The sequence below is a fragment of the Pontibacter pamirensis genome, from assembly GCF_010015475.1.
GTDB classification, from domain to species: Bacteria; Bacteroidota; Bacteroidia; order Cytophagales; family Hymenobacteraceae; genus Pontibacter; species Pontibacter pamirensis.
This window is the reverse complement of record NZ_SSNI01000012.1, coordinates 57,672-173,014: the sequence shown is the minus strand read 5'-3', so window position 1 is coordinate 173,014 and position 115,343 is coordinate 57,672. Positions and strand designations below refer to the sequence as shown.

The following is a 115,343-nucleotide window of genomic DNA, read 5'->3' as shown; positions in this document are numbered from 1 at the left end:
CTTCTTTTTCTCTGAGAAGGCTGGAATGTTCTTTTCATCGTATGCCAATGGTTTTATTATGGCCTGCAAAATTAGGCAACCTTTTGTAAATTAGCAATGTCAGTGGCCAACATTCTTCATAAAACTCTACCGAAATGCACTAAAACGGCGTTAAAGCAGCAACAGAGGATGTTTTTTTTAATGCACGACTACTTTTAAACATGATAAACTACCACATTTCGTACACAAATCCGCTCACGCACTTCGTCGACATCACCCTGACCATACCCCAGAACCGGCAACAGGAACTTTACCTGCAACTGCCTGCTTGGCGTCCCGGCCGTTATGAACTGCAGCATTTTGCTCAGAAACTTAGGGGTATCAGCGCCAGCGCCAACGGAGAACCTATACCTATAGGTAAAACAACAAGAGACCGCTGGCTGGTAAAAGCTGCCGGAACTGAAACAATAGAGATAAAGTACAGCTTCTTTGCGCGGCAAATGGATGCCGGCGGGTCGTGGCTGGATGAGGAGCAGCTGTACCTGAACCCTATCAATTGCCTGATGGCGGTGGAGGCGCGTGAGCAGGAGCCTTGTCAACTGCAACTCAGCATACCCACCGATTGGCAGATTGCCTGCGGCTTACCCGAGAAAGAAAAGCACATGCTGGAAGCTGCCAACTTCGACGCTCTTGTCGACAGCCCCTTGATAGCCAGCGGCAGCCTGAAGAAGGAAACTTTCGAGGTGAATAATATTCCCTTTTATATATGGGTACAAGGCGATTGCAAGCCGGGTTGGGAGAAGATAAAGCAGAACTTTGCCGCCTTCACAAAAGAGCAACTGGAGGTGTTCGGTGAATTTCCGGTGCCGGAATACCATTACCTGAACGAGATACTGCCCTATCGCTTCTACCACGGCGTGGAACACAGCCACTCCACCGTTATCACGCTAGGTCCGGGAGAGCTGCTGATGCAGCCGAGCCTGTACAAAGAGTTTATTGGGGTGAGTTCGCATGAGCTGTTTCATACCTGGAACATTAAGAAAATACGCCCTAAAGAGATGCTGCCTTACAACTTTGCACAAGAAAACTACTTTAGAGCGGGTTATGTGGCGGAAGGCATCACCACGTACTACGGCGACTATATGCTGGCACGTTCGGGTGTATTCACGGCAGCACAGTATTTCGAGGAGTTGAATACTACGCTGCAGCGCTACTTTGCAGACTACGGCCGCCACCACCTCTCCGTCGCCGACTCCTCCTTTGATTTGTGGCTGGATGGCTATAAACCTGGCATCCCCGACCGCAAAGTATCCATCTATATAAAAGGAGCGCTCACTGCCCTGCTGCTGGACCTGCAACTGCGCCAGGCAACACGCAGCACCGCCTCTCTTGACACGGTAATGCGCAAAATGTGGGAGAACTTCGGAAGAAGAGACGTGGGCTATACCGAGCAAGACTATGCGCAACTGGTGGATGAGGTAGCGGGTCAATCGTTCCGGTCTTATTTTGATGAGTACATAAATGGCACAGCGCCGCTTGAACCTGCTCTGGATGAAGCGCTTCGATTTGTTGGCTGCATGCTAAAAGAACAGGAAAACCCGCTGCTGCATGAAGGCAGGTATGGCTTCAAGGTATCCTCAGACCAAGTGGTGAAAGTAACGGCCGTTGCACCGGATGCTTCTGCCAGCAAGGTGCTCAGTATAGAGGATGAGCTGATAGCACTGAATGGTCGGAAGCTGGAGAACAACCTGCAGCAACTACTGTCACTAAAGCCTGTGGGGGTAGAATTGACCTTGTTTAGGGAGAAGCAACTGCGGGTAGTGCAGCTACAGCAAGATGAGAAAAGCTACTACAGCAAATTCACTATTGAAAAGCGCGCAGACGCCACTGCGGAGCAGAAGCAGCACTTTAAGCTGTGGCTGAAGCAGGACTTTTAGGAGAGAATTTGAACAGAGGATACAAGACAAAGACATATGTAGGAGAATGCAAAGAACTTGCTGAATCTACATCCTCATTACTGTCATCTCGACGATAGGAGAGATCTGTTTATGTTGTTGAGGTTTAGAAGGAGGATGAGACACAAAAACATCCATGCCATTTAATAAGCTAGGTGTGCTCTATTAGCATACAATGAAGATCTCTCCTATCGTCGAGATGACAAAAGAATGAAATGTCAGAAAAAGATATCCTTTGTCTTTTTGTTTAAAGGTTCTTTGTCTAATTAAACAGCAGCTTTAGGTAAAACGATGGCTGCTTGAGGCGCTCGCGCAGGTCGAGGTCGTTGAACATGCAGGAGATGGTTTCGGCTAAGGCTTTGTTTTTGGAGGCTTTGGCCGCTACCTGGTTGAAGAGCCAGGGGTAATGAAGCAACTGCTGCATCTTCCGGCTTAGTTTCAGCTCTTTCCAGAGGCGGTTGTATACGGCTGCGTCATACGCTTTCAAGAATGCGGCAGAGAAGTTTTGCTCCTGCAGGCATTGTGCCGCCTGCTCAGCTGCCCATCTTCCGCTGATCATGGCGTTACTAATGCCCTCGCCCGTAAATGGGTCAATGAGAGCGCCGGCATCACCCACCAGCATGTAATTATCGCCGGAGATGTTTCTTTTCTTTGACCCCAGTGGCAGGCCGTATCCTTTAATGTTGCCAATGAGTTGGGCGTTGACAAAACGCTTTTGCAGCTCCGGGTGCTCCTTTATCATGCGGAGCATTTCTTTTTTCAGGTTCACTTTCTTTTTGCTCACGGCACTGCTCAGCATGCCCACCCCTACGTTGGCGTGGCCGTTTGGCAGCGGGAAAATCCAGAAATAACCCGGCAGAAAATCTTTGAAGAAGTGAAGTTCGATAAAATTATCTTTATCCAGCGCTGCCACATCCTGGTAATAAGCACGCAAACCGGCACAGAAATGCTCCGGCTCCTGCTGCAGTTGGGCCACATGCCGCGCAAACCCCGACTGCGCTCCATTGGCAGCAATCAGCAGCTTTGCCTGTACCAGCGGCTGCCCGTCTTTGCCTGAAAGTATAAAGCTGCCATCCGGCTGCCGTTCATACTGCGTCAGTTCCACGCCCTCCCACAGTTGCACCTCCGGGCGCTGCCTTACCTGCTCAATCAGAAAGTTATCGAAATGGATACGCTTGGCTATATAACCTGCAGGAGAATCCTGCGCCTTGTTGTAATTATACTTAAACGGCACACTCAGTTGCTGCCCCCCAGGTGAGATAAAATGTATACCCCAGGATGGCAATTGCTCCTGCTGCTGGCTGAACAAAGCGGGCAGCTCCAGAGAAATGCGCCGCAGCTCATTTACTACTTTGCCACTCAGGGCGTCGCCGCAGACTTTATCGCGAGGGAAAGTGGCCTTGTCGACCAGGAGAGATGGGATGCCTTTGTTAGCTAAGTGCAGCGCTGCCGTTGCGCCTCCCGGGCCAGCCCCCAAAATACAGATATCAGTTTGGTACATGCAATATGGTATGAACAAAACGAAAGATAGAGATTTAAGGCCTGAGCTGCACACCCGGAAGCACAAAAAAAGAGGATAACCGCTTAGGCTATCCTCCTTCTATGTTTTCATAGTTGTTATTTTGCGCTTAATGCCTTACTTTTTGTCGTATGGCATGTTGTTACCGCCTTGTGCTAAGTTGCGGTTAGGATTCTGTACTTTAGAATCGTCAGTTTGTTGTATTTTCTTAGCAGGGTCAATGGCTACGTTTTCTGTATACCCTTCCTGCTGTCGTTTGTTTTCAATTTTCGAAGTAACGTTTTCTTCTGACTGTTTCTGCAGTCTCTCTTTATTATTATTTTTATCTTCGCTCATAGTCCTATCTCCTTGTGTTGTATACTTATTTATACGCCTTCTGCATACATTTCGTTACATTTTAGTAGAATTAACCTTCGTAGACCAACTTCATAAAATGCAAAAAGGGAGATAAAACCTCCCTTTCCCATACATATAAGCACTGCTAAACTACTGCAGCACAGTATCAAACTGCACCAGGTTCACAAACTGCTGCACACGGGCGTCAATCTCCTCCTGCGTCAGGTTTTTCAGGCGCTCTGTACCAAACTTTTCTACACAGAACGAAGCCAAAGCCGAACCATAGATAACCGCGCGCTTCATGTTATTAAAGCTGATATCGCCGGTGCTGGCAATATACCCAATGAAGCCTCCTGCAAAAGTATCGCCGGCTCCGGTTGGGTCGAACACTTCCTCTAAAGGCAGGGCTGGCGCAAAGAAAACTTTGTCTTCGTTGAACAACAGAGCACCGTGCTCGCCTTTTTTGATGATAAGGAACTTAGGCCCCATCGCCATGATAACTTTAGCTGCTTTTACTAAAGAGTACTCTCCGCTCAGTTGGCGTGCCTCTTCATCATTGATAGAAAGTACATCCACCAGTGCGATGGTTTCTTTCAGCGCATCCAGGGCAATGTCCATCCAGAAGTTCATGGTATCCATTACCACCAGTTTCGGGCGCTTGTTAAGACGCTCGATTACAGTTCGCTGCACCTGCGGGGCGAGGTTACCCAACATCAGGTACTCGCAGCCTTGGTAGCTCTCTGGAATAATCGGGTCGAAATCGCCCAGCACGTTCAGCTCTGTTACCAGCGTTTCGCGGCTGTTCATGTCGTTAAAATAGCGGCCAGACCAAAAGAATGACTTCTCGTTCTCCTTTACCTGCACGCCTTCGGTGCTGATGTTGCGCTGGTGCATCAACTGAATGTGGTCCTGGTCAAAATCACCGCCCACTACGGATACCACGTTCACAGGCTCCACGAAATAAGAAGCCGACAAAGAAATATATGTGGCTGCACCACCTACAATTTTATCTGTTTTCCCGAAGGGTGTCTCCAGCGCATCAAACGCCATCGAACCTACTACTACTAAGCTCATATTTTTTAATTGTTGGATTGTTGATTGTCTAATTGTTGAATGGCCTTGTTAATTCATACTTGAACTCAACAATTTAACCATGAAGCAATATAACCATTGAAATAAAAAAAGCCCTTGAAGTTAGCTTCAAGGGCTTGGGGTGGAAGATGGGGCTCGAACCCACGACCCCCAGAATCACAATCTGGTGCTCTAACCGACTGAGCTACAACCACCGTGTCTCGTTTGAGTGTGCAAATATACAGAGGAAATCATACAAAGCAATAACCTGACGCACTTTTTTATCCCTAAAATCAGCACAAAAGGCTAAGATACTACAGATCAGAAATATATTTTCCCTGAATATTTACCTGCTTTCCTGCCGCAGTTTCTATCTGTCGAACAGCAAACGCTCCCCTCTCCTGCTCTCATCAAAAGCGCCGTTGGCAAAAGCCAAATGCCCCGACACAAAGGTATGGGTAATGGTGCTTTGGAAGGTATGGTTCTCGAACGGTGACCAGTTACACTGATAATGGATGTTGTCTTTACTAACGGTGTAGGGCTTATTTAAATCTGCCAGCACCAGGTCGGCCCAGTATCCTTCTCTGATATAGCCGCGCTCCCGCACATTGAACAATATGGCTGGGGCATGGCACATTTTCTCGACTACTTTCTCCAGCGTCAGCTTGCCCTCCCGCACAAACTCCAGCATCATCTGCAGTGAGTGCTGCACCAAAGGCACACCCGATGGCGCTTTCTTGTATGTGCCCTGCTTCTCCTCCCAGGTATGCGGTGCATGGTCTGTGGCAATAATGTCTAACTTATCATCCAGCAGCCCCTGGAGCAGCGCTTTCTTGTGCCGTGCCTCTTTTATGGCAGGGTTACATTTGATTTGTGTACCGAACTCATCATAATCTTCTTTGTCGAACCACATGTGGTGCACGCATAGCTCTGCTGTGATGCGTTTCTGCTCCAGCGGAATATCGTTGCGGAACAGCTTTAGTTCTTCTTCGGTGGAGATGTGCAGAATGTGCAGGCGCGTGTTGTGCTTCTCGGCAAGCTTCACGGCCATAAAAGAAGATTTAAAGCAAGCCGCCTCATTTCTGATTTCCGGGTGGCACTTTACAGGTATATCGTCCCCATACTTCTCTTCATAAAGCGCCATGTTATCGCGAATAATCTGCTCGTCTTCGCAATGCACCGCTATAGGCAGTTTGGCTTTAGAAAAGATCTGCTCCAGCGTCTCCACGTTATCTACTAACATGTTGCCTGTAGAGGATCCCATAAATATCTTGATGCCGCACACCGTGTTCGGGTTTGTCAGCAGTACCTCCGACAGGTTATCGTTGGTGGCACCCATAAAAAAGGAATAGTTAGCCAGTGAGGTTTCAGCGGCTATGTTGTATTTGTCCTCCAGCAGTTCCTGCGTTACGGCATTGGGAACAGTATTCGGCATCTCCATGAACGAGGTCACGCCGCCTGCCACAGCCGCTCTCGCTTCAGACCCTATGGTTGCCTTGTGGGTGAGGCCCGGCTCCCGGAAGTGCACCTGGTCATCTATAATGCCAGGCAGCAAATGCAGCCCGGTGGCATCAATTATTTCATCGGCTTCGGCTGTTATGTTCTGGCCTATCTGCGCAATGCGTCCGTCTTTGATCAATACATCGGAAATGGTTGTACTTCCTTCGTTTACAAGCTGTGCGTTCTTTATAAGCGTACTTTTCATGAAGCTAAGATACGGGATGCTACCCGTAATCAACAAAATAAAAGCAAATAAACAGAACGCTGCCTTCACTGAAGGGCTATAACAGCAGCAACCAACACACGCTCCGAAACAGATAAACCAAAGCTATAGTAAACAAGCGGAAGCTAATTTGTATAAAATCAAAAATGAACCGACGCTTTTCCCTCCGGCAATTTAACCAGGTGCTGCTGGCGCTACTACTATTTTTTGGAATTCTCTATTTAGCCAGGGATTTTATGGTGCCGGTTGCGATAGGTGGGTTGTTCGCCATGCTGCTTTCCCCAGCCTGCCGGAAGCTAGAGAAATGGGGCATTCCTCGTATGGTGGCAGCAATAGTCTGTGTGCTGGCCGTAGTTGTCCTGCTCGTCTTATTGATAATCGTACTGATTGATCAACTGACGGCACTGGCATATGACCTGCCACGGCTCGACTACAAGCTCACGGAACTACTCGACGAGGCACACAGGTATGTAAAAGAGACCTTTGATGTTTCGCGAAAAAAACAAAACGAGTACATACAGCAAAGCTTTAGGAGTTCACTGCAGTATGCTGGCGTCTACCTCAGGAGCTTATTTCTTTTTGCAAGTTCCCTGGTGGTAAGCTTTATCATTGTGATGAGTTACACCTTGCTGTTTTTACTCTATCGGGGAAGGTTAAAAGCTTTTATCGCGCGCCTTACCGCCAACTACGATGCAAACGCTCGTGAAATTGTAAGCAAAATCACAACTGTCGCCAGCTCCTATATATCGGGTGTTTTCCTGGTCGTCCTGATCCTGACAGCCATCAACACAGCCGGGCTGATGGTGATTGGCATCGACCATGCCCTGCTATTTGGGCTCGTAGCCGGCCTCCTGAACATCATCCCGTACCTCGGCTCTCTTGTAGGCAGCCTTATACCTGTTCTGTTCGCACTGCTAACCAAAGACTCGCTCTGGACGCCGCTCGTTGTAGCTATTTTCTTTCTGGTGGTGCAGCAAATAGAAAGCTACATTCTCACACCCAACATTACGGGTGCCAAGGTAAAGCTCAACCCGATGGCCACACTCATGGTCCTGCTGCTCGGAAGTGCCATATGGGGTATAGTGGGTATGATTCTGTTTGTGCCTTACCTGGGCATTGCGAAGGTTATTTTTGACAACATAAACCGGCTAAGGCCTTTTGGTTTTGTGCTCGGCAAAGATGGAGACGAGGAATACAGCTGATCGATTCTGAACCTTCCTTGCCTTTCAGCCATTTAATTACCGTAACTTTGTAGATAAAGCAAAAAGTAATTGGCACAACCATGGCAGAAGAAGCAGAAAAAGAAATAACCACATTCGAAGATTTTAAGCTGAACAAACAACTGTTGAATGCCATTGAAGAAGCTGGTTACGAAAAGCCAACCCCCATACAGCAGCAGGCGATTCCGCTTATTATGGCGGGTCAGGATATTTTAGGCATTGCCCAGACGGGCACAGGAAAAACCGCTGCCTACCTCCTGCCCCTCCTCATGAAGGTGAAGTATGCACAGGGTATGAACCCAAGGGCGGTTATTATAGCTCCTACCCGTGAACTGGCCATGCAGATAGAAGAAAGTATCGGGCTGCTGGCCAAGTACACTGACCTGCGCTACACCGCCATCTATGGCGGGCTGGGACCCAAAACGCAGATTGAAATCATAAACCAGGGGCTCGATATTGTTGTAGCCACACCAAAGCGCCTGATGGAGCTTTACCTTAGAGGGGAGCTGATTCTGAAAGAGATGAAGACGCTGATACTGGATGAGGCTGATAAAATAATGGACATGGGCTTTATGCCGCAGATCCGCCAGATACTGGAGGTGATCCCGCGCAAGCGGCAGAACCTTTTGTTCTCGGCCACCATGCCAGATAAAGTAGTAGAGCTCTCAGAGGAGTTCCTGGAATACCCGACACGTGTGGAGGTGACACCACAAGCGACCCCAGTAGAAACCGTGACGCAGGTGCTGTATCAGGTCCCGAACCTGCGTACTAAAATTGCTTTACTCGAGCACCTGATTCAGGATACAGAAAAGCTGAACCGCGTCATTATCTTTACTAGGAGCAAGAAGAACGCTGAAAGCGTGTCCAGGTTTATTGAGCACCGGAACTATGGTGAGGTGCGAGCCATACATGGTAACAAGGGGCAGAACACCCGCATCAACTCGATGGAGGCGTTTAAAGGCGGTGATGTACGCTTTTTAGTAGCTACTGATGTGGCAGCACGGGGAATTGATGTGACCATGGTAAGCCACGTAATCAATTTCGATGTGCCGTTTGTGTACGAGGATTACGTACATCGCATTGGTCGCACGGGCCGCGCAGAAAATGCCGGTGCCGCGATTACGTTTGCCAACGAAGCAGAGATGTACCACATCCGTAAGATTGAGAAACTGATACGGATGCAGATTCCGCAGCTGCCTATACCGGCAGAAGTAGAAGTGTTCGAAACGCCTTTTGAAGAGCAGCAGGAAATAGCAAAATCCATTGACCACCTGAAGCGCCAGGAGAACCCAGATTTCAAGGGTGCTTTCCATGAGAAAAAAGGAATCCCGAAGGGCAAGCCGAAGCAAAGTAAAGGAGACCCAAAGGCATCGTTCTGGAAAAAGACGAAGAAGAAAGGCAGTAAGAAGCGGTAAGTAAACTAAAGGTACTTCGCCAATACATCCCCAAACTCAAACACCATTAAGTTTAAGGTAACGCTCCAGAAAACAGCGCTCCAGAACATATGAATGAAGATGAGTTTGCGTGGAGCCCCCAGTAAGGCGGCTACAATGGTCCCGAAAATAGGTGTAAACAGGAGTGGTGTAAGAAAAGCGACGCCAGATACTCCAAAGCGCGTCCATACCTGCACAATGCGGCGGTTCTTTTTAGTAAAGCGGGGCTTCTGCTTGGCTCGCTGGCGTTTAGAATACCATTCTGACACAGCTTTGCCTACAAAAGAGAACACCAGGACACTCGTCATCATACCTGCCACTGTCAGCAGTACCGTCTCAAGGTAAGACAAACCAAGGGATATACCTGTTAATGGCCCCCAAAGGAACTTCACCATACTCAACAGGTATACAGACAGGTATTTTAACAGCTCCATTAACACATTCTAAGGCTAAAATTGTATTCTGAATCAACTATCACTTTAAGACATCCTTTATACGCATCATCCAAAAGACATTCGCATAACAATTCCAATAATCTGTTAAGATAATCGCTTATATCAGAATACTTTATGTTGGTTGTAAATAACAGCCGGGTACTGGCAAAGGTTCAGGCTATATTTTAGGCCCAAAAGCCAGATCTCCGGCATCGCCGAGGCCGGGCACGATGTAGGAACGTTCGTTCAGGTGATCGTCCAGAGCGCCTAACCAAAGTATGGCCTCTGGCATTTCCTGTTGTACATAGGCTACTCCCTCCGGCGAGGCAATGGCTGCGGCAATATGCACCTGCTTTGGTTTGCCATGGCGCAGCATTCCTTTATAGGCCTTCACCAATGAACGGCCTGTCGCCAGCATGGGATCTGCCAGAATCAGAACTTTATCGTGCAGGTTGGTGGAAGCCAGGTACTCCATCATAATCTGCAATTCTGTATTTTCTTCCTCTACACGGTAAGCACCTACAAACGTACTGTATGCCCTGTCAAAATAGTTCAGCATGCCATTGTACAGCGGCAGGCCAGCCCGGAGAATAGTAGCCAGCACCGGTTGCTCCGCCAGCAGCATTGTCTGGGTATCAGCCAGCGGTGTGGTAAGTGTTGCAGGTTTATATTGCATCTTTTTAGAGATTTCATAAGCCAGCAACTCTCCCAAGCGCTCCAGGTTGCGCCGAAAGCGCATGCTGTCTCCGTGCACTTTTACATCGCGCAACTCGGCTATAAAATGATTTGCTAACGAAGGTGTTTGCGTCAGAATATGAATATTGCTTTTTTCCATGAGAAGTACCGGGGCGTGTGTTGTTCGTTTAAAGATACGTAAGGTACAGGCGTTCCACCAAGATTGGAGTATAATTTCACGGCTTGCCTGTTTCCTCTTGTGAGCGGGTAGCGCAGCAGGAGGCGCTTTTCAGGAATAAACATTTCTGCCAACGTATAATTCAGGTCGTTTACCAGAAAAATTAAGTACAAAACAGTACATTCGCATATCTTTTAACTGATTTTCCCTAATCGCTTTATGTTCATGAAACGTGTACTTTGTGCTTTGGGCCTAACGATTGCCGCTTGGTCTGCAGCACAGGCGCAGGATGTGTATGTACCTTATAACCGGGACGTGTACCACTGGATAGACCGGTACCAGATAAAGTATGGCGACCAGGTGCCACAACTACAAACAGCAGCCCGGCCATACGGACGAGCGGATGTAGCAGACCTGGCCGAGGTAAGCGCCCGCAATGCCACCACTGCCGTTGACCAGTTTAACACCCGCTACCTGCTGAACGATAACTGGAACTATACCGAGCTGGACAGCAACGACAGCAGAAGGCCTATCCTTAACTATTTCTACCGGAACAAGACGGACCTGTACCATTTCCAGAACGAGCATTTTACGGTGCGCGTAAACCCGGTGCTGCACCTGGAGGTGGGGCTGGACAACCAGACAGATGGTGTGCGTTATATAAACACGCGTGGGGTGCAGGTAGAAGGCACCATTGATGAAAAGTTCGGATACTATGCTTTTATAGGAGAAACTCAGGCCCGTTTTCCGGGTTATGTGATGGACCGCATTCAACGCGATAACGTAGTGCCGCATGAAACGCTTTGGAAAGACTTTAAAGAAGACGCCTACGACTTTGGCACAGCCCGTGGCTACATCAACTACGCCCTAAGCAAACATGTAGAGATACTCCTGGGGCATGACCGTCAGTTTATCGGCGATGGCTATCGTTCTTTAATTTACTCCGATTACGCTCCTCCCTCTTTTTTCCTGAAACTGAACACCCGCGTCTGGAAGATCCATTATATGAACCTGTTCCAGGAACTGACCGCTGAGTACCGCCGTAAGGACCGTGACCTGCTGTTCCCTAAAAAGTACATGGCGTTGCACCGCCTGGGAATTAACGTAACTGATAATTTAAACATAGGGGTATTTGAACAGATCATCTTTGCCCGTGGCAAAGGGCGGTTCGAACTGCAGTACCTGAACCCCATCATCTTTTACAGAAGCGTTGAACTGGCATTGGGTAGTGAGGACAATGCCTTGCTAGGCGCAGACTTCCGCTGGAATGTACAGAACCGTGTGCAGCTTTACGGGCAACTGTTGCTGGATGAGTTTCTGCTGGCAAAGGTTAAGGAACGAGAAGGCTGGTGGGCTAATAAATTTGCCGGGCAGATTGGCGCAAAGTACATTGATGCGTTTGGGATAAACAACCTGGACCTGCAGGGCGAGCTCAATGTTATTCGCCCCTACACTTATCAGCACGAGGACCAGTTCTCAAATTACCAGCACTATAACCAGCCCCTGGCGCACCCTATCGGTGCTAACCTGTACGAGGTGATAGGAACAGCATATTACCAGCCTCTACCTCGCCTGATGCTTACAGGAAAGGCCATTGCAACCCGCTACGGCCAGGATATTGTGACAGCCACTGACACCCTGAACTACGGTAACAATGTGCTCCTCTCTTACCTCAATCGTATAGATAACTACGGCAATGAGATTGGCCAGGGCATTAGGACTGACCAACTGTATCTTGATATGACGGCCACTTATCAGCTAAAGTACAACTTATTCCTGGACCTGAAGCAGGTTGTCCGCCGCTCTGATGCGGAAGTAGACGCTTTGGATCAGAATACCTTCTTCACCTCGTTCGCCCTCCGTTGGAATATTGCCCAGCGGCTGCATGAGTTTTAGGAGCACACTGATACCTATATACATACAAAAGGCAGAGAGGAGACTTTCTGCCTTTTGTATGTATACTCTTTCTATCTATTAATAAGTATCTTTGCGGCGGCGAGGGAAGTAAACACCAGCCTTTGCCAATGTATAAGTATCATAAAACCAAAGTTTAACACCAGCAGGTGTTACTACATAAGTTGCCCGCCTGCAGGAAAGACGTTGTGCAGAAGCCGTGGCAGGCGACATCCCATACCAGCATGAAGACTTACCTACGCATACTTGAGTTTGCCAAACCCTATAGCCGGTTTGTGCCGCTTTACTCCCTTTATACCGTATTAGGCATCATCTTCGGCATTTTCAACTTTGTGCTGATTATCCCCTTGCTGAACGTTTTGTTCGCCCAGGTTGGCACCGAAGATGCAGCGAGTATGGTGACGCAAAGGCCGGAGTTCAGGTTGAGCATCGACTTCTTTTCTGAATTCTTTAACTATTACTTCGGGCAGGTCATTCTGGAGGAAGGCCGCGAAGGGGCGCTGCTGTTTGTGTGCGTTGTCGTCGTGGTTTCTATCTTCCTGGCTAACCTGTTCCGCTACCTCGCCTTCCGGATAGTAGGGGCGCTGCGGGCGCATGTGGTAAAGAAAATGCGCCACGCGATATACCAGCGCGTAACAGAACTACACTTAGGCTATTTCTCGAATGAGCGCAAAGGTGACCTGATGACCCGTCTGACAGTGGACATACAGGAGGTGGAGAACTCGGTGGTGAATACCTTAACAGTGGTCATCAGAGAGCCTATCTCCATTATCGCATACTTTGCAGTGCTTTTTACCATGTCGGTGAAACTGACGCTGTTTACGCTGATTCTGCTGCCTTTGTCTGGTGGTGTGATTGCGGGTATTTCTAAACGGCTGAGGCGAAAAGCCCAGGAAGGCCAAAGCTCCCTCAGCTTTATTCTAACCATTATAGATGAGACGTTGAGCGGCATGCGCGTGGTGAAAGCCTTTAACGCGGAGCCTTTTATACTCGACAAGTTCCATGACCAGAATAACCGCTATGCCCGCATCCAGCGCTCCATCGCTAATAAACGCGACCTTGCTTCGCCGCTTTCTGAGTTTTTGGGGGTAACAGTGGTGGCGGGGCTGCTATACTATGGCGGGAACCTGGTGCTGAACCAGCAATCAGAGCTGCAGCCGGCAGAGTTCATCGCCTACATCATTCTTTTCTCGCAGGTACTAGTGCCTGCGAAAGCCATGTCGGCAGCATTCAGCAACATACAACGCGGTCTTGTTTCAGGTGAAAGGGTGCTGCAGGTAATAGACACCAAACCGCAAATCGTGAACAAGCCAAATGCGAAGGTACTGCCAGAATTTGAGCACCAGATTGAATTTCAACGGGTAAGCTTTGGCTATGGCGACAAGCATGTGCTGCAGGATATTAGCTTCACCATCGAGAAAGGGAAAACAGTAGCGCTGGTAGGTCCTTCGGGTGGCGGCAAGTCTACCCTCGCCGACCTGATACCGCGCTTTTACGACCCTACAGCAGGAGCCATTTACATTGATGGCCACGATATCCGGGATTATACCATGGAATCGGTAAGAGATAAGATTGGGGTGGTTACGCAGGAGTCTATCCTCTTCAACGATACCATTTACAACAACATCGCTTTCAACAAAGTAGATGCCACAGAGGAAGAGGTAATAGCCGCCGCTAAGATTGCCAATGCCCATGAGTTTATCATCAATACGGAGCAGGGCTACAATACAGTTATCGGAGACCGTGGCGGCAAGCTTTCAGGCGGGCAGCGGCAGCGCCTGAGCATCGCCAGGGCCATACTGAAGAACCCGCCTATTCTTATTTTAGATGAGGCTACCTCCGCACTCGACACAGAGTCAGAGAAACTCGTACAGGAGGCGCTTACAAATTTAATGCGGAACAGGACCTCTATTGTGATTGCACACCGCCTGAGCACGATACAACACGCGGATGAAATACTGGTGCTGCAGCAGGGCAGAATAGTAGAGCGCGGCACCCATAATGAGCTTCAGCAGCATAGGGGTTTATACTCGAAACTGACACAGATGCAGCTAACAGCATAAGGCTACTGACCTCCTGCATTAGCCATTATTAAAGAAAAACGCCAGCAGGCAATTTCCAAATAACTGCGCTGTACTCCACCCTTAGGAAGGGTGCAAGGAATTCAGCAGCAATAGGCTTGAGGCGAATAAAAAATATTAAACAGAGAAGCGATACATAAAGATGACATCCAATACAATACTGGCAGAGCTGACGCAGGCACAGGAAGTGCTCACTGCTTTTCTGTCTGACACAAGCAACATTGCCTCTATTGAAGAAGCAGCAAACACCATGGCTGAAGCAGTGCGCAACGGCGGCAAGATACTAAGCTGCGGCAACGGCGGCTCTATGTGCGATGCCATGCACTTTGCCGAAGAGCTGACAGGCCGCTACCGCAACGACCGCCGCGCCCTGCCCGCCATCGCCATCGCAGACCAGAGCCACATGAGCTGCGTAAGCAACGACTACGGTTATGATGCCGTGTTCTCCCGCTATCTTGAGGCATTAGGAAACACCGGAGACGTGTTACTGGCTATCAGCACCAGCGGCAACTCCGGCAACATTGTTAAGGCAGCGGAGGCAGCCAAAGCCAAAGGCATGCAGGTAGTGGGCCTGACAGGCAAAGACGGCGGCAAGCTAGCCCCTCTCTGCGATGTGGAGGTGCGCGTACCGCATTCCGGCTACGCTGACCGGGTGCAGGAAATCCATATTAAAGTAATCCATATCCTGATCTTGCTTCTGGAGCAGAAACTGACATAGTTCATACCTTCTCAACAGCTTTATAGCTGTATGAAGTTATGTGCACCAAAGGCCACAGGCAATTATAGCCGTGGCCTTTTTACATTCCGCTGCACCCTAGGTTGTGCTGTGAAGTACTGTGCTTAAAATATCTCCTGACTACGGGAAGGTAGTGAGCTGTTTTTATTCTTTTGAAGCTGATTCGGAATCTATTGAACCTACCTGATGTTCCGCCACGTAGTATTCATAAAATCATATACAATAAAGCGGAAATACATGCTCATTAAGACCTACGGAAGCGCCGTTCAGGGCGTTAATGCCTATACCATCACCATAGAAGTAAATGTTAGCGCCGGCACAAAGTATTTTCTTGTAGGGCTACCTGATAACGCAGTAAAAGAAGGCGAGCAACGTATTGAGTCTGCGCTAAAGCAGTTCAACTACAAAATCCCTCGGCAGAAGGTGGTTATCAACATGGCCCCTGCCGATATCCGCAAAGAAGGCGCTGCCTATGACCTGACCATTGCCATGGGAATGATGGCTGCTTCCGGCCAGATATCCTCCGATAAAGTATCGCAGTACATGATCATGGGAGAGCTGTCGCTGGATGGTTCGCTGCGCCCGATCAAGGGTGTGCTGCCCATTGCCATACAAGCCCGGAAAGAAGGCTTCAAAGGCATCATACTTCCTGCCCAGAACACCACAGAAGCCGCTATTGTAAACAACCTGGATGTCATCGGTGTGAACAACATATTGGAGGCTGTTGAATTCCTGGATGGGAAACGGGAGATAACGCCGGTGGTCATCAACACAAGGGATATTTTTCAAACGACGGTAGATCAATATGCTGCTGACTTTGCCGATGTGCAGGGGCAGGAGAACATTAAGCGTGCATTGGAAATTGCCGCAGCAGGTGGTCATAATGTGATTATGATCGGTCCGCCGGGTGCCGGTAAAACGATGCTGGCCAAGCGCCTGCCCTCTATCCTCCCGCCCCTCTCGATGCACGAGGCACTGGAGACGACAAAGATACATTCTGTCGCGGGCAAGCTGGGTGAGGCAGCCTCTTTACTGACAACGCGCCCTTACCGTTCGCCGCACCATACTATATCTGATGTAGCCCTGGTGGGCGGAGGCAGCAATCCGCAGCCCGGAGAAATATCACTGGCACATAATGGTGTGCTTTTCCTGGATGAATTGCCTGAGTTTAAACGTACGGTGCTGGAGGTCATGCGCCAGCCATTAGAGGAGCGCCGTGTTACCATTGCACGAGCTAAGACTTCCCTTGATTTCCCGGCTAACTTCATGCTGGTGGCCAGCATGAACCCCTGCCCCTGTGGCTATTACAATCATCCTGACAAAGAATGTGTGTGCGGGCCGGGTGTAGTGCAACGCTACCTGAACAAGGTAAGCGGCCCGTTATTAGACCGCATTGACCTGCACGTGGAGGTAACACCGGTCACTTTCGACGAGATGACGGCCACCCGTAAAGCAGAGGACAGCGCCTCTGTGCGTGAGCGGGTAGAGCAGGCACGCAAGCTGCAGATTGAGCGCTTCAAAGACACGCCGCAGGTGCACTCCAATGCCATGATGCCCTCGCAGATGGTGAAGGAAGTGTGCCAGATTAGCGAGGCAGGCCGCACCTTGCTGAAAACAGCCATGGAACGCCTCGGGCTCTCGGCCCGCGCCTATGACCGTATCCTGAAAGTAAGCCGGACGATTGCCGACCTCGCCGGAACCGACACAATCAAAATAGAACATCTGGCAGAGGCTATTCAGTACCGCAGCCTCGACCGTGAAGGCTGGGCTGGCTAAACCAAATCACCTTTGCACTTACAGAATATCGATCAAGAAGAGCAGCAGTTCATTATGAAGCCGCTCTTCTTGTTTACTCAAACATTACTAGTGCATCATAAAGGTTAAATAGTCGGGTAAAGCTTTTTGAGTTTCACTCTGGCGTCTTTGGATTGAAACTGCCAGTTTGCCTTTACCTGCTCCTGGTTTCTTTTTTTTCTGCCATAAGTCTATTTTCTTCTCAAGGGTTTCTTTATCAGCTATTCTGTTCTTAATTGCCTGCCTTTTAATGACAGAGAATTCAATTTCTGCCATGTTGAGCCATGAGCCATGTTTAGGAGTGAAAACAAATTCTATCTTATCGAGAATAGCTTTGGCTCTGGCCGGCTCAAACACTTTATACATAGCCGCTGGTTTATGAGCCTTTAGATTATCCTGCACCAGGATTATTTTCCTGGCAGATAAATATTGGCTCTCCACTAAATCTGCTACTATTTTCGCCCATTCCAATCGATTATTGCTATCTCTTACTTCTACATTTCTCTTTCCAGCCAAGGGCTCAAAGAGCATATATAACTGTTTTACTCCGTGACGAATGTATTCGCTGTCATATAAAGTAGTCCCATTACTGGCTTTTACCGGTGTTCTTTTTTCTTCAATAAGCTGCTTAGGAGATTCATCCAAGCAAACCACCGGATGCTTTGCATCATATGGCCGCTTATATACATCCAGCACCTGTTCCATTTGACAGACAAACTCTGGCGAAGCCTCTGGTATTATCCACATCTTCTCTCTCCAGGGCTTAAGCTCATTTTTTTTAGAAGGGTGCCTACGCTCGTGTGGCTGATACTATCAATGTAGTTGAGCTCTACCATTTTGTCAGCCAGCAATTGTAGAGTCCAGGAATCACGTTCCTCTGGTGGTTCGCTACAGGCAAGCATTGCAAGCTTAGCCTCTACTTCTCCAGTGAGTTTCTTCTCCTTAAATACTTCCCGCTTCTTTCCCTCCAGAGCCACCTGCAAGCCTTCCTCACAGCAGCGCTTGCGCAAACGCTCGATGCTCTTGGTACTTAACCCATACAATTGCGAGACTTCAGAATCATCTTTGTTCAGACCATTTTCTGCTACAGCCAATAAAACCTGCCCCCGAACAACTCGCTTTGCCGATGCTTTTTTCTTATTTATGATACCCCTGAGATAACCTTTCTCTTCATCTGCTAAAATCAGTCTATACCTCTCTGCCATATCTCCTCGATTTTTCCTTTGGCAGATTAACAAAGCTGACAGACATTTAATTCTTTATCCAGTACTAGACTTACCTTACTGACAATTATTTGTCACCAAAAATCAAGGCAAGTTTCAGACTTTTCTAAACTCAATGCGTAATAGCTTTACATCAGGCAAAAGCTTACTTTTTAGGCTGAAACTGATGCATTTAGGGTTTTTCACGAACGAGATAGACGAGTAAGTGAATGAAGAGATTTTTTATATTTTTTGCTTTGATGGTAGCCACCGTGGTAGCTGCACAGGCGCAGGGACCACGGTTCGGATTTCGGGCAGGAGTTAACTACTCCGGCATTTCAGGTAGTAACATTGATGATTTAGATAGAATTTATGGATTTCACGCAGGTGTTACCTCTCGGTTTATCGTGACACCAGATAGTTTCCTGACAATCCAGCCAGAGATACTTTATTCTCAAAGAGGAGCTGAAAGGGAGGATAGTAACTTCGAGTTAAAGCTTGGTTATATTGACGTGCCCGTTCTAGCCCGAATAAATGCGGGCCCTATTTACTTTGAGGGAGGGCCGCAGTTATCTGTTAGAGTCAGAGATGAACTAACTGCTGACAGAGATGATGTCATAAATAGTGAAGAGCTTCTCAGGAGTACTGCCTTTGGCTATGTGGCTGGAGTAGGCTTTTCTGCTACCCAACTTGGCTTAAGTATAGGCGTACGTTACAACGGCGAAATATCGCAATTAAACAACAACGACGACATCCCTAATATACGCAGTGATCTGTTTCAGCTGACACTAAGCTACCTGTTCCCAGGCAGAAAGCGACAACCAGTAGAAACAGAGGTCGAAACAGAATACGAACAAGACTTGCCTTAGTACAACATAAAACTATGAAACCAAAAGCCCGTCTCACCGTCGGGCTTTTTCATTGTTACCCTAGCCCGGTAGATGTTTACCCTCATAAATAGCCTTCTCACATACTTTTCATTTATATATAGTGCAAAACTATACTATGGCCTGTTTGTTGTAACGTTCTCATTGGCATGCATGCAAAAGCCAGCAGGCAATAACCTGAGGTGTTTATTCTTTTAAATAGGCTCAGCAGGTTTAGCTTGTTAAATAATTAATTCACAGAAAAAATTTTAATTAACATGTATACTGTTCGTTTAGGGCAGATACAACAAACCAACTATGATTATGAAAAAGCTATTATCCATTTTTGTTTTTGTGCTGATCGCGTCTATGGCAGCGCAGGCCCAGTCTGGTATAGGTATCAGGGGTGGAGCTAATTTTTCTAACCTTGAAGGAGATCTGAGAAATGAGTCCAGGTTTGAGAATAAAATCGGCTTTCATGGTGGTATTACCTTTGGCGTTGGTATTGTAGATAATTTTTTCTTCATACAGCCAGAGTTACTTTACTCCACAAAAGGATTTAAGTATGAGAATTCAGAAATCTCGCTTCCTACCGGAACCATCCAAAGAGAAGGCAGTATGAACTACAACTACCTTGATTTACCGGTGCTAGCGAAAATTAAGGCTGGGCCTATTTACTTCGAGGCTGGTCCGCAAGCATCTTACCTGCTCAGCGTAAATAACAAGATTAACGAATCGCTGAATGGCGAGCGCTATTCGTCTACGACTACAGAGCGAGATGTAGATGGCCTGAGAAGGTTTGAAGTCGGGTATGCGGCTGGTGTTGGCTTTGCAACAAACAGTGGCATCAGCCTTGGCATACGCTACAACGGCAGCCTATCAGATTTTGTCAACGAAAATCCTGAAGAATACTTTGAGGGAGACCTGACAAATGCCCGTCATTCGACGATTATGGCAACTGTAGGCTTTACTTTCGGCCGGTAACCTCCTTTAACAAATAAAAAAGCCAGCCTCGCCTATTGGGTGGGGCTGGCTTTTTTGTGGTATCTCCTGTAGGTATAAACTCTTTGCGGCCAGCCATAGTAAACAAGCTTAAGCAATTCCCAAACTTTACAGGCCATACCATGAAAAAGATACTCCTTCTTATATGCATCACACTTGTTCCTATACTAATGGCGCAGGCACAGTATGTTCGCTATGGCGGAAAGGCGGGCGGCGGTTTTACCCGAGCCTTGGGCGACGACGGCTCAAATGATTATATGAACTATTTTACCGGTTTCCATGCGGGGCCGGTCGTTAGCTATGAGTTTGTGTCGCGGCTGGCAGTGCAGGCCGAGTTGCTTTACGACCAGAAAGGATTTACTTATGATGCCTATGCCGTTAACCCCAGCGTAACGGCGAACGGAGATTTGCGGCTGCATTACGTAAAACTTCCCCTGCTGCTCAAGATCCAGAAGGGAGGCTTGTTTGCGGAGGCCGGACCATACGCAGGTTACCTGGTGGCCACCAACTCTGACATTAACTTCAGTACAACAGGTGTAAACCCTGACGCGGGACAGCCTATTACGTATAACTCAGATAACATAAATCGCTTCGACTATGGTTATACAGCTGGCATAGGCATTATGCTGGAGAGTGGTTTCTTCATGAGCTTTCGGAACACAGGCGGTTTCCGATCCTTCTCCAAAGACTTAGACCAGAAGAACTTCGGCTTTAACCTTTCCTTCGGCTACCTGATACAGCCGCCCAGTGCCGTAGACATGATGCGGCGTTAGCAAAAGAGGCCCGGCTGCAAAACAGCCGGGCCTCTTTACATGTATGTGAAAAGGGACATAAGACAAAGGTCTTTCCCACAGAGCCAACGTGCAGCCAGTTGCTTTCAGCTGACTTTTGTAGAAGCCTCTTACTCTTGCCATTAATCTCTTGTTGAACACCTCACATCCCGATCCTTACTTCTTCAACTCCGCAAAATGCTTGTAGAACAGTGGAATTGTTTCGATGCCTTTCATGAAGTTAAACACACCAAAGTGCTCGTTCGGGGAGTGAATGGCGTCTGTATCAAGCCCGAAGCCCATCAACACAGAATCCAGGCCCAGTTCGGATTTAAACATTGCCACGATCGGAATAGAACCACCGCTGCGTACCGGAATTGGCTTCACGCCAAACGTCTCTTCGTAAGCTTTTGAAGCAGCCTGATACGCTACTGAATCTGTTGGTGTCACCACTGGCTCTCCGCCATGGTGCGGCTTCACCACCACCTTTACACTCTTGGGAGCAATGCTTTCGAAATGCCTCTTAAACTTTCCTGTAATCTCCTCAGACGACTGGTTGGGCACGAGGCGCATTGAGATTTTGGCATAGGCTTTGGAGGCAATTACTGTTTTAGCACCCTCACCGGTATAGCCACCCCAGATACCGTTTACGTCCAGGGTAGGCCGTATGGAATTTCGCTCCATCGTCACATATCCTGCCTCACCGTGCACATCGCCTAATTCCAGCGCCTGCTTATACTTATCCAGGCTAAAAGGGGCACGCGCCATTTCTGCACGTTCCTCCTGGCTCAACTCCTGCACATTGTCATAAAAGCCCGGCACGGTGATATGGTTGTTCTCGTCGTGCAGCGAGGCTATCATCTGGCACAGGATGTTGATAGGGTTCGCTACCGCTCCGCCGTACAGACCAGAGTGCAGGTCGCGGTTAGGACCGGTTACCTCCACTTCTACATAACTCAGCCCCCGCAGGCCAGTGGTAATGGAAGGCGTGTCGTTGCCCAGCATGCCTGTATCGGAAATAAGAATGACATCTCCTGTTAGTCTGTCTTTGTTCTCCTTCACAAAGGTAGCCAGATTGGTGGAGCCTACTTCTTCCTCACCTTCAATCATGAATTTAACGTTGCAGGCCAGGTTACCCGTCTGCACCATCGTTTCAAAAGCCTTCACGTGCATGTACATCTGTCCTTTATCGTCGCAGGCGCCACGGGCATAAATTTTTCCGTCTTTAATGACCGGCTCAAAGGGCGGAGAGTTCCACAGTTCGTAGGGGTCTGCCGGCTGTACATCGTAATGGCCATATACCACCACCGTTGGCAGGCTTGGGTCCACTATTTTCTCGCCATACACAACCGGGTTGCCGGCAGTTTCATATAGTTCCACATGGTCAGCACCGGCTTCTGCCAGGCGCTGTTTTACAAACTCTGCCGTGCGCAGCACATCCTCTTTAAACTTGAGGTCGGCACTTACCGACGGAATGCGCAGCATGTCCAGCAGCTCGTTTATAAAGCGGTCTTTGTTGTCGTTAATATATTTGTTCATAGTTTATAAGGTACTTTGATTTAAATTGCAAAAAAGCCATCCGTGCGAGGCAGGATGGCTTTTGTTCTTTCTATTTTTTTAATAGCTAACAGCACTTTTAGCGCTTGCGCCCCAGCTTAATGTTTGCTTTGCTCTCCTCCCCTGCAATCAGGCGGTTGATATTTTTACGGTGTGTGAGCGCCACAACAGCAAACAATATAAACCCGAACACAATAAGAATTGGATTCTCGGGGTGGAACCGTGGCAAGAGCAGCAATATGGGGAAAGCCAGCGCTGCAATCATAGAGCCGAGGGAAACATACTTAGAGGTAAACAGCACGATAACGAAGATAGCAATACACATCAGCGCTACTACCGGCTCTATCGCCAGCATCATACCCAACAAGGTAGCTACACCCTTACCACCTTTGAAGCGTTCGTAAACCGGGAAAATATGTCCGACTACGCCCAGTGCTCCCATAATGAGCTGATAGATCACCAGGTTCTCCGGTGCCACAACATCATAAATTATCAGGAAGCCGGCGAGTGAGGTGGCAGTCCACCCTTTAAAGATATCAATTAGCATGACAATGGCACCCGGCTTCTTGCCCAGCACCCGGAAGGTGTTAGTGGCGCCTGAATTACCACTGCCGTGCTTCCGGATATCGATGCCATAATAGGCTTTACCAATCCAGACTGCCGATGAGATAGACCCAATCAGGTATGCAGCTACAAACAGTCCAGCTATTAAAAGTATATCCATGAATTATCTGTTTTGTCCCAGGACTTGCTCTTACAGGATACCTGCCTGCCTAAGGCAAAAGCACGGTAATTTAAGAGCGAAAAGAGGCCCAAATATAGGCAAATCTTGTTCTACAGTCCAAAATTTAAGTTTCCCTCTACTCTATACGGTAGGCTTATAGTTCCTGGTTATTGCATGTCTATTTCTGGCTCTTCCTCGTTCGGGTCGTTTTGGTTCTTTTTCTTCTTCTTTTTCTTACTCTTTTTGGGCTCATCCTCCAGGTAGTCAAAGTTCCCGGTCGGTTCTATTGTCACTTGCTCTGTGGCCACTTTAAACCCTTCTTCCCCGCTCAAATAATTATCGCGGAAGTATTGTACAAACTCATTCTTCTCGATAGGAGCGCCAGCATATATACCATAGCTACTGGTAGATCCCCGGCTACCTCTTGCCTTGGACTCTACAGCCTTGTTGAACTTATCATCTGAAGAAGCCATGGTCATACCGTTTTCGAAAAAGCTGAAGTAGTACCAGGTGTAAGGGTCCGACTGAAGGTATAAGTTTACAGCCGGCAAACCGTTCATGTCTTCGCGCATTTCTATGTAGCCGTTCATGCGCGTGTTCACATCATCCTTCAGAATGCTGGCCAGGCCAATGCCGCCTGCGCTGTACCATGCCCTGTGGTCGTCCGACCACTGTAGCTTTACATCGCTTAGTATCAGGCTGCGCACCAGTTTCTTTGACAACTTTGGCAGTGGCACATAGGACGTGGCACTTTGCTGCACATAACGGCGAACTTCTTTATCACCAACAAATTCTCCTAACTTATACAGCATGGCATCGCTGTTTTCAATCGCTGGTGCGGCGCCGGCAGCACCGGCACGCAGGTTTGCAGCCATTGCGGCAAGTGCTTTCTCAGGCACTTCCATATCGAACACCAGGAATGCATCTAGGTCATACTTGCTACTGTCTACTTGGGCATTGCCGCTACCGGATGCTTCTACAGCAAAATTCTTCACCGGCTTCAGCAGGTTCAGCTTACCTTCGAAGTGCACCGCCTTGGCCTCTTCGTTGTAGATTAGCATACTACCTTCATAGGCATCGCCATAAGCACGTTTCTCATGCCCGATCTTAAATTCCTTCCGGTCGTTGTTGTAAGAGAGCAGCCCATCTACTGTAAACAGGTCAAGGTCCTCCTCCGCCTGCTTTCTGGATACAAATGTGTTGTAGATCTTGCCTGATCCGGCTCCCATGTGCAGTCCGGTGTGCAGCATTGTACCATCGGCAGCTTTCGGCTCAATAATAGGTATGCGCACATTCGTTGGGTTCAAAGTATCTTTCTTGTAGGGGAACCAATCCGAGTCATCCGGGTTGCCGGTAAAATTCAGTTTTAGCTCTCCATCAAAATCCAGGTGTTCTATAGGGGCATGCATCATCACCTTACCACGGTACAGGATGCGTGGGAAAACGTAAAATGGTTTGCCTTCCTCCATGTTAGCCGAGGCAAACGTGTAGGCTATCTTCTCTTTTTTCTCTTTTTTACCTTCCACACTCTTCGGGTTGCCATATACAAAGTCAGAGAACTGCAGTTGGAATGAGTCGGCGGCGGCATTATAAAAATCAAGCACGGCATTTCCTTTCAAAGCTGTGCGCGACAGCACATCAATATTTCCTTTGTAAAATTTGTGGTACTGCTGCGCAGAGTCAGCAAACACAAGTGCATTGCGCAGTGTCTGTATAGTAGCATCAGTTGCCACAGCCACTCTGCCGCTGTCTGGCACCACATGGGCATCGCCGACGGCAATGTAAGGCACACCGCCCGCCAATAAATTATTACTCTTCAAATCATACTCTCCGCTTGCAGCCATAAAACGCAGGCCTTCCTGGGCAGGGTGCAGCGAATAGAACCAGTTTTTACCGCCATTTTCATCGGCTTTCAGGGCCACCTTCTGCTCCTTCATATCCCAGCGGGCACTGCTCATGGAGGTTTTATACTGCGCTTTCGGGAACTCCACACTGGCAACACCTTTTTGCTCACTTTCAAAGTCCACAAAGCCTCCTTCCATATCATAAGCAACGGCAACATCCTGTGCTTTTACCGCTGGCCTTCCCTCTACGTCAGACTTCACGAGCATCTGAGCATGGTTGCCGCTGAAGCTACGCTGTTTAAAGGTCAGTTCCTGAGAGGTAACGTTTGCTACCGGGTTATCTACCACTCCGCTGCCTTGTAAGCCTCCGGGTGTAAGCTTGGCTACTCCTGTAAGAGCAAAGCCCTCTTTGTAGAGTTTCATCGGTTCATTTACAGTCTGCAGGTACATGGTGTCGGCCAGTGGTTGCCAGTTCATGCTGAACCCCTGTAGGGTGGCTACCGGATACTCTGATCCATTGTGCTGGCCTTCTTTCATGGTTACTGATGTTCCTCCTTCTACTGTAACTCCGTTTTTGTAATACGTGTATGCCGGAGCCTCAAGCGTAGCATTCAGGTAGGTTAGCGTTCCTTTACTCTGGATACCGCCTGAGTTCATCATGATAGTATCATACACCATCCCTTTGCCACCGTAAGCCGGTAAACCTTTCTCCCCCGGCTGATAATAGAAACCAAGTGTTTCGTCTGGCATCATCACCATCTTTGTTTTAATGGGCGGGAAAATACCTCCGGAATTAAATGTACCATCAAACCCGATAGCGTTTTTGGTTGAGCTCAGACTATCTAATTTGAAAGGCGGCATTTCGAAATATATGGTGCTGTCATAGGCACCGCCCGCCACATCTGGTCTGGCAAAAGCAACCCTCGCCCCCGACACAGCATCAAACTTAGGATACTCCGCGAAATATTGCCTGCCTGATTTGTTACCGGGCTTGTTGATATACAGCGTACCCGACATACCTCCTTTGTTACTCGTCAGCACCTGGTCAGTCACGTTGCCGTTACGGCCGCGCCGCTTACCTGTAACTAGTGCCACGGTATCTATGTTGGCAAGCTCTATTGTAAAGTCCTTATAGTTGAATTTAAAATCAGACCCTTTAATAGCAAGGCTGCTGGCATATACCTGCCCGTTAAATTCAATATCGCGGTTTTGCAGGATGCGGACTTCGTTTCCGCGCGGCAGCATGTATACGCTGGCCGTGTCGTTGTTGAAGACTATGCGATCCACTCCCCTTACCGTTAGTTTGTTGTCGTCCAGATTAAGGGTGGCATTACGGCCTGAGGGTACCACAGACTTGATGATGATATGGTCATAGTCTTTTGCATCGCGGGAAGAACCCACATAATGCAAGGCTTTGGGTTTTAACTCAATATAGCCGGAAGCCGGTTCATAACTCAGGTAACTCTGGTAAGCCATAGCCTGCGCCGCTTCTCTAATGGCCGCTTCACTTATTTTAGTGGCTTTGGCTACATCAGAGGCATAAAACTCCTTTGTTTTAGCCTTTAGCCCATAACCAACCAATACCTGCAAGGGGTGAAACTGCGCGACCCCCACCAGCCGCTGGTAACGGCTATTAGAAAAGAACTCCATAGACTCCAACTGCACCGGCACCAGTGTCTTTGAGTTCAGAACTGAAAACTCTACGTTCGGCTCATTCAGTTTCCACTGAAGGCGCTCTGCCATAATTTCCATTTGATGAAAATTATCGATGAAAGGCGCATCAGCATAAGCTCCTTTATCCTTTGTTAGCGTCAGCTCCTGGTTTACGCGGGAGTAGCGCAGTTGCATGGCCGGGTGCACAAGCGAGTCTTTCTGCTGATAGATAGCAACAGCCGCACGGTTCGCCAGCAGCAGTGAATCCTCAAACGAATAGCTTCTGGCTAAGGAGCGGAACTTACGCTCTCCATTATGTGACACTACGATCTCGGATGGGCTATCATCCATCGGCTTGCTCCCGATAGCGTTACCTACCAGCGAGAACCCGCCTTTGTAGGCAACATGGGGGCCTAAGTTGTTTATTTTCGCGTCGCTGGTAAAGGAGTTAAATTTAGGATAAGGATAGCTATTGGTTTTGCGCTTGCTGCTGATCCACTCAAAAGCACCATCAACAGGTGCCGCCAGCACAGCCGGGTAAATTACCGTAACATCCGGCGCCTTGAAACCGGCAAAAGATACATTGAAGTTGTATTTGCGGAGCTCCGCCGAAGCTGGCTCCCCTTTTAGCTGCCACTCAAACTTACCGCCCTCTCCTACAAACAGGTTGTTGACCAACATCAGCTGTCCTTGAGTGTTGCTGATAGAAGTAGAATCCCAGGGGGTGACAAAAGTGAGGTCTGTCTTCTCTAGCTTTAACACCGGGCCCAACACTTTGGGCTGAGCAGGTAAAAACTGTTGCTTCAGGCTCTCTTTGCGTGCCTGCGCTGTTTTTTTCTTGTCTTCTTTCTTAGGAGTGGCCGTTACAATGCCCCAGCCATCATCCTCCACTGCCTCTTCCTGGGTTTTCTCCTCATCGTCCCAGGATACACTGTCCCAGCCATTGCCTCCATCAGCTTCTTCGGCTGTGGCTTTGCTGGCCCCCTCATAGGCAAAGCTGAAACTGCCGCCTGAGGAAAGCAGCTTATAATAGGAATTCTGATAGAGGAGGTTATTGCTCAGGTATAAGCTGGAAGTAGTCAGGAACTGACCCAGGCGCTTTGCATCTTCCTGCTGTACGGCTTTCTCAGTTACCTCCAGCATTTTGTCCAGCTGGTCAGCGCGCATGCCCTTGTTGTTGATACCTGCCGCAACCATGGTATAGAACTGTCCAAACTGTGCGCTGCTTATACGTTTGCGGTACATAAGCTGGCTGATGTCCATAATCTGCTGCTGCTGCTTAGAAGATAGCTTTCCGCTGCTCCATACCTCTTCCATGTCAGCAGAGAGTTTCTCAGCACCATCAACCTTCCCTGCTGTTAACAGGGTTTTTACATCTCCTATAAAATCTGCGGGCTTGTTGGAAAGCTTTGTCTGCGCCTGCGCCGTCAAAGCTGCCAATAGAAAGATAAGGGGTAAAAGTCGTTTCATAAGGGTACAGCTTAGGGTATGGATTATTTTGCTTTGAACAGGGCGGATACCCAGTTATTCTTTTCCCGGTGCGATATGTACTGCAGCCCCAGCGCCTCTGTTCGCTGCTGGAGTACGGGTAAGTCCTCGGTATAAAAGCCGCTCAAAAGCAGCCAGCCTTCCGGCTTCAGCACAGCTTTGCAAGCCGGCATGTCTTCCAGTAACACGTTGCGGTTTATATTGGCCAGTATGATGTCGAAAGGTTTCTCTCCTTCAATTGTTTCGGCACCACCTAAACGCACATCAATATGGCCATAGTTGTTGAGTTCCGCATTCTCCCGGGCATTCTCCACAGTCCAGTCTTCAATCTCCACCGCCACAATCTCTGAAGCGCCCAGTTCGCCGGCCATAATAGCCAGTATGCCTGTGCCGCAGCCCATATCCAGCACGCGCTTGCCCTGGTGGTCCAGCGTCAGCTGGTTCTCAATCATGAGCGTGGTGGTTTCGTGGTGGCCTGTGCCGAACGACATTTTCGGATTAATGACGATGTCGTACTTCGCCTGCTCCGGCTTTGGGTGGAAAGAAGCCCTGACGGATACTTTCCACCCAATGAACAGAGGCTCAAAATTACGCTCCCACTCCTCGTTCCAGTTCTGGCGCTCAATTTTCTGTACTTCATACGTAACTGTCACAAATTCAGCGTAATGCCGCAACGTTTCCTGCAGTGCCGCTTCGCTGAAACGGTCTTCTTCTGTATAGGCGTTAAAGCCATCTTCAGTCTCCACAAAAGCATCAAAGCCGAGCTCTCCGAGCTCGGCAGTAAGTATGTCCGCGTAATCCGCGTTCACCTTTAAAGCAACTTCTATAAAATCCATCTTAAAACATTAATCACGACAAGTGGCAGAAGAACGCACATCAGTAAAAGACACAGTAAAATCAGCCTGGTGGCGTTGTTCCGTCACGTAAAGAATATGATTCGCAAACGCCTTGCTGGGAGTAATAAACCAGATGCCTATACCATCGGCAAAGAGCTTGTTACTCTCACGGTATACCACCAGATTCGCAAAAGCCTGGTCCTCATTTAGATAAACGATTTTAGATGCATCATTCTTATATCTTGGGTCCCGCTCCAGGTATACTGCTCCGTAAATGTCACAATAATCCCTTTCAACGGTCGCTTCCCTAGCTGGTGCAGGAGCAGTTGCCGGCAAATTAAGAAGGGGCAGCAGGGCCATCCAGAAAATTAAAAGTATATACATTGTAATATATGGATATTGCCTCAAATATAACTATAAGTTACACAAAAAAGGCTGCCAATTAATTCAATTGGCAGCCTTTTTTGCACTTTATTTTACAATTTAGAAGGATTTGATGATGTCGGTGAAGTCTCTGGACTTGAGAGAGGCACCTCCTATCAGGCCTCCGTCTATATCTTCCTGCGCAAACAGCTCCTGCGCGTTGCCCGGATTGCAGCTGCCACCATACAGAATAGTGCAATTATAGGCAGCCTCCGCATCGAACATGCGCGATAGTTGCTCCCGTATATAGGCGTGCATTTCCTGCGCCTGCTGTGAGCTGGCCGTTTTACCGGTGCCTATCGCCCAAATCGGCTCGTAGGCTACTACAATCTGGTCGAACTCCTGGTTGCTCAGGTAAGAGACACTGTCTTTCAGCTGCTGGCCCACATACTCGAAGTGGCGGTCTGCGTCGCGCTCCTCCAGCGGCTCACCGCAGCAGAATATTGGCTTTAGGCCCTGGGCAATGGACAGTTTCATTTTCTTGTAAAGCGTCTGGGCATCTTCGTGGTGGTATAGGCGGCGCTCGCTGTGGCCTATAATCACGTACTCCACGCCCACCGACTTCAGCATGCTCGCTGATACGTCACCGGTATAAGCACCGCTTTCGTACTCGCTCACGTTCTGAGCTGCCAGGTGCATCTTATCATTGCCCTGCACCAACTTGCCTACGCTCTGCAGGTAAGGGAAAGGCGGCGCCACGATCACGGCCACATCGCCGTTCACTTCGTCTTTCACCATGTTATCGATTTCCGATACCAGCGAAAGCGCCTCCTCATAGCTTTTATTCATTTTCCAGTTACCTGCAACAATTTTCTTTCTCATGTTTTATGTGTTTTTTGGTGATGATCTTTTATAGTTATATATACTCCGTTTCAGAATTTTAGCTACCAATGTGGCAATTTAACAATTTCTAAATTACCTCTCCCCCGCCCTCTCCTAAAAACAGGAGAGGGTGTTTTCTTTGGATAGATAAAGTTAAAGTTTGTAGGCAGACGTGTCAAACCACCCCCTGCCCCTCCTTGGACAAGGAGGGGCAGGGGTGATTTGACCCGGAACTACTATTTCAAAACAAAAGCCGCAGATACAACAAGTACCTGCGGCTTCATCAAATCTATATTCGAAATTCTTTACACCTTCCCCTTCAGGAAACGGGCTGTATCATTGTCCTCCAGCTTCACCATGTCTTCCGGGGTGCCTTCAAATAGCAGGTGGCCGCCGTTTGTGCCGCCCTCCGGACCAAGGTCTATGATCCAGTCAGCGGATTTGATGATGTCCATGTTGTGCTCGATGATAACGACGGTGTTGCCGTTCTCGATGAGTGCATTCATGGATGTGAGCAGCTTGCTGATGTCGTGGAAATGCAGGCCGGTGCTGGGCTCGTCAAAGATGAACAGGATGTTCTCGTGATGCGAAGTGGCGCCTTTGGTTAAGAAGGACGCCAGCTTCACGCGCTGCGCCTCGCCACCCGATAAGGTATTGCTCGACTGCCCCAGGCGGATATAGCCTAGGCCTACATCATCCAGCGGCTTCAGGCGCTCTGATATTTTCGTTTGATCAGAGAAAAAATCAATGCTGTCGGACAACGTCATGTTGAGCACTTCGGAGATGTTTGTCTCTTTGTACTTGATGTCAAGCACATCCTGCTTGAAGCGGTGACCGTGGCAGCTTTCGCAGGTCAGGTAGATGTCGGCCATAAACTGCATCTCTATTTTCACCTGCCCTTCGCCCTGGCATACCTCGCAGCGTCCGCCCTCAATGTTAAATGAGAAATGTGACGGCTTAAACCCACGGGACTTCGCCAATGGCTGATCCGCATACAAGGTCCGAATGGCATCGTAGGCCTTTACATAAGTAACCGGGTTAGAGCGCGACGATTTGCCGATCGGGTTTTGGTCCACGAACTCCACATGGTCAATTTTGCCATAGTCGCCGCCCAGTTTGTCGAACTTACCGGTTGCCTCGGCGGTGGAACCGTGCAGCTTCTGCATGGCCGGGTAGAGTATATTTTTAATTAAGGTGGATTTACCAGAACCACTCACGCCTGTCACTACCGTCATCACGCCCAGCGGGAACTTCACGTTCAGGTTTTTCAGGTTGTTCTCGCGGGCACCCGTCACCTCAATGGCATTACGCCACTTGCGGCGCTGCGACGGCACCGGCACCTCCATTCTGCCGCTAAGGTATTTGGCGGTGTAGGTGTCAGTGCTCCTGGTCATTTCCTCGAAAGTACCCTGGAACATCAAATTACCGCCACCGGAGCCAGCCTCAGGCCCGATGTCGATGAGTTGGTCAGCAGCCTTCATCATCTCCTCTTCGTGCTCCACCACAATTACGGTGTTGCCCAGTTGCTGCAGCGTGCGCAGCACTCCAATCAGTTGCTCCGAGTCTTTCGGGTGCAGACCGATGCTGGGTTCGTCGAGGATATACATAGACCCCACCAAAGCGCTGCCCAGCGAAGTAGCCAGGTTAATACGCTGGCTCTCGCCACCCGACAGGGTATTGGAAAGGCGGTTGAGGGTAAGGTAGCCCAGCCCCACCCGCTCCAGGTAACTCAGGCGATTGGCAACTTCTGTCACCAGGCGCTCGGCCACATTCCGCTCGTGCTGCGTTAGCTCTATGTTCCGGAAGAAGGGCAGCACCTGCGTCAGTGGCATCAGCACTAGGTCGGTGATGCTTTTGCCGTTCACTTTCACGTAGGAGGCGTCTTTGCGCAGGCGCGAGCCGCGGCACTCCGGGCAGGTGGTGCGGCCCCGGTAGCGTGACAACATGACGCGGTACTGGATTTTGTGCGTCTGCCCCTGTATGTGTTTAAAGAAGTCGTTTAGTCCTTCAAAAAATTTATTGCCTGTCCACAGCAACTCCTGCTCTGCCTCTGTCAGCTCGTTGTAAGGCCGGTGAATCGGGAAGTCGAAGCGGATACCGTTTTTCACCAGCGGCTGCAGCCACTCATTCATCTTGTCGGAACGCCAGGGCGCGATGGCTCCTTCATACACCGTCAGGCTTTTGTCTGGTATCACCAGGTCAGGGTCTATGCCCAACACGCTGCCAAAGCCCTCGCAGGTCTGGCAGGCACCGAAGGGGTTGTTAAAGCTGAAGAAGTTGACCGAGGGCTCCTCAAACACGACACCGTCCAGTTCAAAGCGGTCGGAGAAGACGCGCTCCTCCTCGCCGAAAATAACACGGCACTCCCCGTGCCCTTCGAAGAAAGCAGTTTGCACGGAGTCGCCAATCCGGAAAGCTAAATCTTCATCTGACTTATAAATAACCGCACGGTCTACCAGTATATAGACTTCTTTGCCAAGGTTCGGCTTCTTCTGCTCCAGCAACTCCTCAATAAAGTATACCTGGCCATCGGCGTAGATGCGGGAATAACCTTTCTGCAGCAGCAGGTCCAACTCCTTTGCCAATGAACGGTCAGTGTGCTGGTGCAGCGGCGCCAGTATCATCACACGCGCCTCGTCCTCCAGCGAAAAGATAAAGTCCACCACATCGGCCACAGAATCTTTCTGCACCACCTCCCCTGACACCGGCGAATAGGTCTTGCCAATGCGGGCATAGAGCAGCTTCAGGTAATCATAGATTTCGGTGCTGGTGCCCACAGTAGAGCGGTTGTTCTTGATGCTTACCTTCTGCTCTATGGCAATGGCCGGGCTGATGCCCTTGATGTAGTCCACATCCGGTTTATCCATGCGGCCCAGGAACTGGCGCGCGTAAGAACTCAAACTCTCCACATACATGCGCTGCCCTTCGGCATACAGGGTATCAAAAGCGAGAGATGACTTGCCGGAGCCGGACAAGCCCGTGATAACGATAAACTGATTGCGGGGCAGCGCAACGCTCAGGTTCTTGAGGTTATGCACTCGGGCCCCTTTGATGATAATGTTCTGGCGGGCGTCGAGCTCGTCAAGGTTATAGTCAGGAATGTTTGCCATATAAAAAGCGGCCGGAGAAAAGGTTAAGCTAACCTTTAGAAGCCATTTTCTCTTATTAAGTTAATTTGCAAAGATACGAATAGATAAACTCAATTTGAAGGGCTTTGTTACACCACTCTCAGCAGGTAGATCCGTGGTGTTCAACAATCGCCGCGGCCTTTTAGTTACCTGCTTCAGCAGCACACTTCATTTTGAATTGTCGCCTTCATGCTTTCGCTGCTGTTGCTTGCCATTACGAAGGCTCTCTGCCTAACAGGCCCAACAGCAGAACACCGGCAGGTTTGCCGGCTCCATAGAATAAACTGAACCTAGGGCGGTGGTCTATCCGTATGAAAGAGTTATCAACTATTATCTAAACAAATCTATTTTATGGGAAAAGGAGATAAAAAATCAAGAAAAGGGAAAATATCAAAAGGAACTTACGGCAACAGACGCCTTCGTAAAGCAAACAAATCTACAGGCCAATCTGCACCTAAAGAAACCGCTGCTGCTGCAAAGTAGAAAACAGCTTAAACCCACAGACAAAAAGCACCGCTATCCTTTCAAGCAGGAGAGCGGTGCTTTCTGATTTCATGAAAGTTCATCTGCTCAGGCAGGTTCCATCTCTGATTCCGGGCTGAGGTCGAGTGTGCGCAGCTTGTCTGCTTTCAAACCCGTCACTCCCACGACTACCAGCGTCATGATGCCCCCAAACAACACGGCAGGCACCACCCCCATCAGCTTCGCCGTGAAACCAGACTCAAAAGCGCCAATCTCGTTAGACGAACCCACGAAAATATTATTCACTGACGATACCCGGCCTTTCATGTACTCGGGTGTAAGGGTATGGATGAGCGTGGAGCGGATAATTACGCTGATGCTGTCGAAGGCGCCACTCAAGGCCAACAGTACAAGAGAAAACCAGAAGCTGGTAGAAAGGCCAAACAGGATAATGCACATACCAAAACCCGCCACGGACCACAGCATCTTTTTACCGGCATCCGCTTTGATAGGATAATAGGCCATCAACACCGCCATTAACACAGAGCCTACAGCCGGAGCAGCCCGCAGGAAACCAAGCCCCTGCGGCCCGGTTTCCAGAATATCAGACGCAAAGATAGGCAGCAGGGCCACTGCCCCGCCAAACAGCACTGCAAACAAATCCAGCGAAATGGCGCTCAGAATCACCTGATTCCCGAAAACGAATTTAATGCCGGAGCGCAGGCTCTCTTTCAGGTTCTGCGGGTTTATGTTTTCCGGTAAGGGTTTGGCACCAATAAAAGCAAAAGCCACCAGGGAGAGCAGCACCAGGGCTGCATCGGTAGTATATGCAGCCGTGACACCGGCAAAGCCATAGATAAGGCCACCGGCAGCCGGCCCCGCCAAAGATGCGGCCTGCCAGGTAGTGCTGCTCCAGGTAATGGCATTGCCGTACAGTTGCTTGTTCGCTACCAACTGCGGCATAAAAGAGAATACCGCCGGCCCCATAAAGCCCCGGGCAATGCCACTGATAAAAATAACAAGATATATGGGTAGCGTACCGTACCGCGCCAGCACGTTGCTTATATCCAGCGTAAAATACAGCAGTGCCGCAGAGCAAAACAGCAGCGCCGTTACCACCACCATGATAATCTTTTTGCGCGACACTGTATCTGCTATGTAGCCCGCGTATAGCGACACCACAATAGACGGAATAGCCTCCGCCAGCCCAATCAGCCCCAGCGAGAGCGGGTCCTGGGCTATATCATACATCTGCCAGCCCACTATTACCGCCTGGATCTGCATGGCCAGTGTAATACACAAACGCGCTACAATGTATAAGCGAAACTCCGATAGGCGGAGCACAGCATACGGATCATGCTTGCCTCGTGCCTCTTCTTTCATGCTGCCTTTCATTTTAAAAGACAAAACTACAGCAATGGCACCACAAAACTGTAAATGAATTAATCATAAAATTTCTGGTTAATTTTCTAAATAAGGTATACCAAGTTGTTTTTATGACGTATAACATAATTAGGCGTAAGTTCCATAGTACCTGTTTGTTTAGGCTGTTTCAAAGCCTTTGTTTCTTCAGCTTCAGACAGCTGAAAGATTACGGTTTATACATATTCTATAAAAGATTCTTTCAACGTTATGTCGGTTCTAAGTAATACTTAGGAACTGCTGCGGTACTGCGCAAGGTTAGATGATGCCAGAAAACAGCCTATGAACGTTTTAGCCGATGACTATTATTGAAAAATCAGACCTGCCTTACCTGCACATTTACTATCAGAAGGATTTATGTGTGCTCTTCTGCCGTTGGCGTATGCCTGTGGAGTTAGTGCAGGTATCAGAAGGCTATATGGCCGCACTGCAGTTTGCATCTCATCTGGATGCTCATTTCTGGCTGCACGACCTGCGCCTGCGCAACACCTATTGCAAAAAAGAGCGCCATTGGTTTACCCACACTTTTGTGCCTGCGGCAAATAAGCTTTTAGGCGGCAGTAATTTTATTGCTTACCTGGTGTCGCCGTTACAGCGTGAGTGCCTGCTGCAGAAAAAAGCAAAAGTAAATGAGCCTGTTAAGCAAGGAGGAGAAAATGAACCTGTTAAGTATTCCCTTTTTCTGACGGTGCACTATTTTACCAATGAGCACGATGCATTGGAGTGGCTGTATGGCTGCCGCGTCCGGATAGTGTCTTAGAAAAGTGCCTCACGCCTTTTTGCCGTTCGGGCACTTTTACCTTCCGCATCGGGTTAAAAGAAGGCAGATTAATAGAGGGCAGACTAATAAAAAGCTAATTAACGTAACATAACGGTTAAAACAGAAGTATAAAAATTCCCCGATAATGTCAACCCGGGAAAAGGTACCACAGAGGCTTCTACCCGCTTTAAATTAAGGAAATATAATCAATATTATATTTCAAAGTTATCAAAAAGGCTTCTGTATGATCTCTTTGTAAACAATACTTTTCCAAGGGAACACAAATATTAACTATGCGTACCTTTATCGGGCACAGTAATTATTTTTAACATAAACGATTGAATACATGGAAATACTTGATATTCGAAACCTGTTGGAGAACATCGAAAGAAAGGTGTCTCAACAGGAGATTACAACTGACGTAGCTGTAACAAAACTTATCAATACGGAAATCGCAAAGGCTATAAATCTGAAGTACAAAAAGGAGAATAAGCCAGAGGAAGACGTCTACAAGAATATTTCCTGCTCTACTTTGGAGTGCTACTTGGAGCACCTGAAAAACGTAGAGGCTAAACTTCAAAAGCCGACACACATTTCAGCCCAATGCTCACTTGTAGAGGAGCGTGACATTAACCGCCGCCTGTTGCTGATTCTAAACCGCATTAAAGGTTACAGCAGAAGACAATAATTTTTTTGGTATTTTTTTCAACCATCCTTCGGTAAGATTTCTCAGCTCTTTCGAAGGATTTTTTATGTCCCGCTATTTCTTTCATCGGGCGCATGATGTACAGGAACTCTCTTCTTTTTCGCCTAATCTCCTTTTGCTTTTACACAACTTGTGCACTGGATTTGCCTAAGGTGATGCACGTCATTTTTTTTAAGCACAGATGTGTATAAAATCGCACTTTAAAATCCTGAACTCATGACACATAATAAGTAGAGGATCTGAGATGAAGAAAGACATAGAAACCGAGGCAGACATAATACTGCTGGTAGACACATTTTACGATAAAGTAAACCAGGACGAACTTCTGTCGCCTGTTTTCAACGGCTTTGCCCAGGTAAACTGGCAAACTCACCTGCCTGTCATGTATAACTTCTGGAGCACTGTACTGCTGGGGAAAATGGCTTATAGAGGGCAGCCTTTCCCAAAGCACCTGCGCCTCCCTATAGAAGCAAAGCACTTTAATCGCTGGATTAGCCTCTTTACCCATACTGTAGATACTCTTTTTGAAGGTAATAAGGCGACCGAGGCCAAACAAAAAGCCACCAGCATCGCAAGAGTTTTCCAGATAAAGATGGGGCTTTTCAGTGCAATAGCATAGCTGTTTTATTTCATTAAGTTGTCTTAACTTAAGATTTAGCAAAAGAGTTTGCTCTAGTTGGCGCTGTTTTTGTACGCCTTGTAATTGTAGGCATAAATACTGGCACAACGACAAGGGTATGGACGACTGTATAATTTTTCGATTTTTTTTCCATAATAGCAGGACCAGCTATTGCACATGAAAAACGCATTCTCTATATTTGATTTACACTTCTGAAAAAAATTTGTTCTAACTAGTAAACGCAACAATATGATATAAAGCTTTACGTTAACCTAATGTAGCTTTAAGATGAATACAAATACCCAGCTGAGTGATTCTGCTTTGATTTCACTCTACATCGCAGGTAAGGAGAGTGCGTTTGAACAACTAGTTAACAGGCACAAGAACAAAGTATACACAACAATTTATTTAATAGTAAAAGACTCTTATACAGCCGAAGATCTGCTTCAGGATGCTTTTATCAAAGCCATCCATACAATGAAAAGCGGCCGTTATAACGAGGAAGGTAAATTTTCTTCCTGGATTTGCCGCATTGCCCATAACCTGGCAATCGACCATTTCCGTAAAGAGAAAAGGAGCCCGATGATCACGCTGGAAGATGGCAGCAATGTGTTCAACAACATGTCTTTTTCGGAGGATTCTGCGGAGTCCCTCCAGATAAAAGAGGACACGCATGCCCGTTTACGCGAGCTTATCCAGACGTTGCCCCAAACGCAACGGGAGGTGCTTATGATGCGGCATTACGCAGAAATGAGCTTCCAGGAGATAGCAGACGCTACCGGTGTGAGCATCAATACTGCCTTGGGTCGTATGCGCTATGCGCTTATCAACCTGAGGAAGAAGATGCTAAACAACAACATAGCGTATGATAAAAACCTCTACTCAGAATGAGCTAATCCAGTATGTGTATAACGAGTTGGCAGACGATGCCTGCGAGCAACTGGAGTTAGCGTTAACGCAAGATTTTGAGCTGGCTGAGAGCTGCTCCGATTTGCTAATGATTCATCAGTTGCTGGATGGTGCAGCCAAAGCACCTCATCAGCGTGCCATTGACAACATATTAAGTTACTCAAAAAGCTTTAGTTTGCAGTCTTAACTGATTGCAAACTTTTTTTATGCAAAAGAAGGAACGCTACAAGCTCCTGATAGAATATTTCACGCAGCATTTCCCGGAGCCGGAAACAGAATTGGCCTATAACAACCCTTATGAGCTGATTCTGGCTGTGGTGCTGAGTGCCCAGTGCACAGACAAGCGTGTGAACATGGTAACGCCTGCGCTTTTCGAGGCTTATCCTACACCGGATCATCTGGCCACCGCCACACCTGAAGAGGTACTGCCTTACATCAAGAGCATTTCTTACCCTAACAACAAAGCCAAGCACTTAGCAGGGCTGGGCAAGATGCTGGTAGAGCAGTTTAACTCAGAAGTGCCCAGCACTGTGGAGGAACTGGTGAAGCTGCCGGGTGTAGGCCGTAAAACAGCCAATGTTATTGTTTCCGTTATCTGGAACCAGCCTGCCATGGCCGTGGATACCCATGTGTTCCGGGTAAGCAAGCGGCTGGGCCTGGTAACGAAAACCTCAAAAATGCCTGTGGAGGTAGAGAAGCAACTGGTGGCGAACCTGCCCCTGGAGTTGGTTTCCAAGGCGCATCACTGGCTTATTCTGCATGGCCGCTACATCTGCGTGGCCCGCAGGCCTAAGTGCGAGGAATGCCCCCTGACCCACTTCTGCGCCTTTTTTCAGAAAAATTTCCCTAATATCCCGGATGACCCGGAGAATAAACTGGGAGGATAAATCTGTGGTGTATCAAAGACGATAAACAGCCTGTTATGGAGTAAGCCTCTTAACAGGCTGCTTGTTTTTAGGGTATACTTCTACTAAAAACTTCATAACTTAACTGCAATCTTATGGCGTATACATCGCACACACAGCGACTTTACCAGGATGTAGAATTTTTTACCTCTCTACAACCAGCACGAAACTACCGGAACAAGCAGTCTCTGGAAGCTGCCTCGCGCCATATCTACGATGAGCTTTATAAGCTGTCTTTCGACAAAATAGATTACCAGGAGTTTACCGTCGGGAGCGGAGAAAAGTATAGAAATGTGTCTGCACTTTATAAAGGATTGCGTGAAGACAGAATCATTATTGGGGCACATTACGACGTATGCGGAGACCAGCCCGGAGCAGACGATAATGCAAGTGCTGTAGCCGGCATGCTGGAAACGGCAAGGCTCATACATGAATACCAACAGAAAGAAAAGTTGAACTATACACTGGAATTCGTTGGCTATTGCCTGGAGGAGCCTCCCTTTTTCGGAACAGATGAAATGGGAAGCGCAGTGCATGCACGCCGGATGCTGGACGAAAAGGTACCAATTAAATACATGATAGCATACGAGATGATTGGCTATTTCAGCGATGCCCCCAACTCTCAGAATTTTCCAGATCCTGCCCTGAAAAGTATGTTTCCCAACACCGGTAACTTTATTGTGATAGCAGGCCACAGTTCGCAGAGTGAGGTAGTTGAAACCCTGGCCACCCGGATGCAGGAGCATTGTACCATTCCCGTATACCCGGTCGCTTTCCCGGTAACAAATGGCCTGGCAAATTTATCAGACCACCGGAGTTATATAAAGCATGGCTTCAATGCTGTGATGGTCAATGACACGTCCTTCCTGAGGAATCCGCATTATCATATGCCAACAGACACCATCGACACTTTGGACTTTGGAAGAATGGGAGACGTGGTAAACGGCGTTACAGGCCTACTGATCTCCATGAACGAAGAAAGTAAATAGAATTTTTTTTAGAAGCTGCATTTTGCATTAATATAAAATTTCTGCTTAACTTAACAGCCGCATCTTTTCTACAACCTATTCGTTACACCCTATTCGTATTATGAGCAAACTTATCAATGTTGGCCTTATCGGCTTTGGCATGGCTGGCAGCGTATTCCATGCCCCCTTCATCACCAATGTACAGGGGCTCCGCCTCTCTAAAATCAGGGAAACCCGCCCGGAAAACATCGCTGTTGCGAACAAAAGGTACCCGGAGGCTACGATTGTAGATAATGTAAAAGCCATTTTTGAAGATGCTGCCATTGACCTGGTGGTGCTGGCCACCCCCAACAGTTCGCATCTAAGCTTGGCAAAAGAAGCTTTGCAAGCGGGCAAGCACGTAGTGGTGGAAAAGCCTTTTACTGTTACTTCCGCAGAAGCCGACGAACTGATTGTGCTGGCTGAGAGCAAGGGCAAACTTTTAACCGTATTCCAAAACCGGCGCTGGGACAGCGACTTCAAAACCATCCTGAAAATAATATCAGAGAACCTGCTCGGAGAGGTGGTGGAGTACGAAGCACATTTCGATAGATTCCGCAATTTTCTAAAACCTAATACCTGGAAGGAAGAAGACGCTCCCGGATCAGGTTTATTGTATGACCTTGGTTCGCACCTGATTGACCAGGCGCTGTGCCTCTTTGGCTTGCCTTCTGAAGTTTCTGCAGATCTCCGGACGCAGCGGGAAGACAGCCAGATAGTAGACAACTTTCACCTGATGCTGTACTACCCTAACCTGCGGGTAATTCTAAGAGCCGGTATGCTGGTTCGGGAGCAAGGCCCCCGCTATAAGATATACGGAGATAGAGGTTCCTTTCTGAAATATGGTTTGGATGTGCAGGAAGCCGCCTTAAAAGAAGGCCAGTCTCCGAAGGGCAACGCTCATTGGGGTGTAGAACCGGAAAAAATCTGGGGAAAGCTGAACACAGATTTTGAAGGCCTGCACATCATTGGCAAAGTAGAAAGCGAAACCGGTGATTATACCGCCTTCTATCAAAATGTGTATAGCGCTATTTTAGGTGATGAAGAACTTGAGGTAAAGCCGGATCAGGCACGTGACACTATCAAAGTGATAGAGCTAGCTATTCAGAGCCACAAAGAAAAGAGAACGGTAACATTTTCATAAATTCCAGAGCAGGTAGGCTGCAATAGGTTTGCCTGCTCTCTTTTTAGTAACAACAGGTGCGTTCAGTTAAAAAAAATCACCGGGCTACCTGCTCCAGCACCTTTTCTACCTGCCGTACCAGCTGTTGCCGATCAAATAACTTTCTGGCGATGGCTGCACCACGTGCACCTGCTGCTTGTAACTCCTGCGGCTGCGCCAGCAATTCCTTTACCTTCTGCGCTATAGCCGAAGGTTGTTCCGCTGGTGCAAACCAGCCACAGCTATGCTCTTCAAGAAACGTTTTTGTCCAGCCGGGGTTCGTTACCAGCACCGGAGTAGCACTGGCAAGGCTATCGTACATCTTAGCCGGAGAGTTGGTAGCTAATATCGGCAGATCGTTGAAGGAAACGACCGAAAGGTCAGCCAGCTTAAATAGTTTGAATATTTCAGTGCGGGGCTGTGGTGGTAAAAGCAACAAGTTGGGCACCCGCTTCGCTAGTTCCTGCAATTGCGGCTCATAGTACCCGGCACCGACAAACACAAAGCGAATTTGCTGCTCCCCGGCTAAGCTTTCTATAACCTGTAGCATGGTGGGCATATCATTTGCCCGGCCATATGTGCCGGCGTACAACACCACCTGCTTATCCTGTAGCTGATGCTTATGGCGCAATGCCTCCACCTCCTCCGGCCGCACAGCTTCCACCATCTCCAGGTTCGTGCCGTTGTAGTTGGTGGTAATCTTTTCGCGGCTAATGCCCCGCCCAACCACATACTCTGTCATGTCCGGGGAGAGCGTGATAATATGGCTGGCACTGCGGTAAAGGCTTTTCTCTAACCTGTACAACCTCCGTTGCATCCATTTATTTTTTACAGCGCCCATCGCAATCGGGAAGCTGGGCCAGAGGTCCTGCACCTCAAATACCCAGGGCACCCCGCGTAACCTTGCCACCTGCGCTGCTACCCAGGGTGTAGTAAGTGGCGTAGAAACAGCCCAGATGACATCAGGCTTCTGCAACTGCATCGTCATTTTAAACGCACTGCCGGCAAAACCTACAAAGGACTTCAGGCGCTGCCGTATACCCATTTTGTTTTCGTAGGGCACATGGCTCTCGTGTAGTTCTACCCCTTCCGGCACCCAGGTATGATTATCTGCAATACATGTTCTCCGCCATGCATCACTTGCCACCAGGCTAACCCGATGCTTTTGGGCCAGGTACTCTAGGTAGGTATAATGGCGGGCGGTAGCGGGGCAATCAGGAGTGTTGTGGTGCTGGTTTAGTACGGCAATGTGCATTATAAATTGTTGTATTGCTTGATTGTCAAATTGTTGTTCTGATGCATTCTTGAGCTAAAATCTTTTTCCTACATAATCCAACTATTTAACAATTCAACAATTAAGCTATTTAGCAATCAAGAATCAAGCTTATCGCCGTCTCTCCGGCTTATACTTCGATTGGTTGAATATCTTGCGGTAGTCAGTATCGGCCATTAATTCTGGCAGCGTTACTTCCGGGTTTCGCTCCATGTATTTTCGCACAATTTGCCAGCCCACCCATGCCCCGATACGCCCCGGGGCAGTTGGATCTATTTCAGGTGTATTAGGGCGCTCCCCGACGTACTTATTCACTACAAAAGGTGCCTTTTCATATAGCAGGCTCTTTTCAATAAAGTGCGCCCAGATGCGGCCTTCGTTGCGGTTCACATCTGCTATCTGCTGACTCGTATAGCTGATGATGGCTGAGTCAGCCGTACAGGGCAATACCGTTTCTACAAAATAATATGCCTTTCCTATGTTCAGCATTTCAGCGAGGAGTGTTCTTTCAGAAACATTTGTTCTATTGTAGCGGTCCGAAAGCAGGAGCATCGCCGCCGGCACCATTTTCTCCCGCTCATAGCGGCTCAGAATATAATCATACACCTGCGGGCGGTAGCTAGCAGATTTACCGATAAAATAGTCCAATCCGAAAACCAGCAGGCTGTCTGACACAAACAAGTCGTTACCCATCGTACCAAGCCCTGTTACAAACGTCTTTACCTCCGGCACATAAAACTCTGGGTAGTGAAATTTCACCACTTTAAACGCGTTCTCCAATTGCTGCTGTTCCTCCTCCATATCCCCGAAGCGCTGGGAAGCCTGTTGGGCCAGGGAGTCGAGGGCCGGGTTCGTGGCCATATCGTACAAAGAAGTGAGCAGTGGGGAATCCGGGGGCTGATTGCCTGCCTGTAGGTACTTTTCAGCGAAAAGCGGATTAGCCTTTAAGAAAGCTGCCACATCCTGCGGGGAATTCGCGTCAAAAAATGGTTTCTCCAGCCGTTCAATTTGCACCGTTACGGGTACATTGGCTATTCCATCAGGTAATTCACAGCCTTCGTTTTTGCATCCGAAAGCGACTAGAAGTGTTGCTAATAATAGAAATCTGTAATACATTGTTGCGTATCTTTGTACAAAAATAGGGGGTTCCTTCGTATTAGAGTAACACATAGAATAATTTAACCACACTTATGAAAAAACTTACACTCCTCATGCTGTTTTTAGTCGCTGGATTTTCGGCGATGGCGCAGATTGAGATTGGACTGATGGTATCGCCAACTATAGCTGGCAACCGCTTTATTGCAGAAGACAGGTACAATTTTGAAAAGGAAAGTAGCAACCTGCGCCTTGGTGTAGGAGTAGTAGCGGACTACTTTTTTGCACAGAACTATGCTTTTAGCACTGGTTTGATTTACCGTGGCAAAGGTGCGGAGATTACTTTTACTGACACAGATACTAATGGGAACCCTTTCACGGAAAAAGACGATTTAACAATACAGTACATTGAATTACCAATTTCTTTAAAGCTATTTACTAACGAAATAGCGCCAGGTACTATTGCCTACTTCCAGGTAGGAGGATCCCTTAATACAAAAGTAGCTGCGCAGGTAGATGGCAAAAAAGTAATTAATGGCGAAAAGATTATCAAACGCTTTAATATTTTTGAGGCTGATGTTTTGTTAGGAGGTGGTGTTGAGTTTCAACTTGGCCAGAGCACGAAACTCTTTGGTGGCCTTACTTACCACCGTGGCCTTACTGACATTGACAATTTTTATGAAGATCGGCTTGGTGACAAGAACATATCTTTGAAAAACAATGGTGTTTCCATCGATTTTGGGGTGAAGTTTTAGCAGCTATACCATACATCAATAAAGAAAAGCCGCTCCGATTAACTATCGGAGCGGCTTTTCTTTTACTACAATATTATACTTCATCTGCTACTACACTCACTTCTGCTAATGCAGCGCGCAGTTCAATCTCTTCCCCCCGGTCGTCCATCACTTTAAAATCCATGATGCCCAGCGAAGTGTCTTTTACAAGCGTTACCCACTTAAAGTATTTAAAGAACCACTTCATCTGCCGTGACATCAATCCTTTTGTATAGTAGGTATACAGGAAAGGATGCAGGTAAAGCGTCAGGCTTTTGTGGTTGTGGCTGGTCAGCAGGTCGTCTACCGCTGCCTCAATTTCATCTGTCACCAGTATACTGGCCGTTATTTTACCGGTGCCGTTGCAGGTAGGGCAAACTTCCCCGGTTACAATGTTTTGTTCAGGCCTTACACGCTGTCTTGTAATTTGCATCAGGCCAAATTTTGAGATGGGGAGTACAGTCGATCTGGATCGATCTTTTTTCATTTCCTCCTTCACCACCTCATACACTTTCTGGCGGTTTTCCGGAGACTTCATATCAATGAAGTCCACTACAATGATACCACCTATATCCCGGAGGCGCATCTGGCGGGCCACTTCTTTGGCTGCCGTCATGTTCACGTTCAGCGCAGTCGCCTCCTGATCGGTTTCGGTATTGGATTTGTTCCCACTGTTAACATCTACTACGTGCAGTGCTTCGGTGTGCTCTATCACCAGGTATCCGCCGCCTGGTATGGTCACTGTTTTACCGAAAGCAGACTTTAGCTGTTTCTCAATGTTAAAGTGTTCAAAGGTCTTGGTTTTACCAGTATAATGCTTCAGGATGTTTAACTTATCCGGGGCAATGCTACTGATGTATGCTTTGATGTCGTCATAGAGCGCCGTATCGTCTACTACTATGTTGTCAAAGCTCTCGTTTAATAAATCCCTCAAGATGGATGAAGAACGGTTCAGCTCACCAATAATTTTATCATTTGGTTTTGCTATCCGAAGCGTTTTAAAGCCTTCCTCCCAGTTCGCGACCATGTTGCGCAGGTCTCTGTCGAGCTCTGCCACATCACGTCCTTCTGCCACTGTCCTGATAATTACGCCAAAATTCTCTGGCTTAATGGAGGTGATCAGTCGCTTCAGGCGCGTGCGCTCTTCCTTGCTCACGATTTTCTTGGACACACTTACCGTATTCGAAAACGGCACGAGGACCAGGTATCGTCCAGCCAGCGATATCTCGCAGGAAAGGCGCGGGCCTTTGGTAGAAATTGGCTCTTTTACGATTTGCACCAACAACTGCTGCCCTTTTTTAAGGACATCAGCCATTTTTCCGAGTTTGTCTATCTCGGGCTCAAACTTTGCCTGGTTGAGCTTTGGTGATGCGTTCTTCTGTGTTTGCGCTGCTTTAACATATTTGTTCAGTGTTCTCACATTCGCTCCCAGATCATGGTAATGCAGGAATGCATCCTTCTGGTAGCCAATATCAATAAAAGCAGCGTTTAGGCCAGGCATTACTTTTTTTACAGTACCCAGAAAAATATCACCTACCGTATAATCTGTGTCTTTCGACTCGAAGTGATACTCTACCAGGCGTTTGTCCTGTAAAAGCGCAATGCGTTCCCCATCTTGAGTAGAATTGATAATCAGTTCGTTACTCAATTTTTCTCAAATGGTTATTTAGGATGTATAAGACCAAAGCCCACATTTGCAAAGCAAAGTGGGCCTTAAAACACTAGAAGAAATTACTTCTTCTTATGTCTGTTCTTTCTTAAGCGCTTCTTTCTCTTGTGAGTAGCTATTTTATGTCTTTTTCTTTTTTTTCCGCAAGGCATAGTCTTGTAGTTTTCGTTGTATAATTTTTTTTTAAATTCTCTAATTCAGTTTTGCCAGGTACTCATCCACGGAGGCTGCCAGTGCAGGGTCGGTGCTCATACTCTTTACCTTGTTAAACAAGGCCTTCGCTTCTTCGTTTTCCCCTGTCTCTGCCAACGACACGGCTAGGTAGAAGGTTCCCTCTAAGTGTGACGGGTTAACAGACACAAGCTTCTGAAATCGCTCTACAGCTTTGTCATACTGCCTGGACTGGATAGACAGAATGCCCAGGTTAAACAGCGCCTTCTCGTTATTCGGGTCTGATGCAAGAACCTCCCGCAGCAGTGTAATCCCCTGCATAGGATTGCTGCTGGCGATATACGTCATTGCCAGGTTTGTTTTTGCATCAAGCTCTGAAGGATTGTTCTTCAGCACCTGCTCATACATTTCGCGTGCTTTAGCGCCAAGTTGACCGGCACGGTCCTGCGTTGCCGCAAAAGTAAATGCCTCATAGTACGCATCGCCGGCTTTCTTGTAGCTTTTCTCGCCTCCACGGGCTTCTGCTGCAACTTCATAGTAATATCCGGCACTGTCGTACTTGTTAGCAGTAGCATAAGCCTCAGCCAACTCTGTAGCTATTCGCATACGTGCCTGCGCGTCGGTAGTCTTGTTAAACCTGGCACGTGCTGTAGCCAGTTCCATCAGTTGCTCCGGAGAAGCGGTCACGTGCACATCTGCAGCACCACCTTCCGCTGCTCCATGGTCATGTCCATCATCTTCTGAGTGACCTTCCGGCGTAGCTGCCGCGGTTTCGCCTGTGGCAAAGTTACCTTTGTCTTCTTCGTTTACAATTACTTTAGGCAAAAAGAACATAACCGCTACCAACACGATGGCTGCAACAACTATCAATATTTGTGACCGTGACATTCTTTTTACCTAAAGGTTGTATGCTGATGTAAAGCAATTTAGATCAGCAAAGATACAAAAAATTAAGAATGAGCTAACTCCTGGATTTTCTTGCTGTTTTTGATCTTCTGGATGAAGGTCTTCGATGGCTTGAAGCTTGGGATAAAATGCTCGTCGATGATGATAGATGTGTTTTTAGAAATGTTACGAGCTACTTTTTTCGCACGCTTCTTGTTCACAAAGCTACCAAAACCTCGCACGTAGATGTTGTTACCATCAGCCATAGAGTCTTTAATAACTTTGAAAAAAGCCTCTACTGTAGCCTGTACATCCGCCTTATCAATCCCTGTTTTATCAGCAACCTCTGATATTACTTCTGCTTTAGTCACTTTCTTAGATTTATATAATTAATAATAAGTTAACTTTCAATACTTTAGTGTCAGCGAGATAGCTCGCTTCGTCGTTTTCGGGGCACAAAGGTAAATTTACTTTTCGACAAGTAAAAGCATTCCCGATAAATTATTAGTCCCTCATACGCACTACTTTAGCCTTCTGAAACTCCTTCTTATGACTTTGGCACCACCCCATAACGCGATGCAAAGGTTTATATTTCAGCCTCAGGCAACATAAATCAGTGTTGTACCATGGGTAAACATTTACGTTCTTTGACCTGTTCCATCAACTTAAAACCTTTGTATTTATACTTTTAACCATGGCTACTCCCAACCAGGCATATTTTGTCAACACGCTCCTTCGCTGGTATGGGCAGCACAAGCGCCCGCTGCCGTGGCGCGACACCACCAACCCTTATTATATCTGGTTATCAGAAGTTATCCTGCAACAAACGCGCGTGGCACAGGGCATGCCTTACTACCAGAAATTTGTGGAAGCCTACCCTACCGTGCAGCAACTGGCTGCAGCACCTGAAGACGAGGTACTGCGCCTGTGGCAGGGTCTGGGCTATTACTCCAGAGCACGCAACATGCACCACACCGCCAAAATTGTGATGGAACAGTATGGCGGGCAGTTTCCTGACAGCTTTGCGGAACTGCTTAAGCTGAAGGGGGTGGGGAACTACACAGCCGCTGCCATTGCAGCCTTCGCTTTTAAGGAACAGGTGGCGGTTCTGGACGGGAACGTGTTCCGGGTGCTGGCCCGTTTATTTGGTATTTCTGATGATATAGCGGTACCTGCCTCACGAAAAGTTTTCCAGAAGCTGGCTGATGAACTGGTACCTGCCGATGCGCCGGACACCTATAATCAGGCTATTATGGAGTTTGGCGCTATCCAGTGTACACCTGTTATGCCCGACTGCCTGTTCTGCCCGCTGCAGCAAAGTTGCTTCGCCTTTAACAACGGCATGGTGCAGGAACTGCCTGTTAAGAAGAAGGCGAAGGCAGCGCGGCCACGCTATTTCCATTACATTGTGCTGGAGCATGAGGGGGATTTTTACCTGCGCAAGCGGCTGGAAGGCGACATCTGGCAGGGCCTTTACGACTTCTACCTGTACGAAAGCCCTGGTAAAAACCTGCCCATCGAAACTTTAGTGCAGGAGCTACAACAAGCTGGCCTTGAGGCAGATTCAGCGTACTTGCAATCTCCCCAGAAAGACTACAAACATATCCTGAGCCATCAAAAAATTACAGCGCGTTTTTACCGGATAAGGCTTATTTCACGTTTAAAAGAGGAGGTACTGAAAGAAACAAGATTAGCTCCTTTCAACGTTGAAGAAATAGAGGCCCTGCCAAAGCCAATTTTAATTAACAGCTATTTGAAAGATGCTAAGATTCTAGTATATTTATAAGACTGAAACTAATTATACTGGCAAAAGCATTATCAGTTTTAGTAAGCCATTTTGCCTCCAGCTTGGTTGCTGGAGTAGCCCATTTAACTAAATATTATCGTAAAAAGACATGGCAAGTGTAAACAAAGTGATTTTGATCGGAAACCTGGGCAAAGACCCGGAAGTACGTCACTTAGAAGGCGGTGTAGCTGTCGCCCGTTTCCCAATGGCTACCTCTGAAAGCTTTAAAGATAGAAGCGGTCAGAAGCAGGAAAGAACAGAATGGCACAACATTGTTGTGTGGAGAGGCCTGGCCGAAGTGGCCGAGAAATACCTGAAAAAAGGTAACTCTGTGTACATTGAAGGCAGACTCAGAACAAACAATTACCAGGACAAAGAAGGCATCCAGCGCTACAGCACCGAGATCGTTGCCGACAACATGACCATGTTGGGTGGCCGAAACGACAATGGCAGCAGCGGTGGAGGCAATTATCAGGAATCCTCTTCGTCCTCTGCTTCATCTTCAGGTGCCAGTTACAGTGGTGGCGCAACAGCCACCAGCGGCGGAGCATCGGCTTTCCAGAACGACGAGCCGGACGACCTGCCGTTCTAACCTATGTTTCATTAAATGAATAAATCTTGGACAGTTTAGATTCCGGAGACCCCCTGAGTTATAGTTTACTTCAGTTATTACAAAGTTCGCTTACACAACTCAGATTTGAATACATCGCCGCCATACTGGCCGGCTTGATATTACTGCTGCTCTCTGCCCTCATCTCGGGGGCAGAGGCCGCATTCTTCTCACTCTCAGAGCAGGAGCTGGAGCAGTGCAAAAACAGCAAACTGCCTGCAAAGCAGCGTGTATACCAGCTCTTACAGAACCCGCGCAAGCTCCTTACCACCATCCTTATCCTTAACAACGGCATCAATGTCAGCATCATTACGCTTTTCGCGTATGTTGCCTGGCAGGTGTTTGGCACTATGGCCCTGCCCGCAGGTGTAATGGTTGCCTGTATGCTATTTGCCACTTTTTTCATTGTGTTTTGTGGTGAGGTGCTTCCGAAGGTATATGTTCAGAAAAGGCGGCTGAGTATTTTGACCAGAACTGCTTCTATCCTGCACCGCCTCGAAACTCCTGTTAAGCCATTCACATCGCTATTGATGTTTATTAGTGGCTACCTCGATAAACATTACATGGTAAATGGCTATAACCAAACCATTGAGAACCTACACCAAAGCCTGGATTTAGCTTTAACCAACGAGGAAACATCACCGGAAGAGCGACGGATTCTACGAGGCGTTGTAAATTTCGGCTCTATCACGGTAAAGCAGATCATGCGCCCACGCATTGATATGAATGCCTTTAGCAGCTGTATGACGCTGCCAGAGCTGCTGCCTTTAATTGTGCAGTGGGGCTATTCCAGAATTCCGGTTTACACTACAAGCAACGACAGGATTGAGGGCATCCTCTATGTAAAAGATTTGCTTCCTCACCTGAACAAGGACGCCGACTTTAACTGGCAGCAACTGGTGCGGCCGCCTTTCTTTGTGCCCGAGAACAAGCGCATTTCTGCCCTGTTCCAAGAGTTTAAGGCAAAACACGTGCACATGGCCATCGTGGTGAATGAGTACGGTGCCACCTCCGGCTTATTAACGCTAGAAGATATTGTGGAGGAGATTGTTGGCGAGATCAACGATGAATATGACGACGACGATGACATTATCTATTCTCAACTCGATGAAAATACTTTTATCTTTGATGGAAAAACATCGCTGCACGACTTTTGCAAGATAGCAGAAGTACCGTTCGATGCTTTTGACGAGGTAAAAGAGGAGAATGAAACAGTTGCCGGGCTGATGCTGTCGCTGTTCTCCCGCATTCCGCGGGTAAGCGAGGAAGTTTCTTACGGTCAGTTTTATTTCACCGTAGAGTCGGCGGACTTTAAGCGTGTAAAACGAGTTAAGATAAATGTCGCAAGTAAAAAAGAGCACTACCAGAAAGTCAGCTAATCTACAGATGCTTTTGTGGGCATGCTTGGCAACGGCCATGGCAGCCTGCGGAACAGCAGAGTATACTCCAAAACCAAAAGGATTTAATCGCATAGACCTCCCGGAAACGGCTTATCAGCCGCTGCAGGAAGCGCACCCTTATACCTTTGAGTTTTCAGAGCACGCCAAAATACGCCCTGATTCATCCGGCATTGCGCAACCACACTGGATAAACATTATTTATCCAAGCTTGGGAGCCAATGTGCAACTTACGTACAAAGGTATTGACAGCGATAAGATGCTGAATGACCTGATGGAGGATTCTCGTAAGCTGACGGCAAAGCACCAGATCAAGGCCTACGCGATTGAGGAAAGCCAGATTAAAACACCTGCAGGAGATTTAGCATCTATTTTCGAACTGGAGGGCGAGGTGCCCAGCCAGTTTCAGTTCTACGTGACTGACTCCACAGACCATTTTCTGCGCGGTGCTCTATATTTCCGCACCGCCACACAGAACGACTCGTTAGCTCCAATCATCGAGTATGTCAAAAAAGACATCGTGCACCTGCTGAACACGTTGGAGTGGAAGGAGAAGCAGTAGTGCTTTAAGACCTCGCAGTGTGTGCAACTCCTGCGAGTGTCCGACTACTATTAGTTGGTACTTTGTTGCTAGCAAAACACTGGCATGACCTTTTCACGCTGCAAGGTCATCAGGTATATGTATGAGTAAAGCGATATAAAGCCCTGACAGCACTTACACCTGTTGGGGCTTTTGCTTATTTTTGCTTTCTGAAATTGCCATAAATTCACAGACAGCCAGAGGCATTGAACAACTTCTTCCATACTAAGATTGAATTCCTGAAGGGCGTGGGGCCAATGCGGGCGGAGCTGCTGCAAAAAGAGCTGCAGATCTTTACCTATGGTGATCTCATACAGCACTACCCTTTCCGCTACCTCGACCGCACACAATTTTACAAGATTGCTGAACTGGACGAAAGCCTGCCATACGTGCAGGTGCGCGGCCGCGTGCGGGGCAAGGAACTGCTTGGGGAAGGACGAAAGCAACGCCTGGCGGCAACCTTGGTGGATGAGGATGGGAACCAGATGGAGCTGGTGTGGTTTAAGGGCGTGAAGTGGATGCAGAAAACGCTGAAGAACCACACTGATTACATCGTATTTGGCAAGCCAACCGAGTTCAACGGCAGGTTTAACATGGCCCACCCGGAACTGGAGGAACTGAGCGAGGAGAAGCAAACCACCTCCTTTCTACAGCCCGTATACCATACCACCGAAAAGCTGAAAGCCCACCGCATCGACAGCAAAGTCATCAGTAAAATGATGGAGATGCTATTGAAGGTGGCGCTGCCTAACGTGCAGGAATCACTGTCACCGGACTTGATTGACCATTACCGGCTGATGGACAAGCGAAACGCGCTGCTTAACATTCACTTTCCGGAATCAGCGGAGAAGTATAAGGCGGCCACCTTCCGGCTTAAGTTCGAGGAGCTTTTTTACATACAGCTGCGCCTGTTCCGGCATAAGCTCGTACGCAAAGCTGACTTGAAGGGGCAGGTGTTTAACCAGGTGCCTACGCTCACCGAGTTCTACAAAAATCACCTCACCTTCGACCTGACCAATGCCCAGAAGCGGGTGGTGAAAGAAATTTACAAAGACCTGACCGCTGGCAAACAGATGAACCGCCTGCTGCAGGGAGATGTGGGCTCCGGCAAAACCATTGTGGCCTTTATCACCATGCTGATTGCGGCAGACAACGGCGCACAGTCGGTGCTGATGGCGCCTACAGAGATTCTGGCAGACCAACACTATGTGGGCCTGAAAGCCTATGCCGACAGCCTGGGTATAAACCTAGGCAAGCTAACGGGCTCCTCGAAAGCGAAAGACAGAAAGGTGCTGCACGAGCAACTGCGGGCTGGCGACATGAAGATGATTGTGGGTACGCATGCCCTGCTGGAGGATGTGGTGCAGTTTCAAAACCTGGGCCTTTGCATTGTGGATGAGCAACACCGCTTTGGCGTGGAGCAGCGCTCTAAGCTGTGGCGCAAGAACCCGCGCATTATCCCGCACGTGCTTGTGATGACGGCCACGCCCATACCACGCACGCTGGCAATGACCTTGTATGGCGACCTGGATGTGTCAGTAATAGACGAGCTGCCTGCAGGCCGGAAAGAGATTGTGACCGTACACCGCTTTGATTCGCACCGGCTGCGCGTGTTCCAGTTCATCCGGGAGCAGATTAAACTGGGCAGGCAGATATACATCGTGTACCCGCTCATTGAAGAGTCGGAGCAGATGGAGAACTACAAGGACCTGATGGATGGTTACGAAAGCGTGAAGCGGGCTTTCCCTGAGTATAAAGTGAGCATGGTGCACGGCAAGATGAAGGCGCAGGACAAAGACTACGAGATGAAGCAATTCGTAAAGCACGAAACGCACATTATGGTGGCGACTACGGTAATTGAGGTAGGCGTAAACGTGCCGAATGCTTCTGTTATGGTGATTGAGAGTGCTGAGCGTTTTGGCTTATCACAGCTGCACCAGCTGCGGGGACGTGTGGGCCGTGGTGCCGAGCAGAGTTATTGTATTCTGATGACGGGCTATAAGCTCAGTAAAGACAGCAAAACCCGCCTTGAGACTATGGTGCGCACTAATAACGGCTTTGAGATTGCCGATATCGACCTGAAGCTACGCGGTCCTGGCGATTTGATGGGTACGCAGCAAAGCGGCGTGCTGGACCTGCTCATCTCCGATTTAGCCAAGGATGCGCCCATTCTGCAGGAGGCGCGGGCGGCGGCGCAGCGCGTGCTGGAGGCCGACCCACTACTGGAACAATCACAAAACCATAATATACGGCAGCACATACAATCGCTTAGTGCTAACACTGTCAACTGGAGCCGTATCAGTTAAGGCTTGCCAGAATCTCAGGCAGGCATGGTATACTCCGGAAAGCAATTACATATAGTATTCAATATAACACGGCATATAGTGCAGAAACTATGTTTTCGTTTATACCTTTATTTCCCGAAGAGGCGTTATAAAGGCGCACGAATTGTATCGTTCCACGAGAAACAATAGGTTTTTTGGTATATTGGTAGCTGTTCTTTACTCAGAATTAAATTCACCCCTTATTTACCTGTGAAAAAGATTTTCATACTTCCGCTTCTGTTCCTGAGCTTTCTTTGGCAACCTGCGGCAACATATGCCCAATTTAACAGAAAAGCATCTGTAGCCTTTTCCTATATGCCTGACGAGAGTAAGGCACGCTACAGCCAACGCGTTCCCCACAAAACTATAGCTGTAGGCAACGATGAGTTTGTTGTTCTGAGCCGAAGTTCAGCAGATGCCTACACAGTAGAAAAATATAGCGATAAATTGAAAAAGCAGTGGACTGCAGAGGTAAAACTGGCAGGCACGGAGACGCTGGAAGCCTTTGCAGCGAACCAGGAGGCTGCTATCGTGGTAACACACCGTGCAGACAATGACCAGGGGCAGCAACAGCTCTACGGCCATCGCGTTGACCTGCGCACAGGCAAAAAGCAGGAAAGTGTCTTGTTGCTGGAGGCATCAGTCAAAAGTCGCCGGGCAAGTGTATCTATCTCTGAAGATGCCACTAAACTGCTGGCCTACCGCTACTATACCAACAGCAGCCATCAGATACAGGATATCAGTGGTACGTTGTATGATGGCAAGCTTCAGAAAATCGATTACACAAGCTACAACCTGCAGGACACTTATAACATACTCTCAGCAGACGTGCAGGTAAGCAACAGCGGACAGCAATACATCAGCCTGATTTCTGACAACATGAAACGCCTGACCTCGCGGCTGTATACCCCGGGCAGCGAAGAAGTTCGGGTGATGTCGGTGCTGGTGGGTGGTGTTTTCAGCGGAACAACAGTATACATCCTGGACTCTAAGTTTGAGCTGATGCACAATGGTACGCTTTACGGTGCCGTGATGACGGCTGAGGAACCCAGCGGCCGTTACTATAGCCTGAAAACAGTGAAATTTGACTTTGAGGCGGAGGACATGATATTTGCAGAGGAGTTCAGATTTACCCCGGACTATATCTCACAGGTAAACGCCTTGGACAAGAGCAGCGGCGGCAAAACAGGACAACTTGAGGATATTTATCTCTCAGACTTATTCCTGACACCTGAGCAGCAGCTTATTGTAATGGCCGAAAAGAAGTATACAGCGGGAGGAAAAGATGCCCCTTACTTTGCCAAAGAACTACACCTGTTCACATATGACGAGTACATGAACAAGGACTGGAATTCTGTACTGATGAAGCACCAGCAAGCACCTGCTGACGAAGCTTTCTCAAGCATCTCGTACAATGCTTACCTCAGCGGCAATACGCTGCACTTGCTCACACTGGAAGAGCTTAAAGGAAAGCATGACTTGTACTTGCGCCAGGTAGATGCCAACTCAGGAGAAGCCAGTGCGCCGAAAGCTGTTGGATTGAATATTGCCAATGACAAAGATCTGGCTTATGTAAAAGATTTCACTGCCTGGCTCAGCGAAAAGAATATTATAGCAGTAGCGCGGCCAAGCCGAAAGGCAGATGAGTTAAGACTAAGCAAAATTCAGCTAAAGTAGGTTTTTATGTCCCGGAAGTCTGGTTCATAAGGCGATTGAGATTCAACTGGATTGCTCACGTGCTGCTTTTGGTGAATTTTTTTAGTAAAAGAAGCCAGTTGCAGCATCATGTGTGAGAACCCCACAAAAGAAACAATCTCCACATACATTTTAAATTCCTTTTTAGAGCCATCCAGCACACCCAGTTTGTCCACTTTATAGGTGTTCATGGCAGACCAGGGCATCCAGCGCACCACCTTCTTGTGGTGCAACATATAGCGATTTATACCTACCTCTAACTGGTACCGGTGCACCTGCAGTTTCATTACCTGCTCTAAATCGGCTTTTTTGATGAGGCGCTCACCAGACAGCAAGATATCGCTGCGGTACCAGCGCACAAACCAGGGGGAATTGATGCGGCGCAGTATAATCATGTCGATAACCGATTCCGTATGATAGGCTTCAATGGCAGCCTCAATTTCCTCTATTCTGAGTTCCTGCAAGTCTGCATCCATCATCAGAATCAGCTCATGCTTCACAAACTTTAAAGCATACTTTATAGCAGCAGCCTTGCCCTGATTCTGCTGCAACTGCACCACCTGTACCTGCGGCCAGTTAGCTTTAACATAAGCTGCTGTACCATCCGTTGACCCATCATCTACACACAGAATCTGCCCAATCTGGCGAATCTGTGTGATTACTTTCAGCACATGCGCAATGCGCTCCCTCTCGTTATAAAAGGGAATTAAACATGTTACATTCATAGCTTCTTTTCAATGCTTAGAGTGCTTATCCATCCAGTACGGTAGTTAAACTTCCAGATCTCAAATATCAGAAAAAAATTTAGTGCTTTTATAGCAAAACACCCTAATTATACCATAAAAAATAAAAAGGCTACCACCAACGGTGATAGCCTTTCCAACTATAAATGGTTAAGATTAATAAACAAATTCATTTGCCTCTATCATAGCGGCAGCGATGCGGCGACGGGCTTCTTTGGTGTTATAAAGGTCTCTTTTGGTGAAACGCTTCAACCCCATGAACAACAGGCGCTGCTCGTCTCCTTCTGCCATAGCGGCAATGGCTTCTTTACCTGCCTTAAAAGTAGTGTCAACGGCATCGTTTACCACCACACGCACAATATCAATTTTATTGGCAGCAGCTTCTTCTCCTTTTTGGCTCACCAGCTTCTCTACCCGCAACAGCGTTGATTCTGCCACATAAGTCTTGATGGCCATATCCGCAATATTCATCAGCACTTCCTGCTCTTTTGCCAGTGAGTTCATGTATTTCTGCACTGCCGTACCGGCTGTTAGTAAAATGGCTTTCTTGAGGTTGCGGATAGCTTTGTGCTCTGCGGTGAACAGGCCTTGCTCTTCTTCCGCACCAAAATCCGGTATCGCCATCAACTCCTGCTGCACTGCCTGCGCAGGGCCCATCAAATCCAGCTCGCCTTTCATGGCTTTCTTCAGGATCATGTCTACTGTCAGCATGCGGTTGATTTCGTTCGTGCCCTCAAAGATGCGGTTGATACGGGAGTCGCGGTAAGCACGGTCCATTGGGTAATCAGCTGAGAAGCCATAGCCACCGTATATCTGCACACCTTCGTCTACCACGTAATCCAGCACCTCAGAGCCTTCTACTTTCAGCATGGCACACTCCACGGCAAATTCACGGGCAGCCCCCAACAGTGCTTCGTTCTCGTCTGCACCACCGGCCATCAGCTCCTGCTCTTTGCGGTAAATGTCCATACCACAACGGTAAAGGGCAGACTCCACTGCATAGATGCGGATAGCCTGCTCAGCTAGTTTATACTTGATAGCTCCGAATTTAGAGATTGGCAGTTTAAACTGGTGGCGTTCATTGGCGTACTTCACCGACAGGTCCGCCACATGCTTGGAAGCACCAAGTGTAGCAGCGCATAGCTTAATACGGCCTATGTTCAGGATGTTGAAAGCAATTAGGTGGCCTTTCCCAATTTCGCCCAGCACGTTCCCTTTCGGAACCTCGCAGTCCTCGAAGAATACCTGCCGCGTAGAAGAACCTTTAATACCCATCTTGTGCTCCTCGTTACCCAAGCTCACGCCTTTGTAGCCGCGCTCCACAATAAAGCCAGTAAACTTATCGCCGTCAATCTGCGCAAACACCACAAACACATCGGCAAAGCCGGCGTTAGTGATCCACATTTTCTGGCCGTTCAGGATATAATGGGTGCCGGCCTCGTTCAGTACAGCCTTGGTTTTAGCCGCCAGTGCGTCAGAGCCAGAGCCAGGCTCTGTCAGGCAATAAGCTGAAGTCCACTCGCCGCTCACCAACTTCGGTACATACTTCTGCTTCTGCTCTTCCGTACCGAAGTACAGTATCGGAAGTGTACCGATACCGGTGTGTGCCGCGAAAGCCACCGGGAAAGAATGCCCTCCTCCTACAGACTCTGTTACCAGCAGGGCTGTATTGAAGTCCATGTTCAGGCCGCCGTACTGCTCCGGAATAGATACAGCGAATAGCCCCAGTTCACCTGCTTTCTTCATCAGGTTCTCCATCAGCCCTTCCTCGTGGTTATCGAGTCGCTCCAGCAGCGGCCACACCTGCTCACGCACAAAGTCGCGGCAGGTCTGCGCCATCATCTCCTGCTCTTCATTAAACTCGGCAGGAATGAACACATCCTGCGGATTGGTTTCCTTTATCAGGAATTCGCCGCCCTGTATGACAGCGGATTTGTTTTCTGTTGTATTTGCCATTTTCTTATCTTTTATGTTTTTTGGACACAAGACATAAGACACAAGACACAAGACTTGCTCCTACTCTCGCTTAGTTAATTTTTTCTTAAACCCGTCAATCATTCTCTGAATCTTGCGAAGCTGTTCCAATAGGGCATTTAGCCTATTCTCTTCAATAAACCCAAATGACTGAGCTAAGAGCAACTGCGTTTCAAGCTCGAAGGCAGAGCCTAAAGCAATATTTAAAAATTGATTAAACTCTTTGTCAGAACCTCTTCCTGCTCCTTCAGCAATGTTTGAAGGTATAGACACAACTGACCTGTTAACCTGAGATGTAAGACCATATTTTTCATTTGCCGGAAACGAGGAAGTAGTTTGGTAAACAGACTTCGCCAGCCCCATTGCCTCCTTCCAAATAATCAACTCCTTAAAATTATGCACTTGAAAAGTCTTGTGTCTTACTTCCTGTGTCTTGTGTCTATTTCAAAAGCTCATAAACTCCCGCAACACCCTGGCCGCCGCCCACGCAGGCAGTGACGATGCCATACTTCTTGCCTAGGCGGCGAAGCTCGGAAAACTGCTGCACGCTTAGCTTGGCGCCGGAGCAGCCCAGCGGGTGGCCGAGCGCGATGGCACCACCGCTCACGTTCAGTTTGTCCGGGTCGAAATCCAGGTGGCGCATCACGGCAATAGACTGTGCGGCAAAGGCCTCATTCATTTCAATCAGGTCGATATCGTTTAGGGTCATGCCAGCTTGCTTTAGTGCTTTTGGCACGGCAGCAATTGGGCCCATACCCATGATGCGCGGGTCAATGCCACCTGTGGCATAGCTGACGAGGCGGGCGATGGGCTCTAAGTTCAGCTCCTTCACCATGCGCTCGCTCATAACAATCACAAAGGCAGCGCCGTCTGATGTTTGGGAGGAGTTACCAGCTGTAACCGTACCACCTGCTGCGAACACCGGCTTCAGCCTGGCCAGCGCCTCTAAGGAGGTATCGGCACGAGGTCCTTCGTCTGTGTCTACCACATAGGAGCGGGTTTTCTTCTTGCCGTTATCGTCTAAGTAAGTCTCCTCCACCGTAATCGGCACGATTTGATCTTTGAAGTAGCCTTTCTCGATCGCGTTCAGCGCCTTCTGGTGTGATTTTAAAGCAAACTCATCCTGGTCTTCACGTGAAACATTGTAATCACTGGCCACCGCTTCTGCTGTTAAGCCCATGCTCAGGTACCAGTCTGGGTTTTCTTTAGCTATTTTATAGTTGGGCACTGTTTTCCAGCCAGCCGTTGGCACCATCGACATCGATTCGGTACCACCCGCTACGATACAGTCGGCCATACCCGCCGAGATACGGTTTGCTGCAATGGCAATGGTCTCAAGGCCGGAGCCGCAGTAGCGGTTTACGGTCATACCACTCACCGACATCGGCAACGCCAGCAGCGAAATCATACGTCCAATCTGCAGGCCCTGCTCCGCCTCCGGCACGGCATTCCCCACAATTAGATCGTCTATGCGCTCCGGGTCTAGGGCAGGTACCGTACTCATTAAGTGCTTGATGACATCAGCAGCCAGGTCATCGGGTCTGGTAAACCGGAAAACACCGCGGGGCGCTTTGCCCACCGCGCTACGAAATCCGGCTACGATATATGCATTGTTCATTTTGATGCTCTTTTATAGTTTATACTATAGTTCCTAATTTCTCAGCGGTTTGCCTGTGGTGAGGATGCTCTGGATGCGCTCCAGCGTTTTGCGCTCGCCTGTCAGCGACAGGAAGGCTTCACGCTCCAGGTCCAACAGGTACCGCTCGCTCACCTCTGTTGGGGCAGACAAATCGCCACCGCACATCACGTATGCCAGCTTCTGCGAAATTTTCAGGTCATGCGCTGACATGTAGCGGCCTGTATACATGGCATTGGCTCCTGTCAGGAACATACCTAACGCGCCTCTACCCTGTACTTTGATGTTGGTGCGCTGCACTGGCTGAGTATACCCCTCCTCCGCCAGCAGGATAGCCTGCGCTTTGGCATCGGCAATCAGCCGGTTGCTGTTAATCGTGATGGCGTCGCTCTTGCGCATATACCCCAAATCAATCGCCTCCTTCGCTGAGGTAGACACTTTGGCCATACCAATGGTGAGGAACACGTTCTTCAGGTCGTTGTACTCAATGTCGCCTTCGGCATACATATCGGCAGCACGCATAGTCATTTCTTTGGTACCGCCACCGCCTGGTATCAGGCCAACGCCAAACTCCACTAAGCCCATGTAGGTTTCAGCAGCAGCCTGCACGTGGTCGCAATGCAGGTTCAGTTCGCAGCCACCGCCCAGCGTAAGGCCGTGCGGCGCGCCGACTACCGGTATTGCCGAGTAGCGCATGCGCATCATGGTGTCCTGGAACTGCTTTATCATGAAGTTGATTTCATCATACTCCTGCTCCAGGGCATACATATAAATAAGCGCCACGTTTGCACCAGCAGAAAAATTAGCTGCATCGTTACCTACTACCATGCCTCTGAATTCCTTCTCCGCAATATCCACTCCTTTGTTCAAGCCGGCCACCACATCACCGCCAATGGTGTTCATCTTCGTGTGGAACTCCACGTTCAGGATGCCATCGCCTATATCTGTTAAGGTTACGCCGCTGTTTTTCCACACTGTTTTGCTGCCACGCAGGTTATTTAGTATGATAAAGTTCTCGGCTCCAGGTATGGCTTTGTATTCTTTGCTGTCGATATCGTAGTAGCGGCGGGTGCCGTTTTCCACGATATAGAAAGACTCCTTCTGCTGGTTCAGCATCTCCTCCACCCAAGGTGCCGGTTCATAACCTGCCTCTCTCATACGCTGCACGCCTTCGCGGGCACCGATGGCATCCCAATACTCAAATGGCCCAAGTTCCCAACCAAAGCCGGCACGCAGGGCATCATCGATGCGGTACAATTCGTCGGAAATTTCAGGGATGCGGTTGCTCACATACTGGAACAGGCCGAACAGCGTCTCGTTGAAGAACTGGGCGGCTTTATCTGTCTGGCTAGAAAATGCCTTTATACGTTTCCTTAGATCATCAATCGGCTTCAATGCCTCCAGGCTCTGGAACTTCACCTTCTGCTTTGGCCCGTACTCCATGGTATTCAGGTCCAGCGTCAGGATCTCGGTTTTGCCTTTGGCGTCCTTCGTCTTTTTGTAGAAACCCTGGCCGGTTTTATCTCCCAGCCACTTGTTCTCCACCATCTTCTGCACATACTCCGGAATCTTAAATAGGTCTCTGGACTCATCCTTCTCTCCTGCCTGGTACAGACCATTGGCTACGTTCACGGTAGTATCCAGGCCAACCACATCCAGTGTGCGGAACGTCGCTGACTTTGGACGCCCAACGATAGGTCCGGTAATCTTATCTACCTCATCTATGGTCAAACCCGTTTTCTCCATGGCCTTCAGCGTCTGCATGATGCCGTAGATGCCCACGCGGTTCGCGATAAAAGCAGGCGTGTCTTTTGCCAGCACCGTAGTCTTGCCTAAGTACAGGTCGCCGTAGTGCATCAGGAAGTCAACGACTTCGCTGTCGGTTTCCGGCGTCGGAATAACTTCGAGCAATTTGAGGTAGCGGGGCGGGTTAAAGAAGTGGGAGCCGCAGAAGTGCTTCTTAAAGTCGTCGGAGCGGCCTTCCAGCATCAGGTGGATGGGAATACCGGATGTATTAGAGGTGATCAGCGTGCCCGACTTGCGGTACTGCTCTACCTGGTCATACACAATTTTCTTTATCTTCAGGTTCTCCACTACCACCTCAATGGTCCAATCGGCAGTGGCGATGTCCTTCATGTTGTCTTCGAAGTTGCCCGTTTGAATCAGTTTTGCATCTGACTTACGGTACAACGGCGACGGGTTGGAGTTGACAGCCGCCTGCAGGGAACTGTTCACGATGCGGTTGCGCACATTCTTGTTCTCCAGTGTCAGTCCTTTTTTCTCCTCGTCCGGCGTCAGCTCTTTAGGAACGATGTCGAGCAGCAGCACCTTTACGCCAATGTTGGCGAAGTGGCAGGCAATCCGGGAGCCCATCACGCCGGAGCCAAGTACCGCTACTTTTTTAATTATTCTTTTCATAGAATGGCTATAGTTGTCTATGGATTAAAAAATCGCTTTATTTTCTATCATATTCTGCACCTGGGCACATACCTTGAAGAACACATCCAGCTCTTCCTGCGGTATTTCCTGGCGCACCTTATTATTGAATTTCTTTACTGTCTGGCGGGAGATTTCTTTTTTCTCCAAGCCTTTCTCTGTCAGGAAGATGCGAACCAGCCGTTTATCACGCGCATCTGATACTTTATAGATTAGGTTATCATCCTCCATGCTCTTGAGAATACGGGTAAGGCTGCGGGCTTCCAAGCCAAGGAGCGGGGCAATTTTAGTGGCAGGTGTACCTTGCTGCTGGTCTATGTTGAGCAACACAAACCCTATTGATGTGGTGATTCCGCTCTTTGCAGCCTCCGTGTTGTACATACGCGAGATAGCGTGCCAACATACTTTAAAGTTGTAGTCTACAGTTTCTTCCGGCTTCATGTAATATCAATGGTGTATACCAAATATATAAAATAATGTTATGCTTGCATACTACTTTAGTTAAAATTTTAGCTGCATGCATAAAATTTAGTACGCAAGTTTTAGTGATATGCTTATAGAACAGCGGAATTTATAGGCAATAGCTCCAAAATAAAAGGCAACAAAAAAATCCCTGCCGTGTTTGGCAGGGATTTTCTGTACTTGGTGCTGCGCGTTGCCTTAAGCGACAAACTCTAAAACATGGTGTCGATCAGGTTTTGATAATTGGTGGTGATTGCCTTCCGCTTCACTTTCAGCGTTGGCGTCAGTTCACCACTTTCCACCGTCCACATTTTCGGAACCAGTTTAAACTTCTTGATGGTTTCGAACTGTGCTAACGACTCGTTGGTTTTCTCCACCTCCCGCTTATACTTCTCAATCACTTCAGGGTGAGACACCATCTCCTCATCAGAAGTATACTTAACGCCTTTGTGCGAGCACCAGTCCTGCAGTCCAATAAATGCCGGCACAATAAGCGCGGCAGCATACTTCTGCCCAGCCCCTACCACCATCGCCTGCTCAATTACAACCGACTCCTTCAGCTTATTCTCGATTGGCTGCGGCGCGACATACTTACCACCTGATGTTTTGAATATCTCCTTCTTACGGTCTGTGATCTTTAAGTACTTACCTTGCTCTATCGTACCAATATCTCCGGTGTGGAACCAGCCGTCTTTATCAATCACTTCATCTGTTAGCTCCGGCTTTTTATAGTAGCCTTTCATTACGTGCGGGCCGCGCGTCAGCACCTCACCGTCTTCTTCAGCTATCTTCACCTCCACGCCATCAATGGCAGGTCCTACTGTGCCGATCATGTTATTCTCAGGCTCAAACCTGTTCACAGCAATTACCGGGGAAGTTTCCGTTAAGCCATACCCTTCCATTATTCGCATATTGGCAGCCCAGAACACCCGTGCCAGACGCGGCTGCAGGGCAGCACCACCCGAAACAATAGCGATGATGTTGCCTCCCAGCGCTTCACGCCATTTGCTGAAGATAAGTTTATTGGCCAACGCTAGTTGCTGGTTATAAAACCAGCCATGGTCTTTCTGTGTATCGTACTTCAGGCCAAGTTCCAGCGCCCAGAAGAACAGACTGCGCTTTACTCCTGTTAGCTCCATACCTGTGGCCACAATCCTGTCATATACCTTCTCGAGCAGGCGTGGCACTGTAGTAAAGATATGTGGCTTCACCTCTTTCAGGTTATCCGCTACTTTCTCGATGCTTTCGGCATAGTAAATAGACACTCCTATTCTGAAGTACAGGTACAGCAGCATACGCTCGAAAACGTGGCAAAGCGGCAGAAAACTCAGCGCCCGGTGCGTTTGGTTTACAGGCACAATAGGAAAAATACTTGTTACGTTGCTCACAAGGTTGCTGTGCGTCAGCATCACCCCTTTCGGATTGCCGGTGGTGCCGGAAGTATAGATGATGGTGAGTATATCGTCCGGTTGTACAGCAGCCTTCAGAGGCTCCAGTTGCTGCACATCGCCGCCGGTGCCCATGTCCAGCACTTCTGTCCAGGGTCTTGCTCCCTTCACATCATCAAATGTATAAATTTCTTTTATACCACTCATTCCCTCTGTAGCTGCCGCCACCCTGTTATAGAGTGTGTTGTCAGCGACAAAAATCGCCTTCACTTCGGCATCATTCAGAATATAGCGATAGTCTTCTGTGGTGATGGTTGGGTAGAGCGGTACGCTAATGGCGCCTATTTGCTGTATACCAAAATCAACCAGCACCCACTCCGGGCGGTTAAACGAGATAATAGCGACCTTATCACCTTTCCCTAAGCCCATTTTAAGCAATCCAAGGCTCACTTTGTTGGCATAGTCCTGCACATCCTGCGTGCTGTACTTCTGCCAGGTTCCGTTCACTTTGGCAGCAAGACAGTCGGGCTGCGGAAAGTGCTGCAACTGGTAAGGAAGAAGGTCTAATGTTCGGTTAATATCCATGTTATGTTAGTTAGTCAGGTCTCTTTTACTTCAAAAACTACGTGCTGCGGAACAGAAAGTATGTAATCACCCCCTTTTTCTGTACCTCTATGCATTTTAACTAATTTTTCTAAATCTGTCACTGCTAAAAGCAGAATATTTGTAATAACTTATATTTACAACTCATAATTCAGCCTGCTATTGCGGACGAAGTCACCTGTTGAAAACCAAATTTTAGCTATTTTTGACTTTTTCAGATGAATCCTATGAACCTGTCAATCTTTTTTGAGCCGCTAAACGAGGACGTGTATGCTACGCTTAATAAGCCCCGCACCTTAGGCGCCTACATCAGCCGCTTTGTAAGCAAATCCCCGGACTGGCGGAGTGCCGACATCGCCATATTCGGTGTAAATGAGAGCAGGGGCCGCAATGAAGAAACGCCTACTGCGGCCAATGCGCCTGCGCGCGCCGTAAGGCAGCGGCTTTACAACCTGAACAAGGGAACAGGCCGTTGCCGGATTGTAGATCTCGGCAACCTGCGCCCCGGCATAACTTTAGAAGATACTTACTTACGGCTTAAAGAAATAGTTGAGGTTCTGATTTCGCACAATACCATCCCTGTCATTATCGGCGGTTCGCATGACCTGGAGTATGGCCAGTACCTGGGTTACGAGCACCTGGAGCGCGTGGTGAACATGGTAACCGTAGACAATAGTGTCGACATGACGGAGGATGCCGCTGCCACACCCAATAAAAAGCAACTGCGCCAGATTCTGATGCATGAGCCGAACTACCTCTTTAGCCTGGGGCAGATTGGCTATCAATCGTACCTGGTGGAGCCGGAGGTGATGGCAACAATGGAGAAACTACACTTTGAGGCGCACCGGGTAGGCGAAGTACACCGTGGGGTGCAGGAGATGGAACCTGTCGTGCGCATAGCTGATCTCCTCACATTCGACATTTCCGCCATTCGCCACCAGGATGCCCCTGGCTATGAACCAGCTAACCCGTTCGGGCTTACAGGAGAAGAGGCTTGTCAACTCTGCTGGTATGCCGGCCTGAACGACAATTTGACCTCGCTAGGCATCTATGAGTACGATCCTGCGCTGGACGACCGGGATCTGACAGCCATGACCATTGCTACGATGATCTGGTACTTTATAGAGGGCTTTTACCATCGCAAAAACGAGCTTGACTTTACCAGCAAACAATTTACCCGCTATGCCGTTGCCTTTAACAACGACCACCCGGACCGCATGATTTTTTATAAGAGCAGGAGCGGTGAGAAATGGTGGCTGGAGGTAGAGCCGCTCAGCAACGAGAAGAGCAGCCGCATTGTGCCCTGCAGCTACGAAGACTACCTGCAGGCCATTGAGGGCGAAGTTCCAAACCGCTGGGTGCTGACGCAGGCACGGATTGGGTGATTTTTATGACTTTACCAGAATATACGCTGCAGCAGCTGGCCTCGCGTAACGGGCAGGACCGGGATGAAATATGGGTGGCATATAAAGGTGTAATATATGATGTCCGGAAATCGAGGATGTGGCGCGACGGCAAGCATTATGAGCACTGGGCCGGGCAGGATCTGACAGAAGAATTAAAAGATGCACCGCATAATTCCAATGTCTTTGATAAATTTGAGGTAGTGGGCCTTGTAAGGCACTCAGTTCGTAGAATCGGGGAGCAGTGAAAACCTGTAATAAATTACTGTTAAATTGGGGAGTAAGACTTCATAAACCAAAAACTTAAGATAGCATGATATTAATAGCTGATAGCGGCGCGACCAAAACAGACTGGCGTATGATAGATGCCACAGGTGTTCATGAACATATACTTACGGCAGGTATTAATCCTCAATATTTAGAGTCAAATCAGATTTACAGCATCTTTGAAGCAGAGCTGCTTCCGCATTTGAGAGAGAAAAACCCAAGTGCTATTTATTATTATGGCGCAGGCTGCAGCTCTCCGGACCGGAACCTGCGTGTAGAGCAGGCATTGAAAAGGATTTTCCCTAACAGTGAGGCTGTTGTAGACCACGATTTACTTGCAGCAGCACGTGCCCTTTGCGGCCAGAAGCCAGGGGTGGCCTGTATCCTAGGGACCGGCTCAAACTCCTGCCTGTACGATGGCGAAAACATTGTTGACAATGTTCCCTCACTAGGTTTCCTGATGGGTGATGAAGGCAGTGGTGCTTATTTAGGTAAAATGCTGATTAGAGCGTACATGTACCGTGAGTTGCCGGAGGAACTGGCTACTTCGCTGAAGAACCGCTACAACCTTACAAAAGACAGCATTCTGGACGCTGTGTATCTCTCTGATATGCCAAGCACCTACCTGGCCACCTTTGCTAAGTTCATGCACGAAAAGCGTAAAGACCCTGTGATTCATGCTATGATTTATCAGAACTTCGATGAGTTCTTTGAACGCCATGTCTGCAAGTATAAGGGCTACACAGAAGTACCCGTAAACTTTATCGGCTCTATTGCTTATCACTTCTCTGATACACTACACCAGGTGGCGAAAAAGTATGGCGCGCGCATCGGCACAATTATCATAAGCCCAAGCGAAGGCCTAATCGCCTACCACCAGGAGCTGCTGTCTCAAAACGTATAGAGCAGTTCGGACACAGGATTGAAGGTGAAAGGGCTTGCTGTAGTACATGCATTAAACCTTTTCTTTCCCTGCTTTTCTTCTGCCCATTCAGAACTTTTCATTCAACTTCAAAATTAAAAAAGAGTGTCTACTACCGAATCAACCTCTAATTACGACAGCCTTGAGCAGATGAGCGTGCGGGAACTGTTAGAGAACATTAACCATGAAGACCAGACGGTGCCACAGGCGGTAGCAAAAGCAATTCCGCAGTTGGAGGCGCTGGTGCAGGCTACTGTGGAGCGGCTGCAGCAAGGTGGCAGGCTATTTTATATCGGGGCCGGCACCAGCGGCCGGCTGGGTATACTGGATGCCTCCGAGTGCCCTCCTACCTATGGAGTGCCGCATGGCATGGTAGTAGGCCTGATAGCGGGCGGCGACAGTGCCATACGCAAAGCAGTAGAGTATGCAGAAGACGATCAGGAGCAGGCATGGGAAGACCTGCAGGCCTATAACATCAGTCAGAAAGACATTGTGGTAGGCATTGCCGCCTCTGGCACAACACCTTACGTAATCGGAGGTCTTGATACCTGCCGCCGGCACGGCATTGCCACAGGCTGTATTGTCTGCAACCCCAGCAGTGCCGTTGCCGCTAAGGCAGACTATCCGGTAGAGGCAATCACAGGCCCGGAGTTTGTAACAGGCAGCACGCGTATGAAAGCTGGCACAGCGCAGAAACTGGTGCTCAACATGCTTACCACTGCTACCATGGTCAAACTCGGCCGCGTGCAAGGCAATAAGATGGTAGACATGCAGCTTTCCAACCATAAACTGGTGGATAGGGGTATCCGGATGCTGATGGAAGAGCTTAACCTCAAAAACACGGAGGCTGGCGCTCTGCTCAAAAAGTATGGTAGTGTACGGGCTGCCATGGAGGCTTTCCGGGGCAGCGATAATCCGGCACAGTAAGTCACAGAAGCTATACAACAGAAAAGCGGCTGCAAGAAGATTTTTCCGGCAGCCGCTTTTCTGTTGTATTATGGGTTAGTCTTCCGCTACTGTTAAGCGTTCCAGCAACACATCAGCGGCTTCACTGCTTGGCGCAACATAATTCTTAACAGACCAATCATAATTGAGCTTAAACTGCGCATCTTCTGCATTGTGCAATACCTTCTTCCTGTATTCCTGCAGTGGCTCGAGCCCTAGTTGTTTCCTTCTTTTATCTGTTTGCGCCAACTCCTCGTCGCTCATACTTTCCAACAACAGGCTCTGTATCTTCTCATAATTCTTGTCATTCTCTTTGCATCTTCTGCAGCTGATTTTGGCAAAGGCCCTTGAGCCGTACATAATATTCCCGGCTTGCTGATCCAGCAAATAAGCCGCAGGCTGCGGTGCTATACGTCCTTCTTTCACAGCTTTTGACAGTATGCCCTTAAAATCATACCCGTTTCTGGCCGCAGTCTGCCGCTGAATCACAATACTAAAGCGGGGTAATTCCTCTAAGGTGTCTGCTACCCCAATCAATGCCTCACCGGGGTAACCGTAATCGTTGATCCAGTTCAGCAGGTTAGTTATATTATCGGCCTCTATCTGGCGTATTGTGTCGCCGTGCACACGCAAACCTCCTTTCGCCTGCCGGAAGTATTGGTCTCGGGCATACAGTTCATCCAGGTCGTCGCGCAGTATAAGATTGGCAGCCTCTTCATACCTCTTCCGTCGCTTTGGGTATTGCTTTTCAAACTTCTTCCACTGCCGTGATGTCTGCAACGAATCGAACACCTGCTGCCGCTCCAGGTAAGGCAAGCTTACCCCTTTTATTACCAATTGCTCCAGGTAATCGAAGGCCTGCTTCTCATCCCCAAGCTTCACTGCGCTTACGGCAGCGTTATAATAGTCACGGGCAAAAGGAGTGGGCACAGCAGCAAAAGCCTGTTGGTAGGCAGCCAGCGCCTCCTCGTAATTTCCTTCTACAATTTCCAGCTCTGCTACATTTATAACAGGGTGGTACACCTCTGTATAGTCCGGCACCTCTGCCTGCTCCGGCACTCCGGATGTAGCACATGCCTGCAGGCAAAACACCAGCAAGATAAAGGTGGCACAACGGCAAAAGGTAGCAGATAGCAGCAGAATCTCTCTTTGGGGTGAACACTGGTACATAAAACGAAATATCAATTAATGGAACTACAAGGGTGGCGCTTATACTTTCTATAGTGCACGCTATTTCAAAACAGTGCCTGCATCAGAAAATTACATTATCTTAAATAATAATGAAAGCTTTTTTAGTTGATCCTTTGTTTCGAGGCAATTGGGCTGCAAAAGAGCAGGAAAAGCCTCAACTTTGCAGCAGCCTTGCCAGTACACGAAGCAACAAGTCTGATACAGGCCCTACCAACACGCTTGAATTTTTATGCATACCATAGAACCGTTTTATAACTGGATTGATAAATACTCTTCCGCCGAGGATCCGCGCTCTCCGTTGTTTGGCACTGAGAGCAATCTCCTGCAATACACCAATACTATTTATGGGTACTATATACATCCGCAATGGGATGACATTGAATCTGAAACGCTCTTCCTAAAGATACTTTACACCGACTACGACTTAGGCTTTACCATCATCGAGTTTATTGGGGAGTGGAATGATGCGATCCACAACGACATCATGCATCTGAAGCGAAATATTATTGACCCGTTGGTGAACGAGGGCGTTCACCAGTTCATCATCATCGGGGAAAATGTGTTTAATTTCCATGGCTCCGACGATGCCTATTATGAGGAGTGGTTTGAAGATATTGAAGATGGCTGGATTGCTGCGCTTGGCTTCCAGGAATTTGTGATGAGCGAGATGAAAAACTATAACCTGGACTACTACATTAACTATGGAGGCAGCCTGGACAATATTCCTTGGCGCACTTTTACCCCTAAGCGCTTATTTGTCTTTGTGAATGGTATGATTCAAAAACGGCTGGGGCCATAAGTTATCAACGTCAAACAAAAAGGGACCATAAAAACAGGTCCCTATTTGTTTGACGATTTTCAAAAATCTCTCTACTATTTAACGGTCAATTTCATCTTCTACTTCTTCAACAGCTTCTTCAGTTTCCTCTTCTATTTCTTCTGCAGCATTCTCAGAAGAAGCACAAGAACCAAAGGTTAACAGGCCTGTGGCCATGAGCATATACATTATCTTTTTCATAGTTCCTTTAAATTTAATTCACTTTTATTGTATTATAATAGTAGTATCCACTTCTTCGGCCACTTCTTCATTATACTCTCCAATTTCTTCATTCAGTTCCCGTCTCTCTTCTACTACATCTTCCACGTCCCCCTCTGCCCGCTCATCTGCTAAATCTTCAGCCTCATCTACTACGTCTGTTCGTTCTTCAGCCGGAGAGTCGCAGGAACCAAAGGTTAGAAATCCTCCTGCCATCAGCATGTATAATATTTTTTTCATATATATATTTTGATAATTTATAAATAACAAATAGCCATTCATCTATGGTATACGGATGCAATTTTAAAAAGCTGTACGCCTACGGCTTTGCACATTTGCCAAACAGGCCGTGCCTGCTTTATGCAACTCCACTCATACTGCAACAAAAAAGCAAAAGGGACCTGTACAGGTCCCTTTTGCTTTGATACATTATTTTCTATTACTACTAGCGCTCAATTTCATCCTCTACTTCCTCAGCGCCTTCTTCAATGTCCTCTCCAACTTCTTCAGCACCTTCTTCTATGTTATCTCCTGCTTCATCAATCTGCTCTTCTGTTCTGCTTTCTGTAGTAGACTCACAGGAGGCAAAGGTAAATAAACCTGCTGCCAGCAGCATAAAAATTGGCTTTTTCATATGTATGGTTTTAAATTTAATTTGCTTGTGATTTTATCTTATTAAGGATTTCTCTTATACCCCCACCTATTCTATAACGGCGGAAGTGTCATACTCTTCTTCTGCTAACTCTTCCATTTCTTCAACTCTCTCCTCAGCTGTATCCTCCATTTCTTCTACTCTTTCTTCAGCAGGTGAGTCACAGGATCCAAAGCCGAAAAGACCGGCTACCGCGAATGCAAATACTATCTTTTTCATAAACTTGTCAGCTTTCATGATGCTAATTCATGCTTCAGGCTTTCAAAAGTGGGCAGCCTGGCACCACCAGTTACACGAGTGATATCCCAACGAATACGGCAGCACCAGCATATAGTTTATAAAGTATTCCAAAAACTGAAAGACATCCTGTATTGGTGTCTTTCAGTTTCCTTGGCTATGCGCTAGCATATTTTAAAGATTAAGAGCAGCGAGTCAGCATCGTTAAAGTAAGGCACGGAGGGATAAATAGACAGCCTGCATGCACTAAAAAAAAGGCGCAAACATAGCATGCCTGCGCCTTTAGCTCTTTTATGTAAATTACTTTTTCCGGAACACCAGGTTAATAGGAACACCCTCAAAACCGAAGTGCTTGCGTATGCTGTTCTCTAGGTAGCGTTTGTACGGGTCTTTGATATACTGCGGTAAGTTACAGAAGAACGCAAAGGTTGGATTGTGCGTCGGTAACTGCGTCACGTACTTAATCTTCACAAACTTACCCTTGATAGCCGGCGGAGAGTTGCGTTCGATATCGGGCAGCAGCAGGTCGTTGAGTTTTGACGTAGGTACTTTCTGCGTCTTATTCTCGTACACGTCCATCGCCTTCTCCACCGCCTTTAGAATACGCTGCTTTGTAACTACGGAAGTGAAAATAACCGGCACATACTTGATTGGCGCAATTCGCTTCAGTATCTCCTCCTCAAACTCCTTTGTAGAGTGCGTATCTTTCTCCACCAGGTCCCACTTGTTCACCAGTATTACAATGCCTTTGCGGTTCTTCTCGGCCAGCGTAATGATGTTCACGTCCTGCGACTCGATTCCGCGCGTGGCGTCCAGCATAACGATGCACACGTCAGCATCCTCCAGGGCACGCACCGAGCGCATCACAGAGTAAAACTCAATGTCTTCGCTCACCTTGCTCTTGCGGCGCAGCCCGGCAGTGTCTACGATGATGAACTCTTTGCCAAAGGCTTTGTAGCGCGAATGAATGGCATCGCGGGTAGTACCTGCTTCGGCGGTTACAATGTTTCTGTCCTCGCCAAGCAGCAGGTTCACAAACGAAGACTTACCCGCGTTCGGACGGCCCAACACGGCCAGCTTCGGAATACCCGCATCCGGATCTTCCACGCCTTCGTCTTGGAAATGCTTTACCACCGCATCCAGCAGTTCGCCGGTGCCGGAGCCGTTCTGTGAGGAGACAGGATAAATTTCCTCGCCTACTCCCAAAGAATAAAACTCGCTCATCTGGTGGGCACGCGCTGTTGTGTCTGCTTTGTTGGCCACGATGTAAACAGGCTTGTCGGAGCGGCGCAATACGTTGGCAAACTCCTCATCCAGGCCCGTTAAGCCGGCATCCACATCCACCATAAACAGAATCACGTCGGCCTCTTTGATGGCCAGTTCCACCTGCTTGTTTATCTCTTCCTCAAAAATATCGTCGGAGCCATGCACATAGCCACCAGTATCGATTACGGTAAAATACTTGCCAATCCACTGCCCGTGGCCGTAGCTTCTGTCTCTGGTAACACCGCTCTCATTGTCCATAATGGCTTTGCGCTGGCCAATCAGGCGGTTAAAAAGGGTAGACTTGCCCACGTTGGGACGGCCTACAATTGCAATGATGTTTGTTGACATCGTAAAGAATAAAATAGTTAAAGTGCCCCCGGAGCACCGTGCCCCGAAGCTTTAGAGCAGGAATAAACTCTGCTCTTTTGCTGTGCGCCTACTTACTCGCTGTAACCGAAGCGCCGAAGTAGCTTTTGGTCGGTTCGCCAGTTTTCGTTCACGCGCACATACAAATCAAGAAAAATCTTTTTCTGGAAAAACGCCTCCATGTCGATGCGGGCCTGTGTGCCCACTCTTTTCAGTGCCTCGCCTTTGTTGCCTATCACAATGCCTTTCTGGCTGCGGCGCTCCACACTTATCTCGGCCCGTATGCGGATAATGTCCTCTTCTTCCTTGAACTCCTCTACCACCACTTCGCAGCTATAGGGAATTTCCTTTTTATAGTTGAGGAAGATTTTCTCCCGGATCATCTCCGACACAAAGAAACGCTCCGGCTTGTCGGTCAGTTCATCTTTCGGAAAATAAGGTGGATGCGCTGGCAGGTAGTGCAGCAGGCGTGCGAACAAATGCTCCAGCCCAAAGCCATGCAGCGCCGAGATAGGCAGTATTTCCGTTGGCTGCATCTTCTCCTCCCAGTAAGCCACTTTCTCATGCAGCTCCTCTTCTGTAGTTTGGTCTATCTTGTTAATTAGGAGCAGGATAGGCACCTCCGCATGCTGCAGCCGCTTGATCACATCATCCTCGTCGTGCTTTTCATAGATATCCGTTACAAACAGAATGACGTCGGCATCCTCAAGCGAGGTGCGCACGAAACTCATCATCGATTCATGCAGGGCATACTGCGGTTTGATGATACCCGGCGTGTCAGAATACACTACCTGAAAGTCATCGCCGTTCAGAATGCCCATGATTCGGTGCCGCGTGGTTTGCGCTTTAGACGTGATGATGGAGAGCTTTTCCCCCACTAGCGCGTTCATCAACGTGGACTTGCCCACGTTCGGCTTGCCCACGATACTTACAAAACCAGCTTTATGTGATGTTTCGGCCATACGCTAAAATTTGAGGTTGCAAAAGTACTTCTTTATTACGGATAAATAGCGATGCCTGAATAATTGATACCCAGAATGATAGATAAATAGTGAGTCAGGGGGCGAAAAATTTAAATTCGGGATGCGCAGTTCCGCCAGACGCTCGCAGGAGCTGCGCACACTGCGAGGTCTGAGCCAGTTTAGGGGCAAGGGAGATTTATCTTATCAGAACAACTGAACAATTCCGGCTCCTGTTGCTTTTACAGAGATAAGTTCCCCTCTATGATCCATAGAAGCTTTAGATAAAAACAAACAAATTATACTTCGTATCTTTGTAATTGAAAAGCATTGAAGATAAATGAGTAAGAAAGCCACTGGTAAAATAGGCGTTCTGCTGGTAAACCTCGGTACTCCAGACAGCCCTAACACACCTGATGTAAGAAAATACCTGCGTGAGTTCCTGCTGGACAAACGCGTGATTGATATACCTGCCGTTGCACGCTACGCCTTGATCAACGGCATTATTGCCCCGTTCAGGGCGCCAAAGTCAGCAAAGGTATACAAGGAGCTCTGGACCGAAAGAGGTTCTCCGCTGCTTTTCCACGGCCTTGACCTCCAGAAAAAGCTGCAGGAAGCGCTCGGAGACCGCTACCACGTGGCCTTCGGGATGCGCTACCAAAGCCCCAGCATTAAATCTGCATTAGAGGAATTGCAGGAGCAGAGCGTAGACCGTATTATCGTGCTGCCGCTGTTCCCGCAGTATGCCTCCGCCTCCACCGGCTCTGTGCAGGATAAGGTAATGGAGCTTGTGAAGGATTGGTGGGTTATACCGAGCATCAACTTTATCTCCAGTTTCTGCGACGATCCTGGCTTTATCAACTCTTTTGCCGAGTTGGGCAAGCAGCACATGGCTAAAGACAACTATGACCATGTAATCTTCAGCTACCACGGACTGCCGGAGCGACAGGTTTTGAAGGGCAGCGACAAGGGCTATTGCCAGTTGGGTGCCTGCTGCAATACCTACAACAAACGCAACAAATACTGTTACCGTGCTGCCTGCTTCGCCACCTCCCGGTTACTGGCTGAAAAGCTGGGCCTGCGCGAAGACCAGTACACTGTAACATTCCAGTCGAGGTTACTGAAAGATCCATGGTTGCAGCCGTATACCGATGAGGTGCTAAAAACATTTCCTGCCAATGGTATCAATAAAGTATTGGCCTTTAGCCCTGCCTTTGTAGCGGACTGCTTAGAGACCACCATAGAAGTAGGTGAGGAATTCAGGGAGATGTTCATGGAAGCCGGCGGCGAGAAGTGGCAGCTGGTGGAAAGCCTTAACTCAGAGCCGATGTGGGTGGAGGCTGTAAAGGAGATGGTGCTGCAGTATTGATTGCTGATGGTTTGATTGTTGAATGGCTGAAATCAACTTGTACTCTTTTAATCCAGCCATTTAACAATTCAACCATGCAGCCATTCTGAAATTTAAGAACTAAGCAGCACCTATATCCGCTTAAAATCAACCCCAGCATCTGAGGTGGCATCGGCATAGCTTACCACCTTCCGGAGCAAAGTCGCCGCATCCTCCTCTACAATCAGGCTATTGCGGTATGCGGGCTTAATAAAACCTTCGGCTACAGCATGGTCTATCATCTCTATAAATTTGTTGTAGTAGCCGTTCACGTTATAGAAGGCAACGGGCTTACGGATAATGCCTAGCTGGTTCCACGTGATGATTTCGTTCACCTCATCCAGCGTGCCGAAACCGCCGGGCATGGCTATGAAAGCATCGGAACGGGATGCCATCAGCGCCTTTCGCTCGTGCATGGTCTGGACCACGTGCAGTTCTGTAAGGCCTGTGTGTGCGACTTCTCTATCTACAAGGCTTTGCGGTATCACACCAATAGCCTGACCACCTCCCGCCAAAACTGCATCGGCTATAGTACCCATCAGACCTACTTTACCGCCTCCGAACACAAGGGCTATATTTTGCGCTGCCATTAAGCTGCCTAACGTTGCGGCTGCATTCTGATACACATGTCCTTTGCCATGGTTGGCGCCGCAGAAAACACCAATACTTTTCATTTTAACTTTAATTTATGAGTCTGAAATAAAGAAAGGCTCCGGCGTTTCTGCCAAAGCCCTTTACTTGGTGCAACAGCCTGTAAGTTTAAGCTGGCATTTTCTTATACATTTTAGCCAGCGTCTCGGCAGCATAATCAATTTCCTCCGGCGTGTTATACTTGCTGAAGGAGAAACGGACAGAACCGCGCTCTGGATCACAGTCTAAGGCACGCAGCACATGAGAACCAGTGTTGGCACCACTACTACATGCACTGCCTCCGGAAACAGAAATCTTGTTGATATCAAGGCTGAAAAGCAGCATCTCGTTGATGTCAGATGCAGGCAGGCTTACATTCAGCACCGTATATAAGCTCTTGTCGCCGTACGCTGACATGCCGTTGAAGCTCACATCCTCCATCTGCTCCTTCAACCTATAAATCATTCTATCCTTCAGGCCTTGTATATGACGCTGGTGCTCCTCCATGTCGCGGCAGGCAATTTCCAGCGCTTTCGCTAAGCCGATAATACCATACACATTCTCAGTGCCGCCACGCATGTTACGCTCCTGCGCCCCACCCTGTATGAGCGGCTGAATCTTAACTCCGGCATCCGCATACAGAAAACCCACTCCTTTAGGGCCGTGGAATTTATGCGCTGACCCCACAATAAAGTTCGCGCCCAGGGTCTGCAGGTCGTGCTTGTAATGCCCTATGGTCTGTACCGTATCAGAATGGAAGATGGCATTATGCGCTTTGCAGATACGGCCGATTTCCTCCACATTGTTCAGGTTGCCGATTTCATTGTTGGCGTGCAACACCGACACCAGTGTCTGCGGTTGGCTTGCTAGTAGTGCCTCCAGGTGCTCCAGGTCCAGGTTGCCGCGTTCATCGTGGCGCAGGTAACTTACCAGTATCCCCTCCTTCTCCAGCAGTTCCATGGTGTGCAGCACGGCGTGGTGCTCCAGCCTTGTGGAAATGGCATGTTTCAAACCCAGTGTGCGGACGGTGCTTAGGATAGCCATGTTGTCTGCCTCTGTGCCTCCTGATGTGAAGAAAATCTCCGCGGGGGAGGTATTTAGTAAGGTGGCCACTGTTCTTCGTGCTTTCTCGATGGCCGACCTCACCTCGCGCCCATGCGAGTGGATAGAAGACGGATTCCCGAAATGCTCCAGCATATAGGGAGCCATGGCATCAAAAACCTCTTTATCCAGTGGAGTGGTGGCTGCATTATCTAAATAAACACGCATATAATTAGGTTTAAAATTCTGATTCTGTTCTATCTGAACTGTATGAGTATAAAAAAAAGTTGCGCCAGCAGAAGGAATTACCTGTCTCCGCTGGCGCAAATCTATTTCTTAGTTATTATAAAGAGGACAACAACACATGCACATTACGCTTTCTCGGAGATGATCTCTTTGATGTCGGCAATAATTTTATTTGCCAGATGCTCTGCTGTGGCGTTGCTGTCTGACTCTGCATAAATGCGGATAATAGGCTCGGTGTTGGATTTGCGCAGGTGCACCCACTCTTTGTCGAACTCTATCTTCACGCCATCAATGGTGTTAACAGGTTGTTTGGCATAACGCTCCTGCATCTGGTGCAGCACTTTATCCACATCCACGTCCGGCGTCAGTTCAATTTTATTTTTCGAGATATAGTAGCTCGGGTACGATGCCCGCAGGCGCGTCATGCTAGTGCCTGCCTTCGCCAGATGCGTTAGGAACAGTGCGATTCCAACAAGGGCATCGCGGCCATAGTGCAGTTCAGGGTAAATGATACCACCATTGCCTTCGCCACCGATGATGGCGTTCTGCTCTTTCATCATGTTCACCACGTTCACCTCTCCAACGGCAGCGGCGTAGTATTCGCCACCGGCTTTCTCGGTTACATCGCGCAGCGCACGGGTAGAGGACAGGTTAGACACCGTATTGCCTTTCTGGTTCTTGAGCACATAGTCAGCCACAGCCACCAGCGTATACTCCTCACCAAACATGCTGCCGTCTTCGTTTACCAGCGCGAGGCGGTCTACATCAGGGTCTACCACAATGCCCAGGTCGAACTTCCCTTTTTCAATTATCTTCGAGATTTCGCGCAGGTTCTCTGGCAGCGGCTCCGGATTGTGGGCAAAGTTACCATCTGGCTCACAATACAGCTTCTCTATCTTTCTTACACCTAAAGCCTCCAGCAGCATAGGCACGGCAATCCCTCCGCTTGAGTTCACGGCGTCAACCACTACACTGAAATTCTTGTCTTTTATGGCTTCCACATCTACCAGCGGCAGTTCTAAAATTGCCTTAATGTGCTTTTTAAGAGCTGTATCGGTTTGCTTGTACTTACCCAGGTCGTTTACCTGCGCAAAAGTAAAAGACTCCTTCTCTGCAATCTCCAGCACCAGTTTGCCTTCCACATCAGAAATAAACTCTCCCTTCTGATTCAGCAGCTTCAGTGCATTCCACTGCTTTGGGTTATGGCTGGCAGTAAGTATAATGCCGCCACCTGCTTTTTTCTCCGGTACTACCATTTCTACGGTAGGTGTTGTGGATAGCCCTACGTCTATCACATCAATACCGAGCCCCTGCAGCGTAGCGCAGACCAGCTTGTTTACCATTTCGCCGGAAAGGCGGGCATCACGACCAACTACAATTTTGTTAATATTGGTGGTCTGAAGCACCCATGTTCCGAAAGCAGCAGCGAATTTTACCACATCAACCGGCGTAAGTCCTTCACCTGCCGGCCCGCCTATCGTTCCACGTATTCCTGAAATTGATTTTATTAAAGCCACTTGTTTATTTTTTTTCCGAAGGCAAAAGTAGCAATTAACTTATACTTTCAGAAGCTTTCGGCGTTTTATACTCCACCAACTTGCCTCCTGTAGCTGTTCAGACGGCTTGCCATTGTTTTTATTATATTTGCCCTTATGAATAAGACTAATTTTGACAATAGCCCTCGGGGCAAGCAGCTACAGGCCTTTGACCGCCTGCTCGATGTGATGGACGACCTCCGGGAGAAGTGCCCCTGGGACAGGAAACAAACGATTGAAAGCCTGCGCCACCTTACTATAGAGGAGACCTATGAGCTTTCTGATGCTATTCTAAGAGCAGATATGCAGGAAATAAAGAAAGAATTGGGCGATGTGATGCTGCACCTGATTTTTTATGCAAAAATAGCCTCCGAGCACAATGCATTCGATATAGCCGACGTTCTCAACGCACAGTGCGACAAGCTCATATTCAGGCATCCGCACATTTACGGCGACACAAAAGCCGACACAGAGGAGGAGGTAAAGCAGAACTGGGAAAAACTCAAACTTAAGGAAGGGAACAAATCGGTGCTTGGTGGCGTACCCTCTTCGTTGCCCGCACTCGTAAAAGCCATGCGCATACAGGAGAAAGCCCGCGGCGCTGGCTTCGATTGGGACGATAAGTCTCAGGTGTGGGAGAAGGTGCAGGAGGAACTAAAAGAGTTTGCAGACGAGTTCAACGTAGAACACACAGCTACAATAGATCAGGAGAAGGCAAATGCAGAGTTTGGTGACCTGCTGTTTTCACTTATAAACTTTGCCCGCTTTGCCGGCATAAATCCTGAGGAAGCGTTGGAGCGCACGAACATCAAGTTTATTGATCGTTTCCAGTATATGGAAACAGAGGCGGCGAAAGATGGGAAAAAGCTTCAGGATATGAACCTGACTGAGATGGATTTTTACTGGAACAAGGCAAAAAAACGCTAGCCTTACACGCGTTTATCAGAAACTTTAATTTGATTTAATTCACTTATTTTAAGTGTAAAAGCTACAAATCAAAACAATTTTGCTTAAGTTAGTCACAACAGATGCAACCATTTTCTGACAAAGTATTGTTACCCTTAAATTATAACTACCATATTAACAACGGTTTAACATGTTTTAAGCACCAGGTTTTTGCTGCCTGTACAAAGCAACTCAGCAGCAAAAACAGCAGGTAACACGTTTCAAAATATTAATGTTTATACTTTGACAGAAGATGGCTAGGTTATTTTTTTCAGACAGAAGAGAGGCTAAGATTTGGAATTTAAAAAGAGAAAAGCTTAAATTAGTGTGCTGAAGAGGCAGAAGCTGATACTTTCCATAAAATATAAGCGCCCTAATAGTTTGAAAATTTGAGAAAAAGCAGAAATTGCGATTTCATTAAAGAACTAAAAGCAATCAAATTACATTTCACACTTACACAAACAATTAATCACAACACAAACAGCTAAACTTTAAACTTTTAAAAAAATGGAAAAAAAGACTGCAGTAGGGAGCAAGAATGCTAATGTAGAAAAAAAAGCAAGCCCAGTAGGCGGTATATTTGCAACAATTGTTATTCCGATATCTATTATAGTATGTGTGCTTATATACATGTTTATACTAGGTAACCCTGCTAACTTCGAAGGTGGAGATCCGGAAAGCCATCCACTTCCTGGTAACTATTTAGGCATTGTTTACAAAGGTGGCTGGGTAGTACCTATCCTGATGTCGCTTGTACTAATGGTGTTTATTTTCGCTATTGAGCGTGCACTCACTATCAGCAAAGCAAAAGGAAATAAGAGTGTTGCCGGTTTCGTAAGAACCATCTCTGCTAAGTTGAACCAGCGTGACATCAATGGTGCAATTGCTGCCTGCGACGCACAAAAAGGTTCTGTTGCAAACGTGGTAAAATCAGGTTTGCTGAAGTACAAAGAGATGCAGAACGAGCCTGAGTTGCTAAAGGCTGAGAAAATTGCCGCTATTCAGAAAGAAATTGAGGAGTCTACTTCGCTGGAACTTCCAATGCTTGAGAAGAACCTGGTAATTATCTCTACAATCGCCTCTATCTCTACACTGGTAGGTTTGATTGGTACAGTACTTGGTATGATTAAGGCCTTCGCGGCCCTTGCACAAGGTGGAGCTCCAGATGCAGTAGGTCTTGCAAACGGTATCTCTGAGGCCTTGATTAACACAGCCCTTGGTATTACTGGTTCTGCTCTTGCCATTATTGCTTACAACTACTTTACAAGCAAAATTGATGAGCTTACGTACAGCATTGATGAGGCAGGTTTCAGCATCATCTCTACTTTCGCAGCACAGCATGACACAGCAGCTCCAGTAAAAACACAAACTGTATAGTTTAGTTAACAGTATCAAAAAATAAATTATGCCTAAAGTAAAAGTAAAAAGAACCAAACCCTCATTGGACATGACGCCAATGGTGGACTTAGCCTTCTTGCTGGTTACTTTCTTTATGCTAACAACCAAGTTTGCCCCGGAGGAGTCGGTAGTGGTAGATACCCCTACTTCTGTTTCGGAAATCAAACTGCCTGAATCTAACGTAATAACATTAACAATCGGCAGTGATAACCGTGTGTTTTACGGAGTGGATGGTCAGCAAACAAAGGAAGCGCTCTTGAATAAGATGGCAGGTAAATATGGAGTCGGTTTTACAGAAGAAGAAATAAGAACCTTCACTCTGTTATCCAACTTCGGTGTTCCAATGAACCAGCTAAAGTCTTATTTGGCAATGGAGCCAAATGCACGTAAAGAAGTAGAGCAACCAGGCATTCCTATTGACTCAACCAACAATGAACTTGGTGATTGGGTGTTGCAAACACGTTTATCAAATCCTAAAGTGGTTATCGCTATCAAAGGAGATGTAGACTCAGATTATGCGACAGTTCAGCGGGTTATTGATATCCTGCAGGATAAGAAGGTAAACAGGTTTAACCTGATTACCGACATGGAAGCTAAACCAAGTAACCTATAACTAGAAAGGAGATAAGATATGGCAGAAATTCAAGAAAAAGCTGACTCCGGTAAAGGGGGGAAGAAAAGAGCCAAAAAAATGTCCGTTCATTTGGATATGACTCCAATGGTGGACCTTGCCTTCCTTCTACTTACGTTCTTTATGCTTACAACAACCTTCAGCAAGCCACAGACAATGGAAATCAATATGCCTGTGGACCCAGACAATCCAGAAGAACAGATTGCGCTGAAGGCAAGTAACGCCTTGACTATTATACTGGGTGAGGATGATGACGTATATTATTACTTCGGCCTTGCGGCAGACAATCCAGATGTGCTTGAGGCTGATTACTCAGCAAACGGCATCAGAAAAGTATTAGTGTCACCTCAGGTGAAGTCTAATGATAAGATGACCGTCATGATTAAGCCAATGGAAACGTCGCGTTACAAGAATGTTGTAGATATTCTGGACGAGTTGAAAATTACAGATACCAGAAAGTTTGCGCTTGTTGATTTTTCAGATGCAGACGCAGAATTATTAGCACAACAAAACATAGGACAATAAGATATGGACAGTAACTTAGCAGCTAAAGCATCGCTTGACGACATCGTCTTTGAGGGACGAAACAAAGCATACGGTGCCTATCTACTTCGCCGACTGTACAACAATCATATCACGAAAGCCGCTATCATTGCCACAGTGCTATTCCTTCTTTTTATCAGTATTCCACTGATAGCAAGAATAATAGAAGGTGAAGAAGAGGAAGTAGTGGTTGAACGTATAGTTACAGAAGTAGACCTGGCTCCACCGCCACCAATTGATGAGGCCACGCCGCCGCCGCCGCCGCCGCCGCCACCAGATCTTCCACCACCCCCACCACCAGTGCGTGCAACTGTTAAGTATACACCACCGGTAGTGAAGCGTGACGAAGAAGTGCAGGAAGAAGAGGAAATTCCGGATGTTGAAGTACTGGAAGAAGTTGATGCTGGTATCGAAACTATTGAGGGAGACCCTGATGCTCCAATGGACCTTGGAGAGATTGATGGTACCAGTGATGTGGTAGCAGAAGTTGTGGAGGAGAAGCCTTACACGTATGTTGAGCAGATGCCAACTTTCCCTGGTGGAGAAACAGAGATGCTCAGATACTTAGGTAAGAACATCCGATATCCTGCAGCTGCACAGCGTGCCGGTATAGAAGGTATAGTTGTACTTTCTTTCGTGGTAAGCAGAACAGGAGAAATATCTGAAATTGAAGTCATCAAAAAACTGGGTGGCGGTACCGACGAAGAAGCTGTACGTGTTGTAAAATCAATGCCAAAGTGGACTCCAGGTAAGCAGAATGGTAGAACAGTACCTGTTCGCTATACGCTGCCGGTTCGTTACACAATTAAATAAGCATATTAAAGCTTAATGGAGAGGCCCAGTCAGAAATGACTGGGCTTTTTTTATGTGTCGTTACAAAAAGATACTCAGCATGCATACTAATAATAAATTTAAGCGTATATTATCTAACCACTATAAAGACACTTATCAAAACTAATAAACCCATTACAACTAAAATGATATTATAAACCTAAAACCCACAGCCCATGAAAAAGAGCTATTTTTTAAGCATGACGTTCAACAATGTTGTGTTCAAAGGCCGAAATCAAGCGTACGGCGCATATGTCCTTCGCAGAGTTTACAGCAAGCATATGACACTTGCAGCCATCATAGCAACAGCAATCTTTTCAGGGGCACTGGTCGCACCGTTAGTTGAAAGTATCTTTTTTGCAGATCAGGTTAAATATGTAAAGCCTGTGTATGAAATCAATGAACCGTTCATTCTTGTTCAGCCAAACCTGCCTAAATTGTCTGAGCCGCCAAAGAAGGAGGTTATACCCGTAGAACCGCAGCAGGAGAAAAAGGTGAAAACCGAGAAGTTTGTAACGACGAAAGTAGTGGCAGACAACGCGCAGGTGGAAACAGCAACAGTGCCGGATCAGGACTTGCTGAGTAAAGTCAACATCGGCAAGAATACTATAGAAGGCGATATTCCGGAGGTGCCAGGGGTTACACTAGATGAAGCACCCGCAACAGGAATAGCTACTGGTAAAGCGGAAGAGGCATCTGCCGAATTCATTCACGTACAAGAAATGCCGGAGTTTGTGGGAGGAGATAAAGCTTTGTTTGCATACTTAAGCAAACAGATGCGCTACCCGGCCGAGGCACAGCGTGTCGGTGTGGAAGGAATTGTAGTAGTAACGTTTGTGGTAGCAACAGATGGCGCCATTACCAAGGCTGAAATAGTGAAAGGCTTAGGCTTTGGAACAGATGAAGAGGCGCTGCGTGTTATAAACAAAATGCCTCACTGGAAGCCCGGAAAACAAAACGGCAGAAATGTGCCAGTGAGGTATACACTGCCAATCAGGTTTAATATACAATAAGCTCTTAGTCATAGCAAAGAAAGCAGAAGCAACAAACACAGTTTTGTTAGCAACTGCTTTCTTTTTATGAGCAATTGGTTTATTTTTATGGGTTAAACAATAAGCACGACTACATAAGCGTATAACATGCTGAGACCGGAAAGAGACGATAAAAAACCAACAGTAAGCGCATATAATAAATTTGCCCGCATTTTTGGCTTAGTAATGACATTGGTCTATGTAGCACTGGGCTTGTTCATAATTTTTGCCGGTGATAATCTGAACCTAAGTATTGGCGTTGAGGTTAGATACTTTCTAGGTGGGATTTTGATATTATACGGAATTGTTAGATTTATAAGAGTTTACCAAACCTTCAAACGCAGTAGCAACAACAGAGATGAAGATTAAAGCACACAGTATAGTGTTAGTAGCAAGTCTGCTAGGTTTATATTCCTGCGGTAACGCTTCAGATACTCCTCTGAGCACTCCTACCTCAGGAAACACGAATATAAGTGTGGATGAGTCATACCAACCTATAATAGAATCACAGGTAAATACTTTTGAGGGGATTTATGAGCGTGCAGATATAGATGCGGCTTATAAGCCAGAAGGAGAAGTTGTAAAGGACCTCCTGAACGACAGCACCAGGATAGCCATCATTTCAAGAGAACTGACAGCCGACGAAGTAGCAACTATAAAACAAAACCAGCGTATCCCACGCAGTACTAAAATTGCCATAGATGCCGTTGCACTCATCACAAACCCAAACAACCCGGACTCACTGCTAACACTGGATGAAGTAAAAGACATCTTTAGCGGGAGAGTGAAAGACTGGAGTGAACTGGAGAGAAGTACAGGGTCAGGAGAAATCACCATTGTTTTCGACAACAACAACTCGAGCACAGCGCGTTATGTGCGGGACTCTCTTACAACAGATCAGAAGCTCCCACAGAACACTTTTGCCGCTAACTCGCATCAGGCACTCATTGATTATGTGGCACAGAACGAGAATGCACTCGGGGTGATAGGAGTTAACTGGATCAGCGACCTTGATGACACAACGGCTGTGAGTTTTCTAAACAGAATAAAAGTGGTGGGCATCAGTGAAGATCCAGCGCCTTTGACAACTGGAAGCTTTTATCAGCCATATCAGGCTTATATAGCACAACAGGCTTACCCTCTTAGACGTAACCTGTATATTATTAGTACAGAAGGCCGTACAGGTCTTGGCACAGGTTTTGCATCTTTCCTTGGCGGAGACCAGGGACAACGAATGATACTGAAATCAGGACTTGTGCCAGCCACTATGCCAGTACGAGTTATCGGATTGCGAAACCAGTAGAAACGGCATAAAAATTGATTATAATTCAGCAACAAACAACTAAACTTTAATACTAATGACAAGAAACTGGAAGTATATTGCCCTTATGGCTGCTGCTTTTCCTGCTACAGCAGCTGTAGCTCAAACAGGAGATGCTGGTAGAAGAGCAGTTGACTTAGAGCGCTACGAAGAAGCAAAATCAATTTATAAAGCACAATTAGGAAACAAGAATTCTGCTGACAATGCTTATTTCGCTCTTGGTGATATTTATTTAAAAACCGAAAATACGGACTCAGCTGCGTATTACTTTAACCGAGGCATTGCGAACAACAAAAGGTCCTATATAAACCATGTGGGTCTTGGCAAACTTGCCCTAGAGCAGGGAAACAGAGCAAAAGCCGAGCAAGCCTTCGATGATGCATTAAGCGGGAGAGGCAAAAAAGATCCGTATGTGCTTGCCATGGTTGGTGATGCCTATGTGAATGCACCGAATGCTACCGAGGCTGATATCAACAAAGGTATTGACTACTTAAAGCAAGCTTTAGAGCGTGATAGAGATAATGCTTTAGCAAATGTTATTTTAGGAGATGCTTACCTTCAGTTGAAAAAAGGTGGTGAGGCCATGAGTAGCTACGACAGAGCTATTCAGTTAGATGAAAATTATGCTACTGCTTACTTGAGAAGAGGTCAGTTGTATACTAGCTCACGCAACTATAACGAAGCAGAAGAGGCTTTCAAGAAGGCAATTGCAATTGACCCTAACTTTGCTCCTGCATACAGCGACCTGGGTGAACTTTACTATTTTGCAGGCCAGTATGACCAAGCGCTGTCTACATTCCAGAAGTATGTAGACATGGCAGAAGACACTCCGGAAACCCGTGCAAAGTATGCCTCTTTCCTGTTCCTGACGAAGAACTACGATAAAGCTTTGCAGGAAGCTGAGCAAGTACTGCAGACGCAGCCAGACAATACAGTAATGAACCGTTTGAGAGCTTACTCATACATGGAGCTTGGCCAGCCGGAAAAAGCACTGCAGGCTATCGAAGAATACATGCAGAAGGTAGACCAAAGCAAACTGATTGCGGAGGATTATGAATACTACGGCCGTATCCTGAACAAGAACAAGCAGTCTGAGAAAGCTATCGTTAATCTCGAGAAAGCGCTGCAGATGAACAATGCCAACGTAGAGCTCTATGCTGAACTGGCTAATGCTTACGCAAACAATAATCAGTACGATAAGGCTATCGAAGTATACGAGAGAAAGCGTACCAACGTAGAGCCGAGCAACGCTGACTATTACTACATGGGTAACATCTATATGATGGCCGGTGAAGAAAAGGCAGCAGCTAATGACAGAACAGCAGCCAATCAATTTTTTCAGCAAGCTGATTCTACATATGGTAAAGTAACTGAAACGAACCCTACGTATGCTTACGGCCACTTATGGAGAGCGCGGGCACAAGCCAGCCAAGACCCTGAAACGGAGGAAGGATTAGCACGACCTCATTATGAGGAGTTCATCAAAATTGCTGGTGAAGACAAAGATAAGTACAAGAGAGACTTGATTGAGGCAAACTCTTACTTAGGTTACTACTACTACCTCAAAGGAGAAAGAGATAACGCCATGAAGTATTGGCAGGAAGTAAAAGTTTTGGACCCTGCTAACCCTCAGGCAGAAGCCGCTCTTAATGAAATAGGAAAAAGCGCGAAGCAAAAGTAAGCGCTAATACTGATAAAACAGAAAAGCCTGCTCAAGTTGAGCAGGCTTTTCTGTTTTATCAGTATCATTAAACCCTTAGCATGTAACACTGCTTTACATGTTACATTGTATTGCCGCACTAGCGGCAGCAAAAATCTGACATAAGGATTCATACCACAGGCCGCTCAGCCACAAGACTTTAAGCAACCTCACTTCGTGCTGGTAAACCTTAAAGTACAGGTGCTGAACCCGAAAGCTTGTTCAGGTAGCGTAGCCTGTAAAGAGAGGCTGATTTAAAATATATGCAGCACTTAAAAAGTATTAGAGACTAGATGTATGCCAGGTTGAACGTTTTCTCTAAAGGGCAGATAAGGGCAAATAAACTTAATTACTGCCCCTCGTATAACCCCCATTTAGCCAGCACAGCGGCAAAGTCCTCTGGTAGCTCCGTTTCAAATTGCATGATCTGCTTTGTAATAGGGTGCTTAAACCCCAACGACTTGGCATGTAGTGCCTGCCTTGGCATTAGTTTGAAGGCATTCTCAACAAAGGACTTATAAGAACCATTTGTTGAACCGCTCAGAATCTTATTGCCACCGTACATAGCATCAGAGAAAAGTGGATGGCCAATGTGCTTCATGTGCGCCCGTATCTGATGCGTTCGGCCCGTTTCAAGGTTGCATTGGACAAGCGACACATACTTAAAGCTCCGGAGTATCTTATAATGCGTTACAGCATGCTTGCCGTAGTCTCCTTCAGGGTAAACAACCATCACCCTCCTGTCTTTGGCACTACGCCCTACATGACCTGTAATGGTGCCACCTGCTTCTTTGGGCACCCCCCAAACTAAAGCGTAATAGGTACGCTCAATGGTATGGTCAAAAAACTGCTTCGCCAGGTAAGCCATGCTATAATCTGTCTTGGCAATTACTAATAGACCAGAGGTGTCTTTATCTATACGGTGCACCAGTCCTGGTCTGCCCTCTCCGTTACGTGAAGTTGGTAGGTTCTGGAGGTAGTACGTGAGCGCATTTACAAGTGTGCCGTTCCAGTTATTATAAGCAGGGTGCACCACCATGCCCGCAGGCTTATTTACTAAAAGCAGTTCCTCATCCTCATACATAATATCCAGCGCAATATTTTCCGGCACTACATCCGTATCACGTGGCGGCTCTGCCAGTGTAATGGTGATTACATCCTGGGGCTTTACCTTATAGCTTACCTTTACCGGCTTATGGTTTACCTGTACCGATTCTGAGCGTATAGCGCTTTGCAGTTTGTTGCGGGTTACATTAGGCAGGCGGTCCATCAGGAACTTATCTACGCGTAGCAGTGCCTGCCTCTTGTCCACTACAATGCGATGATGCTCGTAAAGTTCGTCGGAGTCATCAGCGCTTTCTTCTGTTTCAGTATAGTCTATCACGTGAATCAGGTATACGAAAGGGTATAACAAAAAAAGAAAGCCGAAGTATACACATCGGCTTTCCTGTACTTATACAAAGAAGTTCAGCTTATTTGTTTTTCTTTTTAGCTGTAGGTGTAGCGGCAGCTGGTTTAGCAGCAGCTGGCTCTGGCGTTTGCTGTGCTTTGGCTGGGTCAACACCTAATTTCTTCAAAACAATTGGAGAAATATCGCCGTCTTCCGGACCAGCAAGCAGTGCCTGGTTGCTGATAACGTACGTATAGCCATTCTCTTTTGCTACATCTTTGATAGCTTTGTCGATTTTAGAGATAACAGGGTCTACAAGAGATTTTTCTTTTTGCTGCAAAGAAGCCTGTGCGTTACGCTGAAACTCCTGGATAGAGTTATTCAGGTTCATCAACTCTTTCTCTTTGTCATCACGCACTACTTTATCCATTGTAGCGGCACTTTTCTCGTAAGCCTGTAGCTTGGTCTCGTATTCAGCATATTTTGTTTTCAGCTGGCTTTCTAACTGAGTGCTATGAGTTTTAAGCTCAGACTCGATTTGCTTGCTCTCAGGCATTTGCAGCAAAATGTACTCTACATTTGTATAACCAATTTTAAGCGGCTGGTCGCTGGTCTGTGCGAAAGACGCAAAGCTAATCAGTAAAAAAGCTGCTACTAATGTTTTGATTTTGTTCATCATTGGTTGGGAAATTAGTAATTATGTTAGTTTTAGTTAGTTGTTAGACTTCTTTTTGTTTGCTTTTACAGCAGGCTGACTTTCCTGCTGTTCCTCAGCACCTATATCCGGTAAGTTGGCTGGGTCATCTACAATACTATCGGCTGGTGTCTGGCCAGGTTGATTTTTTTTATCCGATGCTAAACCAAGTTCTTCCAACACGTACTCTGTATAATCGTGCACCGGGTTTGTATAAATCATGACTAAATCTCCTGACTTATCAAACATCATCTGCACGCCTTTAGACTTTGATACTTTCTCAACGGCTTCAAATACTTCATCCTGTACCGGTCGCATCAACTCCTGCCGTCGCTTAAACATCATGCCTTCATACCCAAAAACCTTTCGCTGGTAATCACGCAGCTCATTATCTTTTTTAGTTATTTCAGCCTGTCTTTTTTTCTTCATCTGCTCTGTTAGCAGCACTTCTTCAGCTTTGTAATCCTGCTTCAGTTTGTCTGATTCCTGCTGCAAAGTCTCCACTTCCTTTTGCCATCCAGCAGCATATTTGTCCATCTCCTGCTGCACTTTATTAAAAGCCGGCATTTTGCTCAGGATAAAGTTTGAGTCAATATAGCCAATCTTCTGTGCATGCGAAACAGACGTCAGTAAAACCCCTGCTATAAGGACGAACAAAAACTTTCTCATACTAATTCCTTTGCATTAACGGATTTGCTGTCCGATAATAAAGTGGAACATGCCTCGCTTGCTGTTATCTCCAGGAACACCTACTGGTAAATCATCTAGTCTCCAGGCGTAGTCAAATCCAAGCAGACCGAACGCAGACATAAATATTCTGGCTCCTACACCCGCAGAGCGGTAAAGCTTAAATGGGTTGTATTCTGCATAAGTTCCAAAGTTATTACCTGCCTCCAAAAACGCCAAGCCGTAAATTGTGGCGGCTGGGTTAGGTGAAATCAGTTGGCGTGCCTCAAACACAAACTTGTTATAGGCAATACCACCTGCATTAAGCAAATTTTGATCTGTTGAGTTTACAACTCTTTCGTCGTCATAACCGCGTAAACCGATATACTCTGTTCCCACAAAAATATTACCGCCACCTAAACCGGCACCACCTAGCTTAAATCGTTCAAATGGTCCCAGTTCTCTATCCTGACTATAAGTACCCAGGAATCCGAAATGCGCTCTTGTGTTCAATACCAAATTCCCTGCCAAGTTTATGAAATACGAGGCATCAAACATCCATTTATGAAATTCGATGTACTCCGTTGGGTCTATATTCTGTGCAACCAAAGAATATGGCGGTGTCATGTTCACGCTCAGTGTAAACGAAGATCCCCTTCTAGGGAAGGTAGGGTTGTCAATACTGGAGCGCCCTAATGTGTTTGTAAGAGAAATACTATTAGACAAACCGTTGGTCAGACCTCCGATATTATAGTTACTTACATCATAGCGGTTAAAGGACAAGGAGTGGTTCATGAAGAAGAAGTTGTCTGGCCAATTCAACCTTCTACCGAGGCTTACTGCTGCTCCATCTACATTCAGGCGGCTTTCTGCCCCTTCACCACCAGGGAATCTTCTGATAGTTTTAAATAAACTAACGGTTAAGGAGTTCGCCTTGCGGCCACCTAACCACGGTTCTGTGAAGGAAAGAGAGTATGACTGGTAGTATTTACCGTTCGCCTGCACATTCAGGGAAAGCCGCTGCCCATCACCTGTTGGCACTGGTCTCCACTCAGATAAGTCAAACATCTTGCGGGTAGAGAAGTTGTTCAGGGTAAGACCTACCGTACCTACGGCACCAATCGGACCACCCCAGCCACCTGACAAGCTTATCTGGTCATTCGGCCGCTCTACCACACTATAGTTAATATCTACGGTGCCTTCCACAGGGTTCGGAATCGGGTTCAGGCCAATAGTTTCAGGGTCAAAATAACCTAAGGCCGCCAGTTCGTTACGGGTTCTAATCAGGTCATCGCGGCTATACTTCTGGCCTGGCAGCGTACGTATCTCACGCAGAATCACATGATCGCTGGTTTTGTCGTTACCCGTGATGGTTATCTTGTTGATAGTTGCCTGCGGTCCTTCTGTAACACGCATTTCAAGGTCAATAGAATCGCCCTCAACACGCACCTCTACCGGGTCAATGTTAAAGAACAGGTAACCGTCGTTCTGGTACAAAGCAGACACATCTATGCCTGCAGGATTATAGTTCAGGCGCTTGTCCAGTTCCTGCTTGTTGTATACGTCCCCTTTTGCAATGCCAAGCACCCGTGAGAGGTAAGCATCGTCATAAATATAGTTGCCGTTCCAGGTGATATTTCGGTAGTAATACTGCTGCCCCTCATCTACTGTAATGCGGATGCCGAGCCTGTCATCGCTGATGCGGTACACACTGTCTGAAACAATGGTTGCATCACGATACCCCTCTGTGCTGTAGAAGTCCAGCAATAACTGTTTGTCGTTCTCGTATTCGGTTCGGTTATATTTAGAAGAGGTGAAGAATGTGTACCACTTTTTCTCCTTCGTTTTCTTGAGTTGGCGACGCAGCTTTTTATCAGCGAATGCCTCGTTGCCCACAAACTCTATTTCTTCGATTTTGACTTTATTGCCTTTATCCACATGAATGTTTAATATCACACTGTTCGGCAATGTAGGATCAGGGCGCTGCGTGATATTTATCTTGGCATTCAAAAAGCTCTTTTCGAGGTAATAGTTACGGATAGCGTTGCGGGTGCTGTTTAGCACCGCATCCGTTACAATTTTACCCCGCTGCAACGGCACCTTGTCGCGGAGTGCCTCTGACTGTGTCTTATTTATGCCTGAAAATCGGTATTCTGATAAGCGGGGGCGTTCCTTCAGATCAAAAGTAAGGTAGATCAGATCTCCCTCTGTGCGGGCGAATACTTCCACATCGCCCAGAATGCCCTGTTGCCACAGTTTCTGGATAGCACGGCTGATGTCTTCCCCTGGCACTGTAATTTCATCTCCCTCTTTCAGGCCTATAACAGAAATAAGCGCCACAGGCTCCAGAAATTTGGCACCTGTTATCTCAACTCCTCCAATGCGGTACTGCTTTGGTTCGGCGTAATCGATAGGAGACGTTTGAACAGGGGTATTTAATACTTGAGAAGAAGCCGTACCTGCCAAAAGCATAAATACGAGCATCCAGATAAATCTTGCCATTAGTGTTTTTATCACTTTATAATTTGTTCACTTGTCTTACCAAATCGTCGCTCGCGGTTCTGATAAGATATTATTGCCTCATAGAGTTGCTCTCTCCTGAAATCAGGCCAAAGCAACTCTGTGATGTAAAGTTCAGTATAAGCTAATTGCCACAACAGGAAATTGCTGATGCGTTGTTCCCCGCTGGTGCGAATAAGTAGCTCCGGATCAGGCATGCCTGCCGTGGAAAGATGCTTCGCCACAGTAGTTTCATTCACGTCAGCAGGCTGCAACTGGCCCTGCTCCACTTTTAAAGCAACTTTCTGCATCGCCTGTGTAATATCCCACCGGCCACTGTAGCTGAGGGCAAGCACCAGCGTCATGCGTGAATTCTGCTTTGTTAGCTCTATAGCCTCCAGCAGTTCGCGCTGGCAAGCCTGCGGCAAACTGGCTGTATCGCCTATAGACTGCAGACGAATATTATTTTTATTAAGGGTAGCGGTTTCTTTGCGTATGGTAGATACCAGGAGCGTCATCAGCGCAGTAACCTCCGCCTTAGGTCGCGACCAGTTCTCTGTAGAAAAAGCATAAAGGGTCAGATACTCCACCCCTAGCTCAGCTGCGCCTTCCACAGTGTCGCGCACTGCTTTAATAGCATTCTGATGGCCAAATATCCGCAGCCCCCCTCTTTGCTTTGCCCAACGCCCGTTACCGTCCATGATAACGGCTATATGCCTTGGTAAATTGCCTAAGTTTACGTTGTCCTTAAGATTCATTCAACTCAATTTCCCCGCAAGTTACAAAAAGCATCATAAATTTATGAAACATTGCAACTTAATCTAGGAGGCCGGGATTTTTCTTGTACACAGGAGGGCAGTTGTTGCGGTAAAAAGTGTAGGAAATACTGACACCGTTGTAGTAGTACCAGTCGTTGTCATTAGGGTTTGCCAGGTGGGCAGGGTCATCCTCAGAGAGGGCATCAAATTTATCAGTAAAGAGTTTGCGTGCGCCAAACTCCAGGCCAAGGTTCCAGTGTTTGCTCAGGGCATACTTTACCCCCAAACCAAAAGGCACGGAAACCAGGATTTTGGTATTAAACTCCTTGTTAAGGCTGTTGCCTGTGTCGCTACGGTTCGGCGTATGTGTATCTGAATACAGTTTTACATTGTAAAGCAAGCCTGCCGCCCCGATAAAAAGATAGGGAGAGATGCGCGGGTTCTGCTTCATGTCGTAGTAATCGAGGAAATTATACTCCATTACTGCTGAAAACTCAAAGAGGCTTAGGCGAAGCTCTGCCTGACGGTATTCATGGTAGGGACGGTCATCCGCATAGGCCTCATCACTAAAAGTGTTGTCATCAAAGATGCGATGGCTACCCATCAGCCCGCCACGCAACGTGATCGCGTCAGACATGTCGCGGCGGTAAAACACGGTGAGTGCGGGTTGGTTATTAAGCAAACGGTAGTTAGGAGAAACCTCACCTTTATAATTAGCACCCCCAATGCCTATACCTATTTCTGATGTAGTGATAGGAGTTTTGCTTTGTGCATAAGAAGCGTAGCCAAAAAAAGCACCCCCTATTTGCAGTATTAAACAAATAAGGAGTGCGGCTTTAAAATTATGTAATGCCATGTAGTTTAAGCGGAGTTTAGTTGAGCAACGATGTGCCGCCAAATATATTATCTAAACTTCGGACTTCTGATACGAGGTGTTAAAATATAATTCAGGGTAATACCTGTTGTGATATACCAATCGTCGTCTGATGCGTTACCTCGTTTAGTGTTGGCAGGCGTTCCAAAACCTGGCACAATTTGATAAGGTGTACCATTTGGGTCCGGGAAAGTAGCAAAGCCAGACTCCCCGCTCCTGTCGTGAAGAATAGTTGCCGCCACAGGGTTTTCGCTTCCGCTGTTGTTATTGAGAAGATCAGCTTTATTGGCAAAAGAACCGCTGGCATCATCCAGGTAATCCGTAAAAGTCTTTCTCCAGCCAATCTCAATGTTTAGATCCCAGTTTCTGTCGAGCTTATAACGCACACCTAAACCAAACGGAATGGCTATCTGCACGCGGCTGTACGGATCAGGATAATTTCCGCCATCCACATATTGCCCTTCGGTACCTAAAGGCTGCAATTCATACCAGCCGGTTGGGATATCCTGATCAGGAGATAAACCTTCGCGTACGCCACTCTCATAGTACGCTTTTGGGTTATGATGAAAAACAGCTACCCCAAAAAAACCATAAGGAACAAAATCAGGCCGACGCGCATATGTCTGGCGGTTTTCAAATAAGTCAATGATGGCTACAGCGCTTAACTCCTTGATATCGTTTCTAAAGGATAAGTTTCGCATGAAACGGCCAGCGTTTTCGCCTTCATCCAGAGAAGCGCTCAGTCTGTCATCACCCATGATGCGCCCCCAATGGAAAGCCCCTCTAAATGAAACACGGGGAAAATACCGGTAAGTATAACTAAGGCCTACGTTCGGGCGCGTAGACTTAAAGCGGAAGCTTGTAAAATCTGGTTCCGGCACAATATCACCAAAGTAATTTGTGGCACCCAGCGTTAAACCAATAGAGCCATACCTCTTACGTTGCGTAAAACGTTGCGCTTCGGCATCAATAGCAACAAGGGTAAGCGTGAAAACAAACAAGAGTACAAGAGTACATAATCTCTTCATAGTAATCGAAATCTAAAGTATGGTATCAGCTTTATCACTCTGACTCAGACTGATAATCTTCAACATGAGCTGTAACAAAAATAGTGATAATCCTGAATTAAATAAATTTATATTATATATATTTAATATTACGTTATTATATTGTTCCTCTTATCCAGACCCCAGTTAAGTTTACTGCGCAGTGTTTTCAGAAAATTGACATGGTGGAGCTTCACAAGTCTGGCTGCGAAGTTCTCGCGCCGTACCGCCAGTTGCACATTCATGTCAACAGCAGTAGAACGCGAATCAAGCGAAGCGAGGTAAGCACTGCTGCGTCCTTCCACTTCAAAGGATATCACACTTCTGTCTGACACAATCATGGGCCGAACATTAAGGTTATGTGGACATACGGGTGAGATCACAAAATTGTTAGTTTGGGGCAGTACCAAAGGGCCTCCACAACTAAGCGAGTACCCTGTAGATCCGGTTGGTGTTGCGACCACTAAACCATCGGCCCAATACGAGTTCAGATACTCTCCGTCTATGTAAGTGTGCACCACTATCATAGAGGAGGTGTCGCGTTTTAGCACGCTGAACTCATTTAACCCAAAGTTGATACCGCCAAAGATTTCCTGGTCAGAATCCACCCGTATCAAAGCCCTGTCGTCTAAGGTATAGTGCCCTTTGTAAAGCGCATCCAGCGCAACAGTAATGCTGTCGTAAGGCACGGTAGCCAAAAACCCTAACCTTCCAGTATTAATCCCCAGTATTGGAATCTGCTGCTCTCCCACATAGGTCACCGTATCCAGCAGGGTGCCGTCGCCACCGATGCTGAGCACCACATCCACGCCCTCCAGCTTGTCGCCCCTGCTAAACGTTTGTATGTTGGCAGGTAGGTTAAGCGTGTTTTTCAGGAACTGGTGGAAGTGCTCCACCAGAAACAACTCTGCCTTCCGCCGCTGTAACTCGTCGAAGAGCATCTGAATGAAAGGTGCGATGGTGTCACTAAAAGGTTTGCCAAGGATAGCTATTCTCATAGTTGATTTATTAAAATGGGAACCCAGTGCTGAAGTATAAGCCTCTGCCTCCTTCCCTGTTAACAGTATACTCCAATCGCAACACGATGTCATAGAAAGTAACCAGGTGCACGCCCAGCCCTCCGCCTATTAGCAGGCGGTTTGTGAGTGGGTTCCTCTCCTGAAAAACGTTATCCACCACATAGCCTGCATCTGTAAAAGCATTAAGATATACAGACAAAGGTATATTATTAAACTTAGGGTTTTGGATAAAATTAAGTTTAATACTTTTAATCTGCAGCAGCTCCCGTGTTAAGCTTTGTTTAAAAATGCCATAGTGCTGCCCCCCCACCACATAAAGTTCATAGCCCCTTACAAGTGACCTGAAACCGAGCGCCCGGTTATCAGCAAAGGCATACCGCTCCGATAGCCGCAACTGCCCTTCCGCCCCCACCATGTAGGCATACTTTTCTGAAAGCTTACTGTAATGCGCGTATTTCGACCAGAGAGTGGTGAAGGGAGTACCTGAATCCTTCAGGAAGAAGTTCTGTGCCACACCGGCCTCAAAATAACTTCCGGAAAGAGGGTAGGCAAAATTATTCCGTAGGTTAGCTACCTTGAATAGCTCCAGCCGCAGGTACTGCCGCTCGTCCAGTGCATTATGATAGTACTCCGGGTTCAAGTGAACCACCGAGTCTGAGATGCTTTCCTGAAGGTATGATAAACGCAGGCCTTCCTGCCGCTGCACGCTACGCCGGTGTATCAACCCTACAGACAATGCCGTGCGTTGAATGGGCAGCCCCTCCTCCTCTTCATAAAAGTACTGCCTGTTATTAAGGTTGGTATAGCTGATGGTGCGGCTTCTGTAGTCTGCTACACCAACCTCAGCCCCAAGATTATGTTTGCGGCTGATGTAAGGTATCCGGTAAGAAAACTCCAGCCGCTTGTTAAAGCCCCTTTGCACCCGTACCCGCACATCCTCATTTCGCCCCCTGAAGTTCCGGCGCACCAGACTGGCACCGTAATCTATGCGACTCCAGTCCTTCTTCTCCAGCCAGGCGTTGAAATTACGGTCTGCAAAATCGAAAATCAGAACAGGGTATAGATAAAAGCGCTCCTGCACCTCGTACTGTACCAGCACATTGCTTTGGTCACAGGTATAGGTATAGTTTACATGATGAAAAAGGCGCAGGTTAAACAGGCGCCTGCGGTTCTTCTCCAGCAGTTGTTCCAGTTCATCGGATCGTACGGTATCGCCGGTGGCAAAAGTCAGCTCCTGCAGCATTACCTGCTGTTTAGTAACCTCATTGCCTGCCAGCTTCACATCCGCAATGACCAATTGAGGCTCCTCACAGACCTGGGCCCGTGCAGCCAAACTTATCCACAGAAAAATAAAGAAGATAGACGCACGCAGTTGCATCACTGCGCAGATTTAAATATCGAGGTACTTCAGCAGCATGTCTAACCGATCACGGCCTACATCGTTGTCGGTGCTACTGTCGTTGAACTGAGCCGTAATACGATACTCAAAACGCTCTAAAGTAGCTATGATACGGGAAAGATCAGTGGCATTCAGCTTCAGAGTAAGCTTTATCTGGTAAGGGTCCATCTCATCAGGGGAGACGTAGGCGCTCAAGATCTTTGTGTTTTCCTCTTCGATCAGGCGGCTGATCTGGCTAAGCGAATAGTCTCGTTCCGGCATCGAAAGCACCAGAATGCTTCCCTGCCCCTGCAGCGCCGACATCTGCCCAAAGGCCGCTAAAGTATCGTTTATGGTGATGATACCTATGTATTCCTGGTCATCATCAAGCACAGGCACCACCTGTATTTTGTTCTTTATTGCCGCCTCCATCACATCATAAAAGTGCTGGTGTTGCATCACATGCACTTCCTGATGCTCCAGCTCAAGCCCTTTTAAAGCCTGGCTGCGATCGTTCAACTCAATCAGGCCCAGCTCAGAAGCCAAGCCCATGTACTTGCGGTTGCTCACAACAGGCAATTCATTCACCCGGAACTCATCCATCCAACGCAAAGCCTTCTCTACGGTGTCATAGAGTTTCAGCGGCGGGATCATTTGGTTGATGAGTTCTTCTGCAATCATGTAGCTGTCGCGGTTATAGGTGTGTTCTCTAAATACTTTTCTAAGATACTGTTAAACTTCTCCGGATGTTCCATCATTGGGGCATGTCCGCACTTATCAATGAAATAAAGTTCTGATTTCTCAATGAGCCTGTTGAATTCATGCCCTACCAGCGGCGGAGTGATGGTATCGTTCAGTCCCCAGATTAACAACGTTGGCACCTTTATGTTTGTGATATCTTTGGCCATATTATGTCGCTGTGCCGACTTGGCGATAGCAATAATACGCAGGCATTTGGCATTGCTGTTGGTGATAGAGAAAACTTCATCTACCAGTTCTTTGGTAGCGGTTTTCGGATCGTAAAACGTATAGCCCACGCGCTCCTGCACATACTGGTAATTACCGCGCTTTGGAAATGAACCACCCATAGAATCCTCGAACAGGCCGGAACTGCCGGTTAGGACAAGCCGCTGCACCATGTCGGCATTTTTTAAAGTATAAGCCAGGCCAACATGGCCCCCAAGAGAATTTCCCAGAACTGTCAGGTTTTTAAGCTTTTTCAGCTTCACGAAGTCCTCTACAAACGCCGTAAGACCAGGCACTCCCGCCTTGTGCAACGCCATTTCGTAGATAGGCATGAGCGGAATCACCACACGGTAGTTCTTTGAAAAATGGTCCACAACGCCATTCCAGTTGCTCAGCGCGCCAAACAAGCCGTGCAACAGCAACAGTACTTCTCCTTCTCCTTCGTCAATGTATTGGAAACCGCCTTCTTGCCTGATTTGTAAATTCATGTAGCTTAGAAACTTTTGAAAGAAACGTATTTCTAGAGGTATACGATCATTTTAATGTGCAATATTAGCAATAGTAAGCCAATTTCGGAGCATGTGCAAACCATAAGTAGTTAAAGCGGCCTCCGGATGAAACTGCAATGCATATAGCGGCAGTTCCCGGTGCCGGAAAGCCATCAGTTCCCCTTCCTGTGTATGTGCCAGCGGAACAAGGCATTCCGGGGTATGGCGCAATACGAGGGAGTGATAGCGTACTACCGGCATTCTCTGTGGAAGCCCTTCAAAAATAGGATCCAATTCGCAGATTATTTCTGAGAGCTTCCCATGCATCGGCCGGATGCCTTTCTCTAAGGTAGCCCCGAAGAACTCTCCCAGGGCCTGGTGCCCCAGACAAATACCCAGCATCGGCATTTTCTCATGATAATAACGCACCACCTCCAACAAACTACCAGCCCCCTGCGGTGCGCCTGGCCCCGGCGACAGCACGATGGCCTCTACGGGTAATCGTTGTATCTCCTCTAGCGGCACATCATTCCGCACCACCTTTGCCTCTACCCCTAACTGCCCGAAATAGTCTACGAGGTTATAGGTAAACGAGTCAAAGTTATCAAGCAGGAGAAGCATTAGAGAGTTAGAGAGTTAGAGAGTTAGAGAGTTAGAGAGTTAGAGAGTTAGAGAGTTAGAGAGTTAGAGTTGTACTGCTCTTGCCAAACTAAGGGTTACAAAATCCTTAACTGGCGCGGGAATATTTCCCGTGACGCACAATAAGTGCGAGTCTCCAGACTCGCTGGTGCAAAGATGTAAGTGGCAGTTTCGTCTGGTGAAAGAAATAACTTCAAAAGTTGAAATTCTCAGCAAAACAATAGCTTTGCGCCAGACAACTAAGCATAAAAAGGCTTAACCTTAGGTGAAACCAATCACCCTTATAACTTTTTAACCTTCTCTCTAAATTTTTAACTTTTAAAAATGATGTTTCAAGGAGTTGATGAGTGCTTTCACAAACGGAAGCACGTAACTCAGGATATCGAGCGCGTACGGCGTTGTTTTGAGCACTACTGGATATACCATAGAGGTTGTCGCTGTGTCCGTAGAAACGCTGATGCCGGCCATGTCAGACACGTAAAGCAGCAGGCTCAGCGCCACGCACCACTTTAGTGCTCCCAGAATGGCTCCCAGAAAATTATCGAAGAAGCCGAACGGAGTAAAGTCAATGACCTTTTTCAGCAGCAAGCCGCCCAGGTGTATCAGCAGGATAATTCCTACAAACACAATCAGGAAAGTGACATACGGCAGCAGGCCATGGGCGTCGCCCACAAAACCTTCCATCATGGGCAGCGCGGTGTCCAATAGCTTTAAGCCTCCCAAAATCGCGAGCACCAGTGCCACCAGCGACACCAGCTCCAGCAACAGGCCTTTGCGAAAGCCTTGAAAAGCACCGTAGGCAATGGGAATTGCCAGAAAAAAATCGAATGTACTCATGTTAAGAAACAAGATATAAAATGAAGGGCACAAGGCATTGCCTCCACACTTGTAATTGTTACACCTTAAATGTTTTATAGCTCTTTCAGCCGAAGCTGCTCCTGAGGAGCCCCGGTTGAAAGAGCTATAATTTAAAAATCAGTGTTGTTCAGCAGGTCACCAGCTGCACTTGAGATGGCGCGTCCGTCAGCCTGGCCAGCCAGTTCTTTGGAGGCCACGCCCATTACTCTGCCGATGTCTGATGGGCCGGTAGCTCCCACACGTTGTATAATCTCCAAAAGGCGTACGCGCAGGTCTCCTTCATCCAGCTGCTGTGGCAGGTACTGCTCTATCACAGCCAGTTCCGCCAGCTCTACTTCTTCTAAATCGGCGCGGCCTTGTTTGGCATACAGTTCCGCTGATTCGCGGCGCTGCTTAGCAGCCTTTGTCAGCAACTTCAATTCTGTTTCGTTTGAAATACCTTCCGTGCCAGCTTTCTCAGTTTCTGCCAGCAGTATCTGTGACTTGATACTTCTCAGCGCCTGCAAACGGGATTTATCTTTCGCCAGCATGGCTTGTTTGATGTCAGCGTCAACGCGTTCTTTTAGTGTCATAGTTCTTTTATTGATGTTTTTATATGTAGATCAAAACGGTTTATACCGCCAATGCTTTGTTATACGCCATGATGCCCGGCGCCACTTAAAGCATCTTAAACAAAATTCCGTTAATTTAGTCATTTGAAAAGAGGCGCGTAAAAGCTCCAGCAGATATAACAGCATCCCGATGACTAAACTGAGTGTAAATATAAACAAAATAGCCACTTTACGGAATGCCCGTGGCGGTGACAGGCCAAATGTTATGCAGTCGGCTAAAGATTGTGAGCGATTCGGAGCACAAGGCATCACGGTGCACCCCCGCCCCGATGAGCGCCACATCCGCTACCGCGACGTGTACGACTTAAAAGAAGTGGTAACCACAGAATTTAACATAGAAGGAAACCCAACGCCAGACTTTCTGCAACTGGTAAAGGAAGTGAAGCCGGACCAGGTGACACTTGTACCTGACGCACCCGATGCGATCACCTCCAACGCAGGCTGGGATACCATCCGGCACAAAGATTTCCTGACGCAAACCATACTTGAGCTAAAGGAGCACGGTATGCGCGTCTCTATTTTTGTGGATCCGGACAAGGGCATGGTAGAGGGCGCGGCTTTGGTAGGCACAGACCGGATTGAGCTTTACACGGAAGCCTACGCTACTGGTTACCGTAATAACCCTGAGAAGGCCATTGCACCTTATGTAAAGGCGGCACAAAAAGCGCATCAGCTTGGCCTTGGCATCAACGCCGGCCACGACCTGGACCTGGACAACCTCAAATACCTGAAAAACAACCTGCCGGAGCTGGCAGAGGTGAGTATTGGCCACGCGCTTATCTGCGATGCACTGTACTATGGGCTGGAAAACACCATCCAGCTGTACCTGCGCCAACTTAAGTAACCGATGCTGAATACCATAACGATAGAAGAGTTTATTCAGAAGGCAAAAGCTCTGCCTGTGCTGGACGTGCGCGCGCCGAAAGAGTACGCGGTGGGACATATTCCACAAGCGCATTCCTTTCCTATTTTTGATGATGAGCAGCGTGCCGTCATTGGCACAGCCTATAAACAGCAGGGCCACGACCCGTCGGTGCTCATTGGCTTGGACCTGTTTGGCCCAAAGATGTCTGCTTTCGTAAAGGCCGCAGGCAAGCTGGCGCAGGACAAAGAACTGCTGGTGCATTGCTGGCGCGGCGGCATGCGCAGCGGGGCCATGGCCTGGCTGCTCAACTTCTCCGGCTATAAAGTACACCTGCTGCAGGGCGGCTACAAAGCTTACCGGCACCTGATGCAGGAGCAGTTCCAGAAGCAGCGCCCCCTGCTGGTTGTTGGTGGCCTGACCGGCAGCGGCAAAACAGACATCCTCCCCCACCTGCAACAGCAAGGCCAGCAAACAGTAGATCTAGAAGGACTGGCGAACCACAAAGGCTCCGCTTTCGGGAGCATCGGTATGCCGCCACAGCCCAGCACCGAACATTTTGAGAACCTGCTGGGCATGGAGCTGTTGAAGATAGACGAGCAGCAGGCACTGTGGCTGGAGGACGAGAGCATTACGATTGGCCGCGTGGTCATGCCCAAGCAGCTCTTCGACCGGATGCAGGCAGCGCCAACCATTGTACTTGAGCTGCCGAAGCAGCTGCGTGTGCAGAAACTGGCCGAAGAATACTGCCGCACCGACAAAGTTTTACTGGAGGCTGCCATCCTAAAAATAAAGAAGCGATTGGGTGGCCTGGCCACAAAAGAGGCACTGGAAGCAATTGCCGCAGGAGACATGGAGAAAATGGTCGACATCGCCCTCTCCTATTACGATAAGGCGTATACCTATCAATTGGCTAATAAGCAGCAGGTGCTGCCATTGGCGTTGAATAGCATGGATCCAGCAGAAAATGCGCAGCGGATACTGGAGTTTGCCAGCCGCCAAAATTTAGTTTGATTATGAAAGAAACCTCAGAACACGAAATACGCTTAACGCAGTACAGCCATGGCGCCGGCTGCGGCTGCAAAATTTCACCCAAAGTACTCGATACTATCCTTCACACGGATATGAGCTATCCCGAGAACAAGAACTTACTTGTAGGCAACAGCTCCCGCGACGATGCCGCAGTATATGACATTGGGAATGGCCGCGCTACCATCAGCACCACCGACTTCTTTATGCCAATTGTGGACGACGCCTATGACTTCGGCCGTATTGCCTCTGCTAACGCCATTTCGGATGTGTACGCCATGGGCGGCACACCGATGATGGCCATTGCCGTATTGGGGTGGCCGATAGACAAACTGGCACCGGAAGTTGCCAAACGCGTGATTGAAGGCAGCCGCAGCATCTGCCACGAAGCGGGCATACCGTTGGCAGGCGGCCACAGCATCGACAGTCCTGAGCCAATCTTTGGCTTGGCGGTAACCGGTATGGTCGACATCGTGAACCTGAAACAAAATGACACCGCCACCGCCGGCTGCGAACTCTATCTGACCAAACCATTAGGCGTAGGCATGCTGACGACGGCGCAGAAAAAAGGTATACTGAAGCCGCAGCACACGCAGCTCGCACCGCAGCAGATGATGCAACTAAACAAAATAGGGGCAACATTGGGGCTACTAGAGGCAGTAAAAGCCATGACCGACGTAACTGGGTTTGGTTTGCTAGGGCACTTGTCTGAGATGTGCGAAGGCAGCAATTTGTCTGCTGAGGTATACTTTGACAAAGTACCGGTGCTGCCCGAGGCACTGGAGTACATGGCGCAGAAAGCCATACCCGGCGGCACCCACCGCAACTTCGACAGCTACGGCCACAAAATAGCCGAACTCACGCCAGACCAGAAACACCTGCTCTGCGACCCACAAACCAGCGGCGGCCTTTTAGTAGCCGTAGACCCGGCCGACAAAGAAGAGGTGCTGCAGGTTTTTGAGGAGTTTGGATTACAATTACAGCCGTTTGGGGTACTGAAAGAGCGTAAGGCAGAGGAGAAACTAATAAGGGTAATCTAAGGAGGAGTTCGGCGCTTTGAAGGTCTGGAAATTTCATCAACCTCCACCGTACTTCCGTACTTCTTATAAAATGAGCATTGTTTACTGATAATTGACACCTGACCATATGAAACTACACTATAAAGAAATGGGCCATGGGCAGCCGCTGCTTATTCTGCACGGCTTGTTCGGCACATTAGATAACTGGCAAACACTGGCGAAGCGTTTAGCGGAGCATTACAATGTATTCCTGGTAGACCTGCGCAACCACGGCCGCTCTCCGCACAACGAGGAGCATAACTATGACGTGATGGCCGATGATGTGCTGCGCCTCATAGATGCACTGCAGATTCCCACACCTGCCATCATGGGTCACTCTATGGGAGGTAAGGTAGCAATGAAATTTGCACTGAAGTACCCTACGCGTCTTACCAAGCTGATAGTAGTAGACATAGCCCCCAAAGCGTACCCCCCGCACCACGACGAGATTATCGACGCCTTGCAAGCGGTGAACTTAGAAGGCGTTACCAGCCGCAGTGAGGTGGACGAACAGCTGGCCAAGCATATAAAGGAAGAGTATGTACGCCTGTTCCTGATGAAGAATCTCCACCGCCAGGAAGACAAGACCCTGGCTTGGCGCATGAATTTAGACGCGATTGAGAAGAACTATGAGCATATAGCAGCTGGCATCACAGCAGATGTTCCTTTCAAAAAAAGCACGCTTTTCATCAAAGGCGGCAAGTCGAGATACATACAGCCCGAAGATATATATGGCAGCATTGAGCACCTGTTTACGCTGGTAGAGGTAGAAACTATACCAGGGGCTGGGCACTGGGTACATGCCCAGGCGCCTGATGAAGTATACGACCTGGTGACTACTTTCCTGAGCACAGAATAAATTTGTCAGAATGAGGGGATGCAGGATTATTGAATATACAGGATGCAGGCATAATGAAAACTAAAAAAGCGAAACCGTGAGAATACCCTTTGCTGCTCAACACATGATTTTTAGATAATATCGTCCTAAGCATCCTACTATCCCACAAATCCTGATTCTGACAAAAAGCTGCCACTGCAAATTAGCCGTGGCAGCTTTTTTGTTTCCGGCACCGTTATACTTTATACTTTTGCACTATGAAAAAGACCGGCACACTCTATTTAATTCCGACTATACTCGCTGAAGACACAGCCCACCAGGTAATATCGCCGCAGGTAAAGGATACGGTGCAGCACCTGCAGTATTTTATAGTGGAGAACCTGCGGACCGCCCGGCGCTATGTAAAGAGTATTTGCCCGGATCTGGTAATAGAGCAGCTCACTTTTGTGCAGGTAGACAAAGATGCCACTCCGGCCCAGGTGCAGGCATCGCTGAAGCCACTGTTAGACGAGGGAAAAGATGCCGGCATTATTTCGGAGGCAGGCTGCCCCGGTGTGGCAGACCCAGGCGCAGAAGTAGTGAAATACGCGCACCAGAAGAATATAAAAGTAGTGCCCTTTGCCGGCCCTTCAGCCATTTTGCTTAGCCTGATGGGCAGCGGGTTTAACGGACAGCAGTTTGCTTTCCATGGCTACCTGCCCATCGAAAAGCGGGACAGGCTGCAGGCGCTCCGAACGCTTGAGAAGGAGATGCAGCAGCGCAACCAGACGCAGATTTTCATGGAAACCCCTTACCGCAACAACAAGCTTCTGGAGGACCTTGTACAGACGCTGCACCCGGAAACGAGACTGTGCATTGCCGCGAACATCACCTCGCCGGAGCATGAGTTTATACAGACGAAAACGATTCAGCAGTGGAATGGGAAGCTCCCGGATATTCACAAACAGCCGGCAGTGTTTCTGATTTACAAGTGAACTGTGGTGGCTTAGCCTTCACCACTCCAGTTTGTTTCGATAAAACAGAAAAGGCTCCCGGAAACCGGGAGCCTTTCTTTTAATGCAGCAGGTAAATCACCTGTCTGCAAAGTACTTTATCTTACTGCTTAGTCAACATCCCACCACAGACGCTCCCCGAACAGGAAATCTGTTATTCCTGCACTTGCAGCGGTAACATTGGCACGGTTCGTACTTTGCTCCTGAATAGAATACGGGAAGCGAAGTGCCACACCTCTACCTGGATAAGCAGAAGCTACAGGCTCTGTTACTTCATCAGGGTATCCTGTTCTTCTTACTTCGGTGAATGCTTCAATACCGTTACCAAACAGCGCTAACCACTTCTGCTCACTAATAGCTTCCATTTTGTTAGCCTGCAAAGCATAAGCAACACTAGGTTGTGCCAGGTAAGCCAAAATGGCAGCCTCATCCGTAATTCTGTTCAGAAGCATGCTTGCCATAATACCTTCATTATAAGCTTCAGCAGCAGTTATACCAACATTCCAGCCACGTGCTGCAGCCTCTGCCAGAATAAACATTACCTCGCTGTACGTCATCACATACATAGGCTGTGTTTCTGTACCACGGTACAGGTCTCCAATACGAGATACTGTCGGCAGAGAAGGCTGAACTAATGCACCATTAGGTTGACCTACATAGGTGTTTCCTCTGAATTGCACTCCTGCACCTGCAACAGGCTCGGCAGCAGGTTTCGCATACACTGCCAGGCGTGGGTCATCTTTGGCACCCAGCAACTGTACCAGTGTCTGGCTTACTGCATGGTCATCTCGTGTAACAGCATTTTCAAACCATGGGTTACGGTAAGGCTGCGCACCTAAGAAGGCCAGTTCAGCATTGTGATCATTGCTTTCGAAGATGGGGTACATATCCGGGTTACCTGCAATCTGCTCAATACCTTCTTTAGCTATAGCAGGAGCTACATCAGCCATATGAATGAGCAAGCGCAGACGAAGCGAGTTAGCAAACCTTCTCCACTGCATTATATCACCACCATACATCAGGTCGCCACCTATGGTACCAGTTCCAGCAGCAAGTAGTGTATTAGCAGCTTCCAGTTCCTGCAACAGGTCCATGTAAATAGCTTCCTGTTCGTCATATACCGGTGTCATGTTACCTTCTGTTCCTTGTAAGGCCTCAAAATAAGGAATATCACCCCACAGGTCCGTCATGTTCTGGTAAATCAGGGCCCGCAGTGCGCGTCCTGCACCTTCCATGGCCTGGTTCCCGTTTTCCTCAGCCTTCTGAATGATGAGTTGTGTATCATACAGCGGCCCACTGTAAAGCGCATCCCAATGTATTGCAATCGCATCAGGACGGAACTCGTAACGGTCCTCATCAATGTACTGAATTTTAGCTATGTGTTGCGCCCAGGTTTCAGCATACGTTAAGTTAAGGCTTGCACCAAACAACCGGCTAGCGGCTGACTGTTGTGCCGCCGGCAGAATTACGGCCGCGGGCACATCCTCAGGTGCATTGGGGTTTACATTGATTTCTTCGAAATCTTTGTCACATGAACTCAGGCCGAGGCCGAGAAGCAGTGCAAAGCAAAGTTTATATTTTGAAATTATATTCATGTCAGGGATTTGTTAATGATTTAAACTACAACTCTATTATAGCGTCAGTCTTAGGTTTACACCGTAGCTTCTTGTTGATGGTAAAGCACCGAACTCAAAGCCCTGGCTGGCGATATCAGCACCAAAAGCATTTTCCGGATCAACGTGCGGAATGTTAGAGTGGAGCAGCAACAGGTTACGGCCAATCAGGCTGATGCTGACACCTCTTAATTTGGCTTTGCTTACTAAAGACTGAGGCAGTTCATAGCCTAATGTCACTTCGCGAAGTTTCACAAAGCTGCCATCGAAAATATGCGCTTCATGCGTACCATAAAGAGACTGAAAATAACGCTGAGAGGAAACGTTGATGTCATTTGTAGTACCTTCCATGTCTTTCACACCTGGTACAACAATGCCTTCTTCACGGCCTTCCAGTGTTTCTTCAAGTACACCGGCATAAAGTCCGAACATGTGAGTCACTGAGAAGATATCACCACCTTTGCGCATATCTATCAGAGCGCTCAGGTTAAAGCCTTTGTAAGAGAAGGAATTACGAATACCACCTGTCCAGTCAGGAAGAATGTCACCAAGTACACGGCGCTCCGGGTCTTTTCTCGGGCGACCAACTGCATCAACCACAATATTACCGGCATCATCTCTCAGGTAGCCAGTACCGTAAAACACACCATAAGTCTCACCTGGTCTTGCCTCCAGGCTCAGCCCCCAGTAAGAACCCAGTTGGAAAGCATCAAGTCCTTCTGTAAGTGAAACCACTTCGTTCCTGTTCTTGGCAAAGTTTACGATAACCTCCCAGTTGAAACCGCCAGCAGTTTGAATTGGAGTACCTCCCACCTGGAGTTCTATACCTTCGTTTCCGATTTCACCCACGTTCACAACCTGTGACGTAAATCCTGAGGCACCAGAAGTACTGATTGGCACAATCTGGTCTACCGTCCTCTTTTTATAATAGGTAAAGTCTACATAAGCTCTATCCAGGAAGAAGCGGAGGTCAGTACCAACCTCGATGGAAGTTGTCTGCTCAGGCTGCAGGTTGGCATTAGCCAATGTGTTTGTATAAGACAGGTTAGGGGTTCCGTCCCAAGGGTCATTGGAAAAGAAAGTACCTGCTGTTCTGTAAGGATCGGTATCGTTACCAACCTGCGCCCAGGAAGCTCTCAGTTTACCATAAGAAAGCACATCGCTATCAATGCCAAAAGCATCTGTGAAAACTAAACTGGTAGATACAGAAGGGTAGAAGAAAGAGTTGTTCGCGATTGGCAGTGTAGAGGCCCAGTCGTTTCTGGCTGTTAAGTCTAAAAACAGGTAGTCTCTAAATCCAATAGTAGCCGTACCGTACAAGCTGTTTACAACGCGCTCGCTTCTGAAGTTGCTAGGAGAAGGGTTGCCCTGCGCATTCGATACGTTGTAAATTCCAGGAACTGCAAGCGCTCTCACAAGCACATCGTTCATTCTGAAGTTGTTACGTCTGGTATTACCACCAAAAGTAGCTCCAATAGAGATTTCCTCGGAGAGATCTCTATCAGCAGCAAAGAGGAAGTCGAAGTTTGTCTCGCTCACGAATCTTTCAGACTCATAGAAGCGGCCCTGTGGGAAGCCTAACGTTTCTACAGCCCAAACGCGCTTACGGTTTTCTGCAAACATGTCACCGCCACCACGCACCATCAGGTTTAACCAGTCAGTGAATTCATATTTTAACGAAACATTACCGAACAAGCGGTCACGCTGGTTGCCATTCAGGTTCTCATAAAGAATCCAGTAAGGGTTATTATGGTAGTTATAGTTCCAGTTAAACTGTGTGCCGTCTTCATTTCTGTAGTCTCTCAGCCTGTCGATATCAACCTGGCGGCCAAACCATATAAACTGCTGCATGATGTTGTCACCTGAATATCCATTTGATGGACGGTTGTTGCTCTTGTTCTGGATATAGTTGAAACTGGCAGCAGCACTCAGTTTTGGACTTAGTGTCATGTTCGTGTTCAGGCTGGCAGAGTAACGGGTTAAGTCCGTGTTCGGAATAATACCTTCCTGGTCAATATAGCCTAATGAAAGGCGGGCATTTGCTTTTTCATTTCCTCCGGTAATAGCAACGTTCGTGTTGTTGGTTATACCTGTCTGAAAAAAGTCTCTCACGTTGTTCGGACTTGCCTCCCAAGGACCTTCTCCAAAGAACTGCGTTCTGTTGCTACCATCCAGGCGCGGGCCCCAACTTTCATCCACACCGTCCATAACACCACCGCCAGCGCCGTCTACGTATTCAAATAAGCCGTTCAGCCCCTGGCCATACTCATCCTGGTAATCAGGAAGCACAAGCGGGCTTTCCAGTGTCGTGCTGTGGTCAATTGTAACACCAAGGCCCTGCGCATTTTTACCAGACTTTGTAGTTATAAGAATTACTCCGTTGGCAGCACGTGAGCCGTATAATGCGGCAGCGTTGGCACCTTTCAGCACAGAGATAGATGCGATATCATTCGGGTTGATATCAGAAGCAGCGTTACCATAGTCTACGCCACCATAACCATCGTTAGCGTTAGTGCTGTTGTTGATAGGAATACCATCTACTACAAAGAGTGGCTGGTTGTCACCTGTAAGTGAGTTGTTTCCGCGAAGTGTAATACGGGCAGAAGAACCTACCGCACCACTGGAGTTTACAATCTGCACACCCGCTACTTTACCGGAAAGGGCATTTACCACGTTTGTTTCACGGGCCTGGTTTACACTTTCACCAGCTATTTCCTGAATGGCATATCCCAGTGCTTTCTTCTCACGCTCAATACCAAGGGCAGTTACCACCACCTCACTAAGTTGCTCGGAATCAAGCCCCATCTGCACATTTACAGTATTGGAATTCCCAATATTGCGTTCAACAGTCTTGTAACCAATGTACCTGAAAACAAGCGTGTTTCTGTCTTCCGGCACACTAAGCGTAAAATTACCTTCTGGTCCTGTGGCAGTTCCTACTGTGGTTCCCTTCACAAGCACAGTAACCCCAGGTAAAGGCTGGTTTGTATTTGCATCTAACACCTGCCCAGACACAGGCCTGCTTTGTGCCATAGCCTGCTGCAGCAGCGCCACTACAAGGAGCATGCTAAGTAGTATTGTTTTTTTCATGTTATTGTTTTAAGGTGAAAAATAGAAAAGAATTAATAAGATTTTGAATCATGTTTAAAGCAACCGTAACGGCTAATTTCCTAAGTACTTAGTTCCTGTTCTGCCCTAATGCCACTATTGACTTACATCTATCAGTAACAGAAAGCTGCCTTCAAATAAGAGCAGCCACAGTATACATGCACAGAGAGTCCTTATGCATGCCTACTATATGAACAGGATGCAGCATGAACAGCAAAAAAAGAATGAAAGCTGATATATTACTTAGAGAACTTAAGCAGAAAAATTTGACACCGAAGCTACCCAGGTATCACCGCTTTGTAATGTGCTCGGGGAGAGCCTTTAGAGAGGAGAAGTAGTTCCATAGTATGCTTCGGTTAAGGTGAGAATAATTTAAAATTAAAAAATACTTTTCACTTCAACTAATTTTTAATGTTGTTTTAATCTACTATACAACTTTTTTATTATGAATGAAGAAAATTCCATTTTAAAAAAAGACACCCTCAAAACATGTATTTATACAAGGATATCATTGTAATTTTTACAGCTTCAATAGCAATACGATAAAAATACTGCATGGTTGGGTAAAGCTTGTATCTTAGGGAAGTTGCTATAAGCTATAGTCCGCTAACGAGTTATAGCTCTAATTCAGGGAGGTCAGCTTTAGCTGAAACCCAATACCGCCGTAAAGCTGATTAAATTTCATGCTGAAGGTTTCTGGCTCTATATTAGGGAAGTAGGAGCTGCCATCAAAATGGTTATACCTTTTAAAGACTTCAAAAAACAGCAGGGATTTCTCAGTCACACTGTATTTTATTTTGCCACCAAATGAATAGGAATAGCGATCGGTAAAGTACTGATTTATATCTCTCTCACCATTGTAGACAAAGGAGTGGCTCTCTATAAAGTTATAGCGCGTATAACTGAGGGTAGGTGCAAAGCGTAAGCTGCTGCCAATAAGAAAATCATATTCGATAAAGCCACTCAGGTTTATGCGTTTGCTTGGCCAGTATCCTGTATTGGGCTGTACCTGTCTGAAAGCTTCACCTCGTTTATTAAACTCTTTAATAAGATGCTGCTCCCCCACTTCAAACATCTCTACACTGCCGCTTACGCCTACATAAAAATTATATAGCGAGGCGGCAACTCCTATCGTTGTATTAAAGGAGGCGTAGTAGGAAGCCCCATAAGTATATTTTTTGTCTTCTTCGTCAGAGTCCGGCCTTGGCATCTCCCTGTAATTTAAAGAAGCCTTGCCACCGCCTGATGACAAACTAGAAATAAAATGAAGGGCAAACGCTTCTCTCTCCCGGGTCAACACAGGGCTCTCAGGCACAGAAGCTATGTCTTTGTGAAGAGACTCAGGCTGAACAGGAGCCGCGATGGCAGCTTCTAAATTCTGCAGCATAAAACTTAAGGTGCCAATTCGCCTGTCCTCTATATTGACTTGTCGTTGTTGCTCCCCCTCCTTAAACAGGTAAGGACTGCCATCGTCTGCCAGATTTTGGTTATTGTTTCTATCAATAAAATAAGACAACTCTTGATTCTCATCCAGGGCAATAAGCATCACGTTAACAGCCCCGGTCCTTACGCGTTCTGCTTTGCGCAGGTACCACAAGACAATTAATGTATCAGTGTAACCAGACAGTTCAGGCAAGCTCAGGGTTAATAATTCAAATGGTATTTTGTACTTAGGATATGCTTTAGCCAGATCAGCCGTATTTACAGTGTTGTCAGGATGCAGTTTAGCTAAGGCCACAGGCACAGACGTTGAATCTTGATTCTGGCTAAATAATTCATCAAACCTTTTTTGGGTGGCGGCAGATGAAGGATCCCCAATGTAAATGATTTGCGCGTTAACAGATGAAGTTACCAACAAAGACATGAAACAGCATATAGCTGCCAGACTTAACAAGCGATTTTTCATAGTCGGGAGATGAAAGGAACTTACAACACTCCTAAGCTATAAATTTATCCTAAAATATTAAAGCATTTTCCTAACAACTGTTAGTTCCACTATTAAAAGCCCCTGATCCCTAACTAAAAACCTGGTAAGTAATAAACGCCATCACATAAGCCAGGCCGCTCATATAAAGCAGCTGTGCCAAAGGCCATTGCCAGCTCTTTGTCTCGCGGCGCACAATGGCCAACGTGCTCACACACTGCATCGCGAACAGGTAAAAGATCATAAGCGAGAAGGCGCGGGCAGGCGTAAAGAAGGGATCTCCGTTGGCGTTCTTTTCTGTCCTCAGCTTATTTTGTATAGTGCTCACATTTTCCTCCTCTCCTATGCTATAGATAGTAGACATGGTACCTACAAACACTTCACGGGCCGCAAAGGAGGTTAGCAAAGCAATGCCTATTTTCCAGTCATACCCCAGCGGCCGGATAACGGGCTCTATGGAGCGGCCGACAATGCCGGCATAGGAAGACTCTAACTGGTAGGAGGCAATCCGGTTCTCTGTCTGCACTTCACTCAGGTTCTGCGCCTGTGCTTCTGCCAGGGCTTTTTGCCGGGCTTCCTTAAAATTATCTCCGGGTCCGTAGGAGGCCAGCACCCAAAGTATAATAGACACAGCCACGATCACTTTACCGGCCTCAAACACAAAAGCTTTCGACTTCTCTACAATCGTGAGTCCCACGTTTTTCCAGCGCGGCATTTTATACACAGGGAACTCCATGATAAAGTAACTCCGCTCACGGGCTTTGAGGATAGTTTTGAGCAGCAGTGCAGAGAAGAGAGCCGCTAAAAAGCCTATCAGGTACAGCGCCATCAGCACCAGCCCCTGCAGGTTCAGGAAACCAAAGTAGTACTTCTCCGGCACCACCAGCGCAATCAGCACCGTGTACACCGGTATGCGGGCAGAGCAACTCATCAGCGGTGTCACGAAGATGGTGATCATCCTGTCCTTCCAGTTCTCAATGGTTCTGGCCGACATCACCGCTGGCACAGCACAAGCCACTCCGGAAATGAGCGGCACCACGCTTTTTCCGTTCAGGCCAAACTTGCGCATGATTTTGTCCATCATAAAGGTCACGCGCGCCATATAGCCTGTTTCTTCCAGAATGGCAATAAAGGCAAACAGCACGGCAATCTGTGGCACAAAAATCAGCACTCCGCCAAGGCCTGCAATCACACCTTCTGTGAGCAGGTTAACCAGGGGTCCTTCAAAGTTCTCCTGTATAAGCAGGTTCAGGTTAGCTATTCCCAGATCAATGAGGTCCATGGGATAACTTGCCCAGGCAAACACCGCCTGGAAGATGAGGAACAGAATAGTAAAGAAAATAAGGTAGCCGAAAACCTTGTGCGTCAGAACCTGGTCGAGGCGGTTGCTGAATTTCTCTGCTTTATCCGCCTTTTCCACCCGCACAATGTCCAGCAGCATTTCGTTGATGCGGGTATAGCGGGCTACTGTTTCGTTGGCCTGCTGCGTGATGGAATGAAAACCTGTCTCCTGCAGCAGCGCATCCATCCAGGCCACATCCTGCTCCGACAAGAACTTCAGGCTTTTATAATGGTGGGCATACTGCAGCGCCAGGTAATCATTGTTCAGACTAAACCTGGACTTTATATCCTGTAACAAGGACTTTAGCTCCGCCGGCACCTCAAAAAAGGTAGCCTTGGTTGCCTCCAACTGCTGTGACATTACAATTTTCAGGGCTGCCACACCCAACCCCTTGCGGGCATTCATAGGTATAACCGGCACCCCCAGCTCTTTTTGCAGAGCAGGAATGTCAATTTTCACACCCTCCTGTTCGGCTACATCCACCATGTTCAGTGCCAGCACCGACGGGATCAGCAAATCTGCCAGCTGCGAAAACAACAGCAGGTTGCGCTTCAGGTTAGAAGCATCGGCAGTTACAATAACGATGTCTGGATAGTGTTTGGACGCCGGATCGTAGAGCAAGTCGATGATAACGCGCTCATCCAGCGACTTAGGGTATAGGCTATAGGTGCCCGGAAGGTCAATGATTTGCGCCTTTAACTTTGGCGTAAGCTGACTATAGCCTGTTTTTTTATCTACTGTAACACCCGGAAAGTTACCAACCTTCTGGTTAAGGCCCGTCAACTGGTTAAAAAGAGATGTTTTTCCTGAGTTCGGATTACCAATCAGGGCAATTTTTGCCATGGTTGGCTGCACAGGAGATCTCTCGACCTGCGGTATATCAGGTTGGGTAGTAACGACAGTCATGAAATAAATTTACTACTTGAGCAAAATTGTCTCGGCTTCGTCTAAACGCAGTGAGAGGGTATAGTCATTCACTATAATTGTGATGGGATCGCCAAAGGGGGCGCGGCTGTTCAGCTTCACCTCCGTGCCGGGTATACATCCCATTTCGAGCAGCTTCAGCCCCATTTCCGGGTCATTGAGGCCGCATATCACGCCGCTCTCCCCTATTTTCAGGTCGCGCACGCTTTTTTGCCCCTGCCGCTCTTCTTCCGTTTTTCGCACCTCTTATTTTTTTTATTTAGACTTATTATAAACAACTGCAAGTTACAAGGTGTTCAGTAGGAAAGCAAAAGAATTAAAGATTTGGAGGCAAGCAGGCATGAGTATCTATAAATAAGCAGGTTAAGAGATGAAAAAAATTTAGAGATGAGCGCAAAGGATACCATCCTCAAATTTCAGGATTTACTGATTCTACCTTAAAAACGCACCTACTATTACACAGTGTCAGT

104 protein-coding genes and 1 tRNA gene (1 of these 105 only partly in view) are annotated in these 115,343 nt (G+C 47.6%); 46 read left to right on the top strand and 59 right to left on the bottom strand.

The window, feature by feature from the left end; genetic code table 11:
- Positions 1-38, bottom strand: partial view of a 50S ribosomal protein L34 gene (gene rpmH, locus E1919_RS12250; protein WP_115566561.1) — the start only. The gene continues 124 nt to the left of window position 1, outside the view; 38 of the gene's 162 nt are visible here — the first part of the coding sequence; it begins with the start codon at positions 36-38; its stop codon lies off the left edge, out of view.
- Between the two features lie 162 nt (positions 39-200).
- Here rpmH and E1919_RS12245 point away from each other — a divergent pair, with 162 nt between their 5' ends.
- Positions 201-1,916: a M61 family metallopeptidase gene (locus tag E1919_RS12245; RefSeq protein WP_162053688.1), complete on the top strand. Its 1,716-nt coding sequence runs from the start codon at positions 201-203 to the stop codon at positions 1,914-1,916.
- 280 nt (positions 1,917-2,196) lie between these two features.
- On the opposite strand, the gene E1919_RS12240 is transcribed toward E1919_RS12245, so the two are convergent.
- From E1919_RS12240 to E1919_RS12220, 5 genes are all read right to left on the bottom strand, one after another.
- Positions 2,197-3,435, bottom strand: coding sequence for an NAD(P)/FAD-dependent oxidoreductase (locus E1919_RS12240; RefSeq protein WP_162053687.1), 1,239 nt, complete (start codon positions 3,433-3,435; stop codon positions 2,197-2,199).
- 135 nt (positions 3,436-3,570) lie between these two features.
- Complete coding sequence (locus E1919_RS12235; protein ID WP_162053543.1) at positions 3,571-3,789, bottom strand: hypothetical protein; 219 nt, start codon at positions 3,787-3,789, stop codon at positions 3,571-3,573.
- A gap of 150 nt (positions 3,790-3,939) precedes the next feature.
- The gene (locus E1919_RS12230) at positions 3,940-4,863 is read right to left on the bottom strand and encodes a PfkB family carbohydrate kinase (RefSeq protein ID WP_162053686.1); all 924 of its coding nucleotides are present in this window, start codon (positions 4,861-4,863) and stop codon (positions 3,940-3,942) included.
- 135 nt (positions 4,864-4,998) lie between these two features.
- Positions 4,999-5,075 (bottom strand) — tRNA-His (locus E1919_RS12225).
- Between the two features lie 155 nt (positions 5,076-5,230).
- Positions 5,231-6,565 (bottom strand): dihydroorotase, encoded by a 1,335-nt coding sequence (locus E1919_RS12220; RefSeq protein ID WP_162053685.1) that lies wholly within the window; start codon positions 6,563-6,565, stop codon positions 5,231-5,233.
- A 164-nt stretch (positions 6,566-6,729) separates the two neighbouring features.
- Between E1919_RS12220 and E1919_RS12215 the strand changes: the two genes are divergently transcribed.
- Complete coding sequence (locus E1919_RS12215) at positions 6,730-7,785, top strand: AI-2E family transporter (RefSeq protein ID WP_162053684.1); 1,056 nt, start codon at positions 6,730-6,732, stop codon at positions 7,783-7,785.
- 80 nt (positions 7,786-7,865) lie between these two features.
- Positions 7,866-9,218, top strand: coding sequence for a DEAD/DEAH box helicase (locus E1919_RS12210; protein ID WP_162053683.1), 1,353 nt, complete (start codon positions 7,866-7,868; stop codon positions 9,216-9,218).
- Positions 9,219-9,223: 5 nt separating this feature from the next.
- Here the strand turns inward: E1919_RS12210 and E1919_RS12205 are convergent, their stop codons facing one another.
- Positions 9,224-9,670 (bottom strand): hypothetical protein, encoded by a 447-nt coding sequence (locus E1919_RS12205; RefSeq protein WP_237144310.1) that lies wholly within the window; start codon positions 9,668-9,670, stop codon positions 9,224-9,226.
- A gap of 178 nt (positions 9,671-9,848) precedes the next feature.
- Entirely contained in the window at positions 9,849-10,505 is a 657-nt protein-coding gene (gene upp, locus E1919_RS12200) for a uracil phosphoribosyltransferase (RefSeq protein WP_162053682.1), read from the bottom strand.
- A gap of 243 nt (positions 10,506-10,748) precedes the next feature.
- On the opposite strand from upp, the gene E1919_RS12195 reads away from it, so the two are divergent.
- From E1919_RS12195 to E1919_RS12180, 4 genes are all read left to right on the top strand, one after another.
- The gene (locus tag E1919_RS12195) at positions 10,749-12,419 is read left to right on the top strand and encodes a hypothetical protein (protein WP_162053681.1); all 1,671 of its coding nucleotides are present in this window, start codon (positions 10,749-10,751) and stop codon (positions 12,417-12,419) included.
- Between the two features lie 242 nt (positions 12,420-12,661).
- Positions 12,662-14,500 (top strand): ABC transporter ATP-binding protein, encoded by a 1,839-nt coding sequence (locus tag E1919_RS12190; RefSeq protein ID WP_162053680.1) that lies wholly within the window; start codon positions 12,662-12,664, stop codon positions 14,498-14,500.
- Positions 14,501-14,660: 160 nt separating this feature from the next.
- Positions 14,661-15,236, top strand: coding sequence for a D-sedoheptulose 7-phosphate isomerase (gene lpcA, locus E1919_RS12185; RefSeq protein ID WP_162053679.1), 576 nt, complete (start codon positions 14,661-14,663; stop codon positions 15,234-15,236).
- A 255-nt stretch (positions 15,237-15,491) separates the two neighbouring features.
- Positions 15,492-17,030: a YifB family Mg chelatase-like AAA ATPase gene (locus E1919_RS12180; RefSeq protein ID WP_162053678.1), complete on the top strand. Its 1,539-nt coding sequence runs from the start codon at positions 15,492-15,494 to the stop codon at positions 17,028-17,030.
- 87 nt (positions 17,031-17,117) lie between these two features.
- Here the strand turns inward: E1919_RS12180 and E1919_RS12175 are convergent, their stop codons facing one another.
- Both E1919_RS12175 and E1919_RS12170 read right to left on the bottom strand, forming a co-directional pair.
- Positions 17,118-17,795, bottom strand: a complete 678-nt coding sequence (locus tag E1919_RS12175; protein ID WP_162053677.1) for an IS630 family transposase — start codon at positions 17,793-17,795, stop codon at positions 17,118-17,120.
- On the bottom strand, positions 17,786-18,253 hold the full coding sequence (locus E1919_RS12170) for a helix-turn-helix domain-containing protein (protein WP_162053676.1): 468 nt from the start codon (positions 18,251-18,253) through the stop codon (positions 17,786-17,788). The genes E1919_RS12175 and E1919_RS12170 overlap by 10 nt, the downstream gene beginning before the upstream one ends.
- A gap of 227 nt (positions 18,254-18,480) precedes the next feature.
- Here E1919_RS12170 and E1919_RS12165 point away from each other — a divergent pair, with 227 nt between their 5' ends.
- The 3 genes from E1919_RS12165 (at position 18,481) to E1919_RS12155 (ending at position 20,891) form a co-directional block, all read left to right on the top strand.
- Positions 18,481-19,119, top strand: coding sequence for a porin family protein (locus E1919_RS12165; protein WP_162053675.1), 639 nt, complete (start codon positions 18,481-18,483; stop codon positions 19,117-19,119).
- Positions 19,120-19,440: 321 nt separating this feature from the next.
- A complete protein-coding gene (locus E1919_RS12160) occupies positions 19,441-20,100 on the top strand; it encodes a porin family protein (protein WP_237144304.1) in 660 nt (219 codons plus the stop codon).
- 140 nt (positions 20,101-20,240) lie between these two features.
- The gene (locus E1919_RS12155) at positions 20,241-20,891 is read left to right on the top strand and encodes a porin family protein (RefSeq protein ID WP_162053674.1); all 651 of its coding nucleotides are present in this window, start codon (positions 20,241-20,243) and stop codon (positions 20,889-20,891) included.
- A 174-nt stretch (positions 20,892-21,065) separates the two neighbouring features.
- On the opposite strand, the gene E1919_RS12150 is transcribed toward E1919_RS12155, so the two are convergent.
- The 7 genes from E1919_RS12150 to uvrA all read right to left on the bottom strand — a co-directional run bounded on the left by E1919_RS12150 (position 21,066) and on the right by uvrA (position 33,345).
- On the bottom strand, positions 21,066-22,427 hold the full coding sequence (locus tag E1919_RS12150) for a dipeptidase (RefSeq protein ID WP_162053673.1): 1,362 nt from the start codon (positions 22,425-22,427) through the stop codon (positions 21,066-21,068).
- A 97-nt stretch (positions 22,428-22,524) separates the two neighbouring features.
- Positions 22,525-23,169: a glycerol-3-phosphate 1-O-acyltransferase PlsY gene (gene plsY / locus E1919_RS12145; RefSeq protein ID WP_162053672.1), complete on the bottom strand. Its 645-nt coding sequence runs from the start codon at positions 23,167-23,169 to the stop codon at positions 22,525-22,527.
- A 167-nt stretch (positions 23,170-23,336) separates the two neighbouring features.
- Positions 23,337-28,136 (bottom strand): hypothetical protein, encoded by a 4,800-nt coding sequence (locus tag E1919_RS12140; RefSeq protein ID WP_162053671.1) that lies wholly within the window; start codon positions 28,134-28,136, stop codon positions 23,337-23,339.
- Positions 28,137-28,159: 23 nt separating this feature from the next.
- Positions 28,160-28,990, bottom strand: coding sequence for a 50S ribosomal protein L11 methyltransferase (prmA, locus tag E1919_RS12135; RefSeq protein ID WP_162053670.1), 831 nt, complete (start codon positions 28,988-28,990; stop codon positions 28,160-28,162).
- Between the two features lie 9 nt (positions 28,991-28,999).
- Positions 29,000-29,374 (bottom strand): 7(1) septoil knot domain-containing protein, encoded by a 375-nt coding sequence (locus tag E1919_RS12130; protein WP_162053669.1) that lies wholly within the window; start codon positions 29,372-29,374, stop codon positions 29,000-29,002.
- Between the two features lie 99 nt (positions 29,375-29,473).
- On the bottom strand, positions 29,474-30,235 hold the full coding sequence (tpiA, locus tag E1919_RS12125) for a triose-phosphate isomerase (RefSeq protein WP_162053668.1): 762 nt from the start codon (positions 30,233-30,235) through the stop codon (positions 29,474-29,476).
- A gap of 305 nt (positions 30,236-30,540) precedes the next feature.
- Positions 30,541-33,345: an excinuclease ABC subunit UvrA gene (gene uvrA, locus E1919_RS12120; protein WP_162053667.1), complete on the bottom strand. Its 2,805-nt coding sequence runs from the start codon at positions 33,343-33,345 to the stop codon at positions 30,541-30,543.
- A 369-nt stretch (positions 33,346-33,714) separates the two neighbouring features.
- Here uvrA and E1919_RS12115 point away from each other — a divergent pair, with 369 nt between their 5' ends.
- Entirely contained in the window at positions 33,715-33,846 is a 132-nt protein-coding gene (locus tag E1919_RS12115; RefSeq protein WP_162053666.1) for a 30S ribosomal protein THX, read from the top strand.
- Between the two features lie 87 nt (positions 33,847-33,933).
- Here the strand turns inward: E1919_RS12115 and E1919_RS12110 are convergent, their stop codons facing one another.
- Positions 33,934-35,208 carry an MFS transporter gene (locus E1919_RS12110; protein ID WP_162053665.1) on the bottom strand — a complete coding sequence of 425 codons (1,275 nt, stop codon included), beginning with the start codon at positions 35,206-35,208 and terminating at the stop codon, positions 33,934-33,936.
- Between the two features lie 337 nt (positions 35,209-35,545).
- On the opposite strand from E1919_RS12110, the gene E1919_RS12105 reads away from it, so the two are divergent.
- The 8 genes from E1919_RS12105 to E1919_RS12070 all read left to right on the top strand — a co-directional run bounded on the left by E1919_RS12105 (position 35,546) and on the right by E1919_RS12070 (position 41,297).
- Positions 35,546-36,007 carry a hypothetical protein gene (locus E1919_RS12105; RefSeq protein ID WP_162053664.1) on the top strand — a complete coding sequence of 154 codons (462 nt, stop codon included), beginning with the start codon at positions 35,546-35,548 and terminating at the stop codon, positions 36,005-36,007.
- A 346-nt stretch (positions 36,008-36,353) separates the two neighbouring features.
- Positions 36,354-36,695: a hypothetical protein gene (locus tag E1919_RS12100; protein ID WP_162053663.1), complete on the top strand. Its 342-nt coding sequence runs from the start codon at positions 36,354-36,356 to the stop codon at positions 36,693-36,695.
- 262 nt (positions 36,696-36,957) lie between these two features.
- Positions 36,958-37,332 (top strand): group III truncated hemoglobin, encoded by a 375-nt coding sequence (locus E1919_RS12095; RefSeq protein ID WP_162053662.1) that lies wholly within the window; start codon positions 36,958-36,960, stop codon positions 37,330-37,332.
- A 288-nt stretch (positions 37,333-37,620) separates the two neighbouring features.
- Positions 37,621-38,223, top strand: coding sequence for an RNA polymerase sigma factor (locus E1919_RS12090; RefSeq protein ID WP_115566584.1), 603 nt, complete (start codon positions 37,621-37,623; stop codon positions 38,221-38,223).
- Positions 38,198-38,428, top strand: a complete 231-nt coding sequence (locus tag E1919_RS12085; protein WP_162053661.1) for a ubiquitin family protein — start codon at positions 38,198-38,200, stop codon at positions 38,426-38,428. Before E1919_RS12090 ends, E1919_RS12085 begins: the two co-directional genes overlap by 26 nt.
- A 19-nt stretch (positions 38,429-38,447) precedes the next feature.
- Entirely contained in the window at positions 38,448-39,128 is a 681-nt protein-coding gene (gene nth, locus E1919_RS12080) for an endonuclease III (RefSeq protein ID WP_162053660.1), read from the top strand.
- Positions 39,129-39,241: 113 nt separating this feature from the next.
- Complete coding sequence (locus tag E1919_RS12075; RefSeq protein WP_162053659.1) at positions 39,242-40,135, top strand: M28 family peptidase; 894 nt, start codon at positions 39,242-39,244, stop codon at positions 40,133-40,135.
- A gap of 100 nt (positions 40,136-40,235) precedes the next feature.
- Positions 40,236-41,297, top strand: a complete 1,062-nt coding sequence (locus tag E1919_RS12070) for an oxidoreductase (protein WP_162053658.1) — start codon at positions 40,236-40,238, stop codon at positions 41,295-41,297.
- Positions 41,298-41,373: 76 nt separating this feature from the next.
- Here E1919_RS12070 and E1919_RS12065 read toward each other — a convergent pair whose 3' ends face one another.
- Entirely contained in the window at positions 41,374-42,570 is a 1,197-nt protein-coding gene (locus E1919_RS12065; protein ID WP_162053657.1) for a glycosyltransferase family 4 protein, read from the bottom strand.
- A gap of 129 nt (positions 42,571-42,699) precedes the next feature.
- Positions 42,700-43,704, bottom strand: a complete 1,005-nt coding sequence (gene gldB / locus E1919_RS12060; protein ID WP_162053656.1) for a gliding motility lipoprotein GldB — start codon at positions 43,702-43,704, stop codon at positions 42,700-42,702.
- Between the two features lie 74 nt (positions 43,705-43,778).
- Between gldB and E1919_RS12055 the strand changes: the two genes are divergently transcribed.
- A complete protein-coding gene (locus E1919_RS12055) occupies positions 43,779-44,438 on the top strand; it encodes a porin family protein (RefSeq protein ID WP_162053655.1) in 660 nt (219 codons plus the stop codon).
- A gap of 73 nt (positions 44,439-44,511) precedes the next feature.
- Here the strand turns inward: E1919_RS12055 and E1919_RS12050 are convergent, their stop codons facing one another.
- From E1919_RS12050 to E1919_RS12040, 3 genes are all read right to left on the bottom strand, one after another.
- Positions 44,512-46,104, bottom strand: coding sequence for an Rne/Rng family ribonuclease (locus tag E1919_RS12050; protein WP_162053654.1), 1,593 nt, complete (start codon positions 46,102-46,104; stop codon positions 44,512-44,514).
- Between the two features lie 213 nt (positions 46,105-46,317).
- Positions 46,318-47,184 carry a tetratricopeptide repeat protein gene (locus E1919_RS12045; protein WP_237144303.1) on the bottom strand — a complete coding sequence of 289 codons (867 nt, stop codon included), beginning with the start codon at positions 47,182-47,184 and terminating at the stop codon, positions 46,318-46,320.
- Between the two features lie 62 nt (positions 47,185-47,246).
- Positions 47,247-47,552, bottom strand: a complete 306-nt coding sequence (locus E1919_RS12040) for an HU family DNA-binding protein (RefSeq protein ID WP_115566595.1) — start codon at positions 47,550-47,552, stop codon at positions 47,247-47,249.
- A gap of 323 nt (positions 47,553-47,875) precedes the next feature.
- On the opposite strand from E1919_RS12040, the gene mutY reads away from it, so the two are divergent.
- The 6 genes from mutY (at position 47,876) to E1919_RS12010 (ending at position 55,555) form a co-directional block, all read left to right on the top strand.
- A complete protein-coding gene (gene mutY, locus E1919_RS12035; RefSeq protein WP_162053653.1) occupies positions 47,876-48,967 on the top strand; it encodes an A/G-specific adenine glycosylase in 1,092 nt (363 codons plus the stop codon).
- A gap of 109 nt (positions 48,968-49,076) precedes the next feature.
- Positions 49,077-49,559: a single-stranded DNA-binding protein gene (locus tag E1919_RS12030; protein ID WP_162053652.1), complete on the top strand. Its 483-nt coding sequence runs from the start codon at positions 49,077-49,079 to the stop codon at positions 49,557-49,559.
- A gap of 26 nt (positions 49,560-49,585) precedes the next feature.
- Complete coding sequence (gldE, locus tag E1919_RS12025) at positions 49,586-50,956, top strand: gliding motility-associated protein GldE (RefSeq protein ID WP_237144301.1); 1,371 nt, start codon at positions 49,586-49,588, stop codon at positions 50,954-50,956.
- Positions 50,916-51,536, top strand: a complete 621-nt coding sequence (gldD, locus tag E1919_RS12020; protein ID WP_394351768.1) for a gliding motility lipoprotein GldD — start codon at positions 50,916-50,918, stop codon at positions 51,534-51,536. Before gldE ends, gldD begins: the two co-directional genes overlap by 41 nt.
- Before the next feature lie 224 nt (positions 51,537-51,760).
- Positions 51,761-53,860 carry an ATP-dependent DNA helicase RecG gene (gene recG, locus E1919_RS12015; RefSeq protein ID WP_162053651.1) on the top strand — a complete coding sequence of 700 codons (2,100 nt, stop codon included), beginning with the start codon at positions 51,761-51,763 and terminating at the stop codon, positions 53,858-53,860.
- 228 nt (positions 53,861-54,088) lie between these two features.
- Positions 54,089-55,555 (top strand): hypothetical protein, encoded by a 1,467-nt coding sequence (locus tag E1919_RS12010; protein ID WP_162053650.1) that lies wholly within the window; start codon positions 54,089-54,091, stop codon positions 55,553-55,555.
- On the opposite strand, the gene E1919_RS12005 is transcribed toward E1919_RS12010, so the two are convergent.
- The 7 genes from E1919_RS12005 to E1919_RS11975 form a co-directional block, all read right to left on the bottom strand.
- The gene (locus E1919_RS12005) at positions 55,543-56,298 is read right to left on the bottom strand and encodes a glycosyltransferase (protein WP_162053649.1); all 756 of its coding nucleotides are present in this window, start codon (positions 56,296-56,298) and stop codon (positions 55,543-55,545) included. The genes E1919_RS12010 and E1919_RS12005 overlap by 13 nt on opposite strands.
- 174 nt (positions 56,299-56,472) lie before the next feature.
- Positions 56,473-58,272, bottom strand: coding sequence for an acyl-CoA dehydrogenase family protein (locus tag E1919_RS12000; RefSeq protein ID WP_162053648.1), 1,800 nt, complete (start codon positions 58,270-58,272; stop codon positions 56,473-56,475).
- Positions 58,273-58,332: 60 nt separating this feature from the next.
- Positions 58,333-58,692 (bottom strand): four helix bundle protein, encoded by a 360-nt coding sequence (locus tag E1919_RS11995; RefSeq protein ID WP_162053647.1) that lies wholly within the window; start codon positions 58,690-58,692, stop codon positions 58,333-58,335.
- Between the two features lie 37 nt (positions 58,693-58,729).
- Positions 58,730-59,908 carry a thiolase family protein gene (locus tag E1919_RS11990; RefSeq protein WP_162053646.1) on the bottom strand — a complete coding sequence of 393 codons (1,179 nt, stop codon included), beginning with the start codon at positions 59,906-59,908 and terminating at the stop codon, positions 58,730-58,732.
- Positions 59,909-59,941: 33 nt separating this feature from the next.
- Positions 59,942-62,344 (bottom strand): 3-hydroxyacyl-CoA dehydrogenase/enoyl-CoA hydratase family protein, encoded by a 2,403-nt coding sequence (locus E1919_RS11985; protein ID WP_162053645.1) that lies wholly within the window; start codon positions 62,342-62,344, stop codon positions 59,942-59,944.
- Between the two features lie 24 nt (positions 62,345-62,368).
- On the bottom strand, positions 62,369-62,803 hold the full coding sequence (locus E1919_RS11980; RefSeq protein ID WP_162053644.1) for a MarR family winged helix-turn-helix transcriptional regulator: 435 nt from the start codon (positions 62,801-62,803) through the stop codon (positions 62,369-62,371).
- 233 nt (positions 62,804-63,036) lie between these two features.
- Positions 63,037-64,797 (bottom strand): AMP-dependent synthetase/ligase, encoded by a 1,761-nt coding sequence (locus E1919_RS11975; RefSeq protein WP_162053643.1) that lies wholly within the window; start codon positions 64,795-64,797, stop codon positions 63,037-63,039.
- Between the two features lie 245 nt (positions 64,798-65,042).
- Between E1919_RS11975 and E1919_RS11970 the strand changes: the two genes are divergently transcribed.
- The 4 genes from E1919_RS11970 to murQ all read left to right on the top strand — a co-directional run bounded on the left by E1919_RS11970 (position 65,043) and on the right by murQ (position 68,334).
- Positions 65,043-66,200 carry a formimidoylglutamase gene (locus tag E1919_RS11970; RefSeq protein ID WP_162053642.1) on the top strand — a complete coding sequence of 386 codons (1,158 nt, stop codon included), beginning with the start codon at positions 65,043-65,045 and terminating at the stop codon, positions 66,198-66,200.
- Positions 66,201-66,205: 5 nt separating this feature from the next.
- The gene (locus E1919_RS11965; RefSeq protein ID WP_162053641.1) at positions 66,206-66,466 is read left to right on the top strand and encodes a cytochrome b5 domain-containing protein; all 261 of its coding nucleotides are present in this window, start codon (positions 66,206-66,208) and stop codon (positions 66,464-66,466) included.
- A gap of 65 nt (positions 66,467-66,531) precedes the next feature.
- Positions 66,532-67,389 carry a hypothetical protein gene (locus E1919_RS11960; RefSeq protein WP_162053640.1) on the top strand — a complete coding sequence of 286 codons (858 nt, stop codon included), beginning with the start codon at positions 66,532-66,534 and terminating at the stop codon, positions 67,387-67,389.
- Between the two features lie 123 nt (positions 67,390-67,512).
- Positions 67,513-68,334: an N-acetylmuramic acid 6-phosphate etherase gene (gene murQ, locus E1919_RS11955; protein WP_162053639.1), complete on the top strand. Its 822-nt coding sequence runs from the start codon at positions 67,513-67,515 to the stop codon at positions 68,332-68,334.
- Positions 68,335-68,409: 75 nt separating this feature from the next.
- Here the strand turns inward: murQ and E1919_RS11950 are convergent, their stop codons facing one another.
- The gene (locus E1919_RS11950) at positions 68,410-69,522 is read right to left on the bottom strand and encodes a cbb3-type cytochrome oxidase subunit 3 (RefSeq protein WP_162053638.1); all 1,113 of its coding nucleotides are present in this window, start codon (positions 69,520-69,522) and stop codon (positions 68,410-68,412) included.
- A 250-nt stretch (positions 69,523-69,772) separates the two neighbouring features.
- Between E1919_RS11950 and E1919_RS11945 the strand changes: the two genes are divergently transcribed.
- On the top strand, positions 69,773-70,342 hold the full coding sequence (locus E1919_RS11945; protein WP_162053637.1) for a hypothetical protein: 570 nt from the start codon (positions 69,773-69,775) through the stop codon (positions 70,340-70,342).
- 78 nt (positions 70,343-70,420) lie between these two features.
- On the opposite strand, the gene E1919_RS11940 is transcribed toward E1919_RS11945, so the two are convergent.
- From E1919_RS11940 to era, 6 genes are all read right to left on the bottom strand, one after another.
- A complete protein-coding gene (locus E1919_RS11940; protein ID WP_162053636.1) occupies positions 70,421-70,561 on the bottom strand; it encodes a hypothetical protein in 141 nt (46 codons plus the stop codon).
- Positions 70,562-70,585: 24 nt separating this feature from the next.
- On the bottom strand, positions 70,586-70,819 hold the full coding sequence (locus E1919_RS11935; protein ID WP_162053635.1) for a hypothetical protein: 234 nt from the start codon (positions 70,817-70,819) through the stop codon (positions 70,586-70,588).
- 205 nt (positions 70,820-71,024) lie between these two features.
- A complete protein-coding gene (locus E1919_RS11930; RefSeq protein ID WP_162053634.1) occupies positions 71,025-71,213 on the bottom strand; it encodes a hypothetical protein in 189 nt (62 codons plus the stop codon).
- A 66-nt stretch (positions 71,214-71,279) separates the two neighbouring features.
- On the bottom strand, positions 71,280-71,468 hold the full coding sequence (locus tag E1919_RS11925) for a hypothetical protein (RefSeq protein ID WP_162053633.1): 189 nt from the start codon (positions 71,466-71,468) through the stop codon (positions 71,280-71,282).
- A gap of 300 nt (positions 71,469-71,768) precedes the next feature.
- A complete protein-coding gene (der, locus tag E1919_RS11920) occupies positions 71,769-73,082 on the bottom strand; it encodes a ribosome biogenesis GTPase Der (protein ID WP_162053632.1) in 1,314 nt (437 codons plus the stop codon).
- Between the two features lie 92 nt (positions 73,083-73,174).
- Positions 73,175-74,062 carry a GTPase Era gene (gene era / locus E1919_RS11915; RefSeq protein ID WP_162053631.1) on the bottom strand — a complete coding sequence of 296 codons (888 nt, stop codon included), beginning with the start codon at positions 74,060-74,062 and terminating at the stop codon, positions 73,175-73,177.
- 337 nt (positions 74,063-74,399) lie between these two features.
- Between era and hemH the strand changes: the two genes are divergently transcribed.
- Positions 74,400-75,428: a ferrochelatase gene (gene hemH, locus E1919_RS11910; protein WP_162053630.1), complete on the top strand. Its 1,029-nt coding sequence runs from the start codon at positions 74,400-74,402 to the stop codon at positions 75,426-75,428.
- A 110-nt stretch (positions 75,429-75,538) separates the two neighbouring features.
- Here hemH and E1919_RS11905 read toward each other — a convergent pair whose 3' ends face one another.
- The 3 genes from E1919_RS11905 to glmM form a co-directional block, all read right to left on the bottom strand.
- Entirely contained in the window at positions 75,539-76,120 is a 582-nt protein-coding gene (locus E1919_RS11905) for an LOG family protein (RefSeq protein WP_162053629.1), read from the bottom strand.
- A gap of 85 nt (positions 76,121-76,205) precedes the next feature.
- Entirely contained in the window at positions 76,206-77,345 is a 1,140-nt protein-coding gene (locus E1919_RS11900) for a cysteine desulfurase family protein (protein ID WP_162053628.1), read from the bottom strand.
- A gap of 143 nt (positions 77,346-77,488) precedes the next feature.
- Positions 77,489-78,880 (bottom strand): phosphoglucosamine mutase, encoded by a 1,392-nt coding sequence (gene glmM, locus E1919_RS11895; RefSeq protein WP_162053627.1) that lies wholly within the window; start codon positions 78,878-78,880, stop codon positions 77,489-77,491.
- Between the two features lie 135 nt (positions 78,881-79,015).
- Here glmM and mazG point away from each other — a divergent pair, with 135 nt between their 5' ends.
- The 9 genes from mazG (at position 79,016) to E1919_RS11850 (ending at position 87,279) form a co-directional block, all read left to right on the top strand.
- Complete coding sequence (gene mazG / locus E1919_RS11890) at positions 79,016-79,825, top strand: nucleoside triphosphate pyrophosphohydrolase (RefSeq protein ID WP_162053626.1); 810 nt, start codon at positions 79,016-79,018, stop codon at positions 79,823-79,825.
- Between the two features lie 525 nt (positions 79,826-80,350).
- Positions 80,351-81,220 carry a MotA/TolQ/ExbB proton channel family protein gene (locus E1919_RS11885; protein ID WP_162053625.1) on the top strand — a complete coding sequence of 290 codons (870 nt, stop codon included), beginning with the start codon at positions 80,351-80,353 and terminating at the stop codon, positions 81,218-81,220.
- A gap of 28 nt (positions 81,221-81,248) precedes the next feature.
- Positions 81,249-81,854 (top strand): ExbD/TolR family protein, encoded by a 606-nt coding sequence (locus tag E1919_RS11880; RefSeq protein WP_162053624.1) that lies wholly within the window; start codon positions 81,249-81,251, stop codon positions 81,852-81,854.
- Positions 81,855-81,872: 18 nt separating this feature from the next.
- Positions 81,873-82,397, top strand: a complete 525-nt coding sequence (locus tag E1919_RS11875) for an ExbD/TolR family protein (RefSeq protein ID WP_162053623.1) — start codon at positions 81,873-81,875, stop codon at positions 82,395-82,397.
- Between the two features lie 3 nt (positions 82,398-82,400).
- The gene (locus E1919_RS11870; protein ID WP_162053622.1) at positions 82,401-83,228 is read left to right on the top strand and encodes an energy transducer TonB; all 828 of its coding nucleotides are present in this window, start codon (positions 82,401-82,403) and stop codon (positions 83,226-83,228) included.
- Between the two features lie 194 nt (positions 83,229-83,422).
- A complete protein-coding gene (locus E1919_RS11865; RefSeq protein ID WP_162053621.1) occupies positions 83,423-84,259 on the top strand; it encodes an energy transducer TonB in 837 nt (278 codons plus the stop codon).
- Positions 84,260-84,385: 126 nt separating this feature from the next.
- Positions 84,386-84,646, top strand: coding sequence for a hypothetical protein (locus E1919_RS11860; RefSeq protein WP_162053620.1), 261 nt, complete (start codon positions 84,386-84,388; stop codon positions 84,644-84,646).
- Entirely contained in the window at positions 84,636-85,580 is a 945-nt protein-coding gene (locus tag E1919_RS11855; RefSeq protein WP_162053619.1) for a PstS family phosphate ABC transporter substrate-binding protein, read from the top strand. The genes E1919_RS11860 and E1919_RS11855 overlap by 11 nt, the downstream gene beginning before the upstream one ends.
- Before the next feature lie 55 nt (positions 85,581-85,635).
- Positions 85,636-87,279 carry a tetratricopeptide repeat protein gene (locus tag E1919_RS11850; RefSeq protein WP_162053618.1) on the top strand — a complete coding sequence of 548 codons (1,644 nt, stop codon included), beginning with the start codon at positions 85,636-85,638 and terminating at the stop codon, positions 87,277-87,279.
- A gap of 367 nt (positions 87,280-87,646) precedes the next feature.
- Here E1919_RS11850 and E1919_RS11845 read toward each other — a convergent pair whose 3' ends face one another.
- From E1919_RS11845 to E1919_RS11780, 14 genes are all read right to left on the bottom strand, one after another.
- On the bottom strand, positions 87,647-88,681 hold the full coding sequence (locus E1919_RS11845) for an RluA family pseudouridine synthase (protein ID WP_162053617.1): 1,035 nt from the start codon (positions 88,679-88,681) through the stop codon (positions 87,647-87,649).
- Between the two features lie 88 nt (positions 88,682-88,769).
- A complete protein-coding gene (locus E1919_RS11840) occupies positions 88,770-89,366 on the bottom strand; it encodes an OmpH/Skp family outer membrane protein (protein ID WP_162053616.1) in 597 nt (198 codons plus the stop codon).
- Between the two features lie 33 nt (positions 89,367-89,399).
- The gene (locus tag E1919_RS11835) at positions 89,400-90,050 is read right to left on the bottom strand and encodes an OmpH/Skp family outer membrane protein (protein WP_162053615.1); all 651 of its coding nucleotides are present in this window, start codon (positions 90,048-90,050) and stop codon (positions 89,400-89,402) included.
- Positions 90,051-90,065: 15 nt separating this feature from the next.
- Complete coding sequence (gene bamA / locus E1919_RS11830) at positions 90,066-92,549, bottom strand: outer membrane protein assembly factor BamA (RefSeq protein WP_162053614.1); 2,484 nt, start codon at positions 92,547-92,549, stop codon at positions 90,066-90,068.
- A gap of 11 nt (positions 92,550-92,560) precedes the next feature.
- Positions 92,561-93,304, bottom strand: a complete 744-nt coding sequence (locus E1919_RS11825) for an isoprenyl transferase (RefSeq protein ID WP_162053613.1) — start codon at positions 93,302-93,304, stop codon at positions 92,561-92,563.
- Positions 93,305-93,362: 58 nt separating this feature from the next.
- Positions 93,363-94,160, bottom strand: coding sequence for a type IX secretion system protein PorG (porG, locus tag E1919_RS11820; RefSeq protein WP_162053612.1), 798 nt, complete (start codon positions 94,158-94,160; stop codon positions 93,363-93,365).
- 47 nt (positions 94,161-94,207) lie between these two features.
- The gene (locus tag E1919_RS11815; RefSeq protein ID WP_162053611.1) at positions 94,208-95,206 is read right to left on the bottom strand and encodes a DUF6089 family protein; all 999 of its coding nucleotides are present in this window, start codon (positions 95,204-95,206) and stop codon (positions 94,208-94,210) included.
- A gap of 128 nt (positions 95,207-95,334) precedes the next feature.
- Complete coding sequence (locus E1919_RS11810; RefSeq protein ID WP_162053610.1) at positions 95,335-96,222, bottom strand: NAD kinase; 888 nt, start codon at positions 96,220-96,222, stop codon at positions 95,335-95,337.
- A gap of 10 nt (positions 96,223-96,232) precedes the next feature.
- Positions 96,233-97,621: a BamA/TamA family outer membrane protein gene (locus E1919_RS11805; protein ID WP_162053609.1), complete on the bottom strand. Its 1,389-nt coding sequence runs from the start codon at positions 97,619-97,621 to the stop codon at positions 96,233-96,235.
- Positions 97,622-97,633: 12 nt separating this feature from the next.
- Positions 97,634-98,302 carry a CBS domain-containing protein gene (locus E1919_RS11800; RefSeq protein ID WP_162053608.1) on the bottom strand — a complete coding sequence of 223 codons (669 nt, stop codon included), beginning with the start codon at positions 98,300-98,302 and terminating at the stop codon, positions 97,634-97,636.
- On the bottom strand, positions 98,299-99,075 hold the full coding sequence (locus E1919_RS11795; protein ID WP_162053607.1) for an alpha/beta fold hydrolase: 777 nt from the start codon (positions 99,073-99,075) through the stop codon (positions 98,299-98,301). The genes E1919_RS11800 and E1919_RS11795 overlap by 4 nt, the downstream gene beginning before the upstream one ends.
- Positions 99,076-99,126: 51 nt before the next feature.
- Complete coding sequence (locus tag E1919_RS11790; RefSeq protein ID WP_162053606.1) at positions 99,127-99,696, bottom strand: anthranilate synthase component II; 570 nt, start codon at positions 99,694-99,696, stop codon at positions 99,127-99,129.
- Positions 99,697-100,032: 336 nt separating this feature from the next.
- Positions 100,033-100,551 (bottom strand): CvpA family protein, encoded by a 519-nt coding sequence (locus tag E1919_RS11785; RefSeq protein WP_162053605.1) that lies wholly within the window; start codon positions 100,549-100,551, stop codon positions 100,033-100,035.
- 131 nt (positions 100,552-100,682) lie between these two features.
- A complete protein-coding gene (locus E1919_RS11780) occupies positions 100,683-101,144 on the bottom strand; it encodes a GatB/YqeY domain-containing protein (protein WP_162053604.1) in 462 nt (153 codons plus the stop codon).
- Positions 101,145-101,313: 169 nt separating this feature from the next.
- Between E1919_RS11780 and E1919_RS11775 the strand changes: the two genes are divergently transcribed.
- The 5 genes from E1919_RS11775 (at position 101,314) to E1919_RS11755 (ending at position 105,944) form a co-directional block, all read left to right on the top strand.
- The gene (locus E1919_RS11775) at positions 101,314-102,027 is read left to right on the top strand and encodes a pyridoxine 5'-phosphate synthase (protein WP_162053603.1); all 714 of its coding nucleotides are present in this window, start codon (positions 101,314-101,316) and stop codon (positions 102,025-102,027) included.
- Between the two features lie 3 nt (positions 102,028-102,030).
- A complete protein-coding gene (mnmH, locus tag E1919_RS11770; RefSeq protein ID WP_162053602.1) occupies positions 102,031-103,059 on the top strand; it encodes a tRNA 2-selenouridine(34) synthase MnmH in 1,029 nt (342 codons plus the stop codon).
- Between the two features lie 2 nt (positions 103,060-103,061).
- Complete coding sequence (gene selD, locus E1919_RS11765; protein ID WP_162053601.1) at positions 103,062-104,114, top strand: selenide, water dikinase SelD; 1,053 nt, start codon at positions 103,062-103,064, stop codon at positions 104,112-104,114.
- Between the two features lie 106 nt (positions 104,115-104,220).
- On the top strand, positions 104,221-104,991 hold the full coding sequence (locus E1919_RS11760; protein ID WP_162053600.1) for an alpha/beta fold hydrolase: 771 nt from the start codon (positions 104,221-104,223) through the stop codon (positions 104,989-104,991).
- A gap of 236 nt (positions 104,992-105,227) precedes the next feature.
- Positions 105,228-105,944, top strand: a complete 717-nt coding sequence (locus tag E1919_RS11755) for an SAM-dependent methyltransferase (RefSeq protein WP_162053599.1) — start codon at positions 105,228-105,230, stop codon at positions 105,942-105,944.
- A gap of 128 nt (positions 105,945-106,072) precedes the next feature.
- Here E1919_RS11755 and E1919_RS11750 read toward each other — a convergent pair whose 3' ends face one another.
- The 5 genes from E1919_RS11750 to E1919_RS11730 form a co-directional block, all read right to left on the bottom strand.
- Positions 106,073-107,557: a SusD/RagB family nutrient-binding outer membrane lipoprotein gene (locus E1919_RS11750; RefSeq protein ID WP_162053598.1), complete on the bottom strand. Its 1,485-nt coding sequence runs from the start codon at positions 107,555-107,557 to the stop codon at positions 106,073-106,075.
- A gap of 36 nt (positions 107,558-107,593) precedes the next feature.
- Positions 107,594-110,665: a SusC/RagA family TonB-linked outer membrane protein gene (locus E1919_RS11745; RefSeq protein ID WP_162053597.1), complete on the bottom strand. Its 3,072-nt coding sequence runs from the start codon at positions 110,663-110,665 to the stop codon at positions 107,594-107,596.
- Between the two features lie 640 nt (positions 110,666-111,305).
- Positions 111,306-112,421: a hypothetical protein gene (locus tag E1919_RS11740; protein ID WP_162053596.1), complete on the bottom strand. Its 1,116-nt coding sequence runs from the start codon at positions 112,419-112,421 to the stop codon at positions 111,306-111,308.
- A gap of 277 nt (positions 112,422-112,698) precedes the next feature.
- Positions 112,699-114,792 carry a ferrous iron transport protein B gene (feoB, locus tag E1919_RS11735; RefSeq protein WP_394351769.1) on the bottom strand — a complete coding sequence of 698 codons (2,094 nt, stop codon included), beginning with the start codon at positions 114,790-114,792 and terminating at the stop codon, positions 112,699-112,701.
- Between the two features lie 75 nt (positions 114,793-114,867).
- Positions 114,868-115,116, bottom strand: coding sequence for a FeoA family protein (locus tag E1919_RS11730; protein WP_162053594.1), 249 nt, complete (start codon positions 115,114-115,116; stop codon positions 114,868-114,870).
- Between the last annotated feature and the right edge of the window lie 227 nt (positions 115,117-115,343).

What these genes read in the sequence shown, in the direction of transcription:
- E1919_RS12245 (WP_162053688.1), top strand. Translation starts at nt 201, where the DNA reads ATGATAAACTACCACATTTCGTACACAAATCCGCTCACGCACTTCGTC.
- E1919_RS12240 (WP_162053687.1), bottom strand. Translation starts at nt 3,435, where the DNA reads ATGTACCAAACTGATATCTGTATTTTGGGGGCTGGCCCGGGAGGCGCA.
- E1919_RS12235 (WP_162053543.1), bottom strand. Translation starts at nt 3,789, where the DNA reads ATGAGCGAAGATAAAAATAATAATAAAGAGAGACTGCAGAAACAGTCA.
- E1919_RS12230 (WP_162053686.1), bottom strand. Translation starts at nt 4,863, where the DNA reads ATGAGCTTAGTAGTAGTAGGTTCGATGGCGTTTGATGCGCTGGAGACA.
- E1919_RS12220 (WP_162053685.1), bottom strand. Translation starts at nt 6,565, where the DNA reads ATGAAAAGTACGCTTATAAAGAACGCACAGCTTGTAAACGAAGGAAGT.
- E1919_RS12215 (WP_162053684.1), top strand. Translation starts at nt 6,730, where the DNA reads ATGAACCGACGCTTTTCCCTCCGGCAATTTAACCAGGTGCTGCTGGCG.
- E1919_RS12210 (WP_162053683.1), top strand. Translation starts at nt 7,866, where the DNA reads ATGGCAGAAGAAGCAGAAAAAGAAATAACCACATTCGAAGATTTTAAG.
- E1919_RS12205 (WP_237144310.1), bottom strand. Translation starts at nt 9,670, where the DNA reads ATGGAGCTGTTAAAATACCTGTCTGTATACCTGTTGAGTATGGTGAAG.
- upp (WP_162053682.1), bottom strand. Translation starts at nt 10,505, where the DNA reads ATGGAAAAAAGCAATATTCATATTCTGACGCAAACACCTTCGTTAGCA.
- E1919_RS12195 (WP_162053681.1), top strand. Translation starts at nt 10,749, where the DNA reads ATGAAACGTGTACTTTGTGCTTTGGGCCTAACGATTGCCGCTTGGTCT.
- E1919_RS12190 (WP_162053680.1), top strand. Translation starts at nt 12,662, where the DNA reads ATGAAGACTTACCTACGCATACTTGAGTTTGCCAAACCCTATAGCCGG.
- lpcA (WP_162053679.1), top strand. Translation starts at nt 14,661, where the DNA reads ATGACATCCAATACAATACTGGCAGAGCTGACGCAGGCACAGGAAGTG.
- E1919_RS12180 (WP_162053678.1), top strand. Translation starts at nt 15,492, where the DNA reads ATGCTCATTAAGACCTACGGAAGCGCCGTTCAGGGCGTTAATGCCTAT.
- E1919_RS12175 (WP_162053677.1), bottom strand. Translation starts at nt 17,795, where the DNA reads ATGTGGATAATACCAGAGGCTTCGCCAGAGTTTGTCTGTCAAATGGAA.
- E1919_RS12170 (WP_162053676.1), bottom strand. Translation starts at nt 18,253, where the DNA reads ATGGCAGAGAGGTATAGACTGATTTTAGCAGATGAAGAGAAAGGTTAT.
- E1919_RS12165 (WP_162053675.1), top strand. Translation starts at nt 18,481, where the DNA reads ATGAAGAGATTTTTTATATTTTTTGCTTTGATGGTAGCCACCGTGGTA.
- E1919_RS12160 (WP_237144304.1), top strand. Translation starts at nt 19,441, where the DNA reads ATGAAAAAGCTATTATCCATTTTTGTTTTTGTGCTGATCGCGTCTATG.
- E1919_RS12155 (WP_162053674.1), top strand. Translation starts at nt 20,241, where the DNA reads ATGAAAAAGATACTCCTTCTTATATGCATCACACTTGTTCCTATACTA.
- E1919_RS12150 (WP_162053673.1), bottom strand. Translation starts at nt 22,427, where the DNA reads ATGAACAAATATATTAACGACAACAAAGACCGCTTTATAAACGAGCTG.
- plsY (WP_162053672.1), bottom strand. Translation starts at nt 23,169, where the DNA reads ATGGATATACTTTTAATAGCTGGACTGTTTGTAGCTGCATACCTGATT.
- E1919_RS12140 (WP_162053671.1), bottom strand. Translation starts at nt 28,136, where the DNA reads ATGAAACGACTTTTACCCCTTATCTTTCTATTGGCAGCTTTGACGGCG.
- prmA (WP_162053670.1), bottom strand. Translation starts at nt 28,990, where the DNA reads ATGGATTTTATAGAAGTTGCTTTAAAGGTGAACGCGGATTACGCGGAC.
- E1919_RS12130 (WP_162053669.1), bottom strand. Translation starts at nt 29,374, where the DNA reads ATGTATATACTTTTAATTTTCTGGATGGCCCTGCTGCCCCTTCTTAAT.
- tpiA (WP_162053668.1), bottom strand. Translation starts at nt 30,235, where the DNA reads ATGAGAAAGAAAATTGTTGCAGGTAACTGGAAAATGAATAAAAGCTAT.
- uvrA (WP_162053667.1), bottom strand. Translation starts at nt 33,345, where the DNA reads ATGGCAAACATTCCTGACTATAACCTTGACGAGCTCGACGCCCGCCAG.
- E1919_RS12115 (WP_162053666.1), top strand. Translation starts at nt 33,715, where the DNA reads ATGGGAAAAGGAGATAAAAAATCAAGAAAAGGGAAAATATCAAAAGGA.
- E1919_RS12110 (WP_162053665.1), bottom strand. Translation starts at nt 35,208, where the DNA reads ATGAAAGAAGAGGCACGAGGCAAGCATGATCCGTATGCTGTGCTCCGC.
- E1919_RS12105 (WP_162053664.1), top strand. Translation starts at nt 35,546, where the DNA reads ATGACTATTATTGAAAAATCAGACCTGCCTTACCTGCACATTTACTAT.
- E1919_RS12100 (WP_162053663.1), top strand. Translation starts at nt 36,354, where the DNA reads ATGGAAATACTTGATATTCGAAACCTGTTGGAGAACATCGAAAGAAAG.
- E1919_RS12095 (WP_162053662.1), top strand. Translation starts at nt 36,958, where the DNA reads ATGAAGAAAGACATAGAAACCGAGGCAGACATAATACTGCTGGTAGAC.
- E1919_RS12090 (WP_115566584.1), top strand. Translation starts at nt 37,621, where the DNA reads ATGAATACAAATACCCAGCTGAGTGATTCTGCTTTGATTTCACTCTAC.
- E1919_RS12085 (WP_162053661.1), top strand. Translation starts at nt 38,198, where the DNA reads ATGATAAAAACCTCTACTCAGAATGAGCTAATCCAGTATGTGTATAAC.
- nth (WP_162053660.1), top strand. Translation starts at nt 38,448, where the DNA reads ATGCAAAAGAAGGAACGCTACAAGCTCCTGATAGAATATTTCACGCAG.
- E1919_RS12075 (WP_162053659.1), top strand. Translation starts at nt 39,242, where the DNA reads ATGGCGTATACATCGCACACACAGCGACTTTACCAGGATGTAGAATTT.
- E1919_RS12070 (WP_162053658.1), top strand. Translation starts at nt 40,236, where the DNA reads ATGAGCAAACTTATCAATGTTGGCCTTATCGGCTTTGGCATGGCTGGC.
- E1919_RS12065 (WP_162053657.1), bottom strand. Translation starts at nt 42,570, where the DNA reads ATGCACATTGCCGTACTAAACCAGCACCACAACACTCCTGATTGCCCC.
- gldB (WP_162053656.1), bottom strand. Translation starts at nt 43,704, where the DNA reads ATGTATTACAGATTTCTATTATTAGCAACACTTCTAGTCGCTTTCGGA.
- E1919_RS12055 (WP_162053655.1), top strand. Translation starts at nt 43,779, where the DNA reads ATGAAAAAACTTACACTCCTCATGCTGTTTTTAGTCGCTGGATTTTCG.
- E1919_RS12045 (WP_237144303.1), bottom strand. Translation starts at nt 47,184, where the DNA reads ATGTCACGGTCACAAATATTGATAGTTGTTGCAGCCATCGTGTTGGTA.
- mutY (WP_162053653.1), top strand. Translation starts at nt 47,876, where the DNA reads ATGGCTACTCCCAACCAGGCATATTTTGTCAACACGCTCCTTCGCTGG.
- E1919_RS12030 (WP_162053652.1), top strand. Translation starts at nt 49,077, where the DNA reads ATGGCAAGTGTAAACAAAGTGATTTTGATCGGAAACCTGGGCAAAGAC.
- gldD (WP_394351768.1), top strand. Translation starts at nt 50,916, where the DNA reads ATGTCGCAAGTAAAAAAGAGCACTACCAGAAAGTCAGCTAATCTACAG.
- E1919_RS12005 (WP_162053649.1), bottom strand. Translation starts at nt 56,298, where the DNA reads ATGAATGTAACATGTTTAATTCCCTTTTATAACGAGAGGGAGCGCATT.
- E1919_RS12000 (WP_162053648.1), bottom strand. Translation starts at nt 58,272, where the DNA reads ATGGCAAATACAACAGAAAACAAATCCGCTGTCATACAGGGCGGCGAA.
- E1919_RS11990 (WP_162053646.1), bottom strand. Translation starts at nt 59,908, where the DNA reads ATGAACAATGCATATATCGTAGCCGGATTTCGTAGCGCGGTGGGCAAA.
- E1919_RS11985 (WP_162053645.1), bottom strand. Translation starts at nt 62,344, where the DNA reads ATGAAAAGAATAATTAAAAAAGTAGCGGTACTTGGCTCCGGCGTGATG.
- E1919_RS11980 (WP_162053644.1), bottom strand. Translation starts at nt 62,803, where the DNA reads ATGAAGCCGGAAGAAACTGTAGACTACAACTTTAAAGTATGTTGGCAC.
- E1919_RS11975 (WP_162053643.1), bottom strand. Translation starts at nt 64,797, where the DNA reads ATGGATATTAACCGAACATTAGACCTTCTTCCTTACCAGTTGCAGCAC.
- E1919_RS11970 (WP_162053642.1), top strand. Translation starts at nt 65,043, where the DNA reads ATGAACCTGTCAATCTTTTTTGAGCCGCTAAACGAGGACGTGTATGCT.
- E1919_RS11965 (WP_162053641.1), top strand. Translation starts at nt 66,206, where the DNA reads ATGACTTTACCAGAATATACGCTGCAGCAGCTGGCCTCGCGTAACGGG.
- E1919_RS11960 (WP_162053640.1), top strand. Translation starts at nt 66,532, where the DNA reads ATGATATTAATAGCTGATAGCGGCGCGACCAAAACAGACTGGCGTATG.
- E1919_RS11950 (WP_162053638.1), bottom strand. Translation starts at nt 69,522, where the DNA reads ATGTACCAGTGTTCACCCCAAAGAGAGATTCTGCTGCTATCTGCTACC.
- E1919_RS11945 (WP_162053637.1), top strand. Translation starts at nt 69,773, where the DNA reads ATGCATACCATAGAACCGTTTTATAACTGGATTGATAAATACTCTTCC.
- E1919_RS11940 (WP_162053636.1), bottom strand. Translation starts at nt 70,561, where the DNA reads ATGAAAAAGATAATGTATATGCTCATGGCCACAGGCCTGTTAACCTTT.
- E1919_RS11935 (WP_162053635.1), bottom strand. Translation starts at nt 70,819, where the DNA reads ATGAAAAAAATATTATACATGCTGATGGCAGGAGGATTTCTAACCTTT.
- E1919_RS11930 (WP_162053634.1), bottom strand. Translation starts at nt 71,213, where the DNA reads ATGAAAAAGCCAATTTTTATGCTGCTGGCAGCAGGTTTATTTACCTTT.
- E1919_RS11925 (WP_162053633.1), bottom strand. Translation starts at nt 71,468, where the DNA reads ATGAAAGCTGACAAGTTTATGAAAAAGATAGTATTTGCATTCGCGGTA.
- der (WP_162053632.1), bottom strand. Translation starts at nt 73,082, where the DNA reads ATGTCAACAAACATCATTGCAATTGTAGGCCGTCCCAACGTGGGCAAG.
- era (WP_162053631.1), bottom strand. Translation starts at nt 74,062, where the DNA reads ATGGCCGAAACATCACATAAAGCTGGTTTTGTAAGTATCGTGGGCAAG.
- hemH (WP_162053630.1), top strand. Translation starts at nt 74,400, where the DNA reads ATGAGTAAGAAAGCCACTGGTAAAATAGGCGTTCTGCTGGTAAACCTC.
- E1919_RS11905 (WP_162053629.1), bottom strand. Translation starts at nt 76,120, where the DNA reads ATGAAAAGTATTGGTGTTTTCTGCGGCGCCAACCATGGCAAAGGACAT.
- E1919_RS11900 (WP_162053628.1), bottom strand. Translation starts at nt 77,345, where the DNA reads ATGCGTGTTTATTTAGATAATGCAGCCACCACTCCACTGGATAAAGAG.
- mazG (WP_162053626.1), top strand. Translation starts at nt 79,016, where the DNA reads ATGAATAAGACTAATTTTGACAATAGCCCTCGGGGCAAGCAGCTACAG.
- E1919_RS11885 (WP_162053625.1), top strand. Translation starts at nt 80,351, where the DNA reads ATGGAAAAAAAGACTGCAGTAGGGAGCAAGAATGCTAATGTAGAAAAA.
- E1919_RS11880 (WP_162053624.1), top strand. Translation starts at nt 81,249, where the DNA reads ATGCCTAAAGTAAAAGTAAAAAGAACCAAACCCTCATTGGACATGACG.
- E1919_RS11875 (WP_162053623.1), top strand. Translation starts at nt 81,873, where the DNA reads ATGGCAGAAATTCAAGAAAAAGCTGACTCCGGTAAAGGGGGGAAGAAA.
- E1919_RS11870 (WP_162053622.1), top strand. Translation starts at nt 82,401, where the DNA reads ATGGACAGTAACTTAGCAGCTAAAGCATCGCTTGACGACATCGTCTTT.
- E1919_RS11865 (WP_162053621.1), top strand. Translation starts at nt 83,423, where the DNA reads ATGAAAAAGAGCTATTTTTTAAGCATGACGTTCAACAATGTTGTGTTC.
- E1919_RS11860 (WP_162053620.1), top strand. Translation starts at nt 84,386, where the DNA reads ATGCTGAGACCGGAAAGAGACGATAAAAAACCAACAGTAAGCGCATAT.
- E1919_RS11855 (WP_162053619.1), top strand. Translation starts at nt 84,636, where the DNA reads ATGAAGATTAAAGCACACAGTATAGTGTTAGTAGCAAGTCTGCTAGGT.
- E1919_RS11850 (WP_162053618.1), top strand. Translation starts at nt 85,636, where the DNA reads ATGACAAGAAACTGGAAGTATATTGCCCTTATGGCTGCTGCTTTTCCT.
- E1919_RS11840 (WP_162053616.1), bottom strand. Translation starts at nt 89,366, where the DNA reads ATGATGAACAAAATCAAAACATTAGTAGCAGCTTTTTTACTGATTAGC.
- E1919_RS11835 (WP_162053615.1), bottom strand. Translation starts at nt 90,050, where the DNA reads ATGAGAAAGTTTTTGTTCGTCCTTATAGCAGGGGTTTTACTGACGTCT.
- bamA (WP_162053614.1), bottom strand. Translation starts at nt 92,549, where the DNA reads ATGGCAAGATTTATCTGGATGCTCGTATTTATGCTTTTGGCAGGTACG.
- E1919_RS11825 (WP_162053613.1), bottom strand. Translation starts at nt 93,304, where the DNA reads ATGAATCTTAAGGACAACGTAAACTTAGGCAATTTACCAAGGCATATA.
- porG (WP_162053612.1), bottom strand. Translation starts at nt 94,160, where the DNA reads ATGGCATTACATAATTTTAAAGCCGCACTCCTTATTTGTTTAATACTG.
- E1919_RS11815 (WP_162053611.1), bottom strand. Translation starts at nt 95,206, where the DNA reads ATGAAGAGATTATGTACTCTTGTACTCTTGTTTGTTTTCACGCTTACC.
- E1919_RS11810 (WP_162053610.1), bottom strand. Translation starts at nt 96,222, where the DNA reads ATGAGAATAGCTATCCTTGGCAAACCTTTTAGTGACACCATCGCACCT.
- E1919_RS11805 (WP_162053609.1), bottom strand. Translation starts at nt 97,621, where the DNA reads ATGCAACTGCGTGCGTCTATCTTCTTTATTTTTCTGTGGATAAGTTTG.
- E1919_RS11800 (WP_162053608.1), bottom strand. Translation starts at nt 98,302, where the DNA reads ATGATTGCAGAAGAACTCATCAACCAAATGATCCCGCCGCTGAAACTC.
- E1919_RS11795 (WP_162053607.1), bottom strand. Translation starts at nt 99,075, where the DNA reads ATGAATTTACAAATCAGGCAAGAAGGCGGTTTCCAATACATTGACGAA.
- E1919_RS11790 (WP_162053606.1), bottom strand. Translation starts at nt 99,696, where the DNA reads ATGCTTCTCCTGCTTGATAACTTTGACTCGTTTACCTATAACCTCGTA.
- E1919_RS11785 (WP_162053605.1), bottom strand. Translation starts at nt 100,551, where the DNA reads ATGAGTACATTCGATTTTTTTCTGGCAATTCCCATTGCCTACGGTGCT.
- E1919_RS11780 (WP_162053604.1), bottom strand. Translation starts at nt 101,144, where the DNA reads ATGACACTAAAAGAACGCGTTGACGCTGACATCAAACAAGCCATGCTG.
- E1919_RS11775 (WP_162053603.1), top strand. Translation starts at nt 101,314, where the DNA reads ATGACTAAACTGAGTGTAAATATAAACAAAATAGCCACTTTACGGAAT.
- mnmH (WP_162053602.1), top strand. Translation starts at nt 102,031, where the DNA reads ATGCTGAATACCATAACGATAGAAGAGTTTATTCAGAAGGCAAAAGCT.
- selD (WP_162053601.1), top strand. Translation starts at nt 103,062, where the DNA reads ATGAAAGAAACCTCAGAACACGAAATACGCTTAACGCAGTACAGCCAT.
- E1919_RS11760 (WP_162053600.1), top strand. Translation starts at nt 104,221, where the DNA reads ATGAAACTACACTATAAAGAAATGGGCCATGGGCAGCCGCTGCTTATT.
- E1919_RS11755 (WP_162053599.1), top strand. Translation starts at nt 105,228, where the DNA reads ATGAAAAAGACCGGCACACTCTATTTAATTCCGACTATACTCGCTGAA.
- E1919_RS11750 (WP_162053598.1), bottom strand. Translation starts at nt 107,557, where the DNA reads ATGAATATAATTTCAAAATATAAACTTTGCTTTGCACTGCTTCTCGGC.
- E1919_RS11745 (WP_162053597.1), bottom strand. Translation starts at nt 110,665, where the DNA reads ATGAAAAAAACAATACTACTTAGCATGCTCCTTGTAGTGGCGCTGCTG.
- feoB (WP_394351769.1), bottom strand. Translation starts at nt 114,792, where the DNA reads ATGGCAAAAATTGCCCTGATTGGTAATCCGAACTCAGGAAAAACATCT.